Genomic DNA, 115,343 nt, shown 5'->3' with positions numbered 1-115,343 from the left:
ACTGATCTGAGTTCTTTTAATGCGATCGCTTGTGGCCCCGGTTTAACACGAGATGCTACGCCCATTGTGCAAGAAGCGATCGCTGTTGATCGGCCTCTAATTCTTGATGCCGATGGTTTAAATATTTTGGCACAAATGGGAGCGATCGCCACGTTAAAAAAACGCCAAGCAGTAACCATACTTACACCCCACACAGGCGAATTCCAACGCTTGTTTCCTGATATCGCCAATGCCAAATATGACAGGGTGAAAGCAGTACAAGCAGCTGCCGGGCAAAGTGGTGCAGTAGTGTTATTAAAAGGGGCAAGAACTGCGATCGCCAACCCTCAAGGTGGCGTTTGGATTGTTCCTGAAAGCACACCTGCCTTAGCGCGTGGTGGTAGCGGCGACGTGTTAACTGGGCTACTGGGCGGACTGTTAGCGCAAGCAGCAACTAAACAGATTCCTGTAGAAGATATTGTCGCAACTGCCGCTTGGTGGCATTCCCAAGCAGGTATAATAGCCGCCCAAGAGCGTACCGAATTAGGTGTAGATGCGTTTACATTGACACAATATTTGCTAAAAGTTCTAACTTAGTCAAATTCCTCGTTCCCAGTCTCCGACTGGGAACGAGGAATTGGGATCAGGGATTGACTAAATACCAACGCTGTAGCACCAACCGTTGAATTTCGCGCCAGGCAATATTATGTTTTTTGGCTAAGTCTGCACAATCTTCATATTCTGGCTGCACATTTGCAATAACTTTTTTTGTTGATTGTCCTTTCCATGCTACCTTCACGCGCACTTTGCCATATTCAGTTTCCACTTGTTGAATTTCCCGTTGTAAAATAGCGCGTTGCTGAGTTGTTCGCCGAATGCCCAAGGTTGTAGTTTCGCGGAAGATAACGGCTTCACAACTGAGTAAATTTTCTGGATGACAAATCACAGTCAGCAAAATCCCTGGACGCGACTTTTTCATACCGATCGCTTGGGTAAAAACATCCAGCGCACCAACCGCAAATAACGCCTCAAACGCATAGCCAATAGCTTGTGGACTTAAATCATCAATTTGGGTTTCTAATACCGAGATGGTTTCCAAATTTGAGCTAGTATCTTCAGAATCACTGAAATTTGACTGTAAACTTGCGCTTTCACCCAACCAAAGACGTAAAATATTGGGAATGGGTAAATTTATGGTTCCCGCTCCCAGTCCTATCTGCTTGATAGCGATCGCAGGTGGTGAACCAAAATCTCTTGCCAAAGTAGTGGCGATCGCGGCTCCTGTTGGTGTAACTAATTCTCTGTCAATGCCATTGCTATAAACTGGACAACCCCGCATTTCCCACAGCTTTAATACTGCTGGTACTGGTACTGCCATCTGACCATGTGCAGCCCGAACAGTGCCGCCACCAGTCGGGAAGGCCGAGCAGTAAAGTAAGGGTAATCCTTCCTCATTGCTCTCAATCCCCAACCAATCCAACCCCAGGCAAGTACCCACAATATCTACGATCGCATCTATAGCACCCACCTCATGAAAATGAACTTTTTCAGGAGAAATGCCATGCACCGCCCCTTCTGCTACTGCTAACTGTCGGAATACCGCCAAACTCCAAGCTTCTGCCCGTGATGGCAACCCCGCTTTGAGAATCATCTGCTCTATTTCTGGCAGGTGTCGTGTGTGATGGTGGCTGTGTTCGCGATCGTGGTGGTGATGATGATCGTGTACTAAATCCACATGAACTTTAGTCGCCTGCTGACCATTCCGTTGGACAAATTCCGCCCTTAACTGATATTCCTTCTCAATTCCCAACCCATTGAGTTTTTCAATTAAATACTCCACAGGAACACCCAAACTTACCAAAGCACCCAGGCACATATCGCCAGAAATTCCTGTCGGACATTGAAGATAAGCAATTTTATTCATAATAAATTAGTCATTAGTCATTAGTCATTCTCCCCTATCCCCAGTCCCTAGTCCCCAATCCCCAATCCCCAATCCCCAATCCCCACTCACCGAGTTATGGCAAAAATTTTCCCAGTTCATCCGGATAATCCTCAAATTCGCCGAATAGAGGAAATAAAGTCGGCGCTTTCTAGTGGCGCAGTCATGCTTTACCCTACTGATACAGTCTATGCGATCGGTTGTGATTTGAATGCCAAGTCGGCGGTAGAACGAGTGCGGCAAATTAAACAGCTAGCAAACGATAAACCATTGACATTTTTATGTCCCTCGCTTTCAAATGTGGCAACTTATGCCTTCGTAAGTGACACAGCCTATCGGATTATGAAACGCCTGATTCCAGGGCCATACACGTTTTTGCTGCCAGCTACTAAATTAGTAACAGCGATTGGTGCAAAGCCCCAAGCGGAAAAGCACTGGAATCAAGAGTACCAAACCATACTGTGTGCTTGGAACTGCTGGCAGCGTTGGGTAATCCGAATATTTCAACTTCGGCACATCTGCCACCAGATGAAGCAGATGATGGCAGAATTCGGATAGATTCAGAAACGATTCAGTCGCGGGTAGAGCTATTTGACCGTTTAGACAAGTTGGTAGACATTATTATTGACACTGGCGAGGAACCTACTTATGAAGTGTCTACTATCTTAGATATGATCGGAGACGAAGCAGTAATTATACGGAGGGGTTTAGGTTGGGAAGCAGCAGCAGCATGGGTATAAGAATTCAACTTCACAGGCTCACCTCTCCGTTTCGGAAATTGTGATAAAAACGACTCCAGTTTTCTAATTGTCATACTTAAAGGCGATCTCTACTATGGGCTGTTTGGTGACACAGTGGATATAACAGGATGGTAGCAACAGTTGGCACAGCAAGGTATTTGACAACTTTGAGAAAATGGTGGGTACTCTTGTGCCAGCGTCAATATAGTGGCTTGTGAAAAAAACCGACACATTGCCAGAACTGTAACTCTTTCGTATTTCCTATAGTTTTATATATGAGCTTTAAATGTGAGCATTATATGCGGCAAACCTTGATGGATGAATGCCCAAAGATTCTCCAATCAAGGAAGGTCTTGATTGCTGTGTCTGCGTTGTAATTACGGTGCAATACTACTACCTGGAAAAGTCATGAAAGCTAACGTCGTCAATCTACCAAACTCTACACCCATTTTTGAGAACCACGTTTCGACTGAAGAATTTTCAGATAGCAACAGTGATAACCTTGATTGACTTGCTGTGTGAGGAAATGCAAGCGCAAGTGAAAGCAACACCCAAGTGCGTAGAAGCTTTAGCAAAGCGCATAGCCGTAGAAGTAGAACGCATTTGCGACAAAAGCTCTCGTATCCAAACATCTGGGGAAATCAAATCCTGGCAGATGACGTTGGGAAGGCATCGGATGCAAAAGTGCTTACGTTACTACCAACTAGGTTCTAAACAAGGGCGGGTGGAATTACATAGCAATTTGGGTGCTATGGTTTACCGTCATGTAACTATGTCCGGCTCTGAGTTGGGCTTTGATGCTCGTTACAGCCTAATTGAAGATTTTTTACAAGCATTTTATATCGAAGCTATCAAAGCTTTCCGCAGAGAAAACGAACTACCTAACGATCATACGCCGCGTACTCAGCTACAATTAGCTGAATATATGGCTTTTACAGAGCAGTATGCCAAACGCCGGATCAATTTACCTGGTGGTGCAAATCAGCAATTGATTATCTTGCGCGCCCAAGGTTTTGCTCGTCGTCAGCCGCAAGAGACTACCGTGGACATTGAAATGGCGGTGGAGTCTGCTAAGGGTGAAGAAGCAGAATCTTACCAGCGTAACTCGGCGGTGCAACAGCTGCGATCGCAAATGGTTGCCCAAACTAATTTCGATCCATCAGAAGAGTCAGAACGCGATCGCGTCATCACTGAATTGATGAAATACCTGGAGTCTCAAGGCCAATCTGATTGTATGAATTACCTCAGCTTGAAACTTCAAGACCTCTCAGCCCCAGAAATTGACCAAATTCTCGGTTTAACCAGCCGTCAGCGCGATTATCTCCAACAACGCTTTAAATACCACGTAGAAAAGTTTGCCAAACAACACCATTGGCAATTGGTACATCAATGGTTAGGTGCGGGTTTAGAGCAAAAATTGGGTTTATCTTCCCAGCAGTGGGAAATCTTTGTAAATCAACTCACAGAACAGCAACAGCAAATATTAAAATTAAAAACTGCACGGGAAAATGATGTTGCGATCGCTAAAACCATCAAATGCACTCCCAAACAGTTACAAAAGCGCTGGACTCAACTTTTAGAACTAGCATGGTCTATCCGCAACGGTCATACTGAGGCACAAACCGGTTGAAACTAAGGTGAAATAACTAACATTTATCGAAGTCAGTATTTCCTGAACTCTCTAGTCTTTCGAGAGCGGAAAAACTTCGATTAGTAGAGGATTTATGGAATAAAATTGCCGCTATACCAGCAGCACTCACAGTTTTAGATTGGCAAAAACAAGAGTTAGACCGCCACAAAGCCAAATATCTGCAAAACCCGGCCATTGGCAACAGTTGGGAAGATGTAAAAGCCAGAATCTCTCAACGACATGGCTAGAAAATTAACTATATTTACAGCCGCACAACTAGATATTATTGAAGCTTCTTATATCATGTCCGCTTGATTGCTTATTAAACCCGAAGAACCTCACCCCGCCAAAGCTATGCTTTGTCTCCCCTCCCCGCTTGCGGGGCTACCGTGTATACACAAGTCCTAAAAACCTTGCCTGGTAAGATACAAGCCTTAGTAGGCAAGGTTTTGAACCGAGCAAGCTAATTATCAATAGTGTCAGCTTATTGATAGAGGTTTAACGGAAAATTAAGGATTTTAAAAATAATTTTCCGTTATTTTGTGTCCATGTGATTCCCAACTCAACTTGTGTATACACGGTAGGCTTGCGGGGAGGGGTTGGGGGTGGGGTGCAATGACTGTGGAAATCGTCACTAGTTAGCGGACATGATATGACTGGTATGAGGGGCGCGAATTTGGGTTCTCAACATTCGACGAAGAAAGTAATCGCCCCTCTAGTTTTTATTGCTTAGAGAACTCCACAGAATAATTGATCCTATGATAAGAGAAAGATAAATTCAGTGTGCAGTCTAGCTCATGTATCCAAAATCTATCATTCAACTCACCGCGCACCTAAAATCTCTGTACATCAAAACAGCGAAAAAACTCAAGGGAAGTGACCGAAGACAATTCATGGCAGAAGTAGTCAAAGGTTTGGGAATAGGTGGACAAACTGTGGCGGAAAGGGAGTTGGGATGGAATAGGCGCACTATCCGTAAAGGGATGCAGGAGTTAGAGAGTGGTCAGCCTTTTATTGATGGTTTCAGGCGTAGTGGACGCAAGCGGGCTGAAGCAAAATTATCAAACTTGTTGAGGGATATAAAATCGTTAGTAGACCCACAAAGTCAAACTGACCCCAGTTTTAAAAGTATACGTTTGTATACACGCATGACGGCAAGCGAAGTCCGTCGTCAACTAATTGAACAATTTGGTTACACAGAGGAAGAACTACCTTCATCAGAAACAATTCGACGAAAATTGAATGATTTAGGCTATACCTTAAAAAGAGTTCTGAAAACCAAGCCTATCAAGAAAATTCCCGAAACAGAAGCGATTTTTGAACAAGTTGAACAAATTAATAGTGAAGCTGACAATGACCCTCATACTCTGCGAATTTCCATTGATGCTAAGGTAGCAGTTAAGATTGGAGAATTTGACCGTGGGGGTAAAAATCGAATGCCAACCATCTCAGTAGACCACGACTTCCCGACGGAGATAACTCTGATTCCCTACGGCATTTTTATACCTGAATACAACGAGTTATTTTTATTCTTTGTTTCTTCCAAATTAACCGCTGATTGTATTGTTGATTTGCTTGAAAGCTGGTGGCAAACTGTCAAACACAGATTTGCTCATATTCAAAAACTGGTGATTAATCAGGATAATGGACCTGAAAATAATTCTCGCCGCACTCAATTTATGAAGCGGATTGTAGATTTTGGTACATCATCTCAACTGACGTTACAACTTGCTTATTATCCGCCTTATCATAGCAAATATAACCCGATAGAACGTTGTTTTGGCTGGTTAGAACAGCATTGGAATGGTAGTTTACTTGACACTGTTGAGACTGTACTGAATTTCGCCCAAACTCTCACATTTAAGGGTAAAAATCCGGTGGTCACATTGGTAGAAACAGTTTATTCTACAGGAGTTAAACTTACTACCTCCGCTATGGCAGAAATTGAAACACAGATTCACCGCCTCCCCAATCTCAGAAAATGGTTTGTAGAAATTTTTGCTAAACCCACATAGCTATTGGATCATTTTTTTTGTGGAGTTCTCTTAGATAAATTATTTTATTAGGAAAATCCTTTGTATTTGATTATTTATCTTCAAAATCAGATTGATTGAATGTTATTTTCTTCATTCTCTTGATTTTTTTGCGTTTTTACAAAATGTACTCTCTTTGCACTTAAATTTGAAGTGCAGAATGTGGGTTACTAGCACTTGTGTGTAACACCGTCGGTTGCGGGTGCGCTAAAATGTCTATGCGGTAAGGGTTTGAACTTAAGTTGACATATAGGGACATTGCCGTGCCCCTATCCATGTACTTCATGCAAATGAGAATTGCTATACATACCCAAGGCACTACTAAAACAGCAGGAAGAAAATCATGTCAGCACTTCAGTTTCTCTTACTCGAAGCAAATCTTGCCGATGCAGAAGTTGTGCAAGCAACGCTGAGGGAGGGCGGGATTGAGTGTGAACTACTGCGGGTAGAAACTCGTGCTGATTTTATTAGAACACTGGAGAGCAACGCCATCGATCTGATATTGGCAGACTATGGCTTGTCTAATTTTGATGACATTGCGGCACTAACGATCGCCCGTCGCCTACGTCCTGAGATACCGTTTATTTTCATCTCTGGCAGTTTGGGCGAAGAATTGGCGATCGCAGCTATCAAACAGGGCGCGACAGATTATATACTCAAGCAACGCTTAGGGCGGTTAGTGCCATCGGTACAAGAAGCATTGCAGGAAGTAGCGGTTGACAAAGATACTACCAAGCGCAAACAAGCTTTATTAGCCATCGAGTCAGACCTGAAAGATACGCAACTACTCCACGAACTGAGCACGAGGCTTGTAACCGAAGGCGACATTCAGACGCTTTACCAGGAAATTATAGCTGCTGCGATCGCCCTCACACGAGCAGATGCGGGATCGATCCAAATTCTCGACGAAGCGACGCAGGATCTCGTGCTGCTTGCCACTCAAGGCATAACGCCAGCAATGCTTGAGCATTTCTATCGCGTCAACGCGGATTCAAACACGCCTTGTGGTATGGCATTGACAACGGGCGATCGCGCCTTTGTTGATTTCGATGTGCCAGAGAGCGAAGACCCGGATGGCTCGATGCGACTGCACATTGAGGCGGGACTTTTCTCAGCACAGTCCACACCGCTAATTACCCGTTCGGGTAAAGCGATCGGTATGTTTTCGACCCATTGGTGCAAACACCATCGACCCACAGAACGCGAACTGCGCTTTCTCGATTTACTCGCCCGCCAAGCAGCTGGTTTGATTGAGCAGCGACAAGCCGAAGCCGCCATTGCCGCCGACCTGCGCGACACTCAACGCTTACACAAACTCAGCACCTCCCTGGCATCGGAGGACAATATTCAGGTGCTTTACGACGAGATTGTGGCTGCTGCGGTTGACCTCATGCAGGCTGATGCTGGGACAATTCAAATTTTGGAAGAAGAAGCTAAATACATAATATTGCTCGCAAGTCTTGGCTTAGAACAAAAGACAGTCGAGTATTTCTATCGTATTGATGCGAATTCCAATACTGCCTGTGGCATTGCTCTTGCAACTCGAAAACGGGCAATGATTAATTATGATGTACCCGCAAGTGAAGACCCCAGTGGTTCGCTGCAAAAGCTCGTAAAGGCAGGATTTCTCTGCGGACAGTCAACCCCCCTAATTACCCGTTCCGGCAGAGCGATCGGCATGGTTTCGACCCACTGGGGCAAACACCATCGACCCACAGAACGCGAACTGCGCTTTCTCGATTTACTCGCCCGCCAAGCGACTGATTTGATTGAGCAGCGACAAGCCCAGGTCGCCTTGCGCGAATCGGAAGCCAAATATCGATCGCTGTTTGAGTCGATGGAGGAAGGTTTTTACAGCGTCGAAGTGTTGTATGACGAGGATGGGCAGCCCGTTGACCATCGGATTCTTGAAGCGAATCCGGCGTTTGAAAGACATACTGGCTTAACCAATGCGAGGGGCAGATTAGCGAGTGAGTTGATGCCGATAATCAAACAATTCTGGAGCAACCATTACGCGCGAGTTGTTGCCACAGGCGAATCTGAGCGACTTGAGCAGTACTCGTTTGCGTTGAACCGTTGGTTCAATGTTGAAGTTTCGCGCATTGGCGACGAAATCGCTGCACCACGTTGCGATTATTTTCCAAGACGTTACAGATCGCAAACGCGCCGAAGCTGCCCTGCGCGAATCGGAAGAAAAATTCCGCACTTTTGTCAGTGCAACTTCGGACATCATTTATGAAATGAGCGCAGATTGGCGGGAAATGCATTCTCTTGGAAGCAAAGAGTTTGTCGCCACGACTGAAGAGCCGCGCCGCGATTGGACAGAGAAGTACATTCCCGAAACCGACAAGCCACGAGTTAGGGCGGCGATCAACCGCGCGATCGCAACCCGCAGCAATTTTGAATTGGAACACCGCGTTATTCGGTTGGACGGCACTGTGGGACTGGACGTTCTCCCGCGCCATTCCGCTGATCGACGAGGCTGGCGTTATCGTCAAATGGTTTGGTGCGGCGAGTGACATCACCGAGCGGGTAGAAGCTGAAGCAGCCTTGCGCGAATCGGAAGAAAAATATCGATCGCTGTTTGAGTCGATGAACGAGGGGTTGGCGATCATGAGCTTGTCCGCGACGAGAGTGGTCGCGCTGTAGATGCCCGATATCTTGAACTCAACCCAGCATATCAGAGGCAGACAGGATCTGACCGAAGCAGCACCCTCGGTCGGTTAGCGAGTGAAGTCTTCCCAAACTACTACCGCTCCTGGTTGGAGATTGTTGAGCGCGTTGTCAGAACCGACAGCCGGAACGCTTTGAGCATTTCGTTCCAGACAATGATAAGTGGTTCGTTTTCCAAGTCACTCCTTTTGGTGGAGCAGACGGCTTCACGGTGCTGTACGACGACATCACACGATCGCAAACACGCAGAAGAACAATTGCGTCGCGCTGCCGAAATGGATGCGTTCCGGGTCAAATTGTACGGATGCACTGCGATCGCTTTCCGACCCTGTTGATATTCAGGGCAATGCGATGCGCCTGCTGCGCCAACATTTCGATGTCGGCTGGTGCTACTATGGCGAGATCGATGAGGCTGGCACGATTGTGACAATTCTGCGGGATGCCGTGAAAGAGGGCTTGCCGTCGCTAGTTGGCGTTTCATGACATCTCGGACATTCCAGAGTTTACCAATTTCCTGCGGGCAGGAAATGTGTTCAACGCCCCAGACATATCCACTTTTCGGTTGTTCAATCGGCGCGTCGGCGAGCAGTACAACGCGATCGGGCTACAGTCGATTGTGGGCGTGCCACTGGTCAAGAACGGGCGGCTGATCGCGTTCTTGCTAATGGCGGATACGTCAATCCACGAATGGTCTGATGATGCGATCGCGCTCTTGGAGGACGTTGCCGAGCGCACCTGGGCAGCACTCGAACGCGCCCGCGCCGAAGCAGCCTTACGCGAATCAGAAATTGGGCGAGTTCGAGAACAATCAGCCCGCGAACAAGAACGCCAACGAGCAGAGGCACTGGCAGAACTCGATCACGCCAAAACCCTCTTTTTCAGCAACGTTTCCCACGAATTCCGCACACCGCTAACACTGTCACTGGCTCCCCTGCAAGATGCCTTGAGCGATTCGGTAAATCCCCTAACTTCTTCACAACGGGAACGGCTAGAACTAGCACATCGCAACAGCTTGCGTTTGCTGAAACTGGTCAATACGCTGCTCGACTTCTCCCGCATCGAAGCCGATCGCCTGAAGGCAAACTACGAACCCACCGACTTATCCAGCTATACGGCGGAACTGGCAAGTGTTTTCCGCTCGGCGATGGAGAATGCCAATTTGCAGTTAGTCATCGATTGTCCTCCCCTGCCCAATCCTATTTACGTAGATCGAGAAATGTGGGAAAAGATTGTCTTGAATCTACTCTCTAATGCCTTCAAATTTACCTTCGAGGGTATCATTTCTGTCTCGCTCAAACCCGTTCAAGAGGGAGCAGGGAGCAGGGAGCAGGGAGCAGGGGAGAAGAATTTTCCCCCCTGCCCCCCGCACCCTGCCCCCTGCCTCTTCGTTGAATTGATAGTCAGCGACACGGGCGTAGGTATTTCCGCTTCCGAACTGCCTCACCTCTTTGAGAGGTTCTATCAAGTCAGAGGGGCGAAGGGGCGCAGCTATGAAGGCTCAGGCATTGGCTTGTCTCTGGTGCAGGAACTCGTCAAGCGGCACGGCGGCGCGATCGCGGTTACGAGCGCAGTAGGCCAAGGCACAACTTTCACCGTCACCATCCCACCGGAACCGCCCATCTACCCGCCGACCAAATTGAGGTTGCCTCTACACTGGTATCGACGGCTGTAACTGCAATGCTTTTGTTGAAGAAGCCTTACGTTGGCTACCTGAAGAAGAGGAAGGGGGCAGGGGGCAGGGGCAGGGTGCAGGAGGCAGGAGGCAGGGGGAACTGCTTTTGACGAAAGCACAGAATTGCAACTTCAAAGTTCGGAGGTTCAAGCTCGGAACTCGGAGGTTCAAGCTCGGAACTCGGAAGTTCATGCTCAGAACTCGGAGGTTCAAGCTCGGAACTCGGAAGTTCATGCTCAGAACTCGGAGGTTCAAGCTCGGAACTCGGAGGTTCAAGCTCGGAACTCGGAAGTTCATGCTCGGAACTCGGAAGTTCAAGCTCGGAACTCGGAAGTTCATGCTCGGAACTCGGAGGTTCATGCTCAAAGCTCGGAAGTTCATGCTCAGAACTCGGAAGTTCAAGCTCAAAGCTCGGAAGTTCATGTTCAGAACTCCAAGAGGGCGCGTATTCTCCTAGTGGATGACAACGCCGATATGCGCGGCTATCTCAGGCGGTTGTTAAACCAGTACTATGAGGTGGAAGTTGTAAATGATGGGTTAGCCGCGCTGAATGCGATTCGCTCTGGCGAAGGTGTCATCTATGACTTAGTGTTAGCAGATGTGATGATGCCCAGAATGGATGGATTTGAGTTACTGCGATCGCTACGGGCTTCACCAAATACCCAGACAATCCCGATTATTTTGCTCTCTGCCCGTGCTGGCGAAGAATCACGGGTGCAAGGTTTAGAAACTGGCGCAGATGACTACTTAATTAAACCCTTTTCGGCACGAGAACTATTAGCGCGAGTCAATGCTAACCTCCAATTAGCACAACTGCGACGCGAAGCAGTCTACCGCGAACAGGTAATGCAAGCTGTACAAACACTCAACAATCGCTTAGAGCAACAGGTGGAAGCGCGAACGGCTCAACTAGAAGCCATCAACCAAGAACTGGAGGCGTTTTTCTTCCTCAGTATCCCACGACTTGCGAACGCCGCTACGCTACATCAGCAGCTTTGCCGAACAGTTGCAAGGCAAAGCTCAATGCAGCAACCCTCGTCGATACATCCAGTTTGCAAAGTATCAAAATTATCACGAAATCTGCTCTTGAGGCAGAAAAAATGGTAGACAACTTGCTGGAATTTTCCCGCCTGGGGAAGACAGAAATACATTTGATTACTGTTAATATCAGTCAATTGATACAACAAGTGCGAGAACAATTGCAGCCAGAACTGGTTGGGCGATCGCTCCACTGGGAAATCGAGCCATTGGCAACGGTAGAGGCTGACCCAGTACTGCTGCGGCTAGTACTGCAAAATTTACTGTCGAATGCTGTCAAATACACGCGCAATAACACCGAAGCTGTTATCAAAATTGGTAGGGTTGAACAGGAGCAGGAAGTGATTTTCTTTGTCAAAGATAATGGTGCAGGGTTTGACATGAAATACTGCGATCGACTATTTAGCATATTTCAACGGCTGCATCCCCAGGAAGAGTTTCCTGGCACGGGAGTCGGGCTTGCCACTGTACGGCGGATCATTCATCGACATGGCGGACGCATCTGGGCAGAAGGCGCAATCAACCAGGGCGCAACGTTTTTACTTTTCGCTGCCGAAACATGAGGCAGAATAATTATGACAGCACTGCGGTTTCTTTTGCTGGAAGACAATCCCCTTGATGCAGAAGTGATACATATCACCCTGATCGATGGCGGCGCTAATTTTGAACTGCTCCGGGTAGAAACTCGCGCTGAGTTTGTGAAGGCATTAGAAGCCAATGCGTTTGATTTGATTTTGGCAGACTATGCCTTACCCGGTTTTGATGGCATTTCCGCCTTGAAAATTGTCGAAAACCTGTGTCCTGACACGCCCTTTATTTTCGTCTCAGGCAGTATGGGCGAAGAATTGGCGATTGAAGCGCTGAAACTGGGAGCCACCGACTATGTGCTAAAGCGCAACTTACGGCGGTTGGTTCCTTGTGTCCAACGAGCGCTGCGAGAAGCCCAAGAAAAGTGCGATCGCCAACTTGCCGAAGCCCGCCTGCGTCAAGTTGCGGCCAAACTGCCTCATGGCGCTGTGTTCATTGTCGATCGAGATTTGCGCTACCAGCTTGCAGAAGGCGAAGCGCTGGAGTGGGTTGGCATGACTACTGAAAAATTTGTCGGCAAAACACTCTGGGAAGCCCTCGAACCTGCCCTGGCAGACAGCTATGAACCCTACTTCCGTCAAGCTCTCAATGGCGAATCATTTGCCTTTGAGCACAACAGCCACGATCGCTACTATATTTCTCATGGCACACCCTTACGCAACGATCGCGGTGAAGTTGATGCTGTGCTGGCAATGTCCTACGACATTAGCGATCGCAAACAAATCGAAATTGCTCTCGAACAAAGTGAAGCTCGCTTTCGGTTAATGGTGGCAAGTGCAAAAGAATATGCGATTTTTACCGTTGATCCCAACGCTGCGATCACGAGTTGGAGTGCTGGTGCTGAACAATTGTTCAAGTATTCAGAAGCAGAAATCATTGGCCGTGACAGTCGCAGCCTTTATACCCTTGAAGAAAACCTAAAAGACCGCGTTGGCTGGGAATTCCAGACCGCCCAAACTCAAGGACAGGCAGAAAATGAGTGCTGGCATATCCGAAAAGACGGTAGCCGCTTTTGGGGTAGTGGCTTTGTGATGCCCATACGCGATGAAACCGAGGATGTGCAAGGATTTATTAAAATCATGCGTGACGTAACCCCACAGAGGCAAGCTGATGAACGTTTTCGGTTGCTCTATGACATCACCAGCGATCTCCTGGCGGTCGAGCAACCGATGACGCTGATGCACAATTTATTCAGCAAACTCGCACCTGCGCTAGGGTTGGACTTTTACTACAACTACATCGTCGAGTCAAAAGACAACCGCCCCATCCTACACTTGAAAAACTATGAGGGTATTACTCAAGAGTTAGCTGAGGCGATCGAGTGGATTGAGCTTGGTGAATACGTCTGTGGCTGGGCAGCGCAAGAACAACAGCAGATCGTTCTCAACCACACCCAAATTGCCACTGATCCCCATGCCGAAATCATCCGCAACCTCGGTGTTACTGCTTATGTCAGTCAACCGTTAATTGTGGAGGAGAGGTTATTGGGAACCATCTCGTTTGCTAGCCGCACCCGCACTTGCTTTACAAGAGAAGAAATCGATTTGCTGCAATTAATGTCTGAGCAAATAGCGATCGCCCTCGACCGAGCCAACCTAATTGTTTCGATTCAGCAACAGGCAGAACAGTTGCAACGAGCCAACCAGATTAAAGACGAGTTTTTAGCGGTGCTGTCTCATGAATTGCGATCGCCTCTAAACCCGATCTTGGGCTGGGCACAACTGCTGCAAAAAGGCAAGCTCAATGCCGCCCGTCAACGCGAAGCAATACTAACGATCGAGCGCAACGCCAAACTGCAATCACAATTAATTGAAGACTTACTCGACGTTTCGCGGATTATGCAGGGCAAGCTATCCGTAAAGGTGGCTCCCCTTAATTTAATCTCTGTTATTTCTGCTGCCCTGGAAACGGTGCGTTTAGCAGCAGAAGCAAAGAATATTAACTTACACATCGATCTCGATCTGCCTGCATCTATCTCTGGTGACGCTGCCCGCTTGCAGCAAGTGGTGTGGAACTTGCTTACCAATGCCGTCAAATTTACATCAGATGGCGGACAAGTAATCATTGAATTAAGGCAAATTGAAGGGCAGGCTCAAATCCGAGTGATCGATACAGGCATTGGCATTCAACCGGAATTTCTACCGTATGTGTTTGATTATTTCCGGCAAGAGGATAGCTCGACAACACGCAGATTTGGTGGCTTGGGTTTAGGGCTAGCGATCGTCCACCAAATTGTCGAACTGCACGGTGGCACAGTCAAGGCAGAAAGCTTGGGTGAGAATCAGGGCGCAACCTTTACAGTTCAAATACCGATCTTGAACCAATCAGCACAAATTGTACTTGACTGTGCCGACGCTGATGCAGAAAGCGCAGAGACTCCCTTAAGCAACCTGCAAATTTTGCTCGTGGATGATGATAAGTTTTCACGCAAGTTTGAAGCATTTTTGCTAGAACAAAATGGTGCAAAAGTGACAGTCGCAGCATCTGGGCTAGAAGCATTGCAAGTACTTGATAGTTTCATTCCTGATGTAATTGTGAGTGATATAGGTATGGTTGATATGGATGGCTACATGCTGATTCAGCAGATTCGTTTGCGCCCACCGAATCAGGGAGGAACGATTCCGGCGATCGCACTTACCGGTTATGCCACAGATATTGACCAACAAAAAGCCTTAACTGCTGGGTTTCAAGCTCATATTACCAAGCCATTAGAACCAGAGGAGTTAGTAAGGAAGATTGTCAAGCTCCTAGAACACAACTAATACCAATTCAAAATTGCAGTTTATAGCTTAGACAGATTTATTGCTTGGGCAAATAAAAATCTTTAAAAGATGTAATTAATAGTTCGTAAATCATCCCTCTATTTTTTATATTTGAGTTAATTGATCGAGCTGCTTTGATTTGATAGGTTTCAAAATTGATATCATTATAAATTTTTTGAATAAATTCGCTATCAGAATTACATACCATAACTTTGACACCACGACTTGCTAACTCTGCACAAGTATCTCTCAAAAGTTCTTGGTCTTTTTTGCTAAAACAATTCTGGCTATAAGCAGTAAAATAGCTAGTCTCACTGATAGGATGATAGGGCGGATCAAAAAATACAAAGTCATCACTGCTAGTTGCATGATTTAAGATTTCTGTAAAATCCGCTTGTTTGATTTCTGCATAAGAAAGTGCTTCTGAAGCTGCTTTTAATAAAACCTCAGAACAAATATTGGGATTGTCATATCTGCCTAATGGCACATTGAATTTACCCTGTGAATTAACTCGATAAAGACCATTAAAACAAGTCTTATTAAGATAAATTAAACGAGCAGCTTTTTCTATGTCAGTTCCACCAGAGTGGTTTCGGATACTATAGTAATAATCTTTATCATGTCGGATTTTATGCTCTTTCAATAGAGAAATTAATTCTTCAACATGATCTCTAACACAACAATAAGTGTTAATTAATTCGGCATTAATATCAGTTAAAAATGCTGTACTTGGTTGGAGATAGAAAAAAACAGCACCACCACCCAAGAATGGCTCATAGTAATTTTTATAACTTTTGGGAAAATAAGGAATATATTGCTGTATCAACCTACTTTTACCCCCTGCCCACTTCAAAAATGGACGCGGGCTAGTTTCCTTGGGGATTTGAATTACCATTTACTTGCAATTTAACTGAAAATAATCGTGACTAAATAAAGCCAATATAACCGACGAAGTATATTTTACATTAGCTGGCTAATTTTCCAGCCGCATAGATTACAATTGAGTAGATAAAGCATATCAAAACAAACGTAAGTATATAACAAGGCAGTTTACATTCAGATGTTTGACGGATTTTGGGATAACGTCTTTCGCTACCCCCGGTACTTAATTAGTATCGTCTTAGGACTGTTTCTGAACACCTTTGCGCCGTTAGTGCCATTGTTGAAGCGCCCAGTCACTTTGATCGCTATCTTGGGTTTGTTTATGAGCAGCCTAGTCTTCCTTACTCTCACCTTACGGGCAATGCTGGGCTTGAGTACAATCTAGACTAGCGTTATATCGGGGTTATGCCCCACAAACACTTCTTCTTGGCGTTGCTTTCGCTAAGTAGTGTTTACTCAACTTGCATATATTTTTGTTGTACAACCTCTGTGAAGGAGGCGAAATTTTTATGGCTACAAATCGCCGGGTTTCCCGCGTTGCTGAATTGATCAAACGGGAAGTTAGCCAAATGCTGCTCAATGGCATTAAGGATGACCGTGTGGGTACAGGAATGGTAAGCGTTACTGATGTTGATGTTTCTGGCGATCTCCAACACGCCAAAATCTACGTCAGCATCTATGGTACAGATGAAGCTAAGGTAGAAACAATGGCAGGCTTAAAGTCGGCTACAGGTTACGTCCGTAGCGAACTTGGGGCGCGGGTACGGCTACGTCGTACACCAGAGGTGCTGTTTCTTGAAGATCGCTCCATAGAACGCGGTAATAAAGTACTGGCCCTATTAAACCAACTTAACCATGAACGTCCGCCAGAAAATCTGGTAGCAGTAGAAGACAGCACTGATGAAAATGATGACGAATTCTCCGAATAAGTAACTAAAACAACAATGTAACTTCAGAACAATTAATCTCAGCAAATCCGCCAAACAGCTTACAGACGTGACCAGATCACGTCTGTTTTAATGTAACCATAACCTAATTCAGGAATTCAGTAGTTGTATATATACGCTTTCTGTTTGTCTTAACCTTTGTCTCTACTCTAGTACTGTCTGTTCTCTTGCTTCCACGGCGATTGAATATTTTTTTCGGAACAGAATAATGTTGCCAGTCGTCAGAGTTTAGTTGGGTATTCTGTAAGACTGGCGCGATAGAGCAGCGTAAAGCTTTTTCTTCTCCTTCTCTATCGGACACGCTGTGCGAACGCGAAGAGCTTCTTTGCCTTTTATCCTGAATTGTGGCTTCTTCAAGTAGAGTCCCCTGATTCTACCTCTTACATGATATTTATCTAAAGAAAACTGTTTAATGGGAGTGCTGAAATTAACCTATATAATTGCGGATTTGCTTAAAAAAATGTTAACAGATGCTAGTGTAGAAGCTTTCGTAGTATATTTTAGCCGTTATGTTTTGCAACAGTTTATACCCTAATATATGACAAATATTCTTGTGTTGTTTACCCTTAGATAAATACCAGCAGTTCTAGATCCGGTTTTAAGGTGATTTTTGATATGTAAGCAATGTTTGCGGCGAACTACGCCTACGTGAAATAAACTCTTCCCACCTACCAAATCTTGCCTAAAGACAGTAATGGCAGGACTTTCAGACTTGTGGCATCAAAGTCATACATCTGACATAGCAGGTTAAGTTAACTACTCGGAATTTTTTTTGTAAAGCGAATTTTCGACAAATGTCAGGATTCGTTGACTTTCTTAACATATCTTGAGATAATTTCAGGAGATGTAGCGTCAAAATAAAAATAGTTCCGTATAGCAAACTACAAAATCCTAGCCACAAGTCTAATTTCTGTAATGTTTGTTCCTAATTATTAACGGGAACACTATCGTAAGTGTTAATTTGTGAGTAAAAAACATGAGTGTGAATACGGTGCCTTCTATCAATTACTACTCTCTCGATCTGATTCAAGACGAAGCACGCCGACTGGTGCAAAAGGGAATGATTAGCCGACAACAGCCAATATATACCCTCTGCCAATACATTCCAGCGAGAGAGTGGGTTTGCGTTGAATGTGAATTAGAGAAATGTGACTTTTTGTTACGCGATCGCATTGGCGACCTAATTGGTCGTGAACAGTGGGACAACGACTAAATCAATCTTTGATTTCAGATTTGGATTGGGAGCTTATTTTCGATGTGTGAGTGTCACCATCAACGATTTAAAGCCCAATCTGGGGATAATCTCTGGTTTTTAATGAGCATTGCCCTACATAGAATCTTGCGTTTTTCATTAATACAGAAGCATTTTGGTCTGAATTTATACAGCTTCTCAAGTCAAAGAATGCGTCAGAACCATTTGTTATGTATATCTGGTGTCACGGCTTGAGTTTAGTATATAGATACTGTGATGTTCCTACATTGATCCGATAGAAGTATAGGCAATACGGTTTGGTTAACGTATTAATATTTTGGAGATCCCCAACCCTCTTAAAAAGGGGAATTTGAACCCGCTTTTACCCTTCTTCTAAAGGGGTCGTCGTAGGCGGTGGGATCTTAACCTAACTGTATTAGAAGTGTAGGAACCTCACTTTTGACTCGCAATTCATTGCATCGCTTTTTTTCAAGTAAGCGGTATTCTGTTTGCTGTTCCAAGCCAAAATCCGTCCTGAAAAGTTTTAGTTTACTAAGTTGGGCTAACCATCACCAGTTGCAGCAACAAAGAGAACCTCCGCAAGCAACTGGCTAAACCTTGAAAAAATTCAAAATTTGTTTTACGTAGTATTTTTTTAAATCTCGAAAAGCATAAAAAAATCAGCTTACCTATTATCCTACTTGCTCTAAATACTGATTAATGTCTTCAATGATGCGAGTAAGTTCAGCTTCAGTAGTCAAGCGGATGTTGAGATTGCGGACAGTCAGCAAAACCTTGGCTGCGAAGGGCGTTGGCCAGATATTAGGATTACAGAAAATTTCTAAAAATAGTTCGCCTGTATAACGATATTCCAGGGGAGGCTGGGGAGTGACTCTACCACCGCCAGGAGTGGGTTTAGCGGCGACAGCTTTCAGGCTCTCCATCAGTTTATCCGTTGCTGTCTTTAATTCTCGTGCTGCTTCGGGTGAAAAACTGAAGGAGACTGAACCTTCAATTAGGTTCAATGTTAGAGGAGTTGAAGACATATCTTTTGGATTAAAGCTTCTTGATAAGTACTAATCTTACCGGAATAAGGGGTCTGAATCTCACTCTCATAAACCTGATCGCGAACATCCCTATGGACACCACAAATCGGAAGCAGTAGTAGCTCTTAATATCCTTAAAACAGTTAACAGTTAACAGTTATCAGTTATTCGTGCGTATAATCTGCGTAGGTAATATGTGCCACCAACGCATTTCACCTTTACCGCATAGGCTTAAAACTTGCAGGATAAATAAATCACTAATAATTGATAACTGTTTACTGTTAACTGTTAAATGAGACACTAAATCTTCCGAGCCACGACGTACATACTGACAGTTGTGTAGTCTTTAAGGGCAGGAACTTTATTTAGAAGTCGAAGCACTGGCATCAGTTTGGAAGCCCCTTCTAGAGCATTTATGGTCTCGTTAACAACCCTAAATCCTGTTCGATCAAAGGCTTCCAAAAATTCGTGGCGCTTGAGTTTATTAAGTCCAAGCTCATAGATCGAATCGCACTCAACTCCGGGATGATATTTCTTATAATGTGCGACAACACGCGCATCGCCAAGAATTAAATGCGACCACGGTAGCTTGATGGGTCGTCCGATTGAGGTAAATCCATGATCGCCAAAAGGACTGTGGTAGAGTGGACTAAAACCAGTTATCAGTAAGCCCCCTTCCTTTAGAAGCCGTCTGATTGAAAGAAGAACTCTATCTAGCCCCATAATGTGTTCAAAAGTGTCTTTGGAAATTACGACATCAACTTTGCCGTCAAGCGCCGTCATGCTGTCAATATCCAAATGATGAAACTCTATTTTGTTGGCGATATCTGGGAAGCGTTCCCCTACAATACGGCGGGCAAATGCTATGCGTTGACTAATTAAGTCAAGACCAATCACACGCTGCGCTCCCGAAATGGCTGCATCAATAGACAAGGCCCCATGCCCACAGCCGATCTCAAGGACGACTTTCCCTGAGAAGTCGGGACGACCGCCGAAACGCCGCCAGTACTTCTGCGAATCGATGATTTGTTGCTCAAAGTATCTAAGGGAGAGGGACTCATCTTCTACAGCAAAATTTTCTTCATCAAATTTGTAGTTTACAGAGGGATGTGTAAAAGTTTGCTTATTCATGTAGATTCAATCCTCACAAGGGTAATTGACATATTTACGTTCCAAACATTCGCCAAAAAGATAGGTAGTCTAAGTTTTGCCGAAACAACCCAAGACAAGCAGATAGACAGACTATTAGGTATGTCAAAACAAGCCCACAGAGGCAGGACACTATAAATTCCTTGCACAAAAATCAGACAATATTTTTTTGGCTCAGTTTTTTGCCTGAGGGAAAAAAAAGTCTGTTTTATCTGGGTTTGCTCTATGCCAATCCTCGTAGATTGGCGAAAGATGATTCTTTAATACAGTGGGTAAGCCCTATGTATTAGCTTTTTCGAGGTGAGCATCTGTACTATCGAAGTTTTTTACAGTATTTTAGGCATCGGCTAGAATTAAGCAAAGAATCTATGACATTAAACTCCAAATTTTTCGACTGTAAATCAAGCGATCGCCGGAGCGAAAATCCTAAAATTGTGTTAGAAACATCATTGATGCTAAAAATAAAGGTTTAACCAGTTTGAAGTATATTTAGGCCTTCTCCTCTGTGAAAGGGGAAACAGTAGTAGAGTAGCAGCAATCCCTCTCGATTAAGAATTTTTAACTCCTAATCGAGTTTGGGGTAAAAGTTAAAGGGTTTTTCTTTCCCTTTCACCTTCCCCTTTTTCCCTTAACCGAGAAATGTTGGGAGTAGCAGAACCATGCAAATAATAACTCTCTTTTGAGTATTGATCAATACATACATCCGAAAACAAATCTACAACATTTGTATAACTTGGGCTCATAACTAAATTTTTGGAGATGTCTTTTGTAAACTAGTATTAACTCTTGTAATAAGCAATCAAATTAGCAACGATCGCAACTAGTTCTCCAGGCTCAACTGGTTTAGCCACATGACTTTGAAAGCCTGCTTCCAGGGCACGGCTACGATACTCGCTATCGCCGTATGCAGTTAAGGCAATAGCGGGGAGTTTTCTATAAATATCAGGCTCCAGCGCCCGGATCTTGCGGATGAGGGTGTAGCCATCTTCATCAGGCATAGCGATATCACAAACCAAGACATCTGGTTGCAACTCAGGCAATACTTTCAATGCTATTGCTGCGGATACAACTGCCGTGACAGTGGCTCCATCACCTTCCAACACGGTAGTAATGTAAAAGCGGCTATCATCATCATCATCAACTACGAGGATGTTTAAGCCAGCAAGAGGAAGAGCAGGTTCCATAACATCTCCATTAATGTTGATCAAATGAAAGTTATTTATAATGAGCTGCTTGTTATTTATTTCTTAATAAGCATACCATTGGTAATTTTACTGCGATCGCGGCTATTTTCCTAGCCAATGACTCAAATTTGTCCAATTACCATCTAATTGATGGTTAATTATTCCTTGGTATTTATAACTGACTGGATAAAATTATGTTTGTGTTTAATTTTTTTTATATTTAAAAAATTAATTTTAACGAACAGTTGGAGTTTCAAAAGGATTTTGCTAATTACTGGCTGCTTTATTACTAACAGGTTTAAATTTTAATAGAGGCTTGAAAAATTAAAAATAGTAATACTAATTCTCTGCCAGTTTGTACTTAATGATTACTCCTTATCCTTGGCATAAGGTGATTTCCAATAAAATGTTAATGATTTGGCTGCGCCTGCCGTGGCTAACGTATCCAAATGCTTGCTCCTGTTTGTTTTGCATCAACGGTACACTCTACCTTTATTGGTCAATTCTTTCCTAGAAATCACCTTAGCTTCTTACAGGTTTCCCAAGTAAATGATTAATTTGAAGTTGCAGTTTTTCTCGTAATTGTTGTGCCTGTTGATAAACTACTGCACGCCTTTTACTTGAGTGAGTATCTAATCCTGCTGGTTGCAAAGGGTTAATAGAGTAACGCAGACGAGTTCTCATTGCCCAAATTCCCATTGAGGGAAAAAGAATTAAGATAAGCATCAAAGGTGATAGAGGCAAGAATGGTAACTTGACTAATCGTTGCAATTTTTTGAGATTAACAGCCCAAGGATGGAGAAATTCACTGCCGATGCAAACAACTGGGAGAATGGGAATATGATAGCGATCGCTCAACTGAATAAAACTGATATCAAACTTTTCTAGTTGATAGCGTCTTCTCCAACCTTTCAGAGGTCCACGGATACCTTCGGGTGCATATAAGACTATTTTACCTTGTGCGTTCGCCGTAGGCGTTGGCTGCGCCATCGCTGCCTCAAAATTATCTAATTCGGCTCGTACACCACCTAAAACTTGCGACCATTTAGGTGGTAGCCACCAAATCATCCAAGGATGCTCAAATAATACTGGATTTGCTACAGCTTGTACTACCCATCCTCTGGTTTCACTTAATAAATAACCCAAGGTCAAAAAGTCCCAAGGAAAGCACATTCCTGCGTGATTCATTGTCACAATTAATGGCCCTGTTGACGGCAAATTCTCAACTTGTTGCAACTCTGCACGAAAATAGTATTTAACAATGGGGCTGAGAACTTCTAAGCGAAAAGCTTCTTGATATTTGGGATCAAATTCACCAATTTCTCTTCGAGGTGGACGAAAACCCAGACGTAACCAGCGACTTAGCAGTGCCAAATAAAATCCGCCAGGAATTAAAAATAAGCCATATTCTAGATAATTCCAACCATCTTGATCGGTGTGATAGTGCTGCCAATGCCGATTGAATAAAATTAGCCAGCCTGGAGGATACCAAAGACAAAACCAATCAAACCAGCTAAATATATAGCCTCCACTTGGCATATTCTTCAGTTGGGTGTTTAAGAGATTTTTGGAATGTTCATTAATCAAAACAGTTAAGGTAAGGTAAAAATTTTATTAAAAATGCATCATAGCTTTATACTTTTAAAGTTGGTATCTTACCATAGAAGTAAAATTAAGAATATGTTTTTCCATCCATTTTAGATTTAGTTACTTCTGTTAATTTGGCAGTTGCGATCGCAGCAGCAATAGAAACTGTTCGTCTAGTTGCCCAAGCCAAATCGATCAATTTGCGATTTACAATTTTAGACTTTCCTGCGGGACGCTACGCGAACGACTTCGCTCAGGAACCATCAAACGATTTTGAATTAGAAAATTCTCACAGCAATTTGGATGACAATCTCAAATCTCAAATCCAAGTTGCACTGGAAGCAAACGAAATATGCGATCCCAAATTTATGGTGACAGGTGATTCTGGTCGCTTGCAGCAAGTCCTTTGGAATCTACTCTCAAATGCTATTAAGTTTACACCCCAAGGTGGACAGGTAGAAATCAGTTTAGAGTCTATTGGTTCTCAGGCTCAACTTCGAGTCTGTGATACAGGTAAGGGAATTAGCCCAGAGTTTTTACCATTCGTCTTTGATTATTTTCGACAAGCTGATGGTGCAACTACCAGGAAATTTGGGGGACTGGGATTAGGATTAGCTATTGTTCGTCACATCGTAGAGCTACACGGTGGCACAGTTAAGGCAGAAAGTTTGGGTGAAGAACAGGGAGCAATTTTTACAGTCATGCTACCTCTGATCAAGATTCATTATATTCACGAAGTCGATAAACAACCTAATGATTCGCCCGATCTAAATGGGGTAAAAGTTCTGCTTGTGGATGATGAGCGTGATACACGAGAGTTAATCGCTTTCATTTTGGAGCAATCTGGCGCGGTAGTAACTCAGCCTCTGCTATGGAAGCACTAGGAATTATGCCTCAGTTCCAACCAAATCTGCTGTTAACCGACATAGGAATGCCGGAAGTAGACGGCTATATGCTGATGCGTCAAATCAGAGCTATGTCACCAGAACTTGGAGGGAAAATTCCAGCGATCGCTCTGACAGCTTATGCATCAGAGTTTGATTATCAACAGGCAATTGCCGCCGGATTTGAGCAGCATATCACCAAACCAGTAGAGCCAGCTAAATTACTTCAAGCGATCGCAAACCTAATTTGTGGTTGTAGCAACCTGCAAGCTAACTTACGATCTTCATAATTAACTGAGGGAATCAATTAACTTTACAACTCTTTCCTTAGAGGTTTATTTAAATCAACAAAATCTGAGTTTATGAATGCATCCTCAATTAATTGGTAGCACCAAACTTATTCAATAGTGTGTTTATAGTACAATACGGTTCAGTTAAGGCTAAAACTCTGTTACCAAAGTCGTTTTTTTTACGTAGACGCTTCGGCTTGCCGCAGGCTACCGCCAAGGCGCAGAGAACGCAGAGAGAAGAAAGAGATGCTTAACTGAACTGTATTGGTTTATAGTAAGGACTAAAATCCTTAATTTTTTAAGCACTGAAGTCCTTACTACGAACCTATCAAAACTTTCTTTTACATCAGGATTTTTGAGTTAAACCACTATTTTTGTGGTGTCTTCAACAAATCACTAATTTGGAAGTTGATCTGCTCCTTACCTGCAAATACTGTTCCTTCTTTACCAGCTTGAAAGTTTTTTTCTGCCAATTTATAGGCTTCACTAGGTAAAGGCACGTATCCAACCGAACTGGTTGTTATCGGTGCATACTTGAGGTAATAATCTACAAATTCTTTTAGTTCTGGCTGATTTTGCAGAGATTGAGCATTAACATAAATCAATAATGGTCGAGCTAATGGCTGATATTCAGCTTTCTCGACAGTTTCAGATGATGGCAATACTGCCCCTTTCCCGCTATCAATTGCAAGAGGCTTTAACCGACTTTTGTTGTCTTCGTAATAAGCAAGCCCGAAATAACCCAAGGCATTAGGATCTGTGCCGACTCCGCGCACTAGGGCGAGATCATCTTCACTGGAGATGTAATCAGTCCGGCTGGCTCTAGTTTTACCAACAATAGCTTCTGTAAAGTAATCAAAAGTACCAGACTGACCGCCAGCACCATACAGATTAATTGGTTGATCCGGCCAAGACGATCGCACTTGGTTCCAACGAGTAATTTTTCCTTGGGCATTTGGCTCCCAAAGCTTTTTCAATTCGGCTACGGTAATATCTTTTGCCCAGGTATTTTCGGAATTGACGGCAACGGTTAGTGCATCAAAGGCAATGGGAAGCTCGATAAACTTGACACCATTTTTATTGCAAGCTTCTATCTCTGCTTTTAGAATAGGACGCGAGGCGTTGCTGATGTCTGTCTCTTTGTTACAAAATTTTTTAAATCCCGCACTAGTACCGGAAAAATTTAGTACAACTTGCCCTTTGTATTGCTGTTTGTTCTGTTGAAACTGGTTAGCGATCGCCTCGCTGATCGGATACACTGTGCTGGAACCATCAATCTTGATTGCTCTCACCTTTGCCGAATCACTAACTTCCGCAACCTTTGGTAACGACTGAGTTTGAGTAGATGAATTAGGCGTGGCTGTGCAACTTGTCGCAAAAGCCAACACTCCACAGACGAGAGCCAATTTCTTTGCTATTGCGTTCATTGACCTTACCATTATGGGTAATTTTGAAAGTATATTTTTATCATTTCAAAAAAACTTGATGTGTCAATATAAAGCATAGCACTATACATAAAAATTATTGAAGAAGAATTCAGAAGCCAGAATGGGCTAAACGCCCCGCTACCGCTAACAGGAGTCAGAATCAATGAGTGGGGGATTCAGACCCGCCACTCATTGTAGACCACCAAATTGAAAATTTGGTGGGGGTCTTAAACCCATTTATTCAGACGCGACGCTCGAGTACTCGCTCTAAGCGAAGCATCCCGAAGGGTATACGCTACGCTATCCGCCAGTCGCGCAGAATTCATTCTGAATTCTGGCTCCTGACTCCTGAATTCTGTTTGAAAAAACTTGATGCATTCATCAATGTTGTCGAAAACAACCGTCCCATAAGCCAATACGGTTCGGATAAGCACTCTTCACTTTCCTTGTGGTCTGGGAATTGGTTTTTGGGGAATGGCACTAAGATAAGCCCAAAGTCTTGTGTTGCCTCTGGACAGATTCAAACTGTAATAAATCCAGCGTCCTTCTTGACGGGGGTTAACTAAGCCAGCTTCCTCTAATCAACTAACGAGATCGGCGATCGCTTCTGAAGGAGAAACTACGCTTTCAGGTTGATAGCGGATGCCAGCTTGCTTGAAGCGATGTAAAGCTTCACCCAAGCGATCGCAGTCGGCAATCAAACTGATCCTTACATAACCTTCACCCGCAACCCCAAAGGCATTACCTGGAGTAAGAACAACGCCAGTTTGCTGCAATACATTTAAAGCAAAATCCGTGGAACCCATACCCACAGGACACTTCACCCAAAGATACATCGTCGCCTTAGTTTTGGGGATATCCCAACCCAACTCTCCTAATCCGTTAATGAGGAAATCGCGGCGGGTACGGTAGCGTTGTTGTACCTCATGCAAATACACGTCTGGCAGTTGTAAAGCGGTTTCGGCTGCTGTTTGTAAGGCGGCAAAAATGCCGTAATCCAAGTTAGTTTTCAGTGTCCGTAAACCTTGAATTACATGGCGGTTCCCGACGACAAACCCAACGCGCCAACCAGCCATATTGTAAGTTTTGGATAAGGTGTGAAATTCTACACCAATATCTTTCGCGCCGGGAATTTCTAGCAAGCTAGTGGGTTGATAACCATCAAAAGCTAACTCGGCGTAACACAAATCATGCACCAGCAGAATTTCATATTTGCGGGCAAACGCAACAATTTCTTCAAAAAATTCGCGGGGGGCGGTGGCGGCGGTGGGATTGCTGGGATAGTTGAAATAGAGAATTTTAGCTTGTCTTGCAATTTCGTCAGGAATGGCAGCTAAATCGATTAACCAGTCATTCTCTGGTTTGAGAATCAAGCTGTGAATTTTCCCACCTGCGATCGCAGGGCCGCGAAAATGTGCGGGATAAGCTGGGGAAGGAACTAGAACTAAATCGCCAGGGTTAACGTATGCAAGTGCTAAATGGGTTAATCCTTCTTTAGAACCCAGTAGCGGCAAAGCTTCACTATCAGGATCGAGAACCACACCATAACGGCGATGATACCAGTTAGTAATCGCCTTGCGGAAACTAGCAGTCCCCTCAAAAGGAGGATAACCGTGATTGGCGGGATCTTTCAAGGCTGCGATCGCTGCTTCTACAACTGGGGCTGGCGTTGCACCATCGGGGTTTCCCATACCCAAATCAATTAAATCTAACCCTTGCTCCCGTGCTTTAGCTTTCAGTTCATCTAAACGGGCAAACACATAGGGTGGCAGTTTTTGTATACGTTCTGCTGGGACAATCCAATTTAAACTCATGCTTCAACCTCGTCACTGATTCCCTTGGGCGAAACTCGATTTGTAGTATCTCTACTATCTATAGGTGCAGTAGTAGAAACCATTGCCGCCATCATCTGTTCTGGCGCGACTTTAAACGGAAGTCGATGGATGTCAGAATTAGGAATTAGCGCAATTTCAGTGGCTGTTTGCAACTCACCTAATGTAATATTGCCCAATCCCAAATCACTTAATTTTTGGGGTAGTCCAATTTCTGTGTAGAACTTTAACAACTGTTGCCGTGCTGATGCGGCTAGTTGATTGCCTTGTAGCATTTCTTCTAGACGCAGTTGCACCAAAATCCCAAAAGCAACTTTTTCGCCATGAATACTGCCATGTCCTGAAATATGAGTTAAGCCATTATGCACGGCATGGGCAGCAACTGTGCGACACTGTGCCCCTCCAAGTCCCCCAACTACTCCGGCGAGTAACACAGTGGCATCTACCACTTCTCGCCAAACTTCACTACCTGGTTCTTTCAGGGCTGCGGCTGATTTTTGCAACAAAATATCTCGCAAAACTCGCGCTTGTTGCACTGCGGCAATAATTAAAGTGTCTTGCAAATGCCCACTGCTAACGGAGGCTTCGTACCACTTAGCGATCGCATCACCAATTCCAGCTACTAAAGTCCGTTGTGGTGCAGTTTTAATCAAGTCATAATCGAGTATCAATAAATCGGGACAACGAGACAGCGCTACGTCATAGAGAAATGCCCCATTTTCAGAATAAACATTCGATAAGGCACTCCAAGCTGCACAGGTAGCGCCTGATGTCGGAATTGTCACCACTGGCAACTGTAACTGATACGCGACTAATTTCGCTGTATCTAAGGCTTTGCCGCCACCAACACCGATAATTACATCAGCTTTATGTTCTTTTGCTTTCTTCTGTAAAGATTTCAGGCTAGCTTCACAGCAATCTGCACTGTATGAAGCTTGGGCAGTATGTAACTGTTGCGTTTCTAAAACTGGGAGCAAATTTTTTCGGCTGATGGCGAGAGTAGAATCACCTGCCACAACTAAGGGACGACTTCCCAAACAGGCGATCTCTGCTGCGGCTGCTTGCAACACCCCAGAACCACGGATTACTTTTGCTGGGGCAACTGTGAGCGTCAAGAATGAACTAGAGGTTTGAGTAGACAAAGAAGGTTGAGTAGAAAGTTGATTAGACATAGAATGTAGTTTGCCAAAACCTTGATATTTCTTAATCTAATAGACTTACAGCCAGAGATACTTGTTGCCACGCTTTTTTCAGGATGGATGGCTACAAGCTTCCATCTGACTCAACTAGGTTTTAACCGATCTGAAAAATACAAAGCTCATCGTCGGCTGGTTGAGCAGTTTGACGACGTTGCTTGAATTTGTGATGTCCATTAGCCTGAAATTCCGAACTATCAAAGTTTTGAATAACCGTATAATTCATTAACATTACCACTCTCAGATTCTCAAGAAAAGCAATCGAGAATTGATAATGTTTAACCTTTTACCACAGTAAAACCACTAAAGTGTGAATATCTTAATCTAAAAATAACTATTAATGTATCAGTAAATACAAAATAAATTTTGTCATCCTGATAACAGGTAAATGATTTTATTTTTTGAGCATTGGGCATTGGGAACAGACAAGGGAGAGGAAAGAAAGTTTTTCAATAATTCTCCGTTATCCCCCTCATCTCCCTCTGCTTACTTGCACCCCTGCTTCTTAAGCAGTAGGTTTTGGCAATTGGGCGAATTTTTCTGTGTAAATTTCGATTGCGATCGTAGAATTTTCACGAGAAATGAGCGATCGCTTGGCTTCACCCAAGTAAACTGGTACAGAAGTCCCTGGTTCCGGGTGGATAATGGTACGAGCGCGAACTGTCAACTTGTCCTCTTGGCGTGTACCTGAGCGACCAGAAGAAAACAGATTACTAACTGCTTGACGTAAAGTTGCATCTAATTGTGTGGGTGTAATTTGGGGTGATGTAGCAATCACCGCTTGTGTTGACCCATTGTCATAAATTAAAGTGTACCGGGCTGCCCCTGGAATCACAGTCCGACTCAAGGGGACTATCGAGAGTGCAAATAAACCAGCCGTCACCACCAGCATAAAGCCAGTTGTACCCACCAGCCGAAAGCGGAGGCCCCATTTGAGAATAAAAGCCAAAACTGTTATGGCAGCAAATACCAAGGTAGCTATACCTGACCATTGGGTGTACTGAAGAAAGTTAGCTGTTGTGAGCATAAGGTTGGTTATGGAGGCGTCTTTTTTTTCGTTACCGACACACCCATTTTACCGAGAGCTTACACCGATTACCTGTAAGGTTCAATATGAATAAGCCTAAATTTAGACCCTAGCATTACACGTTCAGTCTAATGGCAAACGTCTCAATTGAGTAGATGAACTACAACAAGTCATCCAAGAAAAGCGTAACCAAGGCTTAGAGCCATAGCAAAAAAAAATCATCACTCCGTTAGGGAGCAATGTGATTTTGTTAGGTTGTAGCGAATAAAGCTAGGAAAGAAATTACTTAACCAACTTCCCCAATTTTTCTAAAATAGTATTGGCTCACCAGAGACAATATGGGAATTTTGAGATGTCTGCAACTTAGTTTGAACACTATCAATAATTGCTAGCCAATCGGCATCTTTGTTCCATTCAGAGCGAATCCTGGTTTTAGTCGCTGCGTCGTAGAGGTTACAAAAAACTACATTCTCTTTTCCAGCAATTGCAGCGATAATCAGGGGCTTGGAAAAATCCTGGACACATGATGCAGCTAAAAGGAAAGTTTTAGCAAAGTTGGTTTCTATTCCAGTCCTCACAACATAAATTTCATCCGCTCTAACAACGATGTGTAATTTATTATTGATATTTCCTTTAAATTCTCCTGATTTTAATTTAAGTTCAGATATATACCCAGTTAGACCAGTTTTGTGGACAGGAATGGTTTGATCATTATTTATATCGTAGTTATACCACAAGTAGGATTCACCGTTTAATTCTCCGCTTTTCACATACAAATAAATAGGTTCTGGCGGGTTACAAAGACCTAATTTCATTTCAGTAACCATATTTTACATTCCTTTATGAAAGATAAAATTTTCCAGATATTCGAGCAAATTCAATAATTTTTAAATTGTGCTTAACTGAAGAAAATAATAAATATACAAAAGGGCATCTACAAGAGATGCCCGTCATGCAGGAAAACCCCAAAGGGTTGTCCCTACACCTTCCCAACAATCAGCAACTGTGACTAATATTTAATTAGTCACAATATAGTAATCTTATTAACTTAAAACTATTAATGTCCCCAGTGCATACACTGAAAAAACCAATAGCTAATTTTGATGAGATGTAAGCTTGTCTTGTCGGTTATAACGATCTACTACTCCACAAATAGCAGCCAAAATTAACCATGAAAGCGCATTCAAACGAAAATCGAAGAGGGTTACGTCTACTGTATTCAATAAAATCCACCCAACAAAGGCCAGGAGATAACTGAAAAATATCAATCTGTCTCCTGTATTTATAGATTTTGACTTTTGCAATAATTGAATACCTGTAATCAAAATCCAAGCCAGTAAGCCAGAAAATATCAAAGCACTGGGAAAACCAGTTTCAGCAGATAACATCAAAAACAAGTTATGGGGATGACCCAAGGAAATCTGCATCTGCACTTTGTAGAGTTCACTAAAACTGCGTAATCCCCAGCCAGTCCAAGGATGTTGTTCAGCTAAAGACCAGGCAAACTCCCACTGAGTTTTTCGCATTAATGCGACTGGTCTATCTGGATACATATCGTCATTTAACCTTGCCCAAAAGAACGCAGGAACTACCCAACGAAAAATTTGAGCGATTGGTAAAGGAGCAAAAGCTGCCAAAAGCACACTAGAAACGATCGCAGCAACGCCACCCACAAGAATGCGCCAACCTTGGTAGAATGCATAAGCTAAACAGGCAAAAATAGCGATCGCCCACCCATTACGCGAGCTGGTGAAAATTAAGGTAATGAAATTGGCAATCACCGCTACGGTTAGGAAGAGGAGGGGAAATGGGGAGTGGGAACTAGAGACTGAATTCTTGTTAATACCCAATTGCCATTGTTCGATCCACAACCCTAGACTAAGGATGAAAATTATTACTAGATAAGCTGCGAAGGTGTTAGCGTGCAAGAAAAATGCAGCAATACGCCCTGGCGGATTTCCTCCTGGTGCGATCGTCCAATCCAACACAACCCACAAAATTTCTAATTTCAAACTCCAGCCTAAAAATAACTGTCCCAAGCCGATAATTACCACTGGCATGGAACCGATCACCAAAACCCAAGCCATTTGCCGCAATTGGGCAAATGTTTGAATCAGAGCGCTATGGGCAGCGAAAAGTAAAAAGAATGGTAATAAATTAAATAAGCCGAGAAAAGCAGCAGTCTTGTCCTGGGCAAACCCAGCACTCACGATCAGTAATACACTCAAAAGGGCAAATCCCCAGTTGAGGGGGCGGCGGTTAATTTTGCGGGATTGTTTCAGCCAAGTTATTAATGAAGACAAAAACCTACAGTCACAGCCCCCACTAAAGGACTCAATGGGAACGATTAACAATGCCCATAGAGAGTAGTTCCAGAAGATTGCCAACGAGACTTGAAGTAGTTAAAAACTTTATTCAAGCTGGCTCCCAACATTCCTCACGAGTGAGGCGAATTTGAGCTAAGGCGAAGATGGTAGGGATGATTCGACCATAGTTAGTAGCGATCGCTCTCCACCCTAAATCCGCAATAAACCAAGTCCACATCATTGGCCCAATCACGGCAAACATAGTGCGGGCTGCCCCATAACGAGCTGCATTTACAGTCATACCCCGTTGCGCCATTTGCATAGGTACATAGCTTTTAAATTGCGTTGCCAGCTGCTTCTGTGCCTGTAATTGCCGCTTGTTTGGCTACTTCATAAGTAGCAAAGTGGATGGCAAATTGACGAGCAATTTGCTTCAGTACAAGTGGTTGGAGCATGGAAGTAACCGCGATCGCACTACCACCTTTGAAAAGTAAGCCTAAAGGATCACGCTGCAATAAAAGTGGTAGCGGTTCTTTTAGTTCTGATTTGAGCAACTGACGCTGCACTCTTAAAGTCAATTTTTGCTTTTCCTGTTCAGGCAATTTTTTCCACACCTGTCCTAGCAGATGTAAAAATACTTCTGCTTCTAAATCAATAGTTGCTAGTTGATTAGAATAGGGAATTTTTAGATACTTACATACTTGAACTAACGCCTGTCGGTAAGTTACCTGGCCTGTGCGTCCCCGTAAAACCGTCATCCCATCTGCCGCCAAAAAACGAAAGCGACCCTCTAGTGCATCTAACCAAGCTTTGCGGTCTTGGCTTTGCACTTCGATGGGTTCAGGTGTATGTACATAGTCTAAAGGATTGAACTTACGACTAAATAGAATTGCCGTTAAGTCTTGCAATTCATCTTCGGTCGCTAACTCTAGCGCCGCCCTCATTTCATCCAATTTCCCATCCTCCCTTCCATGCAGCTTTCTGTACCTTATTCTACTATTAGCTTTCAGCAGTCATTAGTAGTAATTTTGTCCTTTGATAATAACGAATAACTAATGACCAATAACTATAACCAATGATTAGGGACTATTGACTCATGACTGATATTGCAGTGATTGGTGCCGGAATCGCGGGTTTAGTCTGTGCCCAGCAGTTAAGTCAAGCTGGATATTCGGTGGTAGTGGTGGAAAAATCGCGTGGCTTGGGAGGAAGACTCGCAACACGCCGCTTGCAGGGAACTTGCGCGGATCATGGGGCTTGTTACCTGAAGCCAAAGGGTGAATTATTTGAACATTTTGTAGAAATATTGCGATCGCGCCATATTCTCGAAGTTTGGACAGAGGAAGTTTACGAACTCACAGCAGGCGCTCCTTTATCTGAACCTAAAAACCGCAGTCCGCGATATGTTGCACCGGAAGGAATGAGTGCGATCGCTAAATCCCTTGCTCCGGGTTTAGAAATATTACTGAATCAGCGTGTTATTGGTATTACCCCAACTCCCGAAAATAGTTGGCGTTTGACTCTCGAATCTAGTAATGAAGAATTAACTGCAAAAGCTATAGTTGTTGCCATTCCTGCACCCCAAGCTGTGATGCTGTTGGAACCTTTGGGTGAAAGTATATTGGATGCAGCCTTTCTTAATAACTTGCGTTCTGTAGAATTTTATCCCTCAATTAGTGCGATCGCGGGATATCCTTCTACATCCCAACCCTTCCCTGAGTGGAAAGCTCTAACTTTTGTCGATGATGCGGATTTAGCATGGATTGGTTTGGACAGTAGCAAGCGTCCTAACCCTCAACAACCACATTTTGTAGTGCAAAGTAGTGCTGATTTTGCCCAACGTGATCTAGAATCACAGGATTTACAACCTGCCGGACACTATATGTTGCAACGAGCAGCCGAATCCCTGTCTCTTCCTTGGCTGAATACTCCCGAATGGATGCAAGTACATCGTTGGCGTTATGCCTTTCCTAGTCGTCCTTGGCACGAAGCTTTTTTGTCTGCGGGAACTTCCTCACCTTTAGTTTGCTGTGGTGATTGGTGTGGCGGCAATTTGGTGGAAGGTGCAATGCTTTCTGGATTAGCTGCGGCTGATGAAATTAATAATCAGTTGCGTCATCTACCTTTCGAGAATGTGAACTTTCTCAACATTTTTACCTGATCATTTAATCTGTAGCTAGACTGATTTTGCACTATAGTAAGCCAACTATTTTTCTGGCTTACTAAATCAGAGTGGAACAAATAAGTTTTTTAGATGAAACAGCAAATTTTGCCGCAACTCTAAAAAGTGATGTAAATTACCCAAAAAGCTTAACTTCATTAAAAAGTTGTTCCTAATTTAAGTTTTTTATTGATGTTAATCTTGATCCCCTAGCTTTTATGCTGCGTTTTATGTAGATTTCTGCTTTTATAGCAGAAATTTGAAATAATTAGGATTATAAATATAAAATGTCGGTAACTTGCCAGATTATTGGACGCTGTTTTAATAAGTAATGCTATAAAACAGTAAAAACTTTAGCTAAAATAAGCCAAGCTAAATGTCTGATATTTTATCAAGATAAAAGACTAGTCTCAGGGTCTATTGCATCTATCAGTTAAAATACGTTGAACTGATTGTTATAACAAGATTGCCATCTAAAAAAGTTATTTTCTCCACCAAGCATTGACTTGATTAAAAAAGGAGTTTAAAAATCATGAAAACGGTAGTTAATTTAACACAGCAATCACTAGTAGAAGAGATTGAAAGTGTTTTGGGTACATATCCGTTCAATCCATATCAACAAGCCTTTGCTATTCCTGACTTACGCCAAGAGCTAATTGCTTTCGTCCTCAACCGGATTCCCTCTTTCTCTAGCGTGATTTCTGACAGACAGATTCCGTTAGCAGAAGCTGAACAAGGAAACTTGGCTTATTACAAATTGCCTCGTAAACCCTTAGAGCAGCAATTACATTTACAAAATTTGATTCACCAAGGCATCTGTTTAATCGTTCAAGAAAAGTCAGATTGGATTGGCAATCACCTTTGTGAAACAGTTCAACCAGCTTGTGAACCTTCCCACTGGTTTGGTTAATAGTTCTAACCAGATTTGGCTCTTTGCTGAGATATCATAACTTCCGCAGTGAATTTTAAATTTTTGAGCTAATCCCACAGACTTTAGCCGTGGGATTAGCTCAATATTTTTTTAAGTATATTCCTATTGAGGTGTAAACTTTGACAATCACTAAGTTCAAAGGATATTCCCAGGACATGAGAAAAATAACTGCTCTAATGCTAAGTACTTCCGTGACTGTCGGGGTAGGAGCATTAACACCTAAAGTCACTAATGCCCAATTATTTTACCCACCAGCAAGCGATCGCCATTCATTAATGGTAATCGGTCAAGGCGTAATGAGAGTGCCAGCAGATACAGCGGATATTGAATTGGCATTCAGTAGCGGAGCTAGCAATGATGAGTTACAAACGCAACCATCAGCCTTCCCAGAAGCCCACCGTAAATCCTCACTGACTTTACTTTTAAATGACAAAACAGCAGCAGAACCGTTATCAGACAAAAAATTAATCACCAAAGCAACTCTTCAGCCTGTAGTGGATAGCTTAGTTGCTAAAGGCATTAGGGCTGATAAAATTCAAGTGCAAATTAACCCTAATTCCAGTGAAAATAACGCCAAGATATTGGTGAGACTAGAAAAACCAACACGCGATCGCGTCCAGGAAATTGTTGCTACAGCGAACAAGTCCACGAGCCAAATTGAAAACCTTTCTGTCAAGAATGTGGGTGTTGAGTACGCAGTTAATGACTGTCAGGCTTTGCAGAGTTCAGTTTATCAATCAGCGATGAAAGATGCTCAAAGCCGCGCTCAGGCTTTAGCAAGTGCGATGGGCGTTAAACTTGATATTCCTTCTGTCGCCGAGCCATTTTACACATTATTTTATCCCTCATGTAGTTCTAAAACTGGAGTTCCTTTACCGTCGTTTGCTAGTTTTTTATTATCACCAGTTTATAATCCAGATGCTCCGGCAGAAGTTGAAATGAAAAAGGATATTTTTGTGACATATACAACAAAATAAGCATTTATATTTAGTGCGATCGCTTAATGAAAAAACTCCAGAAATGTTTGTGACAAATCTGGAGTCAGGAAAGATACGCATTTACCTATATCAAAATTTTCGTCTTGAGAGAATCCTACGTCATCAGGGTATACACTCAAATGTAGATAAAAGTGTTTGAGGATTCTTGTTTACACATCTTCTTTGTTGCAATTAACGCAAAATAGCCCCAGATAAACTGAGGCTGTTTTGCGAGAGTTGTTTGGCAGGAAGGGTACATCAATAGTGATGCCCTGTTTTAAATATAAATAATTCAGTATGCATCCTTATTCAGACATATTTTGACATATCAGGATGATTTTGGAAAATTTTGTAGGCGCAGCCCGTCGTAGACATCATTTTTTACAAAAAGAAACTCCAGATGCACTTAAGGCATTCTGGAGCAGTAACAGGTTTCTAACATCAATCAATTTTTACATCTGCGATCGCCCGATGTCGTTAGGGTATATACTCAAATGTATTTTATGCCTATTTATCCGCAAATCGACCAGCAAGTTACCTTCTTTTATGTCCATAATATCAATGTATCTACACAATTCTACGAGCAAAAACTAGGCTTGGAGCTATGGCTTGACCAAGGAAGTTGTCGAATTTATACTGTTAGTGGTTCTGGATACTTAGGATTGTGTCAAGCAAGCGAAAAATTAACTCCTCCAAGCGACAAGCAATCAAGTGTCATTTTTACCCTGGTGACACAGCAGGTGGATGAATGGTTTGAATATCTCAAAGAACGTGGTGTCGAATTTGAAAAGTCACCTACACTAAATGAAAAGTACAACATTTACCACTGTTTTTTCCGCGATCCTGATGGTTATTTGATTGAAATTCAACGTTTTGAGACTAATGACAAGAAAAAAGACATAACCAAATAAGTTATGTCTAGACGTTTAATTTACAGGGCAGGATTTTTACTGGTTAGAACTTTTGGATTTACTGGCATACTTGATACCGACATAATGATGTTTAAGCACCATCGATATGCATATACCTTTTCTTCTATAGACTTATCGGGGTGAGGTGCAAGATTTATGCAGCTGTCGAGAAAGCTTTACATCTCTTTACAATTGCTGGATAGGCGTAGCCAGAAGTAGGCATTGCTTTTAACCAATTCTTCCTTGATGGTACAAGCCCCTAAATTCATTTATGGATAGATAAGTTTTAAACAATGCAGGGTTCAAGCCCCCGGATTTATCCGTGGGCATTAATTGCGAATGGGCGAAAAAGCGAATTGTGCTGACTTTTATATCTTTTACAGCGCTTCCCGCTATTATGCAATACAGCTTTTCTTATTGCCTCTCTCCTAACATAGCTTTTAGCTTTGAGGATGTACCTCATAGCTGCCGGAAGTGCTGTATATAATAGACATCTCCGAAAATGAATGTAGAGACGTTGCATTGCAAAGTCTCTACAAGGGTTTCAGGTAACGCATAATTAATTTCTGGAGATGTCTAATGTCTACTTAATCTGCATTAGTCCTAATGACAAGTATTCAACCGGAGTTGATATTATATAACAGAAGCTAGAATACAATCATTGCCGCCAGCAGATCATATTCTTTACCAAAATTACTTTTTCAACTATACTATTTGCTAATTTTGCGATTTCTATAGTTATTTTTTTGAACTATCCAATATTTAATGTATTGGTTAAATAAATATTTTATTAGGGTGACTGCATGACAGCCGAAAAAATCAAATGGTTACGCACACAATTACAACCTAAAGGTTCAGTAACGAAAGCGGTTTACAAACATATTATATGGTGTGGAACTTTCGGATTTTTGATTTCTATACTTTACCATTTTGATGTACCTGTATCCCAACCTATTTTAGGGAGTGTTATTCCTAGCATTGTTTTAGGCTTGTTACTTGTATTTCGGACAAATACTGCTTATGAGCGGTTTTGGGAAGGAAGAAAATGCTGGGGTTCTATAGTAAATAATGCCCGAAATTTAGCGCGGCAAATTTGGGTATCAATTGATGAGATTTCACCAGAAGATAAAGATAACAAAATTACGGCATTAAACTTATTGGTAGCTTTTGCTGTAACAACTAAATTACATTTGCGAGGAGAAGCTGTCAATAGCGAGTTAGAAGACTTAATGCCATCTACTAAGTATATAAAACTTAAAATTATGAATAATCCTCCTATAGAGGTTGCTTTTTGGATAGGAGATTATTTACAGGAACAGTATCATCGGAATTGCCTTAATAGCTACCAGCTAACATCTATGCAAGAACTATTAAATAATCTTGTGGATAATTTAGGTGCTTGCGAACGTATTTTAAAAACACCTATGCCCCTTGCTTATGCTATTCATTTGAAGCAATTGCTGATACTATATTGCTTTCTGCTCCCATTTCAAATAGTACAAAGTCTCGGTTGGTGGACAGGTTTAATCTCTGCTTTAGTTGGGTTTACTGTGTTTGGCATTGAAGCCATTGGCTTAGAGATAGAAAATCCCTTCGGTTATGATGCTAATGATTTACCATTAAATGCAATTTGCGAGACAATGAAACGCAATATTGACGATTTAATTACTTTGACTCCAAATGCGCGATCGCACAGGGAAAATATATGATTAAAGTAGACATTACAAGTTTTATTTGTAGCATTTAAAACATTTTGTTAAATAACTGATGATATTGACACTTTCAGCTACATAATTACTTCAAAAGTATATTTTCCGCCCAATCATTTTTAACTACTAACTTTTTATAGACTCCGAATCGCTATCTCTAACCCTTCACATACACGAGTCAGAAAATCTAAATCCAAAGTAGCGATCGCATCACTAGCTTTGTGATAATGTGGATTTCGCAAGAATGCCGTATCTGTCACCATCATTGCAGGATAGCCCAGATCCCAGAATGGTGCATGATCGCTAAGTCTAGTTTGGGGAACTATTAAACCTCGATTCGGTACGGGTAGCCATTGACTAGATACGCCAGCTTTGCCAATATTACGGCTCATGCCAATTAAGTCAGGCAATATACGCAAATTGCCAATTAAAGCAATAAAATCACCTGTATCTGGGTAGAAGCGTTCCAGAGGAGGGGGGTAACTTTGGGAACCAGGCGTAGAATCGGTATAACCCAGCATTTCTAAGGAGATCATTAAGCGTAGCTGTTGCTTTTGTTCGTGCAACAAGGCTGCATAATCAGCACTACCCAGTAAGCCGTATTCTTCCATATCGAAAGCAACTAGTCTTAAGGGATACCTGACAGCTTGGGCAGCAAACTTTCTGGCTAATTCCAGCAACACCGCTACACCTGTAGCATTATCATCTGCCCCTGGTGTTCCCGGAACGCCATCATAATGAGCGCCAATTAAAATCGGTGGCAAATCTTTTTTTTGCCCTCTCCCTTGGGATGGCAAATTTAATATCAAGTTATTACAAGCTTTACCCCTGACTTCAAAGGTGTGGATTTCCACACTCCCCCATTGGGAAAATTGCTGGCGAATGTATTCTTGGACAAAAAAATGTCCAGCCGTTGCCATGTAAGGATCTCGTTCTCGCGCTATCTCACTGAGAGAAGTTTGTAATCGTTCTGTTAGATTCAAATCTTTAAATTACTGGCAATATTTAGAGTTTTCTGACACTTAAAAAAGCAGAACAAGTATTATTAAGATGCATTTCTTAATTTGCAGATACCTTAAACATAGAGTAGGCGGATAACAAGAATCGAGGCTGCTTGGGCACACCAACCATCTCAATGCTATCCTAGTCTTGCAACTATCTCCTCTAGCTGCACACCTCAGCTTACTGCCTTAATGATGAGTATTATACCATTGAGGTGTTTTTATCCTGTAGCACGAAGCTAGAGGTAGTTCCGCCCAATCATAATAAAGATACTAAGACACTTTAGGAGAAGAGTAACGCATGGGCAAGGTAGTCGGCATCGACTTGGGTACAACCAACTCAGTAGTCGCCGTTATGGAGGGTGGCAAGCCGGTGGTGATTGCCAATGCAGAAGGAATGCGAACAACCCCCTCCGTAGTTGGCTTCAGCAAAGAAGGCGAAAGGGTGGTTGGGCAAATGGCACGGCGACAAACCGTCCTCAATCCCCAAAATACCTTTTTCGCAGTTAAGCGTTTCATTGGGCGGAAGTATGGCGAACTTAATGCAGATTCCAAGCGTGTGCCCTACACCATCCGCAAAGATGAAGTAGGTAATATTAAAGTTGCCTGTCCCCGTCTCAATAAAGATTTCGCCCCAGAAGAAATTTCGGCAATGGTGCTGAAAAAATTGGCAGACGATGCTAGTCGCTATTTGGGTGAACCAGTCACAGGGGCAGTGATTACAGTACCAGCTTACTTTAACGATTCTCAACGGCAGGCAACCCGCGATGCTGGCTAGAATTGCCGGTTTAGAAGTGCTGCGGATTCTCAATGAACCGACTGCGGCATCTTTGGCTTATGGATTAGATCGGGGTGACACGGAAACTATCTTAGTCTTTGACTTGGGTGGTGGCACTTTTGATGTGTCGATTTTAGAAGTTGGCGATGGGATATTTGAAGTCAAAGCTACCAGTGGAGATACGCAACTTGGTGGTAACGACTTTGACAAAATAATCGTAGATTGGTTGGCAGAGCAATTTCTGGAAACAGAAGAGGTAGACTTAAGACGCGATCGCCAAGCTTTGCAACGTCTGATGGAAGCTGCGGAAAAAGCCAAAATTGAGCTTTCTGCTGTCAGCGTCACTGATATTAACTTACCCTTCATCACCGCCACGGAAGATGGCCCCAAACATCTGGAAACTCGTCTAACGCGTTCCCAGTTTGAAGGTTTGTGTGGTGATTTGGTGGGGCGCTTGCGGACGCCAGTAAAACGCGCCCTCAAAGATGCCGGACTCTCATCCAGAGACATTGAAGAAGTGGTGTTAGTTGGCGGTTCTACACGGATGCCAATGGTGAAGCAGCTAGTACGGGACTTAATTGGCATAGAACCTAACGAAAACGTCAACCCTGATGAAGTAGTGGGAGTGGGTGCAGCAATTCAAGCAGGAATTCTCGCAGGCGAACTTAAAGATGTGCTGCTTTTGGATGTCACACCCCTTTCTATGGGATTGGAAACCATCGGCGGCGTGATGAAAAAACTTATTCCCCGCAACACTACCATCCCAGTCCGCCGTTCTGACATTTTTTCCACGTCTGAAAATAACCAAAATACTGTGGAAATTCACGTAGTCCAGGGCGAACGGGAAATGGCAGCAAACAACAAGTCTTTAGGACGTTTCAAGCTGTATGGTATCCCGCCAGCACCGCGAGGAATTCCCCAAGTTCAGGTGTCATTTGATATCGATGCTAATGGTATTTTACAAGTAACAGCTTTAGATAGAACCACTGGGCGAGAGCAGAGTATTACCATTCAAGGCGCTTCCACCTTGAACGAGTCGGAAGTGAATCGGATGATTCAGGATGCCCAGAAATACGCCGATGTCGATCGCGAACGTAAAGAAAGAGTAGAAAAGCGGACTCGTTCAGAGGCGTTGATTATCCAAGCAGAACGACAACTCAGAGAAGTAGCACTGGAATTTGGTATGCAGTTTGCCCGAAACCGCCGCCAAAGAATTGATAATATTTGCCGAGACTTAAAAGAGAGTCTTAGAGAAAATAGCGATCGCGGTATTGATCAAGCCTACGCCGACTTGCAAGATGCTCTCTATGAACTAAATCGGGAAGTCCGCCAGTCTTATGCTGACGATGAAGACGACGATTTATTTGGTACTATCCGTGACATCTTTACAGGCGGTGATAAGGAACGCGATCGCGAATCTCCCAGAGATGTATATCGAGAACGTGACTCATACAGTAAAGACTATGGCAGAGACTATGGCAGAGATTATGGCCGCGACAGCCGTTCTTCCTCTTATGAAAGCCGTCCTCCACGCAAATCCCGTCCCACCTACCAAGATAACTGGGATGATGAAGAAGACAATGATTGGTTGTAGTAATTTTAATAAAAGTTAGGAGTGAGGAGTGAGAAGTTAGGAGTTAGGAGTTAAAAATTAAATCTTTCAACTCTTAACTCATAATTCCTCTCTCCTAAATTCTTAATTAATCCAGAATCTAAAATCTAAAATTTAAATAACTGAACTATGCAAAATTTGCCGAATTTCCGCGATTATTATGAGATTTTAGGAGTATCTAAAGATGCCTCTGCTGAGGAAATTAAAAAGGTTTATCGGCGGTTAGCAAGGCAATATCACCCCGATCTCAACCCGGGTAATAAAGAATCGGAGGAAAAATTTAAGGATATTGGTGAGGCTTATGAAGTGCTTTCAGATCCAGCCAAGCGATCGCAGTACGACCAGTTTAGCCGCTACTGGAAGCAAAAAGGCTTTGCGGGCAACAAACAGACACCAAAGGCTAAAACTTGGCAGAGTAGCCCTAGCGATCGCAACGGCAATCAGGAGGTAGATCCCAGCCAATACTCTGATTTTGAAAGCTTTATTAATCAAGTTATCGGCGTCAAAAATAAGAGTGGGGCAAGTAATTCTAATAATGGCAATAATAGCGATCCGTTTCGTTCCCCCAGAACGAAAGTTGCCTATACAGTTAACCCCCCACCTCGCACTACGCGTCGTGATATAGAAGCCAGATTAACACTACCACTAGAAAAAGCTTATCAAGGTGGTAATGAACGCATTCGCTTGGAAGATGGGCGATCGTTAGAAGTTAATATGCCCCCCGGTATGGTAACAGGCCAAACCATCCGTTTGCGGAACCAAGGCGTTGGTGGTGGCGATTTATACTTAAAAATTACTGTTGAGCCTCATCCATTATTTAAATTAGACGGTTCAAATATCGTCTGCCAGGTTCCCGTTACTCCTAGCGAGGCAGTTTTAGGAGGACAGGTAGAAGCACCTACTCTTGATGGCCCTGTAAAAATGACCACCCCTCCCGGAGTTAGGTCTGGTCAAAAATTTAGACTAGGTAATAAAGGTTATCCTAATGATGACGGAAAACGTGGCGATCAATTAGTAGAAATTCAAATAGTTACACCGAAAAATATTAGTCAAGAAGAACGAGAACTTTACGAAAAGTTACGGCAAATTGAAACCTTTAAACCCCGTGCTGATTTAATACGTTAGCCAAATGCTTTATTAAGTTATCTTATCAGATGCTATATCTGTTGTGTCTTCTCGAATTCATAAAGGATTTAAAATATAAAAAATATCTTTGAGCAAAGTGACTCAAACAGATGTGAATCAAAATTGGGCAATGCCACAAAGCAGTGAACCAACTTATTACTCCCTGCTAGGACTACATCCCTGGGCATCGGTAATTGAAATTCGTCGCGCTTATCGGGAACTGAGCAAACGCTATCATCCTGATACTACAGACTTGCCGACTGCGATCGCCACTCCCAAATTTCAGCAAATTAATGAAGCTTACGCCACCCTTAGCCATCCAGAACGACGATTAAGCTACGATTTAAAAATCGGCTATTCCCGCTTTGGCGTGATTCAACCACCTCCTGATTTGAATCATCCCGTCTCGTGTCATGACTGGTCAAAATCAGCTTACCTCGACGCGAGCGATCGCCCCCTCTCATCTGGCGAAATCTTTGCTTTATTTATGCTGGTGTTAACATTTGTAGGTTGTCTGTTATTAGCAGTTGCCATTGGCTTAACTCGTGGCGAGGCTGCGATCCATTCCCATTTGCTGCAACCAACTGCATTTATACACCAGTCAGATTACCTATTTGTTGCAATTAATTACCCCTAGATAATTAAAAATTAAAAAATTCCCTAATCCAAAATCTAAAATTCCTATGCCTCTTCTTCCCTCCGATACCCCTCTATATAATCATTCTCTGCCACAAATTGAGCAGTGGCTAAAAGACCAAGGATGTCAACAAGACGAAACACAGAGGCATTGCTGGCGTGTACAACGCCCCAATTGGCAAGCTGAATTATGGCTTGATGTTGAGCAAATCGTAGTACGATACGTCCAATCTGGGGAAAATGGACAAGATATCCAACGCTCATTTAAGTATTCTCTTAGTCGGGATGATGTAGAACAAGCTGTGTTTTCTGGGCCATAAAGAAGTGCTGAGTCCAGTTCATCGTAAAAATGTGATTGCCAATCTTGTAAGGCATAGCTGACAAAAGCGATCGCTTACAATTAAAGTTACTCCTACTCCGACAAAAACCCATGCAAATCGTTCTGCCACCTGAAGTAGAAGCCCTAGTTCAACGCCAACTCACTAGCGGTAAGTATCAGAACGCAATCGCAGTTATTCTTGCAGGCGTAAAACTCCTAGAACAGCAAGAAGACATCTATCAAGGACGACTACAAGACTTGCAACAAGAAGCGCGGATTGGGTGGGAAGCGTCCGAGCGGGGCGAAGTTGTTGATGGTTCGGCTGCAATGGATCAAATTCGTGCCAATGTGCGCTCGCGCTATGGTGTTTCAGACAAAACATGACCTCACAATTTCGCCTTACCAAACCTGCAATTCAAGACATTGAGCAGATAGCGGATTACATTGCTAGACAATCTGGCTTGGCTCAGTCTGAGGGTTTTCTGAGTAAGCTGAACGCGAAATTTGCCAAGATTGCTCAGTTCCCTGGTCTAGGACGACAGCGTGATGAAATTTTACCTGGTATCCGTAGCCTCTCAATAGACAATTACCTCATCCTCTACATGTTTATAGGGCAAGATGTGGAGATTTTTCGTGTTGTTAGTGGCTATCGAGATATCAAAGCCCTATTTCACGACTCTGATTCCTGATACTCCTTGTTAACACTAACTCTCCCTCTTGCTTAGGGACTTCCAAATAAAAAAATATTCCAAAGTCGATTGCAAAATCTCTCTCTTCCTTTCCACTCCGTGTTCTCTGCGTCTGGAGTGGTTCGTTTATTTGGATAATTTATTTCTTGGAAATCCCGTAACAAGCGTTGTGGTCATCTCCAGTCAACCCACTGAGTCCGAAATTGGCGGTTGGCTTCGATTGTAAATTTTATACTTTTCCAAATCGCCGTTCGCGTTGTTGGTAGGCACATAAGGCGCGGTGAAACTCAGCTCGGTCAAAATCGGGCCAGAGAGCATCGGTAATGTAAATTTCTCCATAAGCCATTTGCCAGAGAAGGAAATTTGAGAGGCGCATTTCTCCACTGGTGCGAATTAACAAATCTGGGTCAATAATTCCGGCTGTGTACAAGTGGCTTTCAAACACCTGTTTCATCTAATTTCATCGGGGTGTAGCAGACCTTGCTGGACTTGTTTTGCGATCGCTTGACAAGCTTGTAAAATTTCCTGCCGTCCGCCATAATTAGTTGCTACCGAAAACCGGATACCACGATTATTTTTGGTTTCTTCCATTGAACGGGATATTTCTTGTTGGAGCGATCGTGGCAGGTCTTGCAAATTCCCGACAAACTTAATTTGAACATTCTCTTCCACCATTTCCCGCAGTTCTTGGCGTAAAACTCTTTGAAAGAGAGTCATCAAAAAATCTACTTCTTCCTGCGGTCTTTTCCAGTTCTCCGTTGAAAAAGCATAAGCTGTCAGCGCCTGAATTCCCCAATCCTGACAACACCGAAGTAAATCCTTGAGAGCATCTACTCCTCGCTTATGACCCATAATTCGGGGTAGACCCTGACGTTTAGCCCATCGACCATTGCCATCCATAATCACCGCAACGTGCTGCGGCAATAGTTCTCGTTTTAAGTCTGTGGGCAAATCTTGCAGTTTGATATGTTGTCCTGTCATTTTTTATCTCGAGAAGCGGTCGATGGTAATCCGAGTAAACGTGAAACCAGTGCTAGTGTCTTGCCACCTATCCGACGAACAAAGCTCAACAGACCAGGAGCAACAGCTTCCCTATCTACGGTTGGAGACAAAAGAGCATCTAATGACTCTTTTAGCTTCCTAATCGTCAGTGGTCTATTTAGGGTTCCCCGTTCCGCTAAGGAAATAGAACCCGTTTCTTCAGATACAACGACACAAATGCAATTTTCGACCCGCTCAGTAATTCCCATTGCCGCCCGGTGGCGTGTTCCCAACTGGCGCGAGGCTGTGCGTCCCGAAAGTGGTAAAATTATACCCGATGACACTATCCGTGAGCCACGAATCAGTGTCGCCCCATCGTGTAACAAAGTTTTCGGCTGAAAAATTGTCTGGATCAGTTCTTTAGAAACTTCCGCATTGAGCTTTACTCCTGGCACAGAAAAATCTCGCTCATCAATTGGCCCTGTGGTTTCCACAATTAGTAAAGCTCCAATGCGGTTTTTTGACAATTCTTTAACAGCCTCAACAATTTCATCAATTACACTATCAGATTTAGGTATTGCCAGCCGATCTGGTTGAAATAGCTGGCGGAATTCGCCACGCCCCAATTGCTCTAAAAAACGCCGAAACTCTGACTGGAGAGCAACTGCCATCGCCACAGCACAACCAATCACCAATTTTTCTAATACAAAACTGAGCAGAGGTAGCCCTAATCTGCCGCTTAATGCTGAGGCTAGCATTAATATAATGAATCCCCTCACCATCCACAGTGTCCGGCGCTCACTAATAATAACCAGTATCATGTAAGTCAGTGCCAGCACTAACATGATATCCAGAGTCCCAAGTAGCAAGGACTGTGACCATCCCAGGTTTGTCAGCCATTGCTTCCACCAATCTCTCATGACATCTGGATTACACTTTTGCCTCTAATTACGGTTAGTCATTTGTCATTTGTCATTTGTCATTTGTTATTAAACCGCGTCTACTGTGAAAACCGTAGTTTTTTGTAATGAGGCTAAAGCTCAAAACTCAAGCCACGAGAGAATAATATACTCTCTTCAAAAACTATAGGTTTCAAAATAGACGGGGTTTAGTTTCTAGCTAATGACTAATGACCAAGGACTAACGACTATTTTTTAGTCTTTCTGGTAGACGATCTTGTCGAATTAAATCTTGATAAGTTTCACGTTGCAAAATTAAATTTGCTTCGCCATTTGCTACTACGACTGCTGCCGGTCGGGGCAAGCGGTTGTAGTTAGATGCCATACTGTAATTGTACGCACCAGTTCCCATAACTACGAGAATATCCCCTGGTTCAGTTTTTGGGAGTAGTGCATTTTTAATCAGAATATCTCCTGATTCACAATGTTTACCAGCAATTGTGACTGTTTGGTTCAAGGGAGAAGACATTTTATTGGCAACGACTGCCCGATAAACTGATTGATAAGTAATTGGGCGGGGATTGTCAGACATTCCTCCATCAATTGCCACGTAGGTGCGAATTTCTGGAATGACTTTGGATGAACCAATAGTATAGGCAGTGACGCAAGAAGTTGCAATTAGCGATCGCCCCGGTTCACTAAGTAATTTTGGCAAAGGTAGGTTTTCGGTTACGCAAGCTTTTTGGATAACTTCACAAATTGCCTTCACCCATTCTTCAATGCTAGGGGGATCGTCTGATTCTGTGTACTTAACCCTAAACCGCCGCCAACATTTAACTCTGTAATATTTAAACCATACTTCGTGGCATCCCGCAGCCATTGCACCATGACGGCGGCCAAGTCTTGATGCGGTTGGCGTTCAAAAATTTGGGAACCAATATGAGCATGTACTCCTACGCAATTAAGGGCAGGTTGTTGGCTGACAAAGGTAAAAACTTCATCTAAATCGTTAGGATCAAAGCCAAATTTGCTATCTAAGTGTCCCGTGCGGATATATTCGTGCGTATGACACTCGATACCCGGAGTCAGCCGTAGCATGATACGGATCGGTTGAGCCGGTTGGGCGATTTCGGCAAGGGTATGCAATTCATACCAGTTATCCGCCACAATGGTGACACCAGACTCGATCGCTAAAATTAATTCTTCACGAGACTTATTATTTCCGTGAAGGTAAATTTTATTGGGACTAACACCGGCTTCCAAGGCAGTGTAAAGTTCGCCCCCAGAAACTACATCGATACCCAGTCCTTCTGAGGCGGCGATCGCACAAAATGCTAAACAATTCCAAGCTTTTGAGGCGTACAATACTTGAGATTCGCCCATGTAGTATTGCTTGAAAGCATCTCGGTATTGCTGACAAGCCGAACGCAGGGTTTCTTCATCTAAAATATATAAAGGGGAACCAAACTGCTCAACTAGGGTTGTGACATCACACCCACCAATTTCCAGGAGATCATGATGATGAACTCTAGCAGTCAAGGGTAAAAGTTCTTGATAGGCGATGGATTTGCACTGGTGTCGCGCTTTTGAGGTAAATATTGACTTCCAGAATGTTGAACCCCAGTGGGGTGAGTCGATACCATAACTATAAAAGTTTTCCTTGTTTAAATTACGGGATTTGAGTTCATCTCCTGATTCTCAGTTTACAAAGGGTTTGTAACGTTATTCAATAAATGTGATCTCATTAGACTTAAAAATTCAATTACTGACTCCAGAGCATCTAAGTGCATTGTTGGAACTAGATCAAGCCTGTTTTGGCGGGCTATGGACAATGGAGGGCTACCAACGCGAGTTAGACAGCCCCAACAGCGATTTGCTCGGTTTATTTTCCTCTGTCTCTAATTCGAGACTGCTGGGAATGGGTTGCTTTTGGTCAATTTTAGATGAAGCCCACATCACAATTTTGGCGGTTCATCCCGAATATCATCGTCAAGGTTTAGGACAGGCTTTATTATATTCACTTATCAAGACAGCTTGCGATCGCAAAATGGAGCGAGCTACTCTCGAAGTGCGAGCTTCTAACTTGGGGGCTATATCTTTATATCAAAAATTTGGCTTTAAAATAGCAGGGCGGCGGCGGCATTACTACCAAGATAACGATGAGGACGCGCTGATTCTTTGGCTGCCAGATTTACAACACCCCAAATTTAAAGCAACTTTAGACCAGTGGTATTCAATTGTCAGCGATCGCCTAGATAAATCCTCTTGGCACTTATCTTTTTAATTAGTTCACCGTAAATCTACTGTTGTTCTCAAAGGCAGCATCGGGTGGCTTATTATACTTGATTTTACTTAACCTTCCTCTTAAGAAATATTTCTATTTATTTATATTCACCACTGGCGATCGCCCGTAAACAGCTTTCATCAAACTAGGATGAAACCTTAATCTTTCGTTGGCTGTAATCACGTAAAATCGTCTATTTTTCCCCAGGTGAGCAAAAATTCTTAAAAGGTAGGAATTTAGAAATCTCGCCTTAGCAGATTAAGAGCAGATGATTGCGATCGCACTTTATATCTAAATTTTAGCATTAATGTGCTATGTACGAATACATTTATAAAGATAGGTTCGCTAGGGTACAAAATTTATTTACAAGTAATTATAAGTAAAACTTATTTTACAGAATTGATTTTTAAGTAAGTAAAGGTATATTTTTTACTTGCGATTTCCGCATTAGCAGCATTGGCTAAATGATTCAACAAGGATTTTGGGGTATTAAAAGTCTTTAATTCGCAAACTATGCTGGTAGTGGGCTAAACCTATGATGCTTATTTAGGGCCTTTTAGCAAATATCCAATTATTTTTTACAAAATTTAGCACTTACGTACAATTTATAAAATAATGAACTACAGAAGTACTTAGAAATAATAGTTGAGAGATATTTTCCTTAAGTCCTAGTACTTTTCAAAAAAAACCTTACTTTTAACAGATGTATATTGATAATCTTTACCAAAATATTTTCTAATACATAGAAAATACTTAATTTGAAAAATAAAAGAATTCGTAAAGTTTTTGTAAAAAACTTTACATGACTTCCGCAGAATGATAAATAAGTAAGTAGTGTTGCGTAAATAAACTTATATCCAAAATATCTAAAGATAAATTTTGAGTAAACTTACATAGAACAACTTTGGCTGCGATCGCTGCAACTGCAATATAAAACGATACGCCAGACCAAATGTTTAAATTAATCTAGATTACGTATGTATTCATTTGTAATTACTATGATTTTCATCAATATCTATAAGTTTTACAAAAGATAAGATTACGATTATGTCATCTTATACCTTGAGTAGAAAAGTCAAGAGTTGTAACTTTTGATGTAGATACAGATAATACGGTGAATGTAATGATAATTTTTGTAAAAAAGTAGAAGTGAAATATATGTAACTATTAGTTAATGCTTGTAATTTACAAAACATCCAGACTCAATGAATACGAAAACTAATAGCTAATAGGCTAATAGAAAAAAAGTTATTAAACCATTTTTTATATTTTTTAAGGAGAGAAAATATAGTGTTTTTGAATCTGTTTTAAATCCTCGTTTGTTTAGCAAAGTTAAAAAATCATTGTTTGTAACCAAGTAGAGAAAAGCAAAGTAAAATAAAACTTTAATTAAATATTATTGTCTAGTTAAGAGTAATCAAAGAACGTTAAGTAAAAATTTATTAGAATCGAGATGATTTTATTAAATGTTTTAGCTGTTGTGGGGAAAATCAGACACTATGAAATTAATGCTAGTATGCACATCAGGTGGTCACTTTGCAACCATGAAAAGTTTGAAGTCTTTCTGGTCACTGCATGAAAGAGTATGGGTCAGTGACTATAAAAGAGATACAGAAATACTTGAAAAAAACGAGAGAGTCCATTGGTTGCCTTATCAAGCACCAAGAGATTGGTTGGCTCTCATACTTAATCTCCCTCAAACTTTTAAAATATTACGTTATGAGAAACCCAACGTAATTCTATCGACTGGAGCTAGTATTGCTGTCAATTTTGCATTTATAGCTAAACTTTTGGGAATCAAATTCATTTATATTGAGAGTATTTCTCGTGCCGAAGAATTGAGTATTTCAGGCAAATTAATCTACTCAGTATGTGATGAGTTTTATGTCCAATGGCCAGAGTTATGCAAGAAATACCCTAAAGCAATTTTTAAAGGATATGCATCATGATTTTAATGACACTAGGGACAGTTTCATTTCCATTTGACCGTGCAGTATTGTGGTTGAAAATGTTAATAGACCGTGGTGTCATTTCTGAACCTGTGTTTTTACAATATGGTTACAGCGATGTTTCTGCATTAAAAGGATATCCTCAAGTTACTTTAGTGCCAACAGTTACCTTAGATGAGCTAGTCAAGTTAGTAGAGTCTTCTCGGTTGGTTATATCTCATGCTGGACAAGGCTCTACACGGATGCTTGCTGCACAAGGAGCGCGTTTTGTGCTTTTACCAAGGCTAAAACGCTATAGTGAGCACGTTGATGATCATCAATTGTTATTCACTCAAGCTGTTGCACCATTAGGGATAAAAAGTTTTGTATCTCTAGATGAACTGGAAAAAGCAGTGTTGGAGCCGCCTCCTTATTTTCATCAAAATATATTTAATACTCCAAAGCTGACTGATTACTTGCTGGTGCAATATCCTCCAGAAAAAGCAGTTGTTCGGTTGAGTTAATTAACTGTTCTGCTTTTGCTTAATAAAGCTTATGTATCAGCCTGGTAAAAAATAGTACGCTTTATTAACAAAGTAGTGTACTAGCAATCGAACAGAATATTTCAGCATTTAGTGAGTTACAAAAGTTTACAATCGCAGCAAAGGTAATTTTATTTATCTTTTTTCTTTCAGTAATTCACTAATAGCATAAGAACTGTAACTTGGGAATTACATAAGCATTATTTATCTCAGAACATACAGCTATTGTGCAATTTTTTTTTAACGCCCAGTAATGTTCAGTTCGGTAGATTGCATCACAACAGGATAATAAAAATTCAAACATTTATGACTAGCCAATCCACTGAAATAGATTTTTTAGTTACTTCTTTAAATGACACGGCCATAGTGCAAGTCTCAGCCCGATTCACCGTATTGGAGGCTGTAAGCTTTAAGCAAACCTGCCAAAGCTTAATTCAAGCCAATTCACATCTCAAACAGATGATCATTGACTTTCACCAAACTACTTTTATGGATAGTAGTGGTTTAGGTGCATTAGTTAGTAATTTCAAATACGCCGAGTCAAAAGGAATTGCATTAAGACTGCGTAATGTGACACCTGAAGTAATGTCAGTCCTAAAACTAACTGGATTGGATCAGGTTTTTAGCTTACAGTTCTTTGATAACGAGTCACTAATAGAACAGCAAAACTTAATACATATCCACAAAACAAGTTCTCGTCAGATAGAGCATTTACCTGCAACTCATCCTTCTGTGGCATCTTGGATGAAACGGTTTATAGATATTGTAGGATCACTAGTAGGTTTACTAATTACAGGAGTTTTATTCATTCCCATTGCGATCGCTATTCAAATGGATGATCCTGGTACTATTTTCTTTAGTCAAACTCGCTGTGGCTGGATGGGAAAGCGGTTTAAAATTTGGAAATTCCGCTCCATGTGTATGGATGCAGAAGCGAAGAAATTCCTAGTAGAAAACCAAGCCAAAGGTGCTTTCTTCAAAAATAAAAACGAATCCTAGAATTACCAAAGTAGGGCGCTTTTTACGGCGAACAAGTTTAGATGAACTACCCCAATTTTGGAACATCCTCAAAGGAGAAATGAGTTTAGTAGGCACTAGACCCCCTACACCTGATGAAGTAGAACGCTATGAAGTACCACAGTGGCAACGTTTGGACGTTAAGCCGGGTATGACTGGTGAATGGCAAGTAAATGGACGTTCTACAGTAATTAATTTTGAGGACGTAATTCGTCTAGATTTGCAGTATCAAAAAAATTGGAGTTTATTGTACGATTTAAAGCTGATTTTGAAAACAGCAGCTATTTTGTTTAATAGAAACAGTGGGGCTGTTTAGCTTTTTACATCTGCCTGCTGCCATTTTTGAGTTCGTCAGAACTTAGTGACTTACAAATAAAAAAATCACTATTAAACAGTAATGATAATTATTACTATTTAATAGTGGTTTTTTTGAGTAATTTGTTATTTGAGAGTCCCAGTATGAATACTGGAAAACTGGGCGCTAATTTTTCATAAATTTACCAAACTATTGATTTTAATATCTTTTTCAATATAAAATAATCATAATTTGGTTTTATATATGTGCTTTTTGTAACAAAAAAATAAAATAATTTAAAAATTCTTATTAAAAAAATACTAAATCCCAGCATTCAGGAGGAAAGCAATTCGAGCTTACAAAACCCACACTTAAAAACATAAGAGTTATGCTGTGTAAGCTTTATCTAAACAGAATTCAGGAGTCAGGAGTCAGTATGAATTCTGTACGAGTGGCGGATAGCGTAGCGGTAGCGAGTCCACGTTCGCTTTTAGCGTCTCGTAGAGAGCGTCTGAATAAACGGGTTTAAAATCCCCACCAAATTGAAAATTTGGTGGTCTTAAAGACGCTCAATAGCACAGCGTTAGCGACGCAGGAGCGTCTGACTCGCTTTCCGCGTCGCTATCAGTGGGGGATTCAGATCCACCACTGATTTATTCTGACTCCAGTTAGCGGATAGCTAAGGTTTAGCCCATTCTGACTTCTGAATTCTTCTTCAAATCTCCTAGAGTTTTGCGCTCTATACAATTCTTATTATGTTAGTGGGCAATAACTTACCAACTAAAATTTCTGGTAATGTCTCCTGCCTTTTTTTGCCAATTGCTTATAATAAATCCCAAAAACCCTGGTGAAATAAAGCTCCTCAGTATACTAGCCAGATAAAGTAGTCAATAGTTAACAATTACCAAGTCATAGCTTCAGGATGTCTATAATCTGTTATACAGGCATCCAAAAGCTTTGCCTGTGCTAAAATCAGCATACCGGCACGACCGCAGATGATGGGATAAAGCCATGTTTGAGCGCTTCACAGAAAAAGCCATTAAGGTAATCATGCTGGCCCAAGAAGAGGCCCGCCGTTTAGGTCACAACTTTGTCGGAACTGAGCAGATCCTCTTGGGTCTGATCGGCGAAGGCACTGGTGTGGCTGCTAAAGTGCTGAAATCAATGGGTGTCAATCTCAAAGATGCCCGAATTGAAGTTGAAAAAATTATAGGACGGGGATCAGGCTTTGTTGCTGTGGAAATTCCGTTTACGCCACGGGCAAAGCGAGTTTTAGAACTCTCCTTGGAAGAAGCACGCCAACTGGGGCATAACTACATTGGCACCGAGCATCTGCTGTTGGGCCTAATCCGCGAAGGGGAAGGTGTCGCAGCCAGGGTGCTAGAAAACCTCGGTGTGGATCTATCTAAGGTAAGAACCCAAGTTATCCGCATGTTGGGAGAAACTGCCGAAGTTTCACCAGGCGGTTCATCCGGGCGCACAAAAACCCCGACTCTGGATGAATTTGGTTCAAACCTGACCCAGATGGCAATAGATAATAAGCTCGATCCAGTGGTGGGACGCGCTAAAGAAATTGAGCGAGTGATTCAGATATTGGGTCGCCGAACCAAAAATAACCCAGTGCTGATTGGGGAACCAGGGGTTGGTAAGACTGCGATCGCTGAAGGTTTAGCTTCACGCATTGCCACCAAAGATGTCCCTGACATCCTCGAAGATAAACGCGTCGTCACCTTGGATATTGGTTTGCTCGTAGCAGGAACCAAGTACCGGGGTGAATTTGAAGAACGCTTGAAAAAAATCATGGATGAAATCCGCTCGGCGGGTAATGTCATTCTCGTGATTGATGAGGTACATACCTTAATTGGTGCGGGTGCAGCCGAAGGTGCGATTGACGCAGCAAATATCCTCAAGCCAGCTTTGGCCAGAGGTGAGTTGCAGTGCATCGGTGCTACAACCTTAGATGAATACCGGAAGCACATCGAGCGAGATGCAGCATTAGAGCGGCGTTTCCAACCAGTCATGGTTGGCGAACCTACAGTTGATGAAACAATTGAAATTTTATATGGTTTGCGCGAACGCTACGAGCAACACCACAAACTGAAAATCTCCGACGAAGCATTGGTGGCGGCGGCGAAGTTATCAGATCGTTACATTAGCGATCGCTTCCTCCCAGATAAAGCCATCGACTTAGTTGATGAAGCTGGTTCTAGGGTGCGCTTGATTAACTCCCAACTGCCACCCGCAGCTAAAGAGTTAGACAAAGAACTGCGTCAGATATTAAAAGAAAAAGATGATGCAGTGCGCTCCCAAGACTTTGACAAAGCTGGAGAATTGCGCGATCGCGAAATGGAAATCAAAGCCGAAATCCGGGCGATCGCTCAAAGCAAGACCAATGCAACTGGCACAGAAGGTGAAGAACCTGTAGTTACAGAAGAAGACATTGCTCACATTGTCGCTTCCTGGACAGGTGTACCGGTGAACAAACTCACCGAATCTGAATCTGAAAAGCTGCTGCACATGGAAGACACCTTGCACCAGCGTTTAATCGGTCAAGATGAAGCTGTGAAAGCAGTTTCACGGGCAATCCGTCGCGCTCGTGTTGGTTTGAAAAATCCCAACCGACCCATAGCTAGCTTTGTCTTCTCTGGGCCTACTGGTGTAGGTAAAACCGAGTTGGCGAAATCCTTAGCTGCTTACTTCTTCGGTTCCGAAGAAGCGATGATCCGTTTAGATATGTCCGAATACATGGAGCGTCACACCGTCAGCAAGCTGATTGGTTCCCCTCCAGGTTATGTTGGCTATAACGAAGGTGGTCAGCTAACCGAAGCCGTGCGGCGGCGACCTTACACCGTGGTGTTGTTCGACGAAATCGAAAAAGCACACCCCGATGTCTTCAACATGCTGCTGCAAATTTTGGAAGACGGTCGGTTAACTGATGCCAAAGGTCGCACGGTGGACTTCAAGAACACCTTGCTGATTTTAACTTCCAACATTGGTTCTAAGGTAATTGAAAAAGGCGGTAGCGGTATCGGCTTTGAATTCTCCGAAGATGCTAGCGAGTCAACTTACAACCGGATTCGCTCTTTGGTGAACGAAGAATTGAAGCAGTACTTCCGTCCAGAGTTCCTCAACCGACTCGATGAAATTATCGTCTTCCGTCAGTTGAACAAGCCGGAAGTGACCCAAATCGCCGAAATTATGCTCAAGGAAGTATTTGGTCGTCTGACGGAAAAGGGTATCACCTTAGAAGTCACAGACCGCTTCAAGGATCGTTTGATCACTGAAGGTTACAGTCCCAGCTACGGCGCAAGGCCATTACGTCGGGCAATTATGCGCCTGTTAGAAGATAGCCTAGCAGAAGAAATTCTGTCTGGTCGTATCAAAGATGGCGATACAGCCCTTGTTGATGTGGATGAAAATGGCATTGTCCAAGTTAGTTCTCAACAGCGTCGGGAATTGTTACCCCAAGGTGTTGAGTAAAATTTAGAGTTTGGGATTTAAATCTCAAATAGAAAATTAGAAAACGGTAGAGTATTTATTGCTCTACCGTTTTTTTGTACGACTGCCTGATTGCGATTATAAGTTTATGTATTGTAGTATTCTTGCTGAGTCAACTTGTAAACTACAAGGTATCAAAAAAGATAAAAAATCTGCGAAGAGTTCCTATTAAGATAAAATGAGCTTTATTTTAAAGAGTTACCTATTTTCTCAATAAACCAATTCATTGTATTGTGTATTTTTTGATAATCTTTTTGCTTAAAAAAATCTTTAAGGTAATTTTGGGGCTGCTTATTATCTGCGAAAATTTCCACCTTATTTCCCAACTGGTATTGTAAGATTTTGAGATTACTTCTAACGTCATTAAGAACTTTGTCAACATCTAAAAATTCATTTTTTAAATTACCTAGAGTTATATATGCCCATCCTTGACCAAAATTGTTATAAATTTTAATATTTTTCTCTGGGTTAATTAAAAATTTGAAAAATATTTTTTTTAGTTTTTCTTCAGTAATTTTATTTTTATCTAGATTTCTAAATCCTATCTTTATTTTACGTTTAGCTTCAATCCTTTCTTCTATGGATTTACCATTCCAATCTCCATGACTAGCAACATCTCTGATATCCATGATATTAATAATCATTTTATATTCTTCATGATCATAAGGGTTAAAGTTTTCTTTTTTACTATTAATTGCTTTAAAAAAATCAGCTAGTTTATTTTTTTTGTAATATGAATTATCTTGTATTTTGTCGTTGCCATATTCTTTGGCTATAAATTGATTAAGCAATATTTCTATTTGTAGGTATATCTTTCTACAGAATTCTATAAAATCATCATTGATAATGTCATGAACTGATTGTCTATTGTATTCTTCAAGTTGTTTTCTGAGTTGATCATTCTCTGACTGATTGAGCCAGAGATATTGTGAATAATCAATTAAAAATATTTTACTTGAGTCTATCTTAATTTCTTCTCTGGTTAATTTATCCAGATATAAAGCGATATTTTTAAGATTACAGTTAAGTTCTTGAAGTAAGTTTTGAGCTACTCTATCCATTAATTATCGCTCTCAAATAATATAATAACTAATTAATCACTAAATTTGAAAGTAGCTGATATTGATTTAAATATTTTTGGTAAATAGAATCATCTGTTCCCTTTACCATACCAATAAACTCTATTTTGCCCCGAAGTACTTGTTTAAAATTTGGTTTCTGCTTGGCAGGTAATCTGCTTTGAGATTCATGCTTTTCTTGATACTCTTTTTCCACAGCCTCAAGCCCAAATTTAGCCCAAGCATGAAGCATAGCACGAACCTGACGCACATACCTTCTGTCAACATTAGGAAATAGATTAGTCGTTAATCCCGTTACTTCTTGATGATTACCTTTGACTTGCAGTCGATTTTTATGATTATTTACCTCAAATCCATTATTATTAATAATTGATAATAATATATTACCAATAAAAATTTTATCTACATCTTCTTCAGCTACTATATATGCTAGTTCTTCAGGAAACTTAGGTAAAGTTGTTGAGAAAGTAATATCATCTGCATACCTTGTATAAGTTGCTTTGTACTCTTTAGCTAAACGTTGCAATTGACTATCCATCTTGGCACAAATCATATTAGTCACGATGGGTGAAGTTGGGGCACCTTGAGGTAACTGATTGTTATGACAACAAATCTGCGCTAGAACAGTCGCTACGTCTGGATGTAAACCATAGGGTGTAGCCATAAACATACCCCGGACTCGACCAAAATTAATCGACGGAAAAAAATCAGTTAAATCAAGATTTAGAACATAGCGTTTTTTAGTATGAGCTTGAGCATTAGTTACAATATTTTTCCCCATCACAAAACCATGCACTGATGGTTTTATCTCATACACTGTTTGTAATACTTGATTAAGTTTTGTCTGAATAATTTTAAGTGCAGTTATCGGAGTTGATATCTGACGAATACCACCAGACTTTTTAGGTATCTCAAAAATTTTATAACGTTTGTCTGCTTCAACAAGATATATATGATAAACAAGACGAGGATAGGAAACCTCTAAAAGGTCAGCTATATCCATTGGTTGTTTGAGAGAGTAAAATTTCTCTCGTAAAGATTCGGGGCTATCTGTGAGAAGCAACTGAGAGTTTTTTTTCACTTTGTCCCCTGAGTTATCCTTAATCAGCTATCTTTTGAGCGATGTAACAGCCATATTTAGATTTAGCATTGACACAGATATCATGCTAATTTCTACGATTGGAAATAAAAAAATATCACTTGCGGGTGTATTCTCGCCTATACGGATAAGGATCAAGAGGCAATTTAAAAGATTAAAATCCTCGTAAAGCTGACCGTGAAATACACCGTCGCAGGATCAACAACGGAAATCAATACCTATACCCGCAAGTGATTGAAGTGGTTTGTCTAAGGAATCATTGCTTACAACTGATTCAGACTTACCTTTAGGTAATCTTACAGGCAAATTGTCTCAAAGTATTGCGTGAAAATGACTAAATTATTGGTGAGTTGGGCTGAATAAGAAAAAAATCCAACAAATCCCATTGGTAGCGTTGGGTTTCGTGCCTTAGAAATTACAATTTTCATCTGCACTAATACCAACAAATATTATATATTGGTATTATACAGGAGAAAATTGTATGCAAAAAAATACAAGTGTTACCTTGGGTGAGCATTTTGAAGCGTTTATCGCCAATCAAGTTGAAAGCGGTCGTTTTGCCAGCGCCAGTGAAGCGATTCGAGCGGGACTGCGCCTTTTAGAAGAGCGAGAAATAAAACTTGCCGCTTTGCAACGAGCATTGACAGATGGGGAAAATAGCGGATTTGCTGACTATTCTCTCTCAGGATTGCTTGCAGAACTTGATCGTGAATAGCGCATGTCAGCATTTCGCCTCACTGAATTAGCCACTCAAGACTTGCTATCAATCGGTCGCTACACCCAAAAAACATGGGGAACTGAGCAGAGAAACCGTTATCTTGCTATCTTGGACGATTGCTTTCATCTCTTGGCACGAGAGCCACACAGGGGACGTACTTGTGATGATATTCGCTCAGGATATCGCAAGTACCACATCGGACGACATTTGATCTTTTATCAGGAAACCAATGAAACTATCGATATTATTCGTATTTTGCATGATCGTATGGATGTGGAGTCTTATTTCAACGAAGACTAACCCAAAGACAACCTATTCCTTAACATGAACTGCAAACGCGAAAAAATAACAGCAAGGAGCAAGAACATGCAAAGCATACTTTTAAGCCGCGAAGAAGTTGGACGACGTGCGAAAGAATTATATGAAAATAGCATTCGTCAACAAGTAGAACGAGAAGAAAACATCGGTAAAATGGTGATCATTGATATAGAAACAGGTGAATACGCAATTGATAAAATAGGCTTAGAATCGGCACGATATTTACGTAATAAGCACCCATTTGCTCGACTTTTTGGTATTCGCATTGGTTATAAAGTCGCTGTTTCCTTCAGTGGTGACATGGAGCGCGATTATCGGTGATTTCTGGTATTGTCAAGAACGGACGCGCAACAGTTAATATCATATTTCGACTTACAAATAAACCAGATTTTAGTATTGAATTTGTTATAAATACAGGTTTTACAGAGTTTCTTTCTCTGCCTCCAGCAGCAGTTACTCTACTGGGTTTCCCTTTCGTGTATGAAATGTATGCAAATTTAGCTGACAATAGTAATGTAATTTTGCCAGTACATCAAGGTAACATTATTTGGAATGGAGAAGAACGGGAAGTGAATGTACTTGCTACAGGACGGCTACCTCTATTAGGAACTGCTTTACTTGATGAACATGAACTTGTCATACAGTTTATCGATGGTGGTTTAGTAACAATTGATGATTTTTAGTATTCTGGCATTTTGAGCGATCGCACCATATAAACGCCCTTTTAAAAAAGTAACCAAACTCCCATTGCAGAATCTGGGGTAAAATATCGCCTTACAGTCTTTGAGATGATTATCCCGATTTTAGATATGCGTTTATTCCGAGAAAAAGAATGGTTATTTAGCCTACTGGTAATATCTCTAGTTCTATGGCTGATATTTTTAGGAAACTCCCCTTTACGAGACTGGGATGAAGGTACTGTGGCACAGGTTGCCCGTGAAATTTGGCGTGCCCCACTTGGTTCAATGCATTGGCTTTTCCCCACCTTGGGAGGTGAACCTTATCATAATAAGCCACCACTCATGCACTTACTAATTGCTTGGACTTACTCGATCGGAGGCGTAAATGATTGGACAACACGTCTACCGGGTGCAGTTTTAACTGCTTTGGGTGTGCCTTTGCTTTACTTAGTGGGATGTTTGCTTTTTAACGAAAGTTTACAGCTTTATTTGCCGCTTTAGTTTACTGACGATGTCTGCCTGTAGTGCGTCATGGAAGGCTAGCAATGCTAGATGGCGCAACTATTACCTTTTTTTTGCTGTTGTTGTTTTGTTTGTTAAAAAGCACGTCAAAATCGACGTTATGCTCTTGGTGTGGGATTTTGTCTAGGGTTAATAACTCTAACTAAAGGGATGATGGTTTTGCCGCTAGGAGCGATCGCTTGTTTATTCCTCATTGCAGATCGGCAGTTTGCTTTGTTAAAAAGCCCTTATTTATTAGTGGGAATATTTTTAGGAAATGCGCCAGCGATCGCTTGGTTTGCTGCTCAATGGCAACGTTATGGCGAAAATTTCTTACAAGTGAATTTTCAAGCACAAACTTTTGCTCGTCTGACACAATCTGTTGAAGGTCATAGTGGCCCTCCCTGGTACTATTTAATTGAGATAATTAAGTATAGTTTTCCTTGGCTATTATTTTTACCGGGAAGTTTTTATCTAGCTTGGAAAAAACGTCATACTACCTGGAGCCGCCTAATTATTATTGGCACAATCGTTTACTTAGGAACTATCTCTCTAATGAGAACTAAGCTCCCGTGGTATGTTATGCCTATATATCCATTTTTAGCTTTGGCAATTGGTACTAAACTTAGCGAGATTTGGCAGGATGGTCATTTTAAGGGACGAAGTTTGACAATATTTCTAGCTATTATTTCTATTGCTGGTTTAGGAGGATGTGTTTACTTTTTTATTCAACAAAAACCTATTTTAATAGTTATGAGTATTGTTTTGGCAATAAGTATGGGTATCGCAGCATGGCTAGTTAAACAGCGCGATCGCAACTTTATTCCAGTTTTATTTTCTGGTATGTACTTAGTTTTAGCACTATTGATGAGTTCGCAATCATGGATTTGGGAATTAAATGAAGCTTTTCCAGTTAAACCAGTAGCGGAATTAATTCGAGCAAATGTTTCACCAGGAACCCAAATTTATACTTCTTTTGCTTATGATCGTCCTAGCTTAAATTTTTATAGCGATTGCAAGGTAACTGCTACAACTATGCCAGTTTTACAACAAATGTTATTTAATAAATCTTATTTACTGTTAGACGATGGGGCTTTACAGCAAATAAATTTAACTGGAAGCAAAATCATTGGAACAGCTAAAGGATTTACACTGATTTCACCATAAGTTGAACATCTGGATATTTTAGAAAGTAAAAGGCAAAGAGAAATAAAACAGGAGTCAGAATATAGAATTCAGAATCCAGAATACTCTACCCATAAAAAGATAGAGTTTTAAGGTGAGAATATTTTAATTTTTTTCGCTTGACTTCGGGCGTTAGCGCAGTGGGGCGAAGCCTCAGTTAAAACCTCTATTCGTCACCCACTCGTACAGAATTCATACTGAATTCTGACTCCTGAGTTCTGAATTCTTCTTATAAAATTTCTCTACTATGAGCCTTCGTTTCGTTACTTGAACAATAGATTGACTAGATTGAGCGAGATAAATACCTACTAAAACGACGGCAAAAGTCGCCCAGTCAAACAAACTTACTTGTTCTGAAAAAATGAACCAAGCGAAAATGGAAGCCAAGACTGGATTGAGGAGAAGGGTAACAGCGACGACGCCTGACGAGAGTCTGCTGAGGCTATAAGTTAGAAGTCCCTGACCCAACACTTGGCAGAAGAGTGCTTGAAAAATGATGAAAAACCACCCCATCCAAGAATAGGGAAACAATCTCTCTTCGATGAATGGGAGGATAGGCAACAGAAACATTGTAGTCACACCACAACGCCAGAGCATTATGGTTGCGGTAGTAAATCGGGTTTGGAGTTGTTCTATCAGCAGTAAATAGGTGGCAATAAAAACTGCGGTTAGAAATGCTAGTGCATCACCAAGTATTTGGTCAGTTGCAAATTGTATATTATGAAGTTCAAAGGCGATCGCTCCCCCCAAGGCTATGACCAAACCGATAATGAATCTGTTATCGAAGCGCCGACCTAATAACAGATACCAAGCCGCAGCAACAAATAAGGGGTTCAAATTAGACAGTAAAGCCACGTTAGCAACACTAGTTTGACTCAGCGACCAAGCCCACAACAACAGGGAGGTCGTTGCAGCACTTCCCATTGCCAATAAAAGCCACACGTCCTGTTTTGTAAAAGGCTTCTGTTCTATAGGTTGACGATCGGATTGTTGTCGGCGCAAAGCCTCAAGTCCATTCCACAGCGCAAAGACGACTGCGGCAATCCAACTCCGATGAAATCCTACAGCATTTGCACTAATTTCTTGTTCGCATAATTTTGCTAGAGATGGTGCTAAAGATATGGGAATTAGGGCAACAAATAATGAGACAGCTCCTAGAAAAGCTGGTGTTTCAAAAAATTGTTGCTTTAGTAATAACAGTTTGTTCGTCATACTTTTAACGAAAGTGTTAACTGTAGTTTTGACTGATTCCGGAAATGGAAAATTAACAGCAGCTTGGCTAGATATAGCTAAGTATAAACCCATTAAAACTACAGCAAAACCTACCCAATTTGAGCAAGTTAATTTTTCTGAAAATATTACAAGAGCGAAAATGCCGCTAAATACTGGCTCTAAAAGATGTACTAAGGAGACAACTACAGAGGAAAACTTGGCAAGGCTATAGGTCAAAAGCCCATGACCTAAAACTTGGCAGATTACGGCTAGGGAAATTACCCAAAGCCACCCACTGACTGTAGAGGGGAAAACCTGATCTTGAGTGAACAAAAGTATGGGGAAGATAACTAAAGCCGCGATCGCACAGATCCACAACTGGATTGTGCCCGGAGAAAATTTGGTTCGTAATTTTTCTACGATCAGCAGGTATGCACTCAAAAAAACCGCAGAAACGATCGCGGCCAAGCCTCCCTGAACTTCGTCTATGGCGATTTGCAGTTCCTCAAATTCAATAGCGATCGCTCCCCCAAGGGCGATGATCATCCCAATCAGGAATTGACGCTCAAAACCCTGACGAAATAACAGCCACACCCCGAAGCTAGTAAATATGGGGGCGAGATTATGCAGCACACTAGAAATCGCAACGCTAGTTTGAGTTAGCGACCAAGCTAACAAGACTAAAGTGGCAGCCCAAAGAATCCCAGCAGCTATCAATAGCAAAAGATCCTGACTGCTATAGCGCTGATGTTCTACAGGTTTTTCTACAGAAAATCGCTGCCGTATTGCCTTGTATCCATGCCAAAGCAAGAAGACCACACTAGCAAGCCAAAAGCGATTAAATACAGTGGCACTGGGGCTGAGTTTAGTTTCGCTCAATTTCATAAAAATAGAGCCAAAAGATATAGCACCTACACCTAGAAATAATGAAGCGATCGCTATCTTCGTTTGATTAAATACACTCATGAGGAGATTTAAATTCAACTTATATATTCAAACCCTCTAACCAACCCAACGCTCTTGGGCAAATCCTACAGCTATTTTGGCTAGTAGTGTCACAAAAATTCCCAATATTAAATATCCCTGACGAGGATGACGAGATAGCAGCACACCAATCGCTATATTCAAAGGTACAATCCCGTAGGCGAGACGACTCAAGGAGATAGTGCCTCCAGAAGCTAACAGCAAACCAATACCACAAAAGCCATAAATAACTGTAACTGGGGTCAGTTTCGTGTGTAAGCGCCACAACACATAGCCACCACCCAAGACCATAAACAAGTTGAGCAAGCTATTGATCCACTGTTCACTTGCTAAGAGCAACAAAAATAAGACTAAAGCGTAAAAGCCATAGAATAATTTTCCCGAACTAAAACGCCATAAAAGATAGCCACTCGCAACAATCACCACCAACAACAAGAGATACCACGGGTCTTGAATACCGCCAGATGGGTTTTCAACCCAACCATATTGCCAATTTTTTGTACCAACTACAATTTGCATGATCATGTTTAACCAACCCTGCCAATCAAATCCCAGAGTTGGTCGCCATCCCCGTTGTGCTTCGATAAAAGCTAAAGGCCCGCCAAAATAAATCGCACAATACAAGCTGAATAGAAGTATGCCAATAGCAGTAGTCAATCCAGCTATATAGGCAACGGGTGGTCGGCGTTCTTTCCACGCGGCGATCGCAAATGCTGGAATTAGTGCCATACCCGTAGGACGTGTTGCTGTCGCCATCGCGCCCCAAAGGGCAGTCCAGCCATACTGATTTTGATCAAATGCCCGCAAAGCCGATGTACTCAAAAACAAATACAGCCCCTCTGTGTAAATCACCCCTGTAAACATGGACGATGGATACAAAGAAACCACAGCAGTGACCCACTGTGCTGCATTGCTGCCATAATGATCCTTAACCCAAAAGTATAAGCAGTAAAGTGCGGCAAAAAATGCCAAGTTGTTGATTAACGTCCCAGCTAATTCAAACGGTAAGCCCAACTTCATCAAAACCCAGATGCTTAAGGGAAACAGGGGAAAGAAAGCCAGATTATGTTGCTTACCGTCATTGACAAATTCATAACCAGAAGTAGCGATCGCTCGGTAATGCATACTATCCCATGCATCAACAACCCCCCAACCAAAACTGGGCAAAAACTCTTCTGCTGGTAACGTTAACTTGGGCGCAACCAGCAACATGGCAGTCCAAATGAATATTCGGCTGGCAAGCCATATTGCTGCTGGAAATAGGAAATCATTTTTCCATAAGACTTTTTTTATTACTATTTGAACTTTGACCATAGGGTTAAGTGCTTCAACAAACTCCTTTAAACATTCTTATTACATATAGCTGCAACATTGCAATTTATGAGTAATATTTTGCATCAGGACTTACGCAAAATTATAAAAAAACGAACCGCATACTCCTAGGTCGAAGCAAGCTACGCACAGAGTCTCGTTAGAGAAGGACGCAAAGGAGAGGCAGCGCGGTCTTGGGGGTTTCCCCCATGAGCGACTGCCGTCACAAAGTAATAAGAGTTTGAGAGGTTTTTGCGTAAGTCCTATGCATATTAAATCCTCCACCAACATAATTAACAAACTGGACAGATTACAAATTAATTAAAAGTATTCCCTGTTTGGTTCTTTTTACCAATTTTTCGGAATTTATCTTTTAAAATATAGTATTTATAAATACAATTTTTGTCTAGTTAGATGAAAATTGAGCAACTTTAGTACTTTATGGCTAGCTGTCTATCGAGTTGAAATTAACGGATAGGGGCTAGTACCGCAAGGCGGAAGTCAAAAGTCATAAGTAAAAATTCAAAACGAATACAGCATAAGCGTTTTGTTAATTTGGAATGGGTTGTTTATTTCCGCCGCGCTGTATTATGGCAGTGAGGAAGACACAGGTAAATTTTCCTTCTTTGCGTCTCTCCTCGCCGTCGCCAGGTATCGATTATAGTGATTCCTGTTATTAATGAGTCCCCAGCAATTTATAGTGGGAGTTGTCTGTAAATCCTTAAACAATTGTGAAAGCGATTACTCTTGTTGGTTCCACTGGTTCTATTGGTACTCAGACTTTAGATATTGTCACTCAGTACCCAGATCAGTTTCGGATTGTGGGATTGGCAGCTGGGAACAATGTAGAGATGTTGGCTGCTCAAATTCGGCAATTTCGGCCGCAAATAGCAGCAATTTGCTCAGAAGATAAATTACCAGCGCTCAAAGAAGCTCTCATTGACCTCGATCCCCAACCGATTCTACTGGCAGGTGAGGCTGGAGTGATAGAAGTCGCTCGCTACGGCGATGCTCAAACTGTTGTCACTGGTATTGTTGGCTGTGCTGGTTTGCTACCCACGATCGCAGCGATTGAAGCTGGTAAAGATATTGCCTTGGCGAACAAAGAAACCCTGATTGCAGGGGCCCCTGTGGTTCTACCCTTAATCGAAAAACATGGTGTAAAATTACTCCCAGCCGATTCCGAACATTCCGCAATATTTCAATGTCTCCAAGGTGTGCCAAAGGGAGGCGTGCGGAAAATTTTACTCACTGCATCTGGTGGGGCTTTCCGAGACTGGGATGTAGAAAAGTTAGCAAATGTAACTGTTGCTGATGCTCTCAAACATCCTAATTGGTCGATGGGACGTAAAATCACAGTAGACTCTGCTACTTTGATGAATAAAGGACTGGAAGTAATCGAGGCTCACTTCCTGTTTGGGTTGGATTATGACAATATCGAAATTGTCATTCATCCCCAGAGCATTATTCACTCGCTGATTGAACTGCAAGATACTTCAGTTTTAGCTCAACTTGGTTGGCCGGATATGCGCTTACCCTTGCTGTATGCTCTATCTTGGCCAGAGCGCATCTACACCAACTGGGAACGACTAGATTTAGTCAAAGCTGGAAATTTAACCTTCCGTGAACCAGATCACCAGAAGTATCCTTGTATGCAGTTGGCTTATGCTGTGGGTAAAGCTGGTGGTTCGATGCCAGCCGTGTTAAATGCCGCCAATGAGCAAGCTGTAGCTTTATTTTTAGATGAAAAAATTCGCTTTTTAGATATTCCTCGGTGTATCGAATGGGTGTGTGATCGCCATCAAAATGATCACCGTGCAAATCCCTCTTTAGATGACATTTTGGCAGCAGATAAATGGGCAAGACAAGAAGTTTTAACAGCGACTGAAAAGTTAGAAACTCACTCGCGGATAATCTCTGTGCGATAAAAACCTTTAATTTCAGATACCCAAAAGGCAGATTTTCTGGCTCTTGACCAATTCTTGTTTAGCCTTCAGCCTAATGCTGAAGGCTAACGGTCAAATATCACACTTCATCTCGGCGTTGCTGAATTGAAGTATGAATCTGGATGTAGAGACGTAGCTTTTCTTCGTCTCTACAAGGATTTTGGTATTATGCAAAATCATTTTCATATATGGAATCAGCAAGGCCTTCATCTCATCAACAATAAATGCGATCGTCCTCCCAGAAACTCCAATAAATTCGTAGTCGTAAGGCTTGTCGTTAGACATCGCAATTCCCCAAAATCACAAATGCGATCGCACTTTCTGTTAAAACCCAAGAAATGCGATCGCACTTTCCCTACATCACAAAGGCGATAACTTCTCTTCTCTGCGAGAGGCTACGCCAACGAGACGCACTCGCGTTCGTTAAGCTGCGCTAACGCACTTCCCCAACTACAATAAATGTGTAGCCCCCACTTAACTTACGCAACTTGCAACGGTTTTTTAGGAAGCATTCTCGGTTCTGGTAGTGGTTTGTTTTCTTCTTTCAACATTTCCACAAAAGTCTCAATTACTTCCTGACCATTTTTTGCTGCTTCTTCATAAGTCCTACCATGCGTATGAAATTGTTGCCAGGAGAACTCAGGTAAGTGTACTAAAAAAAGTCTATCTTCCTCCGACCATTGAATTACCATGCTGTAGTGATAGTTCATTCTTCTGGCTCCTGTTTTGCTTCGTTTTCTGTGTTTTCCATTTCTTGCAGTTTTTTCAGCACCCGTTGGATGTTTTTTTCTAAATATAACGGAGCATCATCGCTGTCTTTACCTGGTATGGTCAAGGGTTCTTCGGGTAACAACGGATGCTTCCAATATGTATGACTTCCTTTACCTCTTCCTGGTTGAAGAATATAGCCAACTTTTGACACCATTGCTTTCAACTCTCTTACTTTTTTCGGCATTACTCCTCACCGCCTACTTCTCATTTATTTTCTCTGCTTAAAAGCCAAAAATCCCAGATTAATTGTTAGTATTTTAGATGCTATATCCTTGCATGAGTGATTGTGGCGGTAAGCAAAACTCTGTTTTAGGCGATAACTTCGTTAAGCTGCGCTAACGTACTCTCTCGCGTAAACCCAACAAAAGCGATAACTTCGTTAAGCTGCGCTAACGCACTTTCCAAAAAAATAAAAAGCGATCGCCCTCTTTCCCGTCAACCCAAATGCTATCGCACTTTCCCATCAACAATAAATGCGAACGCTCACTACTAACCCTTCACTTCTTCCTTATATTCTTATTTTTAAAGACACAAAGTATTGTACCCTAATTTTTTACTTGGCAAACCTTCAAGCTTTCTCGTGTTTCTGGATGGCTGATTAATCTTGCAGCCAATTGCAACCCCGTGCAAGCAAATCATCTAACCCACCAACTTGCCATGCATTTATGCTACCGTCACTAAATACTGTGAATACACGCTTACCATCAGAGCTAAAAGCGGCGCGGCTGACTTTTTTATTATACTCTTTATTGTTAATCAACGGTTGTATATACTCTTCGTTGGAAGCGATAAAAATCCTCAACTCAGTGATGTCACAAAGTTTTTTGACTCCTTCGAGTTGATACAGTAATTATCTTACTAGTTGCTGAATATATTTTTTTAGTAACTATTAGGACTCCTGTCTGATTTATGAACAAGATTTCAAATGAAACCCTGATACAACAGTCTTTTAAGTCTCAGGATGTTTTCAAAAATCAAATCGGAGTCCTAATCTAACTCTTGTTTTTTGTGATTATTGATACAAAAAATTCAAAAAAGTCTTTCCAGAAATTCTGCCAAATTGCCAAATAAGTTGCCTTTTACCCGAATAATTGGATCATTTTCAGCTAATATGGCATTGGTACAGTTAGACAAAAATCTTAGCTTTAGTATCTATTCCAAATTAGGTCTAATAGCTTTAGCAATAGTAGTTTTGACTTTAGATAAAAATTTACCCTTTCTAAATAAAGACCTTCTCAAACAAGGGCAATTATTAAGGAATTAATATATATGATTATTACGTTGATTATAGCTTGGATAATCTTCATAATATTATGGAAATTGTTGAAAGCAACCGTGAGTACTGCATTAACTCTTGCGGCAATCCTTGTTTTATTAAATATTAGTTTTGGCATTACTCCCCAAGATATTTGGCATTACGTAACGCAGTTTGCTCAAAATCTGTCGCAGATCCAAACTGGAAAGTAAAAATCTATACTTCACTTTTGCTAATGAAAGGTGAAGTATAAAATATGAAATGAGAACCTTTCTTGGTCAATTGTTATTTAATGCTGAAATCTTGGCTAAGGCATCCTTAAAACTCGGCGGCAACTGACGCATAATCTTGCCTCTTTCGCGATCTAAAGCTACTAAAGTCACTTTGGCCGTGACGTATAATTCTTGTCCATCAGTTGAGACAATGGCATAATCCCAATTGATGCGGACACCTGTCACCTCAGCCATGCGCGTTTTTACCACCACTGCCATGCCCAATTGAACTGAACGGTGATACCGCACCGACAGTTCTACAACTGGTAAATCGCAACCTATGGCGACTAAATCAGCAAATTCAATTCCTATAGATCGCAAGCATTCAATCCGCGCTTCTTCCATCCAAGCTAAATAAGAACCGTGCCAGACAATACCGCCATAGTCAGTGTGGTGGGGTTGCACTCTTACAGGATATTCAAACCAATTCCCTAATTCATGACTTGATGGATTGTCAAGAGCGCTGGTTGGTGGCAATTTTGGTTGGCTGGGTTTTTCTTCTGACATCTTCAATTTTCTCAGTACCTATAAATTTTCCAAATTATTGAATAGCATAAAAATTAATTGCATTGCCGGACTTCTTGATTTAATATTTACACTTCCGAGTATAGGGAGTGTTTTGTTATGCAGCCTAATCTCCAGTATGTTAGTGTTGTTACTTTAACTCTACTTAGTTTACTAAGTTTTGGGATGGCGTACCCAGACAATAACCAAGTAAGCACAAATGCAAGGTTAAGGTACGGTGGAGACAAAGCTCAAGCTTTACCTAATAATAATCAAATATCAGAAATTGCAAGGCTCAATGAAGAAGCTATCAAAGAATCTTGGCAAGGTCAACCAAAAGAAGCATTGCAGAAATTAGAGAAAGCGTTAGCCATTAGCAGAGACTTTGGAGAACGATATTGGGAAGCGGTAACATTCAACAACATCGGTAGAATCTACCAAAGTCAAAAAAAGTATTCTCAAGCACTTCAATCCTATCAACAAGCTTTATTAATTAACAAAGAACTAGGCGATCTGGTTCAACTTGGCAAAACATACAGTAACATAGGTTACTTATTCGATATCCAAAACCAGCCAGAGTTAGCAATTTTTTTCTACAAGCATTGCTTGATTAATCGTGAGAAAGCTCGCTTGAATCCATCAGCACTTAGTGCGCCACAACCAGATGCTTACAACATAACTGTTAGCCAGACATATCGCATTTTGGGTGAACGATTGCTCAAACAGGAACGTGTTTCTGAGGCACAAAGGACAATGGATTTACTCAAAGTTGAAGAACTAGAGGAATATCTTCAGAATGTGTCAGGTAATCAACGTACTGTCAAAGGTATTAATATAGCGGCAACAGAAAAACCAATTAAACAAAAGTTGGATCAAAGTGTAGATAGTGCTGTTGTACTGGGTAAAGAACTAACAAAACTACGGAAAATTTCCCCCAAAGAGCGATCGCTCGAACAAAAACAGCGCATCGAGCAATTAGTCTTAAATCAACAGCAACTTTTGGATAAATTTAACGAATTTATCAATAGTTCTTCGGTGAAAGCACAGGTAGAACAAATTAGCCGAACAGCTAGGCGGCAAAATTTAGATTTGGAAAGTCTCAACGAACTTCGAGATAATTTGGCGCGATTACCTCAAAAATCGGCATTGCTCTACCCACTGATTTTAAAAGATAGCTTGGAATTGGTATTAGTAACTCCTGAATCCCCGCCAATTCATCGCACCGTTGCTGTCAAACGCGAAAACCTTTATCAAACAATTGGCGCTTTCCGCCAAGCTTTAATCAATCCTAGTCGAAATATCAAAGCACCTGCACACCAATTGTATGACTGGTTAATTAAGCCGATAGAAAAAGACGTGAACTACCTACACCGCCCTTACGGGTCGGTGTAGGCTTCCGGTTTCATCGACAAACGCCTTTCCACCTTGCGGCTTATTGGACTTGCTTCGCCTCGACTCGGCAAGAACGGGGTTCCCTCCGTCCATAGATAATATCCGAATACCTTCTGCTCTGATATTCTGGCTGGCGTTGCCGTCCCTATCGTGATGAGATTTACAGTTCGGGCAATCCCACTCTCTGACATCTAGCGGCAACTCATCAACAACATGACCACAGCATGAACAAGTTTTAGAACTGGGGAAAAATCGACCTATTTCCACAAGCTGACCATCTTTATGCTTTAACTTGTAGTCAAGGAAATTGACGAACATCCCCCAACCCACATCGGATATACTTTTCGATAGCTTCCGATTCCGTACCATTCCCTTGATGTGGAGGTTTTCCACAACAATAATTTGGCTTTCGTTAACCAACTTTCTGCTAAGTTTATGCAGAAAATCTTGGCGGGAATTTGATACTCGTTCGTGAACCTTCGCTACTAGTTTCTTCTGTTTTTGTCTTGATTTACTTCCTTTTACTTTACGAGCAAACTTTTTCTGTTTACGAGCTAGATTTTTCTCATGGCGTTTTAGGTGTTTAGGGTTGGAATACTTGGTAAATTCCTCTCCATCATGGACAATTGCAAAGTCCTTTAGTCCGAGATCAATACCGAGTATTTGATCTCCACCTAATTTATTGTCACTGCATTCAACCTCAACCAGGATTGAGGCAAAGTACTTGTCAGTAGCAGTTTTACTGATGGTGACAGTTCTAATTATTCCGTTAAATACTCTATGAAATATTGCCTTAACTTCACCAATCTTAGGAATCTTTAACTTCTCGCCTACAACAGTGACGCTTTGTGGATACTGAATAGACTGCTTATCAAATTTTGATTTAAATTTAGGAAACTTAGCCCGTCCATCAAAAAAGTTTTTGTAAGCTTTGTCTAGATTGATAGCTACGCACTGCAAAACTGACGAATAACAATCTTGCTTTAACCAAGGGTACTCCACTTTTAATTGAGGCAGTAAACCCTTGTATTCACTCATCTTTAACGACTTTCCAGTTTGTCCGTAGTGTTGAATGCAAGCATTAAGTGCATAGTTCCAATACCATCTTGCACAACCAAACGATCTGGCTAGACTTTCTTGTTGTTCGATTGTTGGATATAGCCTGACCTTAACTGCTTTCAACACTTTTCGCTACCTCCTTGTTATCTGATAATATCATGAATGTAGGTAATCAGTGGGTACAAAATGAAAACAGAATGGTTCAAAATGCGAATGAGTCAACGCAGATTAAATAAGTTACGGCTATATGCAGCGATAAAGGATACGACAATGACTCGCATTGTTGAAGACCTCATTGACTCGTTGCCAATCACAGAGAGAGGCAATTCGTCATCGACCAACATTGCTAATTAAACTGCGTTTAATGTTGCTTGTCGGTCAATTCCTTATTGCCCAGAATTCATCCCACACCTCCCTTCGGGTAGGATGTGGGGCTTCTTCTGCTTTAAGCTAAAGGTAATTATCAAATTAAAGTTGGAAATCGACAGGTTGCTTTCGCTGGCTTACCGTTTGCAACGCGGGAGGTGGACAGTCTAGCTGCTGCGGTTCCTGAAACTACGAAGCTTTTAGACGATGAATTTACACCCAGAGTCACTGTACCCCAAATGGATGATTATACAATTGTCCATTTAGCGACTCATGCAGCTTTTGTGGTGGGTAAACCAGAAGATTCGTTTATTTTATTTGGGAATGGCGATCGCGTTAATTTTAGAAATGTTGCCACTTGGTCACTGCCCCATGTAGATTTGGTAGTGTTGAGTGCCTGTGAAACCGGCTTGGGAGGCAAGTTAGGTAACGGTGAGGAAATTTTGGGCTTTGGCTATCAGATGCAACAAACCGGCGCTAGAGCCGCGATCGCCTCGTTATGGTCTGTGGATGATGGTGGTACACAAGCACTCATGAGTGCTTTTTATACTATTCTTTCCACCAATAAGCTGGCTAAAACCGAAGCTTTACGGCAAGCTCAAGTCTCATTAATTACTGGAGAATGGAAGTCCTTAAATAATAATACACCCAAAGCAGCAGTTAATGACTTTAGTCATCCGTATTATTGGGCACCGTTTATTTTGATTGGTAATGGACTTTAGGTGTAGATTGTTCCTCACCTGATGCCTTTCTCAAGCTTATGGCGTATCAATTGGAAAATGGCGATCGCAATTACAAAAATTCTAGACGCAATTAACAAAAACTGCGTTAGCACAGCTTAACTTACCCCTAGGGAGAAAACTACGCGCAGCGTCTCGTAGAGAAGTTATCGCATTTTGATCAGATTTTAGGAAAAAAGGAGTGCCCAATGGGTGAATTTGGCGTGTTTCAACACTTTCAAGATCAAGACTGAAAATCCGGCTCGTGAAGTTTTGACAGATACAAAAAATATGCGACAGGCCAGCCAGTAGCCAATCACTTAATGGTAATGGAGAAACAGGTAAGAGCGATCGCTAACTAAGCCACTATTACCGATTACCAGTTACCGATAATCAATTTTTAACTTGCCATCAACCTTTGAAACCTTAATACTTCTTGGCAAGAGTTTTAGAGCCTGTATCAGTTTGCATAGATTGCTTGACAAGATCAGCAAGTTCGTCCAATTGGCTAATTGCCTCTGCACCTTCTAACTTCATTAATTCGCGGTCATCCCGCATTTCCGTCCAAGTAATCCCATAATCGGACACTAAAAACCGAATTAGATGATTATCACCCAAGCTAACCATAAACGATGCACTATTCATTTGGTCGCCACAGGTGTAACAGGACGCAGGATACCCACGCCGCTCTAATACGATCGCCAAGGCTTGCAGGTTCATTACCAAATCTTGGACGAATTGTCGATGTTGATGTGCTAGTCTCAGAAACACTTTTGTCCTCCAGACACCACAGTAATTTGAGTTTCTTTTATATTTTCTTTAGATTTTCTCATCCACTGGTATTGTAGACTATTCACTACAATTACTAGACAGATGATATTGAGTCTTTAATTGACTACCTTGTTTAGGGTAGTGGATCAGGGTTTTGAGCGCCGTATCAAACTATTCAGTTTGTAAATTCAAAATCTCGGACAGAATTGCTAAATTTAACTATATCTTTATACACTTCTGTCACAGTAGATTCTTACAAGAAGCGATCGCTTCAAGAGTAACCTAAATTTAGCACTAGTCAACTACGGGAAAGCAACATATTTGCTTTTTATTGGCTACTTGCAGTGAAATACACTGTTATTAGAAGCTATAACGTAGTTTTGCATCGTTATACTCTCTCTTGCTTAGATGTTTAATCTGTTCTTTTTCTAAGCAGATTTTGGTATGGACAAATGATTACTTATACCAAATTCGTTCCTCCTGTATATAAAGTTGAGCAGATAACAGTGCCAATCTAATATTGGGTACTAAAATCAGGTTGATTATAGTTCTTTATACAAACTTTACGTAATTACTATACAAGTCTGAGTATAGACTTGATAATTTAACAACCTAACACAGAGAATAACTTAACTCCAAAGAGCTATGTTGCCATTTAGGCAATATTCCCAGCAATTTTGAGATTTACTGAAAAAGTTATACCAACTAAAGCACAATAATTTGGAAAGATTATTATCATAGTTTGGTTTTGCCAAATTTAATACAGATATAATATATTTTTATTATCTATTAAAATTTAGTAACTATTTTTTATTACGGGACTTACGCAAAAATTGCTAAAAAGCTTAATTTATCGAACCGACATCTCTACGAGAGGCTTCCGCCAACGCGCAGCGTCTCGCACAGAAGATGCCATATCTACGAGACACTACGTGAACACCTAGCGCCTCGTTAGAGAAGAGCGCCAAGAATTCGTAGACTGTGCGTAAGTCCTGTATTAATCACTCAGTTAATAAATTTATAATTCGTAATAACGTTTTCTACAATTAGTTGGGGTCTAATCCCAACTAATTCAATTACGTTAGCAGCGTTAGCGAGTCTTACCTACGGCATGCTGCGCGAACGAGCGTCATTACGAATTACGAATTACGTTAGCGCAGCGTTAGCGAGTCATCGAGCGTCATTACGAATTATGAGACTACTTGCCACCAACCGAAAGCTGGGCCAATAAAACGGATTATTGCCCATGCTACAACCATAAGAACAATGCCTATCCAAGCACCACGAGTAGTCAAAGCAACAAATTGTTCGGCTTGAGTTTTTGTGATGGGAAGCCAAGACAAGATGCGAGTCTCTTGACCGTATGTTTCCCCTAGTGTGGTTTTACGACGCTTTGCTTCACCCATAATCAGCAATTAAAATTCTATTTAGGTTCTAAATTTATCTTGGCAGAAATCATGGCTATAGAGAGGTGATAAATCGCATCACTTTCTATAAGTTGATAATAGTGCTTGCTGTGAAACGATCGCGCTTAGGTTGACAAAATGTAAATTGGGCATGAGGTATTGAACTTTAAGCAGAATTTTCCTCATCGCTATGAGAAAACAGATTGGGATCGAGATAGTTAATGCGTGCCAGAGGACTTAAAGCTGTAAGAATTTGAGCGCCGTAGCTACGGTTAACTACACGACTATCAAGCAAAGCAACGATTCCTTGACTTTCTCGCACAGGAGCGATCGCCCGTTGTAATTCATTCAAAGCTGTCGGCAACAAGTATAAACGGAACCAATCTTGATGCGATCGCTTATAACGAGCGACCCTACCAGCTACCAGAGGATTTTCCAAAGATGGTAGGGGTAAAGTAGCAATGATTAACAGATGAGGTGCTGGTAAGACTCGTTGATGTTCTCGCCAAAATTCCCAACCACTGATTAAAATACCATTTTCATCTAAACAAGTTTTTTCTACTTGCACCCGCGAACCAAACTCTGAAGCCAGAATTGTCGCAACTTGAGCTTTAAGTGGTACGTCCCCCACCAAAACAACCGTTAATCCTGGTGCTGTCGCACTTAGACAAACCAGTGTGCGGACTTTATGAATAAATGCCGCTTGAAATTCTGGTGTGTTGGGTAGGGGCAACTTATAAGGTACATACAGTTGAATTGCTTCCGCTTGGCTTTCTGAAGAGAACTTCAGGCAAGTTAAATCGTCCAAACCCAAGCGCTGCCGGAAAAGAGGAGCCTCCGTTTCCGGTTCTATAGCGCTGCCAATTAAAACTACTGGCTGTCGCTGCCAAATAGGTGAGAGTATTTCCCCTAATTCCATTGGCGCGTAGTGCAAAGAAAATAAACCTTGTCGATGGGCAATAGTCGCCCAGAAGAGAGGAGGAGTAGGGGAGGAAAGATTTTCGTTAAGGGTTTGAAATTGTTGCCAGAATTGTTTCCAAGGTTCTGGCAGTGCTTGTATTGACTCTAAGGCAGAATAAAGACGGCTTAAAATTTCTATTTCTGGTTGGGAAATTAGGTAGCAGTGATACGGATTGGCAGGATGCTGAAAAAATTCGTGTGTTAGTTGTATGCGGGCTTCGCTAATTGCCTCAGCTTGGTTTGGACAAGCTAACATGAGTTCATCCCAATCATGGGGTTGAATATCTTGAGTAAGTTGAGTACGCACCCAATCTTCAAGATCATCTACCCCATCGATAATTGTGGGAATGCCTTGGGGAAAGCGTGAGCCACCAGCCAATTGTCCTCTTAACCAAGCTTCTGGAGAAGTCAACAATAGCCCCTGGAACTCAGTACCAGGCCAAGCATCACCTGTTCTAATTGATTTATTAGTTGGTAGCCACTGCTGTAGACGGGGAATTTCTACCCGCAGTAAAAGTTGCTGTACCGCTTCTTGAGCAACAATAATTACAGGGCCATGCCACATTAGGGCTGATGCTACAAAACTAGTACGATACCGCCCTTGATAGCCACAAACGGCTCCTACTTGAATCAGGGCGCTACGTCCCAGGCGCAAAGCGCGTGCTACCAACCGGGCCATCGTCAAATGATGGGGCCAGGAAGGGAACCCCGCTTGCGATCGCAAAAAGTTATGTAGTGACAAATGAACTTCTGCCTCAATCACACGCTTTTAATTCCATACAAAGTGAGTTTTACTTCCAATTGCCCCATTTCTATTATCTTGTCATTTGTCATTTGTCCTTTGCCATTGCTCCAAAACTGATGACCAATGACTAATGATTAATGACCAATGACCAATCACCCAATACAAATTATGCCAACTTACACAGGAATCTCCAGCGAAGCTTTCAGGCATCCACTAGATCGCCAAGCCGAGCAAGCTTTACGAAATTTACCGGGATTTGATTTAATCGCTCGTAAATTTTTGGAATTTTATCTACGAACGCCCTCAATTAGTCTATCTAATGGGTAACACTATCCAAGTTGGGCCACGGCAATATTCCACTATTTACCAGATGTTTCGCGAATGCGTCCGGGATTTGGACATTTACCCAGAACCAACACTGTTTGTCTCGCAAAATCCCGAAGCAAATAGCTATGCACTAGGGCAAGATAATCCTTACATAGTCATAAATACAGGGATATTAGACTTATTGGACGAAGCCGAGATTCGGACGGTGCTAGCCCATGAACTGGGGCATATTAAATGTGGTCATACTATTTTAATTCAAATGGCGATGTGGGCGATGAGTGCTGCCTCTGCCTTGGGAGAATTGACCTTTGGCATCGGTAATCTCGTAACACAAGGCTTGATTTACGCCTTTTTTGAGTGGCGACGGAAAGCTGAGTTATCTTCAGATCGCGCTGCATTACTAGTGATGGATGACTTAAACCCCGTCATGTCAACGATGATGAAACTTTCTGGCGGTAGTAAAAAATATGCCAATGAATGTAGTTTACAAGAGTTTATTAAGCAGTCAGAAGATTACCAGGCGCTAGATAAAGATGGACTGAATCAGATATATAAAATTTTGATCTACAATGGCGCACAGGGTACGATGTTGAGCCACCCTTTCTCTGTTGAACGTTTGCATTACTTACGGGCGTGGGCAGTATCTGAAGAATACCAGCAAATTCGTCGAGGAAATTATCAGCGATCGCCTGCTTCCGGATCGGTAAATGTTGCTGCGGAATCTTCCGAAAATCAAACAGAAAATTTGCGCCGTCAAATAGAAGAATTACAACGGGAAATCGACAGAATCAAAAGGTCTGAGTAGTTTTTAGTACTAAATAAGGATCAATAGGGTGCGTTACACTGGGTTAACGCACATCTTCCTAATTATGCAAAATTAAAAATACTTAGAGAACAACCAGATAAATACTCCAGTTCCTAGTATACAAATAATTCCCGCCAAGCCAGCTAGAGGTTTTTTGTTCTTACCTGTGAACCAGTCAGAGACTTTCCCTGTGTAAGTAATTAGTTCTGCTGTATCTATGGTAGCGATCGCCCAAACCCATCCCGCATGTAGTCCCCAAGCTAAACCCAAATTGCCGCCAGAGACAAAGCGTGCCAATACTAACACCATTCCCATCAGCCACAATCCAGGGAGTTGGGGGGCAGTTTCGCGTTGCTCCCAAACTAGATGTAATAAGGCAAAAATCAAGCTAGAAATTGCTGCTGCTGCCCAAACTGGGTAATCCTGCGCTAATTCAGTGAACAGAAAACCGCGAAAAACTAACTCTTCTATCCCACCCACTAACAACGCTATTAAGAATATCGGTAGCAAGATGGGTAGTACTAACTTGAAATTCGTCTTTTCAAAAGAAAACCAACCTAAGCCAAATTGCCCACTAAATACAATAGTTAGGCTCACCACTCCCAAACTGAAACCTAAAGCTAAAAAACCAAGAGTTGAAAGATTCCCAACAAAGCCGTAATCTAAAAAAGATTTATTAGTCAACCAACTAACTCCCCAGAGAATCAAAGGAGCTAATAGGTAAAGTGACACCAATAATGGCATCTTTTGCTCTGGCTGCAAAGGTTTAGGGGGTTGCCAATTTAGCAATATTGCTGAGACTACTGCTACTGGCAACCAGCAAATTATCCAGCCAACAAAAAACGCCATCACTATAACTAGTGCTGGTGCATTTTCCATAAATGCTAGTAAGACGTTGACCGAAGGCTCAAAGAAAGTTATCAAAATAAACAAAAAAAACACGATAGACTTCTTGCATTATAGATTTCTTGCTGATTAATCAAGACTCTACTAAATTTGGTGACTTCTGCAAGGGGTCTAATCGTATTTTTCACCTGGCTATCAGTTTGCTGTTGGGCTAAGGATAAGTTATCATCACCTGAAACTTATCCTTACCATCAGCAAATTTATTCTTCGTCTTCCAAATCTTCGTCTGATTCGTCAGAATCTATATCTTGTGAGATCAGTTTTTTATCAGTTTCACCGAGTTGAATCAGATGAATATGTTTATATCCCAACCTAATTTCAAACTCATCTCCAGGCTTTAAGCCCATTGCTTTGGTATATGTAGCACCAATTACAATCTGACCATTTTGATGGACACTAACCCGATATGTCGGTTCGCGGCCACGGCCATCTTTAGGTGCTTCTGGACTTAGAGGAATTCCCCTAGCAGATAGCAAAGCGTCATAAAAATCAGTGAGATTGACACGAACTTGGTTATTCTTGGTAACAGTGTAATAGCCGCACTGTTTAGCTCTTTCTCGGCGTGGTAAAGTGGAAAGTTCTTTTACTTTAGCAAGTAGTGCTTTTCCGGTTAATGGTGCGGTTGCAGTTTCAGTCATTATGCTCAAATTTTCCTTACTCTCTCCAAACTGATAAACGATGTAGTCTTATGCCAGCATTTGACTTTTTAGCATTTGCATAGAGCTACTGAAGACCCTGGTGTAACGGGTGAATTACTGCCGATAGGAGCCAAAAGCACTTCTATTATGGTTGTCTACAACCAACTAGAGGCCATAGTTGCCACAGACATTAATTTTGGTAATGTTATGGCGCTTTTAACCATTATTCGCCATCAGAAAGAAAACTATTTTCTCCTTTGGCGCTACTGTAGCGGTGTAACTTTCAGTCCCCTTTACAAATAGGGCAGGTTCTACTGCAAATAAGTCGTAGACCTAATAAATTGCAGGTTTTTCACTTTCTAGTGCTTGCCTTTATTGCCAATGAGTAAGTAGAGTTTTCTCTACTCGTCCTCTAAAGCTTAGGACAGCATAGTATTTCAATAGAGTCCTACGGGCTTATGCCCTTTCGTTCTGCCAGTAGAGACGCGAATTTTCTTGTCTCTACATTACGAATCAACAAAGCAGTAGTAACCGCGCTGAACGGCTATTGATTCTGATTTTGTCACTTCGTAATTTTATATTAAATACTAGCATGGACTAATAATAGCAAAATAATTGTTTAATTTTGAATTAAAGTTGCTAGTAAATTTTTATTTAAATTTCTGGACTTCAAGAAGAAAAAGCAGTGACGATTTTCCTAACCCTTTATTGCAAGCGTGAGTATTGCGATCTGCCTTTTATAAAAATTTATGTAATTGAGAGGAGCAGTTTTGACCAATGAGTGAAATACAAGATTTTCTTGATTGAGAGCAAGCCAAAAAGCGAAAAGTCTCGTGTGTCAGGGTTTCCCGGTGCAATAACTTTTCTTTAAAAGTGGTGAGGCTTTTTCCTCGGTTTATTATCTTAAGGTCAAAAGCAGTTAGAGGATTTTGTACGTCTGTCTATGGGAAGAACAAATCTCTTAACATCTGCCTAGCGCTTGGTTGCCACTACTATATATTAAAGATCGAGTTTCACACTTCTATATAATCAAAAAATTCTGCCTTCGCTAACGCTTGACACAATTTTCCAGTCAGGACTGCTTGACTCAAGTTGACATCAAGACGTATCGCTAACTTGAGATGTATTTCATTTGGATATGATCGCTAGGTCAAAGATTAACCTAAGTCCCTCTTTCAGCAAACCCTTTATCCTTTACATTCCCAAACAAGTAAATTTAATGCAAAGCTGTGATTACATTTTTGGCGTTTTAACTCAGAATTTGATAAAAATCTTGTCTACAAGGCTGCTATAAGTAAAATTTTAATGGTTATCCTTAAATTAGAATCATTCGCTCTTTAATCGTCAGCCTATTAACACCAGAGTTTGAATTAAGAGCAAAATATGGCTCATTTTTCGAAATTACCGCCTTGAGTGATGATTATTAAGGCTGGTGAAGCAATTTTAAAATTTTGGTTAGTGGTTATGAAAGTTATTTTTAAAGTCATTCGACAGCAACAAAATTCCTCGCCTGTTGTGCAAACCTACGTTTTAGAGGCAGAACCAGGTAATACAATATTGGATTGCCTCAATCATATTAAGTGGGAGCAAGATGGAACTTTGGCGTTTCGCAAAAATTGCCGTAATACAATTTGTGGTAGCTGTGCTATGCGAATTAATGGGCGTTCGGCTTTAGCTTGTAAAGAAAATGTTGGCAGTGAACTTGCCAGATTACAACAAATACCATCATCCTCAAGTAAAGTAAATGCTATCCCGGAAATCACGATCGCGCCTCTTGGCAATATGCCCGTGATTAAAGATTTGGTTGTAGATATGAGCAGCTTCTGGAATAATTTAGAGGCAGTTGCTCCTTATGTAAGTACGGCAGCACGACAAGTACCAGAAAGAGAGTTTTTGCAAACACCACAAGAGCGATCGCGCCTCGATCAAACTGGTAACTGTATTATGTGCGGTGCTTGTTACTCTGAATGCAACGCCCGTGAAGTTGATCCAAACTTTGTTGGCCCCCATGCCCTTGCCAAAGCTTACCGGATGGTAGCAGACTCCCGCGATAGCGACACCGAAAATCGTTTAGCAAGCTATAACGAAGGTACTAAAGGCGTATGGGGTTGCACCCGTTGTTTGTACTGCGATTCAGTTTGTCCAATGGAAGTTGCACCATTAGAACAAATAACCAAAATTAAACAAGAAATTCTCACACACAAACAAGCCAGTGATAGCCGCTCAATTCGTCACCGGAAAGTATTGGTAGATTTGGTTAAAGAAGGTGGTTGGATTGATGAACGTCAATTTGGTGTACAAGTTGTTGGTAACTATTTTAAAGATTTAAGAGGATTACTTAGTCTTGCACCCCTCGGTTTGCGGATGATTATCCGGGGTAAGTTTCCCCTATCATTTGAACCTTCAGAGGGGGCGCAACAAGTGCGATCGCTCATTGAATCTGTGCAACAAGTTGAAGGGAATAGGGAATAGGGAATGGGGAATGGGGAATGGGGAATGGGGGGAGATGAGGGTGTAACCATGCCCAATGCCCAATGCCCAATGCCCAATGCCCAATGCCCAATGCCCAATGCCCAATTTTTCAACGCGGTTCTTGAGGTATATTCAACGGTCGTCCATTGCGGTCATATACTAAAACATCCCACTGTCCGTTGTTACTAGATTCAAAAGCAATTCTACTACCATCAGCACTAATTGTAGGGTTGCGGACTTCGGCTTGCAGGTTATTAGTCAAATTACGTGATTGGCGTGTTTCCCTGTCGTAGAGAAAAATAGCTGATCGCCCTTGACGGCTAGCAGCAAACACAATGTAACGACCATCTTGCGAAACACTAGGATGATTTGCGATCGCATCAAGGGAGTTTAAACCTGGCAAATCAACCAAATCACGAGTTACCGTATCAAACATATAAACATCTTGGCTACCCCGTCGGTCAGTAATAAAAACTATGTATCTCCCAGAAATTTGGGGGTTTAATTCAGACGCTAAACTATTGAGACTCCGCCCCCCCGGATCAAAGGGATAACTCAAAAGGCGAGGGTAGCCAAAACACCCAGTCAATAAACTTAAGCAAAAAAATATAGGTATAAAAAAAACACGTTTCATATATTGGGAATTGGGCATGGGGCATTGGGCATGGGGCATTGGATATTCTCCCTCATCCTCCTCATCTCTCTCATCTCGCCTACGGAGGTGAACCGACGGTTGCACCATTAGGAATGTCTAACTCAATATTCGGCCCCCGGTCTAAAACTTCAATATCCCATTGACCACGGCTGGCGGTTTCAAAGACAACATAACGTCCATCAGGGCTGATATTTGGTTTTCTGACCCAGCCGCGATAGGTTGGTGTGATGATTTGCGACTGTTGCGTAGCGCGATCGTAAAGCGCTACCACAGGTCTACCTTGGTCACTAGTAAGATAAGCAATATAACGCCCGGTATAGCTCAAGCTAGGACTTTCAGCAATTGTCTCTGCTCGGTTTATCCCCGGCGTGCTAATAAATAGTTGCCTCTCCAAATCGTACATAAGTAACTGTTGATTACCATTTCGATTAGATACAAAGGCTAAAAAGCGTCCATTTCCACTCAAAACAGGTTGCTCCTCGGTGTAGCGACTGTTGAGAGAAGTAGGCCCTATAGGAATATCATTAGAACCACAAGATACAAGCAAACTTGTTAAACCAAAAATCAGGCTCCAATGAATTGGTCTTTGGAGCCAAAATATAGGCGTAAATTTTTCCACCTCAACTGTTTTCCGTCGCCTCTAAACTTATTTCTAGGCTAACTGTTTTAAACATCATCAAAATCGGTCGAATTATCTGGCCCCTCATTTGGCATTTCAATCGGATTATATGGCACATAATCAGTTGGAATCGCATCATCATCTTCGCGGGGTCTTCGAGAAGTTGAGTCAGTGGGTGGACGACGCCTTCTTGGTCTTGGAGCAACATCATCTTCACGACTTTCGGGACGCTGGGGCCCGTTATTGCTGCGGCGAGAAGGTTTTCTAACTTCCCCACTCGAACTTTCCCAATCATCAACTTCCCTAGATGAAGAACCCCAATTTTCTTCTCCAACGCTTTCAGAAGGTCTATTCGCAGGACGCCCAGAAGTACGCCGACGTGTTCTATCCCCTGTTCTATCCCCTGAAGGCTGTCTTTCACTACTGCTATTGCGGCGTTCTGAACGACGAGGGGGTTGCTCCTGGTAGTAGTCATCACGAGTTGAAATTTCATCCCTGCTACCACGAATCCGGGCACGCACGGGGCGTTCCTCCTCGTCTTCGTAAGGCAATGGATCTAAATCTGCATCCATTTCAGCTTGATACTTTCTGCGATCGTTGTAAGAATAGCGATCGCTAACCGGCCGGTCTTCATCCACAATCGGAGTGTTGCGCTTTGCTTGTTGGGTAGCTATACTCCGCAGACGAATACTTTCAACTGCAAAAAACACAGTTGTACCAACTAAAAGCAGTTGACCAAATTGTAGAATCGGGTCTAGCCGCCATCCTTGAAAGACGAGAATAAAGCCGCAGAGCAAGCCAACTGCCGCAAAAAAGATATCTTGATCTCGTGACAATTCTGGACGCACAGTGCGGAGAAAATACAGTGCTGCCCCAGCCACAGCCAGGAAAATTCCTAGAATACTGGCTGAGTTTGCCCCAAAATTTACCTGAGCCAGAAAACTGGCTGAGTTCAGCCCAAAATTTATCATTGCTGTTTTCCCAATATCAAATCTATGTTAGCGAGTCACAATTAAAATCACTACTGTAGTTAGGGACAATATATTGAAGCTTCAAAGCCTCTGGCAAAGAAGCTCTGAAGCTGTTCACCGAAAAATAAAAACACCTATGTCTGTCATCTACAACTCTTGCCAGCAGCAGTTTCTGTAGCTTTTGGTGCAATTAAGTAGATAAGTGACAGACAATCGATTGTGAGAGTTAATTTAACTCTCATAAGCATTATGAACGCTGAATTTTATCTTTTTGGCTAATGAAAATTAGACCAACTGTAACGGGTATTACAACAATTGCAGTACCCCATAGCAGACTCCAAAGAAAATTTGCTAAAGAAGGCGTCATACTTCTAAACCTTTTTTTACACACTTCATCCTAATTTTAATAGTGTATTACTTTCTTGAGAAGCCTCTAACTCTGAACTGCCAAACTTGGTAATTTCTTTCACCAGTTTTTGACTTAACCGCGTGGGCAAGCTTGCTTTTGTATTTCAGAACTAAGTGACAGCATTTAGTTAAAATAATGATGAGAGTGCTTTACAAAGCTTAAAATTTTTTAGCGATGTCTACAATGGGCTATTCGGCGTCGCAAAGTGCGGCTTGCCGTTGCCTAAGTTTTTCTTTCTTTACGATAGATAGTACCTTAAACCGATGACTGGTGTTGACCTGACTGCTTGGATTCTTGGCCCTGTGTTAGGGGTGATGACATTTTTATTTATATTTCGGATCATTCTCACTTGGTATCCGCAAGTGAATCTGAATCGTTTGCCCTTTAACTTAATAGCTTGGCCTACCGAACCATTTTTAATACCGTTGCGAAAGCTAGTGCAACCTATAGGTGGGGTAGACATTACACCTATTATTTGGGTTGGCATCTTCAGCCTGCTACGAGAAATATTACTAGGTCAGCAAGGATTGCTGACTATGATATCTCGTGTGAATTAGGGAATTGGGAATTGGGAATGGGGCATTGGGAATTGGGAATCGGAGAGAAGTAAAAATTACCTCTTTCCCCTCTGCTCCCTGCTCCCTGCTCCCCTGCCCTCTTCCCATTCCCCTAGCCGTTCATTTCCTGCACAAAATTTGTATAGACATTACCCTGCAAAAACTGTGGAGTTTCCATAATTCTTTGATGAAATCCGATAGTTGTGGGTAATCCAGTGATGGCACATTCCCGGAGTGCGCGTTTCATGCGGTTAATAGCAGTGGGTCTGTCTGGGGCCCAAACAATTAACTTGCCGATTAAGGAATCGTAGTAAGGCGGGATTTGGTAATCTGTGTAAACGTGTGAATCAATCCGAACACCAGGGCCTCCAGGGGGAAGATAGCCACTGATTCGTCCAGGAGAAGGCCGAAAATCATGATCGGGATCTTCAGCGTTAATCCGGCACTCAATCGAATGACCTCGTAATACTACTTGGTCTTGGGTAAGCTTGAGTCTTTCCCCTTGGGCAATGCGGATTTGTTCAGCAACCAAGTCTATCCCAGTAATCATCTCTGTTACAGGATGTTCTACTTGAATCCGGGTGTTCATTTCCATAAAGTAGAATTTACCGGATCTATCCAAGAGAAACTCGATAGTACCCGCCCCACTGTAATTAATGAATTGGGCAGCTTTGACAGCAGCTTGTCCCATTTTCTCACGTAGGTCTTGGTCGAGAGCCGGACTAGGGGCTTCTTCTAGTAGCTTTTGATTCCGGCGCTGAATTGAGCAATCCCGCTCACCCAAATGGATCACGTTACCGTAGTTATCCGCCAAAATTTGAAATTCGATGTGGCGCGGACGTTCAATAAATTTTTCTATATAAACGCCAGAATTCCCAAAAGCTGCTCCTGCTTCTCCTTGGGCCGCGAGGAAAAGTTTGACAAATTCATCTTCAGAACGAACTAGGCGCATACCCCGTCCACCACCACCCGCTGTGGCTTTAATCATTACTGGATAGCCGATATCCTTGGCGAATCCTAATCCTTCTTGCTCGGATTCTACCAATCCTTCACTACCAGGTACCGTGGGTACTCCAGCTTTTTGCATGGTTTCTTTGGCAGTGGATTTATCCCCCATCAGCTTTATAGCTTCTGGAGTTGGGCCAATAAAAGCAATATGATGGTCGGCACAGATTTCAGCAAACCGGGCATTTTCTGCCAAAAAGCCATAGCCTGGATGAATTGCAGTCGCATTGCGCGTCAGTGCAGCAGCAATAATATTGGGAATATTCAAATAACTTTTACTGCTAGCAGGTTCGCCAATACAAACCGCTTCATCAGCAAGTTGGACGTGGAGAGCATTACGGTCAACGGTGGAGTGAACTGCAACTGTCGCAATCCCCATTTCTTCACAGGCGCGGAGAATGCGAAGGGCGATTTCTCCCCGATTGGCAATTAATATTTTGTCAAACTTCATTTTTTAGTTTCGATATCATTACCAGTAGATTGACATTTTCTCTGATCCAACTTAGAACAACGCTTCCGCATTATTTCAAATTATCGCAGGAGATTCGCCACCCTGATTCTAAGCAAACTTGCATATTGCACGCTTGCTGCGTCTTTGGGTCTTACTACACTAACAACATTGCTGCTGTAAGTCTTGGCTAGACTACCAAGCTGGGCTTTTGCGTAGGTGTAGCCAGTCGTAGACATAGCCTACGACGGGCGGGTACGTCATCGCACCGCACCGAACACAGTAGTTCTACCCTTTTTAATATCACTTGTGCAGGTGCTAGATTTCTGTCAGCCAGATACCGCCTTGAGAAAATTTATATTTTTGAGCAACTGAATTTAGATATCACCTTACTATAATTATTTTCTTATGCTATAGTCTATATTTAGACAACCCGTGCGGATGTGGCGGAATTGGTATACGCGCACGCTTGAGGTGCGTGTGGCTTTGCCTTGGGAGTTCGAGTCTCCCCATCCGCATTTTCGCTTGTCTAATCATAGGGTCAATAGTTAAGGAGCAAAAAACCTTAGACTATTGACCCTTAAATATAATTATATATAGTAAGGAATTTAGTCCTTGCTTGAAGTACTAAATTGCTTACTAAATACTAGCCAAACTTGCCTTGTTAAAGTACTAGTTTTTTATGCTTTTATAGAGATAGGTAAAGTTTTGTAAAAAGCATTGACTATTACTTTTACGCCGACAAACAACCTAACACTGCCACCAGCTTGGCATCGCCTCACTCCGATTTGGCAAGGAGGGGAGGAAATAATTCAGCAAAGTTTACCTCACACTCAGCTAGCACCTGCATGGCAGCTAATGCTCTTGGGTGACGGCTCCCCAACACGTCACTTAGAATTGCTCACAGGTGAGGCTGTAGAAGTAGATGTTATTGATATGTCATTGATTGGCATGGACTTGGATGCTGCTCCTGAGTTAATCCAAGCTGTCCCAGGTCCACGATTACGACGCCAAGTATGGCTGCGTACCGCTTCTGGCCAACGATTAGCGTATGCTACTTCGTGGTGGGAAGCGAGTCATGTTGATGAGTATTTGCAAAACCGTTCATTACCAATTTGGGCAAGTTTAGCTCGTCTTCGCACAGAATTGTATCGGGATGTTCGAGGAATTTACTATGGTGACTCATTGGCACTAGAGTCGGGTTTTGGTGTAACTGGGCCTTTTTGGGGCCGCCACTACTTGTTTTGGCATCATGGACAGCCACTCACATTAATTTATGAAGTTTTTTCACCTTATTTAACCAAATATTTGGGGTCTATGCAGTTGAGTGCTGTTAATGCTGATGCATAGTATTATTTAAAAGTTTTTCATATTTTGCAGTGTGCCCCAGAGTGTGGGAATTTTGCGCCAGTGACTTCGAAGATTTGTAATTTATGTAAAATCCCGGATACTGAATTGATCTTGTTTAGATAAAGTCAATACCACAGATGGAAGCTCTGTAAATATAAGGTGGTGTGGGTTACTGATTACTTGCACCAATGCCCAAGTTAGTTATATCCTCAAAGTGCTTGAAATGACGGCTGTTAACTTTCGGAGACTTTCCGAAAAAGACAACCGTCTGAAAGAAGTTTCCTGCGAAATTCAATAAAGCGTGTTAAAAAAGGTAACTAACCAGGAAAACACTGTTTTTGAAACATTCGGGAAGGTTGATTACGGAAATATCATAAATATCTAAAGTGAAAAAATTTATGAAGTTAACTGCCTTAGATCACAAGAAGCTTCTTGGTTAACTTAACCAATTAAGCAAGTAATGAGTTTGCAAATATGAGGTATAGGTTTCAATGGCACCGCCTCTTGTGTCTGTTCCGATGAAGAAAAATAAGAAATCGTCTCTGGTGTTGACGCTCTCGGCTGCTGGGTTATTGATTGTTGGGGGGAGTGTAGGATACTGGTTGTTAGCCCAGAGACAAATATCTGCTAGCGATTTGCTGGTCGGTGCAAATATTATTCCTGGTGATGCTCTGTTTGCGGTTTCTTTAACAACAGATCCCCAGCAGTGGCAAAAATTGCGGCAGTTTGGGACAAGAGAAACCCAAACAGAACTGGACAAAAATTTAGTCCAGTTACGCGATCGCTTTCTGACTAATAATGGTTACGACTTTCAGAAAGATATCGCTCCTTGGGTAGGCAATGACATTGCGATCGCAATTCTTGCCCCACCAATAGAGAATAAATCTGTACCCAAACCAGTTACCACCAATGAAGATGCTGCTAGCGATCAGCAGTCGATGGTAATGGTATTGCCAGTGAAAAACCCAGAAATCGCCAAAAACATCTTGGCACAACCTAAAACCCTTAAACAAGGTAAATGGATTGACCGTAGTTATCAAGGGATTGCCATCAAACAAAGTGAGGGACAACCAGGGGAAATCTTCTCCGCAGCATTACTAGATGGGCGCTTTTTAGTCATAACTGATAGTGCCAAAGCCACAGAAAGAGCGATCGATGCCTACAAAAATAAAACATCTTTAGCTACAAGTGGCGGCTTTGCAGAGAATTTCCCGAAAATCGCCAACTACCAACCCTTTGCCCAGTTTTATGTAAATGTGCCAATAGCAGCCAAAATAGCCGCCGCTTCTCCAAACCGCCCTTTACCTGCTCAAGTATTGGCTCAACTGCAAAATAACCAAGGTTTAGCGGGGACAATGACTTTAGAGTCAGAAGGAATCCGCTTCAAGGGCGTTTCTTGGCTAAACCCTAATAGTCAAAGAGTGCTGGCGGTGGAAAACAAAGCTGGGAAAATGCAAAGCCGCGTACCAGAGGAAACCTTGATGATGCTTTCGGGGGGTAACTTACAGAGGTTGTGGGGAGACTATGTTTTAACATCTCAGCGAAATCCTTTGTCGCCGATCGCACCAGAACAGCTACGAGGCGGTGTAAAATCTCTGATTAATCTCGATTTAGATAAGGATTTGCTCAGTTGGATGAAAGGCGAATTTTCCTTATCATTGATTCCTAATACTCCAAAAGCAGGTTCATCAGATGATTTCCGTGCAGGTCTAGTGTTCATGGTACAGGCAAGCAATGCCTACAACGGGCAAAGTTTACGCCAATCAGCTGAAGCATCCTTAAAACAGCTAGATGACGTGATGAGAAATCAATACCAGTTCCAAGTTCAACCGGGGAAAGTCGCAGATCGACCTGTTGTAAACTGGGTTTCACCTTACGGTACGTTAACTGCTACCCACGGTTGGTTAGATGGAGATGTCGCCTTTTTAGTAGTGGGCGCTCCAATCACGGATAAAATTGTTCCTAAACCGAACAATGCATTAGCTAGCACGATTCCCTTTCAACAAACAGTTCCTACAGAACCAAATCCGACAAATGGTCAATTTTTTCTGGATGTGGAACGAACTGTGAAAAATTTCCCTTTACCAACCCTAATTCCCAATCAACGAATTTTGTTAGATGCAACACGCTCAATTGGGATGACATCTGCTGTCAGCGATAGTCGTAGTAACCGCTACGACATTTTTATCGCACTCAAAAAAGTTACTAACGCGACTGCTTTGCCTAGTCCAGAAAGCAATAAGAGCGACTCTGTTAAATAGGGGACTGGGTAATGGTTACAAGGGAAGAAATTTTTTTAAGATTGGTTGGGATATGAACCAAATACTTATTTTCGCTAGTCTCCAATCCCTATTTTCCATTCGTCCTGTGCCATAATCCTCTAAACATATAGGATCAGAACAGTCAGAATCCATATTTTAAATTATCCACGGAGAGAACACTTTATGAATCTAGTTGTACTCCAGAACTGGCTGGACAATGCCTCCTTTGCCATATTATTCCTGACAATGCTGGTGTATTGGGGAGGCGCAGCTTTTCCGAATCTACCTTATTTAGCTGCTTTGGGGACATCTGGGATGGCGATCGCAAATTTGTGCATTGCTACTCTATTAGGGGCACGATGGATCGAAGCTGGTTACTTTCCCTTAAGTAATCTCTATGAATCTCTGTTTTTCTTAACTTGGGGAATTACCGCCGTCCATCTAATTGCTGAAAATAGTAGCCGTAGCCGTTTAGTGGGAGTTGCGACCGCTCCTGTGGCAATGGCGATAACTGCTTTTGCTACTATGACACTACCATCGCAAATGCAAGCGTCAGAACCCCTAGTACCTGCCTTGAAGTCAAATTGGCTGATGATGCATGTCAGCGTGATGATGTTGAGTTATTCTGCTTTGATGGTGGGTTCATTATTAGCGATCGCTTTCTTAATTGTCACTCGCGGTCAAAATATTCAATTACAAGGTAGTTCTGTTGGTACTGGCGGCTATCGCAGCAACGGCTATCGCTTGCACAAAGCATCTGAACTAATTTCTCAACCACCAGCGCCTGCTGTCGAAAATAATGGCTTTGCCCGTTTTGAAACTACTAGCAACGGCAACGGTAACGGTAACACTGCCGTTTTGAATTTAGTAACTACCCCTGAATCTCAAGCCGTTGCATCTGCTGAACCTCTTTCACCCCAGCGCCTTAGCCTTGCCGAAACACTCGATAACATCAGCTATCGCATCATTGGATTAGGATTTCCCCTGCTGACAATTGGCATCATTGCCGGTGGGGTTTGGGCTAACGAAGCTTGGGGTTCCTACTGGAGTTGGGATCCCAAAGAAACTTGGGCATTAATCACCTGGTTAGTATTCGCCGCCTACCTTCACGCCAGAATTACTCACGGTTGGCAAGGGCGCAGTCCTGCAATTTTAGCTTCCACCGGTTTGCTTGTCGTTTGGGTTTGCTATCTCGGTGTAAATCTTTTGGGTAAAGGTTTACATTCTTACGGTTGGTTTTTCTAAGAACCTCACTAATTTAAGTTGAAATGCAGAGGGGTGAAGAGTTTTTCTTCGCCCCTTTGTGCAATACACAAATTATTACGATAATAACCAAGGACTAAGGGACTTCCAAATAAAAAAATATCCAACTATTTATTGTGGGGTGGGCGTCTCACCCGCCCAGTAAACAAAGGCGGGCAAGATGCCCACCCCACAAGATTGGATAATTTATTTCTTGGAAGTCTCTAATGACCAATGACCAATGACTAAATTATCATTTTATTTCGGATGAAGTGTTATATCTCTGAAAATATATATTTATTGACAGGAGATTTTTATGGAAGATGGATTCGAGAGACTAAATCACGATGAAGTTGTGTCTATAGAACCAGACACTTTTAATAAGTTAAATATTGCTAAAACTTTTAAAGTCCGTGATTTGATTACCGCAATTAAGGAATATATTGGAGCAGAAGAGACAGATGAAGCAAATTTGTATACCCAAGGGTTAAATTGTGAAGTTTTACAATTTAGTACTTTGGGATGGAAAAAAGGAAAAGTGAGACTTGCTTTAGAATTTTGTCCTGATGAATCTGAGTCACCACTTGATGAAATTTTTCAAAAACTCAAACAAGTAGAAAACTAATATCAAATTACTAAAAGATCCCTGATTTATTTCATAAGTCGGGGTTCTTTTGCGTTTTAATGTTTACAAATAAAATAGGAGATGCTGAATTGCTATTAAAGTTTAGAAGGTTACAAATTATTTAATAATACTTATCGAATAAAATACAATACGGTTCAGTTAGGGCTAAAAACCTTAAACTGTGTAAATTGGGTTGAGGAACGAAACCCAACATTTCCGGGGCTTTGTTGGGTTGCGCTTTGCTTAACCCAACCTACAATTTTTCTTAACTGAACCGTCGAGTCGCGTCTTCATTCTGACTCCTGAATTCTGACTTCTGAATTCTTCTTCAAAAATTACATGATGGCGATCGCTTACAAGTCTACAAGATTATCCCGTTATAACGAAAAGCATTATCCCAAACATAATCAATCACTGCTTTAGCATCATCCAAAGGGAGAATGTGACATGCTCCGTGGCTATCGTAGGTTAGTAAAGGAATTTCTGGTACATTGTCTGTTGTTTCGCTATTTTGCACTACTTGGCCACGAATATCTTCTAGATTGCTCAGAGGCCCTTGAATATCAAAGTTAATCTTTGTGCCTAGTTTATTCTCCATCCAAGTTTCGATACGAGAATCTAATTGTTGAGGGCTTAATGGTGTGGGACTGGTAAGTAAATGATAGTATGCCAAAATAACTTCCTTAGATTCTTCTTCTTCTGCCAATTCAATAAACATTTGAAAAACACTAGTGTTGTTCGCTAAACTTTTGAAGAAGAGCGTATCAGTAACAAGTTTTTGAAATTGGATTTTTTTATTTTTGTAATTAGTGTATTGCTTAAAGGCAAATCCACCCAAAGCGATCGCTAATGATAAAGTTGCCACCAGAACAGGCATAAAATTTCTGACTTTATCCAACTCTACATCTAGAGATTCAACCAAAAATGGTACATTTAGTACTATTAAAATTGCAGCCAACAGCAATAATAAGTTCGGCAATGTTCTTAATATCAAAGGAATTGCCGCTCCAATCGCCGGAATTCCAAATAGTAGGCGATCTTTCCAGGTCATACTTGTTTTTACATTGGGAAAGATTAAGTCAACATCTAGTTTAGGAATATTTTTATAGAAGTAAACATACATTTTACCGGGAATAAATTTTAATTCTTGGATTTTGTTTTTCTTCCCAAGAAAGTAAGCCGCTTCTTTGAACTTGACTAATAAAACAATCCGTTCAAAAGTATCAATTGTCTTTTGTTCTTGCCAAAAGAAGAACTTTTTTACTGAAATATTTTTATAACTATCACCCCGGTAATAACAGATAAAGCGGTCAAAATCCTCAAAATTGACTTGAGTTTTCAATTCAATTAGAGATTTGGTTGCTAGCGATCGCTTAAGAATCGATTCAGGTAAAAGAATATAATTAGCCCTTTCAACAATATCTTGAAAGGCTTCAACTACTTTCAACTCCATATCATCATATTGCTCGAATGTTGGCGGAGTTATTGGTTGAATATCTGCATTAGGGTTAAAGGGTATGTAGTTATCTTTGATAACTTCTAAAGTTTTGTGGAAGCGAAAGTGATAGTATGCAATGAGGATTTGGCAAAAATCTTGAAATTTTTTGGCATCAGCTTCATCTAGCTGACCGTCTTGCAGGCAAAGCTTGATAATATCACTGCGAGTGTAGGGAATGAACGCTTCTCTATTTTCGGAAACAGCCATGTTCAAAGATAAATCAGAATCTAACTAGGGTTTGCCACATCCCACGAAAACAGCGAATATGAAACATTATGTCTTCATTGGCAACTAAATTATAGTATCTTGGGTGTTCAATCTCGCAGTTTTTTTCTGAGCCGATGGGTAGACAAAGACTTGCAACCGTGAAGAAGACAGAAGGAAAGACTGATTGAAAAGTGCGTAGGCGTAGCCCGTCGTAGACATCGCTCGGCATAGATTCTGATTCTCTCACTTGAATTGCTATCAAAATTCCTTAATGAAATAAAGCATAATTGCGTAGACGCAGAGCGCCTTGTTGTTAGACATCGCTTGGTGTAAATCCTGATTTAATCTAAGAGGATGTTTTAAAAGTCCTCTGCTCGGTAGCAAAACGTTTTAGATCCCCCTAAATCCCCCTTAAAAAGGGGGACTTTGATTGATTCCTGTTCCACCCTTTTTAAGGGTGGTTAGGGGGGATCTAGAAGTGCCTAAAATTACAGCCGAACACTTTTAAAACATCCTCTAAAAACATTCTGCTACATTAATAAAGTCCACAACGAAGCTCTGAGGTTCACGAATGAAGCTCCGAGGTTCACGAATGAAGCTCCGAGGTTCACGAATGAAGCTCCGAGGTTCATTAACGAAGCTCCGAGGTTCATTAACGGAGTTCAAAGACTCATTCACGAGTATCAAAAACTCATTCACGAGTATCAAAGACTCATTCACGAGTATCAAAGACTCATTCACGAGTATCAAAGACTCATTCACGAGTATCAAAGACTCATTCACGAGTATTAAAGACTCATTCACGAGTATCAAAGACTCATTACAGCAATTTTCATTTATTAAGAAAACACTCTCGCGTTCTTCTTTGCGCCTTTGCGTGAGACAAAAAATTTTTCCGTCTTGTAATTACGAATTACGAATTACGAATTACGCATTACCCTATCAAGACTTGCACTCACACTTTCAGCATCCGGTGACTTCAATCGCTGCAAAATCTCTAAAGCTGGTTGCAAATAGGATATCGCTTTAGTGTATTCACCCTGTTGTTCTGCCAAATCTCCTAACCTCCGCAGAGGCATTGCTTGAGTTCGGACATCACCAATGCGTTGAGTTATTTCCAAAGACTGATTGTAAAGTGCGATCGCTTGATCTACTTCACCTTTGTTAGCGTAGATCATTCCCAGTTGGTGCAACGTCGTCGCTTTGCCTTGGACATTACCAATGCTTTCTTCTATTTCCAAAGACTTCTTGTAGAGAGCGATCGCTTCATCCACATTCCCTTTGTTGGCGTAGATAATTGCTAGAGAGACAGTCCAGTAGAAGTAGTTGACAAAAGGTACAGTTTTTGAAGAGGCTGATTTATAGATAAACGCAATACCAGGAGTGCATAGCGATGCGTCCCTCCGTTTGGAATCCTCCCATCGAACTGTCGGTAAGCGAAGAAAAAGTAGCTCAACGCATTCGGAAAGCGAAGCTGTTCTTGTTTTTGAGGCAAATACGTCATGAGCTATTTGACGTATAATTTCAACTTGAACTGGCAAAAGTATTTAAAGACAGTAGCGTTGGCTTATGCCCAGTACCACCCGCACAGATAGCACTGGTCATCATACTACAAGCCTACACAGGAGCAAGCGATGATGAAGCGATAGAAGCAATGGTAATGGACAGACGATGGCAATTAGTTTTAGATTGTCTCGATAAGGAGCAAGCGCCTTTTGGTAAGGGTACACTGGTTCGGTTTCGTGCAGCTTTAATTGCATGTTCAGGCGACCGAATGTTAAATAATCTTCATGTTTTGGCTCAGATAGCACTGACAAATTCAATTATTGCAACATCATAGTTATACTTCTTTGTCAACTACTTCTACTGGCCTGCCTCTCTAGGCTTTCTGCTTAAATGGCTGTAAACCGTCTTTTTTAATAGGTTTAATGTGAATAGGCAACGTTCATTTATCGGTTTTATTATCGCTGGGGCGATCGCACTGCTAGTAATTGCGATCGCAGGCTTTTATTGGTTTTTCGCCAAAAGTCCGGTTAACCTTATTGCTTCTACCTCTGGGCCTGGTGCAACCATATTCGTGTCGAAACTTTCGCCTGTAATGGTTTCATTGCTGACAAATCCTGACCGTTTGCAGGCGTTGGAGCGTGATGAGGAATTATCTAAACTCAAAACCAGTTTATTCGCCAAAAGTGGCATAGATTACAAACAAGACATTCAACCCTGGTTAGGGAATGAAATTACACTAGCTATCACCACTTTAGATATTGATCGCGATCAAGAAAATGGGCAGCAGGCAGGATATTTGTTGGCATTAGCAACCAAGCAACCCGAAAAAAGCCGCGAGTTTGTCGAGTTGCTGTTTTCCAAGCGGGCGTTAGCTGGAGCAAACTTAGCTGTTGAACAATATAAAGGCGTAAAACTGATTTCTGACAATTCTCAACCAGAGGAGGACTTACTTGCTGGTGCTGTTGTTGGTGAAGGCTTTGTCTTATTTGCCAACGATCTGAAAGTACTACGAGATGCAATCAATAATGTCCAAGCACCCGATCTGAATTTGACTAGTTCCCCCGACTACCAAAAAGCTATTAAAGAACTACCTAAAGCGGGTTTGGCTATAGCTTTCTTGAATCTTCCCATCGTGGCGAAATGGCAAGGGTTAGAGTTAGCAGAACAACTCTATAACAGCCAAATCATATCCTTGTCTTTAAACCCCAAAGGATTACTGGCAGAAACAACCTTTCTGACTACATCGGAAACTGCCCCTCCATCTCCACCTTTATCTAAACCCGTGGGAGCATTGCAGTATGTTCCAGCATCAGCAGGTTTGGCAATTTCTGGCTCAAATTTAAGTAATTTGGGTGACAGTGATTTAGCTAAACTCTGGAGACAAGCAACAGCAACCATATATGGTTCTGAGGAAGATGTGATTTCTCGGTTAGCAAAACCTGTGGCGGATGTGCAAAAACGTTGGGGTATAAACTTACCAAAAGATATTTTTAGTTGGGTAGTAGGAGAATATGCCATAGCGTTGTTACCTGACAAAGAGCAAACAACTCCCCATTGGCTTTTCGTGGTGGAAAAATCTCAGGATGTAGAACAAGGCGTTGCTCGTTTGGATGCGATCGCCTCATCCAACGGACTCAGTATCAGTCCACTGACTATAGATCAGCAAAAAATCTTCGCTTGGACAGAGTTAAGCACGGCTACGAAAAAAAGTGATGTTAAAGAAGGAGCATTGTTCAGCATTGAAACAAAAGTGCGGGGATTGCATACAACTTTAGGAAATTACGAAGTTTTCACCTCTGACTTAGAAACTATGGATGAAATTCTCACAGCTAAGGATAATTCCATAATTGGCAATCCCAATTTCCAAGATAGTATCGCTGCGATTCCCCTACCAAACCAAGGCTATGTATATCTTGACTGGGCAAAGAGCCAGAATTTATTAGAGCGTCAAATACCAATTCTCAAGTTAGTGGAAGTTTTGGGTAAACCATTTTTTAACAATTTGCGATCGCTCACAGTCAGTAATTATGGAACTGACACGCGATCGCTTAAAGGTGGCATTTTCTTCAAACTCCATAATTCGTGAGATTTTCATAGTAGTTCAAGTGGAGAAGGTAAAAAGTTCTTTTACCTTTTCCACTTTCTTGCTATTAAATTAAATTTTACTGTTTATTAGACTTCTTTAGGACTTACGCACGAGTTACGGAATAACGAACCACAGAGCCGCAGAGGGCACGGAGAAATAAGAGTTTGACAGATATTTTGCGTAAGTCCTATTCTTGCATAAGTCGGGAAAAGGGGAACTTGCTCTTAATAAATTTATAGTCAAAAAAATAGACAATGCCCAGGCTTAAAACAAATCCGGTCGGCATTGTCACTTAGAAATACAATTCAAGCGGAACAGTAGATACCCTGCCTCTTCAAGAATCAGGTGTCAAAAGTAAACTAGGCTTTGTAGCTGACTCTTCATTTGAAAAGGTATACCTAATTAACTAACAAATTGCTGTATGTGAATCTAAACTACTGTCAAAAATCTGAACCACAACAAAGAGTTAACTCAAAACTTGATTACTCCCATTCAATGGTTCCAGGCGGCTTAGAGGTGATGTCATAAACCACTCGATTTACCCCTTTCACCTCATTCACAATCCGAGTGGAAATCACTTCCAAGACATCGTAAGGAACTCTTGCCCAATCAGCAGTCATGCCATCTTCACTGGTAACAATCCGCAAAACAATGGGGTAAGCGTAAGTACGTTGATCTCCCATAACGCCAACACTACGAATTGGCAGCAATACAGCAAATGCTTGCCAGAAATCATGATACATACCGCGTTGGTTAATTTCTTGCCGCACAATCAAATCGGCATCGCGCAAAATGTTTAACCGTTCAGATGTGACTTCCCCCAGAATGCGAATTGCCAAACCAGGCCCAGGAAAAGGTTGGCGTTGGACAATTTCTTCTGGTAAACCAATAGAACGTCCAAGTTTGCGGACTTCATCTTTAAATAGTTTCCGTAGTGGTTCCACCAATTTAAATCTTAGGTCTTTGGGCAAACCGCCAACATTGTGATGGCTCTTAATTTTCACCGCAACCCGCTCACCACTTTGAGGATCAACGTTGGTGTCAGCAGATTCGATCACATCTGGGTAAAGAGTCCCTTGAGCTAGGTAATCAAAGTGACCAAGGCGCTTAGATGTTTCCTCAAATACAGCAATAAATTCGTGCCCGATGCGGCGGCGTTTTTCTTCAGGATCAGTAATATCAGCAACTTTAGCTAAAAAGCGATCGCGAGCATTAACATACTCTACAGGAATGTGAAACTGCTCTTGGAACAGCTTTACCAATCGCTCTGGCTCATACTTTCGCATAAAGCCTTGGTCGATAAACACGCAAGTCAGTTGCTCACCAATCGCTTTATACAGCAAGAAGGCCAGCGTAGAAGAATCCACCCCACCAGACAGCGCCAACAGCACTCGCTTTTCACCAACTCTGGCGCGAATTTCTCGAATTGCCTCTTCGACAAAAGCTGCTGTTGTCCAAGTGGGTTCGCAATCGCAGATGTGGTAGACAAAATTACGGATTAATGCTATGCCACCAATAGAATGCACCACCTCTGGATGGAACTGAACCCCATAAAGCTTCCTTTCGTGGTCGGCGATCGCAGCACAGGGAGTATTTTCTGTATGTGCCAGCAATTCAAACCCTGATGGCATTTGGGTAACTGAGTCTCCATGACTCATCCACATCGTAGTGCCATCTTCGACGTTAGTGAGTAAACCTGTGGGATCATCAATATATAATGAGGCTTTGCCGTACTCACCTCGATCGGCCTTTGCCACTTCCCCACCGAGTTGATTCACCATTAGCTGCATCCCATAGCAAACACCCAAGACGGGTATTCCCAAATTCCAGATTTCTGGGTCACAATGGGGAGCGTTATCACCATAAACCGAACTTGGGCCACCTGAGAGAATAATTCCCTTAGGATTGAGTTGCCGCAAATGTTCAGAAGTAGTGCGATAGGATAAAACTTCCGAGTATACTTGAGTCTCGCGGATGCGACGGGCAATCAACTCAGAATATTGAGAGCCGAAGTCCAGAATTACAATCAATTGCCGATCAAGCCGCCCAAAATTTTCTAAAGTTTGGGGCGCTTGTTCTGTTGGTATCACCGCTGTATTCATGACGGGAGTGTTATGTCTGTTAAGGGTAGATGCTTTGTGGTCTATAGTGATGCTATTATTCAACCTGGGTAGGTTGAAAATGGGATAAAATCCCTAGACAAACGCGAGGTTATGTGCGCTTGTCTAGTCTCGGAGGCGGAGGTGGTATTAAAAGGATAAACTTACCCTAGAGTGGTTACTTAAGAGATTATTTATTTGGATTGTTTACGATTATTCATAATAAATTAACATAATTTTCCCATCAACAGAGCAGCAGTTTTACTCTTCACGATAATTTTGCGATCGCGATCAAACAGAATCGAGCCACAGACTGTAACTGCTGTGCCCTTTTCGCTATGGCTTTGGATGTATTCTTGGGAACGAACATCGATAGTTTCGGCGATCGCAGTGTAAACTTGATTTACCCAATTACTACCAGTTGTAGCATCTAGCGATTTTAAGTATTTTAGTGCGGCTTCGGCGGTTGCACTGTTAAATACAGCTTGGATATCTGGTGATTTTAAACCTGCGATCGCACAGTGCGCTGCTAAAATTTCTCGCCGTCCATCAGCCAAGTAGTGATGGGTGTGAAAAATCCCGCCAGCCAGTTTCATCAGCTTACCGTGATAGCCAAATAATAAGATTTCTTTCACGCCCAGCACATCAGCTTCTACTAACATTGGGCCAAGCCAGTTAGCAGTTTTGACCAATTGTTCAGGATTAATCCCTAGTTTACGCGCCAAATCTAGGCCATTTTCCCCGATACAGAATACTAAAGTCTCAAAAAGACTGGCTTTATTTTGTAATTCTGCCCGAAAAACTGCAAGCTGATCTGGTGTACTTAAGGGTTGAGAAATACCGGTTGTACCTAAAAGGGAAAGTCCTTCAACCACACCAAAAGCAGAATTTGAAGTGCGAACAGCTAGCGATCGCCCTTCGGGTAGAATAATCGTCACCGTGATTTTTTGCCCCGGTGCTAGCATCCGTTGCAAATTTTCTTGCAACAGCCTTTGAGCATAGGCATAAATAGCTGGCTTGTCGTCAGCATTCATTTGTCTGCCAATTCCTTCCCCGCCTTTAATGATTACAGCATCATCACCCTGTTCTCGCCATTCCAGCAGTGCCCAAATCGGTGTATTTTTAGTCAAATCGAGATTATCGCCAGGATCGCTGCGAGTTATTGCTAAAGCCATATTTTCAGATAGTCCTGCTACCTGCTCAATGGGGATTTCTGCGATTTGAGTCGGTTCAATCAAATCTATAGATGCTAAAGTTAGGGGTTGGCGATCGCGTAACCAATGTAAAGCTGCAACAGCAGCAGCACAGGCAAATACCGGGAGTGTGTATCCAGAACGGGACATTTTTTAAAAAATTGTGTTAAAACTTCTTTTGTATCTGAATGAACTTGTCTTTAACCAATTGTAGAATTAATCATGGTTCATCCCGTATATCAGCAAAGAATTGAAACAGACATAAAGCATTTAATATCTACTTCAAATGAGATAGATAATATTAAACATAAGGGCTTGCGAGGAGGTTTTAGAGAAAATACCCTTGATAGATTACTACAAAGTTATCTTCCATTTGGTTGGGATTTAGGAAGTGGTGAAGTAGTTGATTATTTAGGTAAAAGTTCTTCAGAAATCGATTTATTAATTTATAACAAAGCATCTATTCCTCCAATTTTATTTGGAGGATCTGAGGGATGTTATCCAGTAGAAAGTTGCTTTTATGTTTTTGAGATAAAAACTAGATCAAATGCCTCACAGATTCAAGAAACAATAGAAAAATTCAAAAAATTGAGACAGCTTAAGCCATTAGCTCCTAGAAAACCAATAACTGTATATTTTGCTTATAATACTGATTTAAAAGGAAAATCTGAATTTGAAAGGTATGCTGAATATGATGCTAATTTTGGAAATGACCCGTTAATAGATGTTTTGTGTGTTATTGGTCAAGGATATTGGTTTCATGTAAAAGATTCTCATTCAATTACTTGGTATTTTTTTAAAGCACAAGAAAACCATTTTGAAGTAGGATTATTTTTATCTGGAATCATTAACACAATAAACAAATTTAACTCACAGCAACCGTTTGGATATTATGTTATTGATGATATAAATTCCAAACAAATTATCTATCACAGAGATTTTCTTAGAAACTTTGACATCCATTTTGATAAAGGGGATCTGTTTACTAATGGTTTCAAAGAGCATGAAGCTGGTAATTATAGTGCAGCCATTAATTTATTTTCAAAGTCTATTCAGGAACAACCTAAGTTAGCTTCATTCCTAGTCAAGCTTGCAACAGATAGCTTTGAAAGACAAAACTATCAAGCCATCATAGAATACACAAGTAGAGCAATTGATTTATATCCGCCTCTAAAGTATAATTACAGGCTTTTTCATCGAAGAGGAATAGCTTACTTCCAACTTGACCAACTTAATCCTGACAATTCTGATAATCTAATTGCTAAATCAATAAATGATTTTAATTTTGCAATTAGACTTAACCCCGCTAATCCTGAACTTCGCTACTGTTTAGCTTGCTCAAAACTACGCATAGCAGGCTTTGATCAAAGCCTTCTGACGGATGCGTTAAACTCCCTTAATAAAGCTATAGAGTTAAATCCCTTATACGAACAAGCCCTAGTTTTAAGAGGGACAACTTATAGTATGCTAGGTCGATTTGCTGAAGCTAGAGACACTTATGTGAAAGCAATCGGAATTAACTCTGCAAATGAGGAAATACTTAAAAATTTAATTATTCAAGAATATAACCTCTCTTTGTGTGGAGAACAAAATACTCTTATTTCTCATGAAGAGCTAGGTAATTGGATGCAGGGTAACTACGAAGACAAGTAAAAACAAGCATCTTTTTGTACGTTAAGTTTTGAATACCTACTTATAACTTGATGAAAATCAGAATTTATTGAATCGTAATTAATTCGGCTCATCAGACAACTCTCCGTTGGTTAATTATTACGAATTAATCAGACTCCCACTTCTGATAATAAAGCTTCCATAGCTTCCCAAGAAATTCCTTGTTGAATATAACGAGGTGCTTCAGGATTGTAAGGACTGGCTACTCGGTCAATATTGAGAATGTTTGCCCCATCTGGCATAACTGGTACATCTGCATCAAATGCCGTAGGGCGCATCAAAGAACTGGAAAAGCCTTTGAAAATAGCAATTGTATCTTGCTCATCAGAAATTTCCACCGTTACAATTAGGACTTCTTGGGGACGTTTAGCGGTGTATTGTTCCAGTCGCTTGCCAATGGAATTCATTTTTTTAAGAGTGGGGGTAAGGTGGTGCAGCGACGGTTACTGTGGTGTGGCAGAGCGTCCCTGCTTGCCCAGCTTAATCAGAACAAAGTAGCTTAAGTAAAGCACATAAATTACTAAACTAGTTATGCCGAGAAAACCTAAGAATTCAGCCTTGCTATTAGCATGGAAATATTCTTTGAATAGCAAGGGAGCCTCGAACCAGACACGACAATAGGGAGTTTTCAGAGCGTTGCCAGAAAAAGCACAACCCAAAAAAGGGATAAAGGCTAGTGTACCCAAAATACAATAAACAGTTGTAGCCCAGCGCCAAGAGGTAAAAATCAATTTCAAAGAGCCACTGGTTTGATATTCAATTTCATCGTTAATATCCACCCAGAACCACAGTGAAATCGGGATCAATATCTGAGCTATCAACCCAGAAATAAAGCTAACTGGATACTGGGCAATCATTAAGTAAATCGTTATAGCTACTAGGCTTGATACTCGCCAGTATATAGCCAATAAGCGTTGTATGCCTTCCGCTTTTTGCACAAAAGCCCAAATCAAAAGAATTAGCGGAATAAGTACCAGGAATAATACTGCCAGTCGGTAATCAATCCAGACGAAAGGGCGAAACCAAATATCATAGTCCATAGTTTTTCTCAAACAATAGATCAAAAGAAAGTTAGGGTCAGAATAAATCAAGTAGGGTTTTATACCACTACCTGATTCTAAACTGCTTAATAAGACAGGGGTGTTAAACCTTTTTATTCAGGAGTCTGTCGGACTCCAATTCATTATGAATTCTTCTTGATAATAGTTTAATCAAAGCACAAAGCCCAGTCGCTAACTAAAGGTAGTGCTTTGACTTTTTTGTACAAGCTCACCAAGTCAGCCATACTATTTCACGAAACTGAAGTGAGTGGGCGTGAATAATTAAAAGTTTGTAGTAAGGGTTGGAGCCGCTGACTACAAACGAATGTAATTAAAATATATTGTGTAACATAATTTAATTTATCGAGGAAGGCAGGAGGTAGAGGGCAGTTCAAGAGAGAGCCTCCTTCTATTTTGCCTACTTACTACAAATAGATTGATAGGGGCGTACAGATGTACACCCCTGTTGCAAATTAACTTGTTGTTTAATTTATGTAAGCCGCAGTTTCTCGTTTTGGAGATGCGTTTTGGTTAAAATAAGTGATTTATTCTTTGTTTTTACGACTCAAGCTGGAGCTTTAAACAAAACGCTTACAAGCGGAGGACATTGGCGAGTATCCGCTTCCCCCGCTATTTGCGTCTTTTTCGGTCAATCCTGCTTGCCTGCTGACCAAGCAACAGAAAATTCACTTACCTCAATTCCTAGTCGTCGTAAACCCGGCATTCAATTGCATCTGGATTGTCATCACAATACTGTTCTAGAGAGTTTTTTGGCTTGCTTTGACGCTTGTGAGAAGCTTCGGCTTGCAATTCTTCTACTGCATCCCAAGCAGCAGCACACTCTGGTGAGTTGCTACCGTTAACATCACAGACAGTACGCGCTTGTTCCACTTCTTCTTGAATTTTCTCTTGGATGTCGCCTTTTGCTGTTTCTTGGATGTTGGTCATTGATTTAATCTCGTTGTGTGTTGTTAATACTAGTATAGAAAAACTTCAGAAATGGCAGTTTTGGGCTTGATTCTTAACCATTCTAACCACTTAGCCGATCATAAGTTAGTATTTTAGGCTATTGATTTCTAACCAATACAGCAAAGTACGGCATTTATAATGCATTTACCTTTATTTTTTAAGATTTTATGGAATCAGTAGCATAGATAAACAATCATACAATATATTTATATGCCTCTATTAAGGAATCACAACCCCAGCTTCTTGGGATGGAGGAGACAAAGAGCTGGCATCAATTCTTGTAATATGCAATTTTTCCCAAAACAAATCTAAACCTACTAGCCTAAAAAGAGAAAGAAGCTCAAAACTCATGGCAGACCAAATGCAGTGGGCAAATGCCCTATCAACCCGTCATTCTTTGGAAGCCGCTGTTACAGATGTGGTGGAACGAGCTGTATCATCGTTAACAGCACCTGCTGATCTAGGACTGGTATTCATTTCGTCTGCTTTTACGAGTGAGTATTCCCGACTGTTACCGTTGTTAGCTGAGAAACTTTCTGTGCCAGTGCTAATTGGCTGTAGTGGTGGAGGTGTAATTGGGACAACAGTTGGCGGAGATATTCAAGAATTAGAGGCTGAACCAGCTATCAGCTTGACTTTAGCACACCTTCCAGGAGTGAAGATTCAAGTATTTCATGTTGTCGCTGAAGAATTACCTGATTTAGACAGTTCACCAGATGCTTGGCTTGATTTGATTGGTGTGCCACCATCACCAACACCCCAGTTTATCTTGCTGTCTAGTTCTTTTGCCTCTGGAATCAACGATTTGTTGCAGGGGTTGGATTTTGCTTATCCAGGCTCTGTAATAGTGGGAGGACAGGCTAGTGGTGGGGGTATGGGTGGTCGTGCTGCCCTATTTTGTAACGATGCCAGTGGTGAAGAACACCAAAGCCTGTATCGTGAAGGTACTGTTGGTATAGCTTTGACTGGCAATATTGTTTTGGAAACGATTGTAGCCCAAGGATGCCGACCGATTGGCAAACCGTTGCAAGTCACAAAAGCCGATCGCAACATCATCTTAGAGTTAGATGAGAAAGTGCCTTTAATGGTGTTACGAGATTTGATTGCCAGTCTCAGCGAAGAAGAACGGGTTTTAGCCCAGCACTCTCTGTTTGTTGGTGTGGCAATGGATGAATTTAAGCTGGCTTTGCAACAGGGAGACTTTTTAATTCGTGGTATTCTTGGGGTCGATCCAACTGCTGGGGCGATCGCAATTGGCGATCGCGTCCGTCCTGGTCAAAGGCTACAATTCCACCTCCGTGATGCCCAAGCCTCTGCCGACGACCTAGAATTACTCCTACAAAGTTATCAACACCAACGAGAATCTGAACCTTCTGCTGTAGCCGCCTTAATGTTTGCCTGTTTAGGGCGAGGTGAAGGACTCTATGGTAAACCCAATTTCGATTCTGAACTATTTCGGCGCTACGTTAGCGATATTCCTGTAGGCGGCTTTTTCTGTGGCGGTGAAATCGGCCCTGTAGGTGGCAGAACCTTTTTACACGCCTATACTTCAGCATTTGGAATTTGTCGCCAAAATCAGTTATGAGTGCTGAGTTAGGAGTTATAAATTAGGTTCTAACTCCAAATTCCCAACTCTAAATTCCCAACTCCTAACTCTTATTCAGCAAAAGTGTAGTGTTATTATCAATCATAGTCAAATTTCCAGTAATGGTCATGCCTGGGTTTGGCTGTGATGCGCTATATGTCTCAATGTAGCGCCGCACTTCTAGGGGAAAATGAGGGTAATCTAACACCGCATCTCCATCGGCAATAGTTGCCCAGAAGTCGCGCAAACTAGGAGCTAATTTTTTTGCCTGTGATAACGGTAAGTTTAATGGAGAGTGAGTCAATAATTTGATTAGGAAGGGGAAAGAGCGATCGCCCATCCATTGCCGTGATGACTGTTGCAAGTCGGGGAACTCTGGCACTGACTCTACCCGATGGGATAAAATTTCTAACCATTCTTTACCTTGGTTATCCCGATGAAACTCTAGCACCCGATAAGGGTGAGGATAGCTAACTAAAGAGCCAGTGGTAATATCATATACTCCTTGGGAGTAAGCAATATCCTGAACGTGCAAATGCCCAGTAAACACTAGCTTGACTCCGTAGCGCCTCAGCAACTGCAACAGTTCTTGTGAGTTGGCCAGCATATATCGATTTGCCAGTGGATGGTTCGATTGATTGGGCAAATGCTCGACCACATTATGATGCACCATCACCAGAATTAATTCATCACCAGATGCCGCCAGCATTTCTTCTAACCACTGTAGCTGTTTGGCATCCAAACACCCCACCTGCTCACCATGCTCATTAAAAGAGTTAGAATTCAGCCCAATCAGCTTAACTCCAGGCAATAACTGACGAATGTAGTAAATCTGCCGTGGATCTTCATAACCAAATTTCGTGTAATAGTAGGGAAAATCAGCAAAAGCAATTGATTGCTGATCAGCCAACAGCACAGGAACGTCATGATTACCAGGAACAACATAGACGGGGAAAGGTAGCTGGGCTAAAAATTGTTGCAACCAAGCATGGTTTTCTGGTTCACCGTGCTGGGTTAAATCTCCTGGTAACAACAAGAAATCTAAATCAAGTTGTGTTAAATGTTCTAGTACACTTTTAAATGCCGAAATACTTACTTCCACCAGATGAAATCGGCTGGGATGATCCCAGATGGTGTGGGGAAGTGCAACGTGTAAGTCGCTGACTACCGCAAAGCGAAAATTGAGAGTCATTAATTTATGAAAATGTTAAAACAAGCCTTTTTCCCAAAGTATAACCCTTACTTTCTCTCCCTGCTCAGGAGTAGGTCTATTTAACATTTGTATACACGAAGTATTGATTACACACTATGGTGACGATTAACTTAAGGACTAATTCTAGCCATTAATCTGCAAAAATAAATTATCGGAAATCTGTGATCTTGTTTCTGCGCGTTTGATTCAAGATTGTTATATCTGCGCCTAAACTAAGAATTAATGGGTAATAATTCAATAGACCCAGAAATGAAATATGCATTATTTAACATCCTTGTGGATACCGCTAAGTCTGTACATTCTATTTTTACCAGATATCTAATAATGTCAGCCGCACAAAATATAGTCACTTTGTTGACTGTCTGTTCTGCTACTCCTCTTTTCGATAAAATAACTTAGCAGATCAGCAAGAAACAGGTTCAGAATCATGGCTCAAGCTAGTATCGGGATTATTGGTGGTAGCGGTCTGTACAAAATGGACGCGCTCAAAGATGTCGAAGAGGTGCGAGTCGAAACTCCTTTTGGTTCACCATCTGATGCTTTGATCCTAGGGACATTGGATAGTACACGGGTAGCTTTCTTGGCGCGTCATGGTCGCAACCACACCCTTTTACCTTCTGAGTTACCGTTTCGCGCTAATATCTATGCGATGAAACAATTGGGTGTGAAGTATTTAATCTCAGCCAGTGCTGTGGGTTCCTTGAAGGAAGAGGCGAAACCACTCGATATGGTAGTGCCAGATCAGTTTATTGATAGGACAAAAAATCGGATTTCAACGTTTTTCGGTGAGGGAATTGTTGCTCACATTGCCTTTGGCGATCCGATTTGTAAAAATTTAGCTTTTGTGTTGGCAGATGCGATCGCATCTCTCAATTTACCAGAAGTTACTCTCCATCGCGGCGGTACTTATGTATGCATGGAAGGCCCAGCTTTTTCCACGAAGGCAGAATCAAATCTTTACCGCAGTTGGGATGCAACAATCATTGGCATGACGAATTTACCAGAGGCTAAATTGGCAAGGGAAGCGGAAATTGCTTATGCAACCTTAGCGTTGGTGACAGATTATGATTGTTGGCATCCAGATCACGACAGTGTGACTGTAGAATTAGTAATTGGCAACTTGCTGCGGAATGCTGCGAATGCTCAAAAGGTGATTCAAGAAACTGTACGGCGGTTGAGTGAAAATCCACCACCGAGTGAGGCGCATTCGGCGTTGCAATATGCGATTTTGACTCAGTTGGATAAAGCACCAACGGCGACGAAGGAAAAATTAGGGTTATTATTGCAGAAATATTTGTAGTATTGGTGATGAATGAGCGATGTCTACGATCGCTTGTGATGCTCGACGACTCGCTAACGTTGCACTATCGTGAGGCAGTTTCTTAGTACAGTTTTGCATAAAAGCGTAAGGTTTTTTAATGTCGCGGAACGCAACGCGGATTATCAAAACAAAGCCTGCATAAGCAGGCTTTGTTTTGATAGCCCCAGACTCTAATCTGTGGGCGCTTTCAACTTTTTACATTAAATGACTAATTTCAATCAACTGCTCTTTTTACTGCATTGCCTGCATCTTCAGCTGTACGCTGAACATTTTTACCTGCATCCTCAGCCCCACGCTGAACATTCTTTGTCACGCCTTCGGCTGCATTTTGGGTATTTCCCTTAAGATTTTCAATTCCTCGTTGAGTACCTTTAACTACGCCTTGCGAACTTCTTCAACTGAACTGCCGATATCATCACCCAGATTTTTCCCTTTTTGACCCAAGGGTGTACCTTCCTTGAAATTACGGACATATTCCCCTGGACTTTCAACCCCTTTCTCATCAATCCTCTTTTCAGCATTTCTTGCCATCGACATCAGCTTTGTCATTAGCTGCCTTTTCATCTGCTCTCCCTCTAGGACTTTCTACATCACTAAAGTTATTCATCCCACCAGCCGGAGAAGAGAGAGGATAATCTTTGGTGGGATCATATCGTTTGGTATAAGCTGGTTGATCATCAGGTTGTGGTGGCTGTGTTGCTACTCCTTGACCAGCACAAGCTTGTGTCAGAAATAAGAACATTCCTGCCAAAAAAATAGTTAAAACTTTCAAGGGACGAATGCTTTTGAGCCAATGCATTGCTTTTTTCATACTTCTACATCCTTGCATTTTTGTGACTAACTTAAACTTCAACCAAGACGGCATTTTGAATTAATTTTACATCCAAGGCATTCAGAAAAAATAAGAGTTTTATCTGCCTACTGCTGGATTTTTTTGTAATTCAGGTCTAGCAGCAGCTTCATCTGCCTTATCTTGCAAAAAGCCGGAAGCTTTTTCAATATTCTCTTTTACAGTCTCAATTCGATCTTGAACCCGATCTCCTACCTTTGGTTCATTCCTGAATCAAACCACCTGGTTCAGCTTCTCGGAAGTCTTTATCTGTGATAATTGGTAGTTCTGCTTCTTTCTCGATTCGACCTGCTGGTGTCTCAGCACACAGGATAAAGGAGATCTTGGATTCTCTATTTGTTGTAGCAATCAATAATTCCGAAACTTGGTTGTAAGCTAGCTTGGTCGCCTCCCTGATTGGCTTTTGGGTTTGTTATTTTCGGAGTCGGTAGACAATCTGTTGTTGGTAATAGTTGTCTCCACCATTCTTATAAGGATTGTTTGCTCCACCAGCTTGTACAGAGGATTTTGTGGAGTTGCACCTTGAGCATTTGCCCCACTACAAGCCAGTGCTAACTATCAACAATAGTCCAGCTAAAAAGATAGTTACTATCTGGCGCAATCTTATTTTTTTCAAGAAATAGTCTTACAGCGTTCACGTAGTCCTCCTTACAAAAATATTAATAAATTAAGAATTTGCTGAATCTTTGGAGTGGTCAGCAAGTTATTGTGCTTGTTTTGGTTCGCTCATTCGATAACCTGTTTTAAGGATATGAATAATAAAATACGCTTGACCTCTAGCGCAGGCTACATTTTAATTACTACAAAAATAATATTTTTATCTAACTCTAGAGAGATATAAAATAAAGTAATATAAGTTTCGTAAAAAGAACTACATCAACTTGTTTAATACTTCAAAAGCTTTGAATAGGTCGTTAATATACTGTAATAATTTAGGCATTGGCCCCTTGTTGCTCTAACCGTTAAATTACTAAATTCATGAAGCAATTTTTACGTTGGATAATTTTGGGCGGAACGCTGTTTTTTTTAGCGAAAGCTTTGAAAGATAATTGGATTGGAGTAACTGCTATCCGCATTGATGGGGTAGGATGGGCAATTATAGCGATCGCTACAGGTGTCACTTTACTAGCACATACTTGGGCAGGCTGGATCTGGACTTGGATTTTGCAAGACTTAAATCAACCTGTATCGTCTCCCCAGTTCATCCAGGTTTATCTAAAAACGAACATAGCTAAGTATTTACCAGGTAATATCTGGCATTACTACGGGCGAATTGTCGCTGCAAAAAATGCCAATGTTTCTGCTGGTGCAGCCACCTTAAGCGTTTTGTTAGAACCGCTACTCATGCTAACGGCTGCTTTAATCATGATTGTCTTATGCAGTAGCCAATTTGCGCCAGCTAATAGTACTTTTGTTCTAAAAATACTACAATTACTGAGTTTAGCTGTAGTTCTTTGTGCGATTCATCCTTGGTTTTTAAACCCAATGATTCGCTTTTTGCACAAATTGAAAGCAAAAAAGTCTGCTGTTACAACTGAACCAACTGTTCCCTTCAGTCTTAAAAGCTATCCCTTACGGCCTTTGTTAGGAGAATTGGGCTTTATGGGATTACGCGCCACTGGGTTTATATTAACTATGTTCGCCTTGGGTTCGTTGAATGTAAATCAAATTCCTTTGTTATTAGGGGCTTTTAGCTGCGCTTGGTTGTTGGGGCTTGTGATTCCGGGTGCGCCTGGTGGGTTAGGTGTGTTTGAAGCGACTGCGTATGAACTTTTACGACACCACTTTCCATCTGCCCTAGTATTTAGTGCGATCGCTCTATATCGCCTCATTAGTATTCTAGCTGAAACTGCGGGTGCTACCCTGGCTTGGTTAGATGAACGCCTTGCCAAATCATAACTCAGACAAAATTTATTTTTGTCTATCTACCTTCATCTGGGAAAACACACGATTAATCATCCAAATTTAACTGTGGATTACTGTTTTGCTCTTCTTCCATTTTAATCAAGTTGTATTCGACATTTTCTGCATAAATTGCAAAAGTGATATTAAAAATCTCCATAAAATTTATTACTCCCTTGCATTCATCTTCTGGATACTTGTCATATAAACGAATCAGATGAGCAATTCTAGTTTCTAAATGTTTGCGGGAATTTCTACAAATCAAAATAATCTTTAACAGGATTATTACTAATGTTAAAGCATGACCTTGGTTAAGCAATAATATAAATAATGACGAAGGTTCTTTCGCATTTTCTGTTGTCAAGCAATCAATCACTCGATTACAGGTTCTCAAAAATAATTCTTTAGTAATAATTTCTTGATTGTAATCTTTCTTCCACAAAGATAAGCTATCTTTAAATTTCTGCCGCCAATCCTCAATTTCTTCTTGATTTTCTACAGAAAAAAATAGATATTTTTCCAGATTTATTTTAAATTCTTCCAAAGTTTGATTTTCAGTTTGCTTGATAAATATATGGGCAATATTTTCATGGCTAAACGCACCTTTTTTTAAGACAATTGCTTTGATTAAACGCAAAGCTTGATCTCCCAAAATACTTGGGTTTGTATAGCGTGTGGTGCTGGAAACGGCAGATTGAGAACGAGCAATATACATTGCTAGTTCAAATTTAAATTTGTCTTTTATCTGTTGAGAAAGCCTTCTAGCAGGCTTCTTGTTGCTCTCTGGGATTTTTATCATTAACAGATTGATCAATTAATAAATAGGAAGTGTAACGATTAGCCCAATGACCTTTAGCTGATTCTTCATATTTAATAGCAAATAATTTCAGGTCTTTGTAATCTTTGCTATTGACAAAATTTTCTATCCAGTTTTTACAAATTTTTACTACTGGAGGATTATTAGACTTTATCTTCAGATTTTCATTAATAAATATATTTACTAATTCTTGGACATATTTGTCTTTTCTGTTGGTTTTCCAATTATTAACTATAATATAGCAACAGCGCTTAAGTGTAGTAGAAAAGTCTTGTTCATTATCATCTAGAAAAATACTATATATTCCAGGTATATACTCAGCATCTTCCGAATCAAGACCATCTATAAATAAACCTTTAAATTCCCTTAAAACATCTTCTGGGGGCAATTTTTTGACAATTTCCACGAAGAAGCTATAAACCTCCTCTTGTGCCGTTTGCACATTTAGCTGTCTAGACTCAGACGTAACACAATCGGGATCTTTTTGACTAATTGATAAACTATTAGCTGTCATTTCAGTTATCAGGACAAAAAGCCTTCCTGTTCATATTATTACCAGCTTAACCTTGGCGAACAGTAGCATCAATCTATTATTCTGATATTCAGGAATCTTTTTACATAAAGTTAATTAACTAAGACTGTAAATAAAGTATTAAAGATAAATTGTTTTATACTTCATCAAATAATTCAGTGAAATTACTTACTTGTAAAAGAGTTCTAGTGAAAACATTCTCTCGTAAGATGCACAAATGTGTTCATCGACAGCAAAAAATTTAGAATAATTTATTTTTTTGAAGTCTCTAACAATTGAAAAGCATACATAAGTTTATAGGCGAGTTCATCTAACGATTAGATAAAACACGCCCATATATTTTATAAAAACCTTTCGGTATTTTAAATTTTTAGTGGGGGTGGAGGGACTTGAACCCACACGACCTTTTACGGTCAACGGATTTTCATTCTCCCGCAGCTTTCACTGCTACCTGATGACTTCAGAAGCCTCAGATTTTAAGAATTGGACTCTCCCTTTACCCTCGACTTAACGTTAGGGTAGCTCCCGTCGAGTCTCTGCACCTTCCGAATACTTGTGAGTTAAGAGTTAGGAGTTTTAAATTTACTCAGCACTCAGAACTTTCTTCGGCTTGGCTCAGGATTGCCATATCTGTCACCAGATTTAGGTTTCCCTGAGTTTTGAGAGCTTCCACTTGAGGGATTTCTCCTTCAAGGCTCAGTTGTCTAAGTCCGTAGCGTCTACCATTCCGCCACGCCCCCGTAGGTATTTGGCAACTAGTATAACTAGTTATTTTTTGGAGGCAGCAAATACCTCCTCATCTATTCCACCATCAATTGTGTCTTTTGTCCAACTAAATTGAAAATATTTTTTCCAAATTGTCCGATTGTTTCCCAAAATTGGAAGTTTTCTTGGTTTTTTCTTGATCAATCTGGATAAGTTTTCGATTTTATTTGACTAAAGCATTTGTTGCTAGTGAGTTTACTATAATAGCACGATATCAGCTTTTGTGATGATATCCGATAAAATTACTCCAACCTGCCAAAGCTATGATTTAGCTTGCAGGTGAGGTTTTGAGGAATTCTGGCGGGGTCATGTTGAAAGCATTATGACTATACTTCTCTGAGTTAGGCTCTTCAGCCTATGATGGAAAACAGATGCTTAGACAAATAAAGTTATGATTGTCGCCCTGTTGTATCTGGTTTTAGCTGGAGCTTACCTTCTAGTAATCCCCCTTGCTGTTTTGCTGTACCTGAAGCTGCGTTGGTATGTAGCTAGCTCCATCGAGCGTGTCTTTATGTACTTCTTGGTGTTTTTCTTCTTTCCAGGTTTGTTGGTTCTATCGCCGTTTCTAAATTTTCGACCCCAACGGCGACAAATTCAAGTTTAATGAAATTGGTAGGTCATAACTCTCATGCGACGGATTGACGCTATTGGAATTGGCTTGGGTGTGTTTATTGCCGGTGGCTTGGCTTATATAGGATTACAGCTAGTTTGGTTTGGATAATCAGAAAGCTGGTATATGGAGCCAAGTCTTACTAATCAGTGGGTTAGTTGGCTGGTTAGCCACCTATTTTTTCCGTGCGGTGGGACAAAAAATGACCTACCACCAACAACGGGAACAGTATGAGCAAGACTTTCTGCAAAAGCGGCTAGACGAGCTTAGTCCCGAAGAATTGGCACGAATTCAAGCTGAAATAGAACAAGAAGAGCAATCTCAGGTGTAAAGTTATCATTGGTCATTTGTCCTTTGTCCTTTGTTAATGACTAATGGCCACTGACTAATGACCAATGACTAATGACTAATGACCAATGACTAATGACTAATAACTAATGACTGCAATTTCTGATTGTTTTGAAACTCTTGGGCGCAATGGTGAGTGCGCTCTAATTCCGTTTATCACTGCTGGCGATCCTGATTTAGAAACAACAGCGAAAGCCTTGCAGATTCTAGATCGTAATGGAGCCGACATTATAGAACTGGGCATACCTTACTCCGATCCTCTGGCTGATGGGCCAGTGATTCAAGCTGC

Annotated in this window: 96 protein-coding genes, 1 tRNA gene and 16 pseudogenes (2 of these 113 running past the window's edge); 60 read left to right on the top strand and 53 right to left on the bottom strand. The window is 41.5% G+C overall.

Annotated elements, in window-relative coordinates; all coding sequences use genetic code 11:
* Window positions 1-576: the 3' portion of an NAD(P)H-hydrate dehydratase gene (locus ANSO36C_RS21400; protein ID WP_251956141.1), read on the top strand. It extends 1,029 nt beyond the left edge of the window; only the last 576 of its 1,605 coding nucleotides appear in the window; its start codon lies off the left edge, out of view; its stop codon occupies window positions 574-576.
* 46 nt (window positions 577-622) lie between these two features.
* Here the strand turns inward: ANSO36C_RS21400 and larC are convergent, their stop codons facing one another.
* Entirely contained in the window at window positions 623-1,903 is a 1,281-nt protein-coding gene (larC, locus tag ANSO36C_RS21395) for a nickel pincer cofactor biosynthesis protein LarC (protein WP_251956140.1), read from the bottom strand.
* Between the two features lie 96 nt (window positions 1,904-1,999).
* Between larC and ANSO36C_RS21390 the strand changes: the two are divergent.
* From ANSO36C_RS21390 to ANSO36C_RS21345, 10 genes and pseudogenes are all read left to right on the top strand, one after another.
* Window positions 2,000-2,661: pseudogene (locus tag ANSO36C_RS21390) on the top strand (L-threonylcarbamoyladenylate synthase).
* 408 nt (window positions 2,662-3,069) lie between these two features.
* Window positions 3,070-4,291, top strand: a pseudogene (locus ANSO36C_RS21385) (HetZ-related protein).
* A 104-nt stretch (window positions 4,292-4,395) separates the two neighbouring features.
* On the top strand, window positions 4,396-4,539 hold the full coding sequence (locus tag ANSO36C_RS21380) for an addiction module protein (RefSeq protein ID WP_251960401.1): 144 nt from the start codon (window positions 4,396-4,398) through the stop codon (window positions 4,537-4,539).
* Window positions 4,540-5,106: 567 nt separating this feature from the next.
* Window positions 5,107-6,306: an ISAzo13 family transposase gene (locus ANSO36C_RS21375; protein ID WP_251960248.1), complete on the top strand. Its 1,200-nt coding sequence runs from the start codon at window positions 5,107-5,109 to the stop codon at window positions 6,304-6,306.
* A 361-nt stretch (window positions 6,307-6,667) separates the two neighbouring features.
* Window positions 6,668-8,563, top strand: coding sequence for a GAF domain-containing protein (locus tag ANSO36C_RS21370; protein ID WP_251956139.1), 1,896 nt, complete (start codon window positions 6,668-6,670; stop codon window positions 8,561-8,563).
* 161 nt (window positions 8,564-8,724) lie between these two features.
* Window positions 8,725-8,973, top strand: a complete 249-nt coding sequence (locus ANSO36C_RS21365; RefSeq protein ID WP_251956138.1) for a hypothetical protein — start codon at window positions 8,725-8,727, stop codon at window positions 8,971-8,973.
* 179 nt (window positions 8,974-9,152) lie between these two features.
* Window positions 9,153-9,332 (top strand): hypothetical protein, encoded by a 180-nt coding sequence (locus ANSO36C_RS21360; protein ID WP_251956137.1) that lies wholly within the window; start codon window positions 9,153-9,155, stop codon window positions 9,330-9,332.
* A gap of 254 nt (window positions 9,333-9,586) precedes the next feature.
* Window positions 9,587-11,518, top strand: a pseudogene (locus tag ANSO36C_RS21355) (response regulator); the annotation flags it as partial.
* Between the two features lie 251 nt (window positions 11,519-11,769).
* Complete coding sequence (locus ANSO36C_RS21350) at window positions 11,770-12,270, top strand: sensor histidine kinase (RefSeq protein WP_251956136.1); 501 nt, start codon at window positions 11,770-11,772, stop codon at window positions 12,268-12,270.
* A gap of 12 nt (window positions 12,271-12,282) precedes the next feature.
* The gene (locus ANSO36C_RS21345) at window positions 12,283-15,057 is read left to right on the top strand and encodes a response regulator (protein WP_251956135.1); all 2,775 of its coding nucleotides are present in this window, start codon (window positions 12,283-12,285) and stop codon (window positions 15,055-15,057) included.
* Between the two features lie 37 nt (window positions 15,058-15,094).
* Here ANSO36C_RS21345 and ANSO36C_RS21340 read toward each other — a convergent pair whose 3' ends face one another.
* Window positions 15,095-15,952, bottom strand: a complete 858-nt coding sequence (locus ANSO36C_RS21340; RefSeq protein WP_251956134.1) for a DNA adenine methylase — start codon at window positions 15,950-15,952, stop codon at window positions 15,095-15,097.
* Between the two features lie 165 nt (window positions 15,953-16,117).
* On the opposite strand from ANSO36C_RS21340, the gene ANSO36C_RS21335 reads away from it, so the two are divergent.
* The 3 genes from ANSO36C_RS21335 to ANSO36C_RS21325 all read left to right on the top strand — a co-directional run bounded on the left by ANSO36C_RS21335 (window position 16,118) and on the right by ANSO36C_RS21325 (window position 18,099).
* Window positions 16,118-16,324: a DUF751 family protein gene (locus ANSO36C_RS21335; protein ID WP_251956133.1), complete on the top strand. Its 207-nt coding sequence runs from the start codon at window positions 16,118-16,120 to the stop codon at window positions 16,322-16,324.
* Window positions 16,325-16,448: 124 nt separating this feature from the next.
* Window positions 16,449-16,868, top strand: coding sequence for a 30S ribosome-binding factor RbfA (gene rbfA / locus ANSO36C_RS21330; RefSeq protein ID WP_251956132.1), 420 nt, complete (start codon window positions 16,449-16,451; stop codon window positions 16,866-16,868).
* Between the two features lie 994 nt (window positions 16,869-17,862).
* On the top strand, window positions 17,863-18,099 hold the full coding sequence (locus tag ANSO36C_RS21325; RefSeq protein ID WP_012407481.1) for a DUF4327 family protein: 237 nt from the start codon (window positions 17,863-17,865) through the stop codon (window positions 18,097-18,099).
* Between the two features lie 671 nt (window positions 18,100-18,770).
* On the opposite strand, the gene ANSO36C_RS21320 is transcribed toward ANSO36C_RS21325, so the two are convergent.
* The 4 genes from ANSO36C_RS21320 to ANSO36C_RS21305 all read right to left on the bottom strand — a co-directional run bounded on the left by ANSO36C_RS21320 (window position 18,771) and on the right by ANSO36C_RS21305 (window position 22,996).
* Window positions 18,771-19,124 carry a hypothetical protein gene (locus ANSO36C_RS21320; RefSeq protein ID WP_251956131.1) on the bottom strand — a complete coding sequence of 118 codons (354 nt, stop codon included), beginning with the start codon at window positions 19,122-19,124 and terminating at the stop codon, window positions 18,771-18,773.
* Between the two features lie 300 nt (window positions 19,125-19,424).
* A complete protein-coding gene (locus ANSO36C_RS21315; RefSeq protein WP_251956130.1) occupies window positions 19,425-20,255 on the bottom strand; it encodes a class I SAM-dependent methyltransferase in 831 nt (276 codons plus the stop codon).
* 797 nt (window positions 20,256-21,052) lie between these two features.
* Window positions 21,053-21,457, bottom strand: a complete 405-nt coding sequence (locus ANSO36C_RS21310; RefSeq protein ID WP_251956129.1) for a response regulator — start codon at window positions 21,455-21,457, stop codon at window positions 21,053-21,055.
* 522 nt (window positions 21,458-21,979) lie between these two features.
* A complete protein-coding gene (locus ANSO36C_RS21305; protein WP_410174627.1) occupies window positions 21,980-22,996 on the bottom strand; it encodes a 1-acyl-sn-glycerol-3-phosphate acyltransferase in 1,017 nt (338 codons plus the stop codon).
* 194 nt (window positions 22,997-23,190) lie between these two features.
* Here ANSO36C_RS21305 and ANSO36C_RS34355 point away from each other — a divergent pair.
* Window positions 23,191-24,218, top strand: a pseudogene (locus ANSO36C_RS34355) (ATP-binding response regulator); the annotation flags it as partial.
* Between the two features lie 368 nt (window positions 24,219-24,586).
* On the opposite strand, the gene ANSO36C_RS21295 reads toward ANSO36C_RS34355, so the two are convergent.
* The 8 genes and pseudogenes from ANSO36C_RS21295 to ANSO36C_RS21265 all read right to left on the bottom strand — a co-directional run bounded on the left by ANSO36C_RS21295 (window position 24,587) and on the right by ANSO36C_RS21265 (window position 32,959).
* Window positions 24,587-25,645 carry a PstS family phosphate ABC transporter substrate-binding protein gene (locus ANSO36C_RS21295; RefSeq protein WP_251956127.1) on the bottom strand — a complete coding sequence of 353 codons (1,059 nt, stop codon included), beginning with the start codon at window positions 25,643-25,645 and terminating at the stop codon, window positions 24,587-24,589.
* Between the two features lie 581 nt (window positions 25,646-26,226).
* Window positions 26,227-27,459, bottom strand: coding sequence for an aspartate aminotransferase (locus ANSO36C_RS21290; RefSeq protein WP_251956126.1), 1,233 nt, complete (start codon window positions 27,457-27,459; stop codon window positions 26,227-26,229).
* Window positions 27,456-28,649, bottom strand: a complete 1,194-nt coding sequence (locus ANSO36C_RS21285; protein WP_251956125.1) for an iron-containing alcohol dehydrogenase family protein — start codon at window positions 28,647-28,649, stop codon at window positions 27,456-27,458. Before ANSO36C_RS21285 ends, ANSO36C_RS21290 begins: the two co-directional genes overlap by 4 nt.
* A gap of 121 nt (window positions 28,650-28,770) precedes the next feature.
* On the bottom strand, window positions 28,771-28,899 hold the full coding sequence (locus tag ANSO36C_RS33940; protein ID WP_267145328.1) for a hypothetical protein: 129 nt from the start codon (window positions 28,897-28,899) through the stop codon (window positions 28,771-28,773).
* Window positions 28,900-29,178: 279 nt separating this feature from the next.
* Window positions 29,179-29,700: a Ycf51 family protein gene (locus ANSO36C_RS21280; RefSeq protein WP_251956124.1), complete on the bottom strand. Its 522-nt coding sequence runs from the start codon at window positions 29,698-29,700 to the stop codon at window positions 29,179-29,181.
* A 308-nt stretch (window positions 29,701-30,008) separates the two neighbouring features.
* Window positions 30,009-30,527 carry a hypothetical protein gene (locus tag ANSO36C_RS21275; RefSeq protein ID WP_251956123.1) on the bottom strand — a complete coding sequence of 173 codons (519 nt, stop codon included), beginning with the start codon at window positions 30,525-30,527 and terminating at the stop codon, window positions 30,009-30,011.
* A gap of 267 nt (window positions 30,528-30,794) precedes the next feature.
* Window positions 30,795-32,003, bottom strand: coding sequence for an O-antigen ligase family protein (locus ANSO36C_RS21270; protein WP_251956122.1), 1,209 nt, complete (start codon window positions 32,001-32,003; stop codon window positions 30,795-30,797).
* Window positions 32,004-32,115: 112 nt separating this feature from the next.
* Window positions 32,116-32,959: pseudogene (locus ANSO36C_RS21265) on the bottom strand (YaaW family protein).
* 143 nt (window positions 32,960-33,102) lie between these two features.
* On the opposite strand from ANSO36C_RS21265, the gene ANSO36C_RS21260 reads away from it, so the two are divergent.
* The 5 genes from ANSO36C_RS21260 to ANSO36C_RS21240 all read left to right on the top strand — a co-directional run bounded on the left by ANSO36C_RS21260 (window position 33,103) and on the right by ANSO36C_RS21240 (window position 38,695).
* On the top strand, window positions 33,103-34,167 hold the full coding sequence (locus tag ANSO36C_RS21260) for an NAD(P)/FAD-dependent oxidoreductase (RefSeq protein WP_251956121.1): 1,065 nt from the start codon (window positions 33,103-33,105) through the stop codon (window positions 34,165-34,167).
* 532 nt (window positions 34,168-34,699) lie between these two features.
* Window positions 34,700-35,077 carry a hypothetical protein gene (locus ANSO36C_RS21255; RefSeq protein ID WP_251956120.1) on the top strand — a complete coding sequence of 126 codons (378 nt, stop codon included), beginning with the start codon at window positions 34,700-34,702 and terminating at the stop codon, window positions 35,075-35,077.
* 197 nt (window positions 35,078-35,274) lie between these two features.
* Window positions 35,275-36,075, top strand: coding sequence for an SIMPL domain-containing protein (locus tag ANSO36C_RS21250; RefSeq protein WP_251956119.1), 801 nt, complete (start codon window positions 35,275-35,277; stop codon window positions 36,073-36,075).
* A gap of 503 nt (window positions 36,076-36,578) precedes the next feature.
* Window positions 36,579-36,986: a VOC family protein gene (locus ANSO36C_RS21245; RefSeq protein WP_251956118.1), complete on the top strand. Its 408-nt coding sequence runs from the start codon at window positions 36,579-36,581 to the stop codon at window positions 36,984-36,986.
* A gap of 803 nt (window positions 36,987-37,789) precedes the next feature.
* Entirely contained in the window at window positions 37,790-38,695 is a 906-nt protein-coding gene (locus ANSO36C_RS21240) for a bestrophin family protein (RefSeq protein WP_251956117.1), read from the top strand.
* Window positions 38,696-38,829: 134 nt separating this feature from the next.
* On the opposite strand, the gene ANSO36C_RS21235 is transcribed toward ANSO36C_RS21240, so the two are convergent.
* On the bottom strand, window positions 38,830-39,678 hold the full coding sequence (locus ANSO36C_RS21235) for a M28 family peptidase (protein WP_251956116.1): 849 nt from the start codon (window positions 39,676-39,678) through the stop codon (window positions 38,830-38,832).
* A 319-nt stretch (window positions 39,679-39,997) separates the two neighbouring features.
* On the opposite strand from ANSO36C_RS21235, the pseudogene dnaK reads away from it, so the two are divergent.
* The 6 genes and pseudogenes from dnaK to ANSO36C_RS21205 all read left to right on the top strand — a co-directional run bounded on the left by dnaK (window position 39,998) and on the right by ANSO36C_RS21205 (window position 44,855).
* Window positions 39,998-42,068: pseudogene (gene dnaK / locus ANSO36C_RS21230) on the top strand (molecular chaperone DnaK).
* Window positions 42,069-42,215: 147 nt separating this feature from the next.
* Window positions 42,216-43,211 (top strand): DnaJ C-terminal domain-containing protein, encoded by a 996-nt coding sequence (locus tag ANSO36C_RS21225; RefSeq protein WP_251956115.1) that lies wholly within the window; start codon window positions 42,216-42,218, stop codon window positions 43,209-43,211.
* 130 nt (window positions 43,212-43,341) lie between these two features.
* Window positions 43,342-43,848, top strand: a complete 507-nt coding sequence (locus ANSO36C_RS21220; protein ID WP_251960400.1) for a J domain-containing protein — start codon at window positions 43,342-43,344, stop codon at window positions 43,846-43,848.
* Window positions 43,849-43,894: 46 nt separating this feature from the next.
* A complete protein-coding gene (locus ANSO36C_RS21215) occupies window positions 43,895-44,167 on the top strand; it encodes a DUF3143 domain-containing protein (RefSeq protein WP_251956114.1) in 273 nt (90 codons plus the stop codon).
* A gap of 110 nt (window positions 44,168-44,277) precedes the next feature.
* A complete protein-coding gene (locus tag ANSO36C_RS21210; RefSeq protein WP_251956113.1) occupies window positions 44,278-44,550 on the top strand; it encodes a ribbon-helix-helix domain-containing protein in 273 nt (90 codons plus the stop codon).
* Window positions 44,547-44,855 carry a type II toxin-antitoxin system RelE/ParE family toxin gene (locus ANSO36C_RS21205; RefSeq protein WP_251956112.1) on the top strand — a complete coding sequence of 103 codons (309 nt, stop codon included), beginning with the start codon at window positions 44,547-44,549 and terminating at the stop codon, window positions 44,853-44,855. The genes ANSO36C_RS21210 and ANSO36C_RS21205 overlap by 4 nt, the downstream gene beginning before the upstream one ends.
* A 229-nt stretch (window positions 44,856-45,084) precedes the next feature.
* On the opposite strand, the pseudogene ANSO36C_RS21200 reads toward ANSO36C_RS21205, so the two are convergent.
* The 3 genes and pseudogenes from ANSO36C_RS21200 to lysA all read right to left on the bottom strand — a co-directional run bounded on the left by ANSO36C_RS21200 (window position 45,085) and on the right by lysA (window position 48,378).
* Window positions 45,085-45,836 (bottom strand): annotated as a pseudogene (locus tag ANSO36C_RS21200) (isoprenyl transferase).
* On the bottom strand, window positions 45,833-46,756 hold the full coding sequence (gene cdaA, locus ANSO36C_RS21195) for a diadenylate cyclase CdaA (RefSeq protein ID WP_251956111.1): 924 nt from the start codon (window positions 46,754-46,756) through the stop codon (window positions 45,833-45,835). The pseudogene ANSO36C_RS21200 and the gene cdaA overlap by 4 nt, the downstream one beginning before the upstream one ends.
* A 220-nt stretch (window positions 46,757-46,976) precedes the next feature.
* Window positions 46,977-48,378: pseudogene (lysA, locus tag ANSO36C_RS21190) on the bottom strand (diaminopimelate decarboxylase).
* A 92-nt stretch (window positions 48,379-48,470) separates the two neighbouring features.
* Between lysA and rimI the strand changes: the two are divergent.
* The 6 genes from rimI to ANSO36C_RS21165 all read left to right on the top strand — a co-directional run bounded on the left by rimI (window position 48,471) and on the right by ANSO36C_RS21165 (window position 56,281).
* Entirely contained in the window at window positions 48,471-49,019 is a 549-nt protein-coding gene (gene rimI, locus ANSO36C_RS21185; protein ID WP_251956110.1) for a ribosomal protein S18-alanine N-acetyltransferase, read from the top strand.
* 1,499 nt (window positions 49,020-50,518) lie between these two features.
* On the top strand, window positions 50,519-50,968 hold the full coding sequence (gene pssD / locus ANSO36C_RS21180; RefSeq protein WP_251956109.1) for a PssD/Cps14F family polysaccharide biosynthesis glycosyltransferase: 450 nt from the start codon (window positions 50,519-50,521) through the stop codon (window positions 50,966-50,968).
* On the top strand, window positions 50,965-51,471 hold the full coding sequence (locus ANSO36C_RS21175) for a glycosyltransferase (protein WP_251956108.1): 507 nt from the start codon (window positions 50,965-50,967) through the stop codon (window positions 51,469-51,471). Before pssD ends, ANSO36C_RS21175 begins: the two co-directional genes overlap by 4 nt.
* 324 nt (window positions 51,472-51,795) lie before the next feature.
* Complete coding sequence (locus ANSO36C_RS21170; protein WP_410174626.1) at window positions 51,796-52,488, top strand: anti-sigma factor antagonist; 693 nt, start codon at window positions 51,796-51,798, stop codon at window positions 52,486-52,488.
* On the top strand, window positions 52,457-52,822 hold the full coding sequence (locus tag ANSO36C_RS34990; RefSeq protein WP_410174625.1) for a sugar transferase: 366 nt from the start codon (window positions 52,457-52,459) through the stop codon (window positions 52,820-52,822). Before ANSO36C_RS21170 ends, ANSO36C_RS34990 begins: the two co-directional genes overlap by 32 nt.
* 990 nt (window positions 52,823-53,812) lie before the next feature.
* Window positions 53,813-56,281, top strand: a complete 2,469-nt coding sequence (locus tag ANSO36C_RS21165; RefSeq protein WP_251956107.1) for an ATP-dependent Clp protease ATP-binding subunit — start codon at window positions 53,813-53,815, stop codon at window positions 56,279-56,281.
* A 203-nt stretch (window positions 56,282-56,484) separates the two neighbouring features.
* Here ANSO36C_RS21165 and ANSO36C_RS21160 read toward each other — a convergent pair whose 3' ends face one another.
* Together ANSO36C_RS21160 and ANSO36C_RS21155 are read right to left on the bottom strand one after the other, a co-directional pair.
* The gene (locus ANSO36C_RS21160) at window positions 56,485-57,360 is read right to left on the bottom strand and encodes a hypothetical protein (protein WP_251956106.1); all 876 of its coding nucleotides are present in this window, start codon (window positions 57,358-57,360) and stop codon (window positions 56,485-56,487) included.
* 28 nt (window positions 57,361-57,388) lie between these two features.
* Entirely contained in the window at window positions 57,389-58,459 is a 1,071-nt protein-coding gene (locus ANSO36C_RS21155) for a reverse transcriptase domain-containing protein (protein ID WP_251956105.1), read from the bottom strand.
* Between the two features lie 499 nt (window positions 58,460-58,958).
* Between ANSO36C_RS21155 and ANSO36C_RS21150 the strand changes: the two genes are divergently transcribed.
* The 5 genes and pseudogenes from ANSO36C_RS21150 (at window position 58,959) to ANSO36C_RS21130 (ending at window position 61,861) form a co-directional block, all read left to right on the top strand.
* The gene (locus ANSO36C_RS21150; protein ID WP_251956104.1) at window positions 58,959-59,192 is read left to right on the top strand and encodes a type II toxin-antitoxin system ParD family antitoxin; all 234 of its coding nucleotides are present in this window, start codon (window positions 58,959-58,961) and stop codon (window positions 59,190-59,192) included.
* 3 nt (window positions 59,193-59,195) lie between these two features.
* Window positions 59,196-59,495 carry a type II toxin-antitoxin system RelE/ParE family toxin gene (locus tag ANSO36C_RS21145; RefSeq protein ID WP_251956103.1) on the top strand — a complete coding sequence of 100 codons (300 nt, stop codon included), beginning with the start codon at window positions 59,196-59,198 and terminating at the stop codon, window positions 59,493-59,495.
* Window positions 59,496-59,561: 66 nt separating this feature from the next.
* The gene (locus ANSO36C_RS21140; protein ID WP_251956102.1) at window positions 59,562-59,834 is read left to right on the top strand and encodes a hypothetical protein; all 273 of its coding nucleotides are present in this window, start codon (window positions 59,562-59,564) and stop codon (window positions 59,832-59,834) included.
* Entirely contained in the window at window positions 59,831-60,196 is a 366-nt protein-coding gene (locus ANSO36C_RS21135; protein WP_251956101.1) for a clan AA aspartic protease, read from the top strand. The genes ANSO36C_RS21140 and ANSO36C_RS21135 overlap by 4 nt, the downstream gene beginning before the upstream one ends.
* Window positions 60,197-60,322: 126 nt before the next feature.
* Window positions 60,323-61,861, top strand: a pseudogene (locus tag ANSO36C_RS21130) (ArnT family glycosyltransferase).
* Window positions 61,862-62,071: 210 nt separating this feature from the next.
* Here the strand turns inward: ANSO36C_RS21130 and ANSO36C_RS21125 are convergent.
* Together ANSO36C_RS21125 and ANSO36C_RS21120 are read right to left on the bottom strand one after the other, a co-directional pair.
* On the bottom strand, window positions 62,072-64,057 hold the full coding sequence (locus ANSO36C_RS21125) for a DMT family transporter (protein WP_251956100.1): 1,986 nt from the start codon (window positions 64,055-64,057) through the stop codon (window positions 62,072-62,074).
* Window positions 64,058-64,093: 36 nt separating this feature from the next.
* Window positions 64,094-65,389 (bottom strand): mannosyltransferase family protein, encoded by a 1,296-nt coding sequence (locus ANSO36C_RS21120; RefSeq protein WP_251956099.1) that lies wholly within the window; start codon window positions 65,387-65,389, stop codon window positions 64,094-64,096.
* 728 nt (window positions 65,390-66,117) lie between these two features.
* Between ANSO36C_RS21120 and dxr the strand changes: the two genes are divergently transcribed.
* Window positions 66,118-67,314, top strand: a complete 1,197-nt coding sequence (gene dxr, locus ANSO36C_RS21115) for a 1-deoxy-D-xylulose-5-phosphate reductoisomerase (RefSeq protein ID WP_251956098.1) — start codon at window positions 66,118-66,120, stop codon at window positions 67,312-67,314.
* Window positions 67,315-67,500: 186 nt separating this feature from the next.
* On the top strand, window positions 67,501-67,707 hold the full coding sequence (locus ANSO36C_RS21110; RefSeq protein ID WP_251956097.1) for a hypothetical protein: 207 nt from the start codon (window positions 67,501-67,503) through the stop codon (window positions 67,705-67,707).
* 104 nt (window positions 67,708-67,811) lie between these two features.
* Here ANSO36C_RS21110 and ANSO36C_RS21105 read toward each other — a convergent pair whose 3' ends face one another.
* The 3 genes from ANSO36C_RS21105 to ANSO36C_RS21095 form a co-directional block, all read right to left on the bottom strand.
* Window positions 67,812-68,042: a type II toxin-antitoxin system HicB family antitoxin gene (locus ANSO36C_RS21105; RefSeq protein WP_251956096.1), complete on the bottom strand. Its 231-nt coding sequence runs from the start codon at window positions 68,040-68,042 to the stop codon at window positions 67,812-67,814.
* The gene (locus ANSO36C_RS21100; protein ID WP_251956095.1) at window positions 68,039-68,287 is read right to left on the bottom strand and encodes a type II toxin-antitoxin system HicA family toxin; all 249 of its coding nucleotides are present in this window, start codon (window positions 68,285-68,287) and stop codon (window positions 68,039-68,041) included. Before ANSO36C_RS21100 ends, ANSO36C_RS21105 begins: the two co-directional genes overlap by 4 nt.
* Before the next feature lie 414 nt (window positions 68,288-68,701).
* Window positions 68,702-68,905: a hypothetical protein gene (locus ANSO36C_RS21095; protein ID WP_251956094.1), complete on the bottom strand. Its 204-nt coding sequence runs from the start codon at window positions 68,903-68,905 to the stop codon at window positions 68,702-68,704.
* Between the two features lie 467 nt (window positions 68,906-69,372).
* Between ANSO36C_RS21095 and ANSO36C_RS21090 the strand changes: the two genes are divergently transcribed.
* Window positions 69,373-69,570: a hypothetical protein gene (locus tag ANSO36C_RS21090; protein WP_251956093.1), complete on the top strand. Its 198-nt coding sequence runs from the start codon at window positions 69,373-69,375 to the stop codon at window positions 69,568-69,570.
* A 66-nt stretch (window positions 69,571-69,636) separates the two neighbouring features.
* On the opposite strand, the gene ANSO36C_RS21085 is transcribed toward ANSO36C_RS21090, so the two are convergent.
* The gene (locus ANSO36C_RS21085; RefSeq protein WP_251956092.1) at window positions 69,637-70,137 is read right to left on the bottom strand and encodes an acyl-CoA thioesterase; all 501 of its coding nucleotides are present in this window, start codon (window positions 70,135-70,137) and stop codon (window positions 69,637-69,639) included.
* 117 nt (window positions 70,138-70,254) lie between these two features.
* On the opposite strand from ANSO36C_RS21085, the pseudogene ANSO36C_RS21080 reads away from it, so the two are divergent.
* Window positions 70,255-71,493: pseudogene (locus ANSO36C_RS21080) on the top strand (tetratricopeptide repeat protein); the annotation flags it as partial.
* Window positions 71,494-71,499: 6 nt separating this feature from the next.
* Here ANSO36C_RS21080 and ANSO36C_RS21075 read toward each other — a convergent pair.
* Window positions 71,500-72,711, bottom strand: a complete 1,212-nt coding sequence (locus ANSO36C_RS21075; RefSeq protein WP_251956091.1) for an RNA-guided endonuclease InsQ/TnpB family protein — start codon at window positions 72,709-72,711, stop codon at window positions 71,500-71,502.
* A gap of 92 nt (window positions 72,712-72,803) precedes the next feature.
* A complete protein-coding gene (locus ANSO36C_RS33935; RefSeq protein WP_267145372.1) occupies window positions 72,804-72,929 on the bottom strand; it encodes a hypothetical protein in 126 nt (41 codons plus the stop codon).
* Window positions 72,930-73,037: 108 nt separating this feature from the next.
* Between ANSO36C_RS33935 and ANSO36C_RS21070 the strand changes: the two are divergent.
* Window positions 73,038-73,673 (top strand): annotated as a pseudogene (locus tag ANSO36C_RS21070) (CHAT domain-containing protein); the annotation flags it as partial.
* A gap of 423 nt (window positions 73,674-74,096) precedes the next feature.
* Here the strand turns inward: ANSO36C_RS21070 and ANSO36C_RS21065 are convergent.
* The 3 genes from ANSO36C_RS21065 to ANSO36C_RS21055 all read right to left on the bottom strand — a co-directional run bounded on the left by ANSO36C_RS21065 (window position 74,097) and on the right by ANSO36C_RS21055 (window position 77,570).
* Window positions 74,097-74,441: a DUF1815 family protein gene (locus ANSO36C_RS21065; RefSeq protein WP_190939417.1), complete on the bottom strand. Its 345-nt coding sequence runs from the start codon at window positions 74,439-74,441 to the stop codon at window positions 74,097-74,099.
* A 1,190-nt stretch (window positions 74,442-75,631) separates the two neighbouring features.
* Complete coding sequence (locus tag ANSO36C_RS21060; protein WP_251956090.1) at window positions 75,632-75,847, bottom strand: DUF2839 domain-containing protein; 216 nt, start codon at window positions 75,845-75,847, stop codon at window positions 75,632-75,634.
* A 166-nt stretch (window positions 75,848-76,013) separates the two neighbouring features.
* On the bottom strand, window positions 76,014-77,570 hold the full coding sequence (locus ANSO36C_RS21055; protein ID WP_251956089.1) for a helicase C-terminal domain-containing protein: 1,557 nt from the start codon (window positions 77,568-77,570) through the stop codon (window positions 76,014-76,016).
* Window positions 77,571-77,720: 150 nt separating this feature from the next.
* Here ANSO36C_RS21055 and ANSO36C_RS21050 point away from each other — a divergent pair.
* A pseudogene (locus ANSO36C_RS21050) lies at window positions 77,721-78,684 on the top strand (M48 family metallopeptidase).
* 72 nt (window positions 78,685-78,756) lie between these two features.
* Here ANSO36C_RS21050 and ANSO36C_RS21045 read toward each other — a convergent pair.
* Both ANSO36C_RS21045 and ANSO36C_RS21040 read right to left on the bottom strand, forming a co-directional pair.
* Entirely contained in the window at window positions 78,757-79,626 is an 870-nt protein-coding gene (locus ANSO36C_RS21045; RefSeq protein ID WP_251956088.1) for a CPBP family intramembrane glutamic endopeptidase, read from the bottom strand.
* 164 nt (window positions 79,627-79,790) lie between these two features.
* Window positions 79,791-80,228, bottom strand: a complete 438-nt coding sequence (locus ANSO36C_RS21040) for an AbrB family transcriptional regulator (RefSeq protein WP_190939422.1) — start codon at window positions 80,226-80,228, stop codon at window positions 79,791-79,793.
* A gap of 75 nt (window positions 80,229-80,303) precedes the next feature.
* On the opposite strand from ANSO36C_RS21040, the gene ANSO36C_RS21035 reads away from it, so the two are divergent.
* Both ANSO36C_RS21035 and ANSO36C_RS21030 read left to right on the top strand, forming a co-directional pair.
* Entirely contained in the window at window positions 80,304-80,531 is a 228-nt protein-coding gene (locus ANSO36C_RS21035; RefSeq protein WP_251956087.1) for a hypothetical protein, read from the top strand.
* Window positions 80,532-81,692: 1,161 nt separating this feature from the next.
* Window positions 81,693-82,700: a succinate dehydrogenase/fumarate reductase iron-sulfur subunit gene (locus ANSO36C_RS21030; RefSeq protein WP_251956086.1), complete on the top strand. Its 1,008-nt coding sequence runs from the start codon at window positions 81,693-81,695 to the stop codon at window positions 82,698-82,700.
* Window positions 82,701-82,809: 109 nt separating this feature from the next.
* Here the strand turns inward: ANSO36C_RS21030 and ANSO36C_RS21025 are convergent, their stop codons facing one another.
* From ANSO36C_RS21025 to psbX, 4 genes are all read right to left on the bottom strand, one after another.
* Window positions 82,810-83,334, bottom strand: coding sequence for a TolB family protein (locus ANSO36C_RS21025; RefSeq protein WP_251960399.1), 525 nt, complete (start codon window positions 83,332-83,334; stop codon window positions 82,810-82,812).
* Between the two features lie 79 nt (window positions 83,335-83,413).
* On the bottom strand, window positions 83,414-83,974 hold the full coding sequence (locus tag ANSO36C_RS21020) for a TolB family protein (protein WP_251956085.1): 561 nt from the start codon (window positions 83,972-83,974) through the stop codon (window positions 83,414-83,416).
* A gap of 47 nt (window positions 83,975-84,021) precedes the next feature.
* A complete protein-coding gene (locus ANSO36C_RS21015) occupies window positions 84,022-84,945 on the bottom strand; it encodes a Ycf66 family protein (RefSeq protein WP_251956084.1) in 924 nt (307 codons plus the stop codon).
* Between the two features lie 247 nt (window positions 84,946-85,192).
* Window positions 85,193-85,312 (bottom strand): photosystem II reaction center X protein, encoded by a 120-nt coding sequence (psbX, locus tag ANSO36C_RS21010; RefSeq protein WP_012412183.1) that lies wholly within the window; start codon window positions 85,310-85,312, stop codon window positions 85,193-85,195.
* Window positions 85,313-85,617: 305 nt separating this feature from the next.
* Here psbX and ANSO36C_RS21005 point away from each other — a divergent pair, with 305 nt between their 5' ends.
* The gene (locus ANSO36C_RS21005) at window positions 85,618-85,911 is read left to right on the top strand and encodes a YggT family protein (RefSeq protein WP_251956083.1); all 294 of its coding nucleotides are present in this window, start codon (window positions 85,618-85,620) and stop codon (window positions 85,909-85,911) included.
* Window positions 85,912-86,023: 112 nt separating this feature from the next.
* On the opposite strand, the gene accC is transcribed toward ANSO36C_RS21005, so the two are convergent.
* Window positions 86,024-87,367: an acetyl-CoA carboxylase biotin carboxylase subunit gene (accC, locus tag ANSO36C_RS21000; protein ID WP_251956082.1), complete on the bottom strand. Its 1,344-nt coding sequence runs from the start codon at window positions 87,365-87,367 to the stop codon at window positions 86,024-86,026.
* A 434-nt stretch (window positions 87,368-87,801) separates the two neighbouring features.
* Here accC and ANSO36C_RS20995 point away from each other — a divergent pair.
* From ANSO36C_RS20995 to ANSO36C_RS20975, 5 genes are all read left to right on the top strand, one after another.
* Window positions 87,802-87,882: transfer RNA gene (locus tag ANSO36C_RS20995), tRNA-Leu, on the top strand.
* A gap of 202 nt (window positions 87,883-88,084) precedes the next feature.
* Complete coding sequence (locus ANSO36C_RS20990) at window positions 88,085-88,714, top strand: chorismate lyase (protein ID WP_251956081.1); 630 nt, start codon at window positions 88,085-88,087, stop codon at window positions 88,712-88,714.
* Window positions 88,715-89,205: 491 nt separating this feature from the next.
* Window positions 89,206-90,975, top strand: coding sequence for a DUF3352 domain-containing protein (locus tag ANSO36C_RS20985; RefSeq protein ID WP_251956080.1), 1,770 nt, complete (start codon window positions 89,206-89,208; stop codon window positions 90,973-90,975).
* Between the two features lie 183 nt (window positions 90,976-91,158).
* Window positions 91,159-92,220 (top strand): c-type cytochrome biogenesis protein CcsB, encoded by a 1,062-nt coding sequence (ccsB, locus tag ANSO36C_RS20980; RefSeq protein ID WP_251956079.1) that lies wholly within the window; start codon window positions 91,159-91,161, stop codon window positions 92,218-92,220.
* Window positions 92,221-92,533: 313 nt separating this feature from the next.
* On the top strand, window positions 92,534-92,842 hold the full coding sequence (locus ANSO36C_RS20975; protein WP_229462444.1) for a KGK domain-containing protein: 309 nt from the start codon (window positions 92,534-92,536) through the stop codon (window positions 92,840-92,842).
* A 361-nt stretch (window positions 92,843-93,203) separates the two neighbouring features.
* On the opposite strand, the gene ANSO36C_RS20970 is transcribed toward ANSO36C_RS20975, so the two are convergent.
* The 3 genes from ANSO36C_RS20970 to ANSO36C_RS20960 form a co-directional block, all read right to left on the bottom strand.
* Window positions 93,204-94,547 (bottom strand): TMEM143 family protein, encoded by a 1,344-nt coding sequence (locus ANSO36C_RS20970; protein WP_251956078.1) that lies wholly within the window; start codon window positions 94,545-94,547, stop codon window positions 93,204-93,206.
* Between the two features lie 13 nt (window positions 94,548-94,560).
* Window positions 94,561-94,809, bottom strand: coding sequence for a hypothetical protein (locus ANSO36C_RS20965; RefSeq protein WP_251956077.1), 249 nt, complete (start codon window positions 94,807-94,809; stop codon window positions 94,561-94,563).
* 658 nt (window positions 94,810-95,467) lie between these two features.
* A complete protein-coding gene (locus ANSO36C_RS20960) occupies window positions 95,468-95,923 on the bottom strand; it encodes a tetratricopeptide repeat protein (protein ID WP_251960398.1) in 456 nt (151 codons plus the stop codon).
* A 17-nt stretch (window positions 95,924-95,940) separates the two neighbouring features.
* Between ANSO36C_RS20960 and ANSO36C_RS20955 the strand changes: the two are divergent.
* Window positions 95,941-96,327, top strand: a pseudogene (locus ANSO36C_RS20955) (transposase); the annotation flags it as partial.
* Window positions 96,328-96,477: 150 nt separating this feature from the next.
* On the top strand, window positions 96,478-98,139 hold the full coding sequence (locus ANSO36C_RS20950) for a DUF3352 domain-containing protein (RefSeq protein WP_251956076.1): 1,662 nt from the start codon (window positions 96,478-96,480) through the stop codon (window positions 98,137-98,139).
* Window positions 98,140-98,621: 482 nt separating this feature from the next.
* Here the strand turns inward: ANSO36C_RS20950 and guaA are convergent, their stop codons facing one another.
* Entirely contained in the window at window positions 98,622-100,241 is a 1,620-nt protein-coding gene (gene guaA, locus ANSO36C_RS20945; RefSeq protein WP_251956075.1) for a glutamine-hydrolyzing GMP synthase, read from the bottom strand.
* Between the two features lie 224 nt (window positions 100,242-100,465).
* Window positions 100,466-101,581, bottom strand: a complete 1,116-nt coding sequence (cbiD, locus tag ANSO36C_RS20940; RefSeq protein ID WP_251956074.1) for a cobalt-precorrin-5B (C(1))-methyltransferase CbiD — start codon at window positions 101,579-101,581, stop codon at window positions 100,466-100,468.
* Window positions 101,582-101,653: 72 nt separating this feature from the next.
* Here cbiD and ANSO36C_RS20935 point away from each other — a divergent pair, with 72 nt between their 5' ends.
* On the top strand, window positions 101,654-103,084 hold the full coding sequence (locus ANSO36C_RS20935; RefSeq protein ID WP_251956073.1) for a DUF6602 domain-containing protein: 1,431 nt from the start codon (window positions 101,654-101,656) through the stop codon (window positions 103,082-103,084).
* Between the two features lie 128 nt (window positions 103,085-103,212).
* On the opposite strand, the gene ANSO36C_RS20930 is transcribed toward ANSO36C_RS20935, so the two are convergent.
* The 3 genes from ANSO36C_RS20930 to ANSO36C_RS20920 all read right to left on the bottom strand — a co-directional run bounded on the left by ANSO36C_RS20930 (window position 103,213) and on the right by ANSO36C_RS20920 (window position 105,090).
* Entirely contained in the window at window positions 103,213-103,509 is a 297-nt protein-coding gene (locus ANSO36C_RS20930; RefSeq protein WP_251956072.1) for a DUF7734 family protein, read from the bottom strand.
* A gap of 36 nt (window positions 103,510-103,545) precedes the next feature.
* A complete protein-coding gene (locus tag ANSO36C_RS20925) occupies window positions 103,546-104,142 on the bottom strand; it encodes a DUF3177 family protein (protein WP_251956071.1) in 597 nt (198 codons plus the stop codon).
* Between the two features lie 702 nt (window positions 104,143-104,844).
* Window positions 104,845-105,090, bottom strand: coding sequence for a Calvin cycle protein CP12 (locus ANSO36C_RS20920; RefSeq protein ID WP_251956070.1), 246 nt, complete (start codon window positions 105,088-105,090; stop codon window positions 104,845-104,847).
* A gap of 370 nt (window positions 105,091-105,460) precedes the next feature.
* Here ANSO36C_RS20920 and ANSO36C_RS20915 point away from each other — a divergent pair, with 370 nt between their 5' ends.
* Window positions 105,461-106,696 (top strand): FIST signal transduction protein, encoded by a 1,236-nt coding sequence (locus tag ANSO36C_RS20915; RefSeq protein WP_251956069.1) that lies wholly within the window; start codon window positions 105,461-105,463, stop codon window positions 106,694-106,696.
* Between the two features lie 64 nt (window positions 106,697-106,760).
* On the opposite strand, the gene ANSO36C_RS20910 is transcribed toward ANSO36C_RS20915, so the two are convergent.
* Entirely contained in the window at window positions 106,761-107,888 is a 1,128-nt protein-coding gene (locus ANSO36C_RS20910; protein ID WP_251956068.1) for a metallophosphoesterase family protein, read from the bottom strand.
* Between the two features lie 448 nt (window positions 107,889-108,336).
* Between ANSO36C_RS20910 and ANSO36C_RS20905 the strand changes: the two genes are divergently transcribed.
* On the top strand, window positions 108,337-109,209 hold the full coding sequence (locus ANSO36C_RS20905; protein ID WP_251956067.1) for an S-methyl-5'-thioadenosine phosphorylase: 873 nt from the start codon (window positions 108,337-108,339) through the stop codon (window positions 109,207-109,209).
* Here the strand turns inward: ANSO36C_RS20905 and ANSO36C_RS20900 are convergent.
* From ANSO36C_RS20900 to ANSO36C_RS34330, 5 genes and pseudogenes are all read right to left on the bottom strand, one after another.
* Complete coding sequence (locus ANSO36C_RS20900) at window positions 109,189-109,356, bottom strand: hypothetical protein (RefSeq protein WP_251956066.1); 168 nt, start codon at window positions 109,354-109,356, stop codon at window positions 109,189-109,191. The two genes, ANSO36C_RS20905 and ANSO36C_RS20900, sit on opposite strands and share 21 nt — an antisense overlap.
* A 249-nt stretch (window positions 109,357-109,605) precedes the next feature.
* Complete coding sequence (locus ANSO36C_RS34345) at window positions 109,606-109,761, bottom strand: hypothetical protein (RefSeq protein WP_323374467.1); 156 nt, start codon at window positions 109,759-109,761, stop codon at window positions 109,606-109,608.
* Window positions 109,745-110,041 (bottom strand): hypothetical protein, encoded by a 297-nt coding sequence (locus ANSO36C_RS34340; protein WP_323374466.1) that lies wholly within the window; start codon window positions 110,039-110,041, stop codon window positions 109,745-109,747. The genes ANSO36C_RS34345 and ANSO36C_RS34340 overlap by 17 nt, the downstream gene beginning before the upstream one ends.
* A gap of 99 nt (window positions 110,042-110,140) precedes the next feature.
* The gene (locus ANSO36C_RS34335; RefSeq protein WP_323374609.1) at window positions 110,141-110,230 is read right to left on the bottom strand and encodes a DUF6658 family protein; all 90 of its coding nucleotides are present in this window, start codon (window positions 110,228-110,230) and stop codon (window positions 110,141-110,143) included.
* 52 nt (window positions 110,231-110,282) lie between these two features.
* A pseudogene (locus ANSO36C_RS34330) lies at window positions 110,283-110,642 on the bottom strand (DUF6658 family protein).
* Between the two features lie 416 nt (window positions 110,643-111,058).
* Between ANSO36C_RS34330 and ANSO36C_RS20885 the strand changes: the two are divergent.
* Window positions 111,059-111,979 carry a lysylphosphatidylglycerol synthase domain-containing protein gene (locus ANSO36C_RS20885; protein ID WP_251956065.1) on the top strand — a complete coding sequence of 307 codons (921 nt, stop codon included), beginning with the start codon at window positions 111,059-111,061 and terminating at the stop codon, window positions 111,977-111,979.
* A 12-nt stretch (window positions 111,980-111,991) separates the two neighbouring features.
* On the opposite strand, the pseudogene ANSO36C_RS20880 reads toward ANSO36C_RS20885, so the two are convergent.
* Window positions 111,992-113,313: pseudogene (locus tag ANSO36C_RS20880) on the bottom strand (hypothetical protein).
* A gap of 1,174 nt (window positions 113,314-114,487) precedes the next feature.
* Between ANSO36C_RS20880 and ndhL the strand changes: the two are divergent.
* The 3 genes and pseudogenes from ndhL to trpA form a co-directional block, all read left to right on the top strand.
* Window positions 114,488-114,700 (top strand): NAD(P)H-quinone oxidoreductase subunit L, encoded by a 213-nt coding sequence (ndhL, locus tag ANSO36C_RS20875; protein ID WP_251956064.1) that lies wholly within the window; start codon window positions 114,488-114,490, stop codon window positions 114,698-114,700.
* Window positions 114,701-114,724: 24 nt separating this feature from the next.
* Window positions 114,725-115,037, top strand: a pseudogene (locus tag ANSO36C_RS20870) (DUF3007 family protein).
* Window positions 115,038-115,143: 106 nt separating this feature from the next.
* Window positions 115,144-115,343: the 5' end (the start) of a tryptophan synthase subunit alpha gene (trpA, locus tag ANSO36C_RS20865; protein WP_251956063.1), read on the top strand. Its footprint extends 664 nt past the window's final position; 200 of the gene's 864 nt are visible here — the first part of the coding sequence; its start codon is at window positions 115,144-115,146; the stop codon falls past the right edge of the window.

Source organism: Nostoc cf. commune SO-36, from assembly GCF_023734775.1.
Classification (GTDB): domain Bacteria; phylum Cyanobacteriota; class Cyanobacteriia; order Cyanobacteriales; family Nostocaceae; genus Nostoc; species Nostoc commune_A.
The sequence above is the reverse complement of the archived record's forward strand: the minus strand, read 5'-3'. Positions and strand labels throughout refer to the sequence as shown.

What these genes read in the sequence shown, in the direction of transcription:
- larC (WP_251956140.1), bottom strand. Translation starts at nt 1,903, where the DNA reads ATGAATAAAATTGCTTATCTTCAATGTCCGACAGGAATTTCTGGCGAT.
- ANSO36C_RS21370 (WP_251956139.1), top strand. Translation starts at nt 6,668, where the DNA reads ATGTCAGCACTTCAGTTTCTCTTACTCGAAGCAAATCTTGCCGATGCA.
- ANSO36C_RS21360 (WP_251956137.1), top strand. Translation starts at nt 9,153, where the DNA reads ATGATAAGTGGTTCGTTTTCCAAGTCACTCCTTTTGGTGGAGCAGACG.
- ANSO36C_RS21350 (WP_251956136.1), top strand. Translation starts at nt 11,770, where the DNA reads ATGGTAGACAACTTGCTGGAATTTTCCCGCCTGGGGAAGACAGAAATA.
- ANSO36C_RS21345 (WP_251956135.1), top strand. Translation starts at nt 12,283, where the DNA reads ATGACAGCACTGCGGTTTCTTTTGCTGGAAGACAATCCCCTTGATGCA.
- ANSO36C_RS21340 (WP_251956134.1), bottom strand. Translation starts at nt 15,952, where the DNA reads ATGGTAATTCAAATCCCCAAGGAAACTAGCCCGCGTCCATTTTTGAAG.
- ANSO36C_RS21335 (WP_251956133.1), top strand. Translation starts at nt 16,118, where the DNA reads ATGTTTGACGGATTTTGGGATAACGTCTTTCGCTACCCCCGGTACTTA.
- rbfA (WP_251956132.1), top strand. Translation starts at nt 16,449, where the DNA reads ATGGCTACAAATCGCCGGGTTTCCCGCGTTGCTGAATTGATCAAACGG.
- ANSO36C_RS21325 (WP_012407481.1), top strand. Translation starts at nt 17,863, where the DNA reads ATGAGTGTGAATACGGTGCCTTCTATCAATTACTACTCTCTCGATCTG.
- ANSO36C_RS21320 (WP_251956131.1), bottom strand. Translation starts at nt 19,124, where the DNA reads ATGTCTTCAACTCCTCTAACATTGAACCTAATTGAAGGTTCAGTCTCC.
- ANSO36C_RS21315 (WP_251956130.1), bottom strand. Translation starts at nt 20,255, where the DNA reads ATGAATAAGCAAACTTTTACACATCCCTCTGTAAACTACAAATTTGAT.
- ANSO36C_RS21310 (WP_251956129.1), bottom strand. Translation starts at nt 21,457, where the DNA reads ATGGAACCTGCTCTTCCTCTTGCTGGCTTAAACATCCTCGTAGTTGAT.
- ANSO36C_RS21305 (WP_410174627.1), bottom strand. Translation starts at nt 22,996, where the DNA reads ATGCCAAGTGGAGGCTATATATTTAGCTGGTTTGATTGGTTTTGTCTT.
- ANSO36C_RS21295 (WP_251956127.1), bottom strand. Translation starts at nt 25,645, where the DNA reads ATGAACGCAATAGCAAAGAAATTGGCTCTCGTCTGTGGAGTGTTGGCT.
- ANSO36C_RS21290 (WP_251956126.1), bottom strand. Translation starts at nt 27,459, where the DNA reads ATGAGTTTAAATTGGATTGTCCCAGCAGAACGTATACAAAAACTGCCA.
- ANSO36C_RS21285 (WP_251956125.1), bottom strand. Translation starts at nt 28,649, where the DNA reads ATGTCTAATCAACTTTCTACTCAACCTTCTTTGTCTACTCAAACCTCT.
- ANSO36C_RS33940 (WP_267145328.1), bottom strand. Translation starts at nt 28,899, where the DNA reads ATGAATTATACGGTTATTCAAAACTTTGATAGTTCGGAATTTCAGGCT.
- ANSO36C_RS21280 (WP_251956124.1), bottom strand. Translation starts at nt 29,700, where the DNA reads ATGCTCACAACAGCTAACTTTCTTCAGTACACCCAATGGTCAGGTATA.
- ANSO36C_RS21275 (WP_251956123.1), bottom strand. Translation starts at nt 30,527, where the DNA reads ATGGTTACTGAAATGAAATTAGGTCTTTGTAACCCGCCAGAACCTATT.
- ANSO36C_RS21260 (WP_251956121.1), top strand. Translation starts at nt 33,103, where the DNA reads ATGACTGATATTGCAGTGATTGGTGCCGGAATCGCGGGTTTAGTCTGT.
- ANSO36C_RS21255 (WP_251956120.1), top strand. Translation starts at nt 34,700, where the DNA reads ATGAAAACGGTAGTTAATTTAACACAGCAATCACTAGTAGAAGAGATT.
- ANSO36C_RS21250 (WP_251956119.1), top strand. Translation starts at nt 35,275, where the DNA reads ATGCTAAGTACTTCCGTGACTGTCGGGGTAGGAGCATTAACACCTAAA.
- ANSO36C_RS21245 (WP_251956118.1), top strand. Translation starts at nt 36,579, where the DNA reads ATGCCTATTTATCCGCAAATCGACCAGCAAGTTACCTTCTTTTATGTC.
- ANSO36C_RS21240 (WP_251956117.1), top strand. Translation starts at nt 37,790, where the DNA reads ATGACAGCCGAAAAAATCAAATGGTTACGCACACAATTACAACCTAAA.
- ANSO36C_RS21225 (WP_251956115.1), top strand. Translation starts at nt 42,216, where the DNA reads ATGCAAAATTTGCCGAATTTCCGCGATTATTATGAGATTTTAGGAGTA.
- ANSO36C_RS21220 (WP_251960400.1), top strand. Translation starts at nt 43,342, where the DNA reads ATGCCACAAAGCAGTGAACCAACTTATTACTCCCTGCTAGGACTACAT.
- ANSO36C_RS21215 (WP_251956114.1), top strand. Translation starts at nt 43,895, where the DNA reads ATGCCTCTTCTTCCCTCCGATACCCCTCTATATAATCATTCTCTGCCA.
- ANSO36C_RS21210 (WP_251956113.1), top strand. Translation starts at nt 44,278, where the DNA reads ATGCAAATCGTTCTGCCACCTGAAGTAGAAGCCCTAGTTCAACGCCAA.
- ANSO36C_RS21205 (WP_251956112.1), top strand. Translation starts at nt 44,547, where the DNA reads ATGACCTCACAATTTCGCCTTACCAAACCTGCAATTCAAGACATTGAG.
- cdaA (WP_251956111.1), bottom strand. Translation starts at nt 46,756, where the DNA reads ATGAGAGATTGGTGGAAGCAATGGCTGACAAACCTGGGATGGTCACAG.
- pssD (WP_251956109.1), top strand. Translation starts at nt 50,519, where the DNA reads ATGAAATTAATGCTAGTATGCACATCAGGTGGTCACTTTGCAACCATG.
- ANSO36C_RS21175 (WP_251956108.1), top strand. Translation starts at nt 50,965, where the DNA reads ATGATTTTAATGACACTAGGGACAGTTTCATTTCCATTTGACCGTGCA.
- ANSO36C_RS21170 (WP_410174626.1), top strand. Translation starts at nt 51,796, where the DNA reads ATGACTAGCCAATCCACTGAAATAGATTTTTTAGTTACTTCTTTAAAT.
- ANSO36C_RS21165 (WP_251956107.1), top strand. Translation starts at nt 53,813, where the DNA reads ATGTTTGAGCGCTTCACAGAAAAAGCCATTAAGGTAATCATGCTGGCC.
- ANSO36C_RS21160 (WP_251956106.1), bottom strand. Translation starts at nt 57,360, where the DNA reads ATGGATAGAGTAGCTCAAAACTTACTTCAAGAACTTAACTGTAATCTT.
- ANSO36C_RS21150 (WP_251956104.1), top strand. Translation starts at nt 58,959, where the DNA reads ATGCAAAAAAATACAAGTGTTACCTTGGGTGAGCATTTTGAAGCGTTT.
- ANSO36C_RS21145 (WP_251956103.1), top strand. Translation starts at nt 59,196, where the DNA reads ATGTCAGCATTTCGCCTCACTGAATTAGCCACTCAAGACTTGCTATCA.
- ANSO36C_RS21140 (WP_251956102.1), top strand. Translation starts at nt 59,562, where the DNA reads ATGCAAAGCATACTTTTAAGCCGCGAAGAAGTTGGACGACGTGCGAAA.
- ANSO36C_RS21125 (WP_251956100.1), bottom strand. Translation starts at nt 64,057, where the DNA reads ATGAGTGTATTTAATCAAACGAAGATAGCGATCGCTTCATTATTTCTA.
- ANSO36C_RS21120 (WP_251956099.1), bottom strand. Translation starts at nt 65,389, where the DNA reads ATGGTCAAAGTTCAAATAGTAATAAAAAAAGTCTTATGGAAAAATGAT.
- ANSO36C_RS21110 (WP_251956097.1), top strand. Translation starts at nt 67,501, where the DNA reads ATGCAAAATCATTTTCATATATGGAATCAGCAAGGCCTTCATCTCATC.
- ANSO36C_RS21105 (WP_251956096.1), bottom strand. Translation starts at nt 68,042, where the DNA reads ATGAACTATCACTACAGCATGGTAATTCAATGGTCGGAGGAAGATAGA.
- ANSO36C_RS21100 (WP_251956095.1), bottom strand. Translation starts at nt 68,287, where the DNA reads ATGCCGAAAAAAGTAAGAGAGTTGAAAGCAATGGTGTCAAAAGTTGGC.
- ANSO36C_RS21090 (WP_251956093.1), top strand. Translation starts at nt 69,373, where the DNA reads ATGATTATTACGTTGATTATAGCTTGGATAATCTTCATAATATTATGG.
- ANSO36C_RS21085 (WP_251956092.1), bottom strand. Translation starts at nt 70,137, where the DNA reads ATGTCAGAAGAAAAACCCAGCCAACCAAAATTGCCACCAACCAGCGCT.
- ANSO36C_RS33935 (WP_267145372.1), bottom strand. Translation starts at nt 72,929, where the DNA reads ATGTTGGTCGATGACGAATTGCCTCTCTCTGTGATTGGCAACGAGTCA.
- ANSO36C_RS21060 (WP_251956090.1), bottom strand. Translation starts at nt 75,847, where the DNA reads ATGGGTGAAGCAAAGCGTCGTAAAACCACACTAGGGGAAACATACGGT.
- ANSO36C_RS21040 (WP_190939422.1), bottom strand. Translation starts at nt 80,228, where the DNA reads ATGACTGAAACTGCAACCGCACCATTAACCGGAAAAGCACTACTTGCT.
- ANSO36C_RS21030 (WP_251956086.1), top strand. Translation starts at nt 81,693, where the DNA reads ATGAAAGTTATTTTTAAAGTCATTCGACAGCAACAAAATTCCTCGCCT.
- ANSO36C_RS21025 (WP_251960399.1), bottom strand. Translation starts at nt 83,334, where the DNA reads ATGAAACGTGTTTTTTTTATACCTATATTTTTTTGCTTAAGTTTATTG.
- ANSO36C_RS21015 (WP_251956084.1), bottom strand. Translation starts at nt 84,945, where the DNA reads ATGATAAATTTTGGGCTGAACTCAGCCAGTTTTCTGGCTCAGGTAAAT.
- psbX (WP_012412183.1), bottom strand. Translation starts at nt 85,312, where the DNA reads ATGACGCCTTCTTTAGCAAATTTTCTTTGGAGTCTGCTATGGGGTACT.
- ANSO36C_RS21005 (WP_251956083.1), top strand. Translation starts at nt 85,618, where the DNA reads ATGACTGGTGTTGACCTGACTGCTTGGATTCTTGGCCCTGTGTTAGGG.
- accC (WP_251956082.1), bottom strand. Translation starts at nt 87,367, where the DNA reads ATGAAGTTTGACAAAATATTAATTGCCAATCGGGGAGAAATCGCCCTT.
- ANSO36C_RS20985 (WP_251956080.1), top strand. Translation starts at nt 89,206, where the DNA reads ATGGCACCGCCTCTTGTGTCTGTTCCGATGAAGAAAAATAAGAAATCG.
- ccsB (WP_251956079.1), top strand. Translation starts at nt 91,159, where the DNA reads ATGAATCTAGTTGTACTCCAGAACTGGCTGGACAATGCCTCCTTTGCC.
- ANSO36C_RS20975 (WP_229462444.1), top strand. Translation starts at nt 92,534, where the DNA reads ATGGAAGATGGATTCGAGAGACTAAATCACGATGAAGTTGTGTCTATA.
- ANSO36C_RS20970 (WP_251956078.1), bottom strand. Translation starts at nt 94,547, where the DNA reads ATGGCTGTTTCCGAAAATAGAGAAGCGTTCATTCCCTACACTCGCAGT.
- guaA (WP_251956075.1), bottom strand. Translation starts at nt 100,241, where the DNA reads ATGAATACAGCGGTGATACCAACAGAACAAGCGCCCCAAACTTTAGAA.
- cbiD (WP_251956074.1), bottom strand. Translation starts at nt 101,581, where the DNA reads ATGTCCCGTTCTGGATACACACTCCCGGTATTTGCCTGTGCTGCTGCT.
- ANSO36C_RS20935 (WP_251956073.1), top strand. Translation starts at nt 101,654, where the DNA reads ATGGTTCATCCCGTATATCAGCAAAGAATTGAAACAGACATAAAGCAT.
- ANSO36C_RS20930 (WP_251956072.1), bottom strand. Translation starts at nt 103,509, where the DNA reads ATGAATTCCATTGGCAAGCGACTGGAACAATACACCGCTAAACGTCCC.
- ANSO36C_RS20925 (WP_251956071.1), bottom strand. Translation starts at nt 104,142, where the DNA reads ATGGACTATGATATTTGGTTTCGCCCTTTCGTCTGGATTGATTACCGA.
- ANSO36C_RS20920 (WP_251956070.1), bottom strand. Translation starts at nt 105,090, where the DNA reads ATGACCAACATCCAAGAAACAGCAAAAGGCGACATCCAAGAGAAAATT.
- ANSO36C_RS20915 (WP_251956069.1), top strand. Translation starts at nt 105,461, where the DNA reads ATGGCAGACCAAATGCAGTGGGCAAATGCCCTATCAACCCGTCATTCT.
- ANSO36C_RS20910 (WP_251956068.1), bottom strand. Translation starts at nt 107,888, where the DNA reads ATGACTCTCAATTTTCGCTTTGCGGTAGTCAGCGACTTACACGTTGCA.
- ANSO36C_RS20905 (WP_251956067.1), top strand. Translation starts at nt 108,337, where the DNA reads ATGGCTCAAGCTAGTATCGGGATTATTGGTGGTAGCGGTCTGTACAAA.
- ANSO36C_RS34345 (WP_323374467.1), bottom strand. Translation starts at nt 109,761, where the DNA reads ATGGCAAGAAATGCTGAAAAGAGGATTGATGAGAAAGGGGTTGAAAGT.
- ANSO36C_RS34340 (WP_323374466.1), bottom strand. Translation starts at nt 110,041, where the DNA reads ATGAAAAAAGCAATGCATTGGCTCAAAAGCATTCGTCCCTTGAAAGTT.
- ANSO36C_RS20885 (WP_251956065.1), top strand. Translation starts at nt 111,059, where the DNA reads ATGAAGCAATTTTTACGTTGGATAATTTTGGGCGGAACGCTGTTTTTT.
- ndhL (WP_251956064.1), top strand. Translation starts at nt 114,488, where the DNA reads ATGATTGTCGCCCTGTTGTATCTGGTTTTAGCTGGAGCTTACCTTCTA.